This is a genomic window from Xanthomonas sacchari (genome assembly GCF_024266585.1).
GTDB lineage: Bacteria > Pseudomonadota > Gammaproteobacteria > Xanthomonadales > Xanthomonadaceae > Xanthomonas_A > Xanthomonas_A sacchari_C.
The window spans coordinates 545,865-657,093 of the sequence record NZ_CP100647.1 but is presented as its reverse complement, the minus strand read 5'-3'; the positions used below and the strand labels follow the sequence as shown (position 1 = coordinate 657,093).

Sequence of the window (111,229 nt, the reverse complement as noted above, 5' to 3'; positions counted from 1 at the left end):
CGCCGTCAGCGACGGCAACGGCGCCGAGGACCAGACCACCCCGCTGCAGATCGGCGAGACACTGTTCGTGTGCACCCCGCACAACAACGTCATTGCGCTGGACGCCAGCAGCGGCCGGCAACTGTGGAAGCGCGAGATCAATGCGCAGTCCTCGGTCTGGCAGCGCTGCCGCGGCCTGGCCTACTTCGATGCCGACGCGGCGCTGGCCCAGCCCAGCGCCGCCAACGCGTCGCCGGTGGCGGCGGCGGTGCTGCCGGCCGGCGCGAACTGCCGGCGGCGCGTGCTGACCAACACCATCGACGCGCGGCTGATCGCGCTGGACGCGGACACCGGCGCGTTCTGCACCGGCTTCGGCCAGAACGGCCAGGTCGACCTGAAAGCCGGCCTCGGCGCCGCGCCGGATCCGTTCTACCAGTTGACCTCGGCGCCGACCGTGGCCGGGACCACGGTGGTGGTCGGCGGCCGCGTCGCCGATAACGTGCAAGCCGACATGCCCGGCGGCGTGATCCGCGGCTTCGACGTGATCACCGGCGCGCAGCGCTGGGCGTTCGATCCCGGCAACCCGCAGGACACGCAGCCGCCGGCGCCGGGCAAGACCTATGTGCGCAGCACCCCCAACGTGTGGGCGCCGATGTCCTACGACGCCGCCTCCAACACCGTGTTCCTGCCGATGGGCAGCCCGTCCACCGACCTGTACGGCGCCGAGCGCACCGCGCTGGACCACCGCTTCGGCGCTTCGATCACCGCGCTGGACGCCAGCACCGGCAAGGTCAAGTGGGTCTACCAGACCGTGCACAACGACCTGTGGGACTTCGACCTGCCGATGCAGCCGAGCCTGATCGACTTCCCGATGGCCGACGGCCGCCGCGTGCCGGCGCTGATCATCGGCACCAAGGCCGGCCAGCTGTACGTGCTCGACCGCGCCACCGGCAGGCCGCTGACCGACGTCCGCGAGGTGCCGGTCAAGGCCGCCGACATCCCGCACGAACCGTATGCGCTGACCCAACCGCTGTCGGTGGGCATGCCGCAGATCGGCACCAAGCACCTGCGCGAAGCGGACATGTGGGGCGCCACCCTGCTGGACCAGATGCTGTGCCGCATCGCCTTCAAGAAGATGCGCTACGAAGGCCTGTACACCGCGCCCGGCACCGACGTGTCGCTGAGTTTCCCCGGCTCGCTGGGCGGCATGAACTGGGGCGGCCTGTCGGTCGACCCGGTGCACGACGTGGTGTTCGCCAACGACATGCGCCTGGGCCTGTGGGTGCAGATGATCCCGCAGAAGGCCGAGAAGGCGGCCGCCTCCAGCGGCGGCGAGGCGGTCAACACCGGCATGGGCGCGGTGCCGCTGAAGGGCACGCCGTACGCGGTCAACAAGAACCGCTTCCTGTCGGCGCTGGGCATCCCCTGCCAGGCGCCGCCGTTCGGCACGCTCAGCGCGATCGACCTGAAGACCCGCCGCATCGCCTGGCAGGTGCCGGTGGGCACGGTGCAGGACACCGGCCCGCTCGGCTTCAAGATGCACCTGCCGATTCCGATCGGCATGCCGACCCTGGGCGGCACCCTGGTCACCCAGAGCGGCCTGGTGTTCATCGCCGGCACCCAGGACTACTACCTGCGCGCCTACGACAGCGGCACCGGCAAGGAACTGTGGAAGGCGCGGCTGCCGGTGGGCAGCCAGGGCGGGCCGATGACCTACCTCTCGGCCAAGAACGGCAAGCAGTACGTGGTGATCACCGCCGGCGGCGCGCGGCAGTCGCCGGACCGCGGCGACTACGTGATCGCCTACGCGCTGCCGGACGCCAAGTAGGAACACGCCGCACCATTGCCACCCGCGCGCGGTGGCAATGGCTGGCCCCGCGTCCTTGGGGCCTCAGGGCGCCTCGACCGGGCGCAGCATGGTGGCCGGCACCGCGATGCCGGGCACCGAGAACGCACAAGTTCCATGCCCACCACGTCCGAGGATCCGGAAGGTGGGGGGCAGATGCGCGACGCTGGCACGGTGCCAGCACACGGCGCCTGCAGTGCCCGTCCAGCGCTGGAATTGGTGGTCGCCGAACGTCACCGCCGCCACATTGGTCCCGGCGCCGGGCAGCGGCGCCGAGGGAGCGACACAGGCCAGGCCGGCACCGCCAGCGCCGTCAAGCGCGTTGTTCTCGGAGGTTGGCGCAGCGCGCGCCCGGCGGGTCGCCCTGGCTTCAACGCGCTGGCTGCAGCCGCATCGTCAACACCGCGGCAATGGCCACCAGCAGCGGCAACGCCAGCACGTAGTACAGATTGGCCGGCTGCCAGCCGGCGTCGACCAGCACGCCGACGGTCATCGGCGAGAGGATCGCGCCGACGCGGCCGATGCCGATCGCCCAGCCCAGGCCGGTGGTACGCACGGTCGGCTCGAACACGATCGGCGCCACCGCATACAGGCCGGCCATCGAGCCGAACAGCGCCGCGCCGATCACGAAGGCCACCGGGAAGGCCAGCTGCAGCTGCGCGCCCAGCGTGGCGAACACCACCATCCCCAGTGCGGCGATCAGGAAGCTGGCCGCGGTCAACCGCGGCAGCGCGAAGCGTGCGGCCAGAGCGCCGAACACCGCGCCACCGACGATGCCGCCCAGGTTCAGCAGCACGCCGCCGGTGACGCCCTGTTCGGCCGACAGCCCGGCTTGCACCAGCAGCTTGGGCGTCCAGCTCAGCACGAAGTAGAAGGCGAACATGTGCATGAAGAAGCCCAGCGCGATCAGCACGCTGTTGCGACGCAGGCGCGGGGTGAACAGCGCCGCGTAACCCGCCTTCTCCTGCACCGGCGGCCGCGGCGGCAGCGCGTCCAGCGTCGGTGCGCGCATGCGCGCCAGCAGCGCGTTGAGCCGCGCCAGCGCATCCGGCGGGCGCCGGCTGAGCAGGAAATCCAACGATTCGGGCAGCAGCGCCAGCACCACCGGGATGCACAGCAGCGACGCGAGGGCGCCGAACAGGAAGGCCGCGTGCCAGCCCCAGCGTTCCAGCAGCGCCGCGGCGACCAGCCCGCCGAGCGTGGCGCCGATGGGATAGCCGGTGGCCTGCAGCGCAACCGCGGTGCTGCGCCACTTCGGGCTTGCGTATTCGGCGGTGATCACGCCCACGCCGGCAAGCATGCCGCCGATGCCGATGCCGGTGAACACGCGCAGCACGGCCAGTTGCCAGATGTTCTGCGCCAGCGCCGAGGCGGCCATGCCGACGGTCAGGATCGCCAGGCAGCACAGGATCATGTTGCGGCGGCCCCAGCGGTCGGCCAGCGGCGCCAGCAGCAGCGAGCCCAGCGCCATGCCCACCAGCCCGGCGCTGAGCGCGATCCCCAGCAGCTTGCCGGACAAGTGCCAGGCCTCCGACACGTGCGGGGCGATGAACGCCATCACCATCACGTCGAACCCGTCCAGCATGTTCAACAGCACGCAGACCGCAATGGCCGTCCACTGGAAACCGCTCATGCGCTCCAGGACCAGGGCGGTGGGCGGGGCGGCGGCATGGCTCATGGCAACACTCCTGCTAGAACGGCGAACGAGAACCGCAGCGTCGCGGGCTTACTTGGGGGGCGCGGCGGCATGCAGCGCGTCGAGCGCCTGCCGCAACCGCACCGCGTCGATCTGCCCCGGCGCCGAGGCGCTGCCGAGCATGCCGAAGGTCAGGCTCTGCCCGAAGGTGCCGCCGGACAGCCGCGACACCGCGCCCAGCGGCCCCATCGCCATGGTCAGCAGCGGCTGGCCGCTGCGCTGGCGCATCTGCCAGGTGGCGTCGAGCAGATGCAGCACGTCGCCCGGGTCGCGCGGCATCACCGCGATCTTCAGCACGTCGGCGCCCAGCGCCTGCTGGCGCTGCAGCCGCGCCACCATCTCGGCCACCGGCGGGGTGGCGTGGAAGTCGTGGCTGGACATCACCACGTACACGCCTTGCCGGTGCGCGTGCTGCACCAGCTGCCGCACCACCGCCGGGTCGCGGAACATCTCCACGTCGAGCAGGTCGGCGAAGCGCGCGTCCAGCAGCCGCGCGTACAGCGCGCCGTAGGCGGCATCGTCGAGCGGCACCGCACCGCCCTCGGCGTTGGTGCGGAAGGTCAGCAGCAGCGGCTTGCCGTGCAATGCCTGCGCCAGGCGCGGCCCCAATGCCGCCAGCGCCGCCGCGTCGGTGGCGCCGTCCATCAGGTCGATGCGCCATTCGGCCATGTCCGCATCCGGCGAGGCGGCGATGCGCTGCGCCTGCGCCAGCGCCTGCTCGGCGTCATGGGCGGTGATCGGCACGATGATCTTCGGCAGGCCGGTGCCGATGGCGAGCCCGCGGATCTGCAGCAGTTGCGGCGCCGGCAACGGGGCCGCCGCGGGCGCTGACGCGGGCGCCGCTGCCGGAAGCGCCGCGGGCGCGGCCTGCAACGGCGACGCCAGCAGCAGACCGGCGCAGCACAGGAACATCAGTCGTGGTGGAAACAGGGGCATCGGGATCGGCCTGGGCAAGGAGGCGCGCAGCGCGCGCTCAGAAGGTGAGCTTGACCTGCAGCCCCACCGCCAGCGCGTTGTCGGTGCGCGCATAGGCGAAGGTGCCGGGGTTGACGATGTACTGCACATCCGGCCGCAGCATCAGCCACGGCGTCAGCTGCGCGCTGTAGGACAGTTCGTAGAGTTCCTCGGCGGTGTCGAGCGCGAACACCGGCGCGTCCGGCGGCACGCCGGCATCGAGCAGCGCCGCGCGCCGCGCGTCGAGCAGGCGATGGTTGATGTCGGCGCCGACGTAGCCCAGGGCGATGCGGTCCTGGCTGCGCCGGCCGATGCCCTGGTACACCCCGCCCAGCGCGTACCAGCGGGTGATCTGCGCGGTGGCGCGGTCGGACACCATGTACTGGGCGAAGCCGGTGAGGCCGCGCCCACGTTCGCCACCGGGCGAGTAAAGCTTCTGTTCGACCAGCAGGTAGGCGCCGTCGCGGCCGGTGGTGGCGCGCGGATCCAGGCCCTTGCGCGGCACCCGCGAGGAGTCGTAGTAGCCGCCGAACTTGTAGGTGCCCGGATAGGCGCCGCCGGCGCCCGGCGTCCAGGTCAGCTCCACGGGGAACAGCGAGCCGGTGGTGCCGCGCGCGGCCAGGTCGAACGCGGTGTGCACGTTGTTGTTGGTGCGGGGATTGACCTGGAACCAGCCGACCCGCAGGTTCGCCGCCGGCGTCAGTTGCTGCGCCACCTCCGCGCCCCAGCGCGCGTTGGGATAGTTGTACCAACCGCTGTTGCCGGACATCGCCAGCGGATGCGCGCAGAACGCGGCGTTGACGAAGTTGGTCAGCAGCGTGTGCGCGCCGAACTGGTTGCCCATCGCATAGAAGCCGGCCTTGACGTAGGAACGGCCGTCGTTGAAGCGGCGGTCGTAGCTCAGTTCGGTCAGCCGGGTGAACTGGCCGCCGTAGGCTTCCTGGATCGGGAAGCGGTTGCCGAGCAGGTCGGCCGAGGTGCTGCGGCCGCGGCGGTCGTTGAGGGTCACATGCACTGTGCCGCCGTCCCAGCCGGCCAGTTTCGCCAGGTCCAGGTCCACGCCCATCCGCACCTGCTGCGCATAGCGCGCGCCGCGCTCGCCGCGGCCGCCGTCGACCAGGCCCATGGCTTCGCCGACATAGTCGCCGCGCACGTTGACGCCGCGCCGCAGCCAGTCGCTGCGCACGCCGTCCCAGTCGCCGCTGAAGGTGCTGTGCGCCAGGTCGGTGGCGTCCTGCGCGGCGGCGCCGGACGGGGCGAAGGCGACGGCCGCGGCCAGCAGCGACCAGACCGGCAACGACGGCAGGCGTCGCACCGCGCGAGCGCCGGCGGGAGCGACACGGCTCACGGCGCCACCGCCAGCGGCGCGCTCAGCGGCGAGGTCGCGCCATCGTCGCTGGTGACGGTGGCGGTGAGCGTGGCCAGATCCGCGCTGTCGGCCTCCAGCGGCAGCGCGAAGCGGCCCTGCCCCTGCGCATCCACCGACGCCTCGGCACGGCCGAGATAGCGTTCGGCTTCGTCGTCGCCAGGGCGGCGGTTGCCGAACAGTTCCACCGTGTACAGGTGACCGGGCCGGCCGGTGAAGGTCCCCTGCACCTGCGGCACGCCCGCGCCGCGTTCGATCGCGCGCAACTGCGGGGCGGCCTGGCCGAAGTTCGGCGGCGGCTGGCAGCCGTCCGCGGCGGCGGCGCCGCAGATCGCCGCGCGCTTGCGCGGGTCCGGATCGACGCCGATGCCGCGCGAGCCGACGAAGGCCGCGTGTTCCAGGCCGGGCACGCCGAACACGATGGCGCCGCGCGGCTGGCCCGGTGCGCAGGCGCCGCCGGCGAAACAGCGCTCGATCTTCAGGCCGTTGCCGGAGAGCAGGTTGGCGCTGAACCGGTTGGGTTCGCTGCGCGGCTGCGGACGCACCGCGATGCCGATGCCGTTGCCGACCAGGCGGTTGCCCTCGATCAGGTTGTCGCGGCCGCTGACGCTGACCCCGATCGAATTGCCGGCGAAGTCGTTGTCGGCGATGGTGTTGCGGTTGCCCCAGTTGATCTGCAGCCCGTCGGAATAACGCTCGAACCGGTTGCGCAGCACGGTGTTGTCGTTGCCCCACAGGATCTCGATGCCCTGCGAGGGCTCGGGGTTGGCATCGGTGGAGTGGAACAGGTTGTCGGCCACCAGGTTCCAGGCCGCGCCGCGGGTCAGTTCCAGGCCGTCGCCGTTGTCGAGGAAGGTGTTGCGCACGATGCGGTTGCGTACCGTGGTGGTGGCGGTGGACTGGCCGTTGCCGTCGTCGCCGGTCAGCATCACCCCGGCGCCGCCGTGGTTGGCGACGATGCGGTTGTCGCGCAGCACATTGTCGCTGGCGCGGTTGATCAGCACGCCGATGCAGAAGTTGCGGATCTCCAGGCCGCTCAGCTCCACGCCATGGGTATCGCGCAGCACCAGGCCGGGCAGCGTGGTGCTGCGCACGTTGGTGCCGAACTGGCCCTTCTCCGCGCCCGGGCAGGCGGCGGTGCCCTTGCCCTGGATGTAGCCGGCGCCGTCGATGGCGATGTACTGGCCGTCGTGCGCCCGTGCCAGGCCGACCACCTGCAGCGGCCCCTGCAACGCCGGCAACGGCGCGCGCGGGCGGATCACGTAGGACGGCGCGCCGACCGCGGCGATCTCGATGCGGTAGCGGCCGGGCGCCTGGTTGGCGGTGGTGATCGCCCAGCGGAGGGAGCCCGGGGCATCGTCGTCGGCATAGCGGTCCACGGTCAGCACGCTGGGCGCCGGCGGCACCGGCTCGGCCTGGTAGGCGCGCACGGCGCCGGGAAGCAGGGCCGCGAGCAGGGCCAGGCCGCGGGAAAACGCACAGGACATGCACCATCTCCAACAGAATCGGGACCGCGCCGGCGGCGGGCGGCGACGGCACGGCGGCCATCTGCGCACACGTCGTGCGCTGCCAGGCGCCGGAACAGCGGCAACGCTAGTTTTATCGCACTGCACCATTCAAGTGCGAATATCGATTGGCAGTGCGTTTATCGCACAAACGCCCGCAAGGCCCCGTCCTTGCGGGCGTTCCGAAGGCGGCAACCGGCGCCGGGCGCCACGCTATCATCGGCGCCCGCGTGGCCGCCGGCCGCCCACCGCCGGAGAGCGCCATGTCCCCGCTTCGCCCCTACCTCGACAAGACCCCGCAACTGGGCGCACGCGTCTATGTGGATCCGGCCTGCACCCTGATCGGCGACGTGGTGCTGGAGGACGACGTGTCGGTATGGCCGGGCACGGTGATCCGCGGCGACGTCAATTACGTGCGCATCGGCGCGCGCAGCAACATCCAGGACGGCACCATCATCCACGTCAGCCACCACAGCCCGTTCAACGCGGCCGGCTATCCGACCCTGATCGGCGCGGACGTGACCGTCGGCCACGGCACCATCATCCACGCCTGCACCATCGAGGACCTGTGCCTGATCGGCATGGGCGCCTGCATCCTCGACGGCGCCACGGTGAAGAAGTACGGCTTCGTCGGCGCCGGCGCGGTGGTCGGCCCGGGCAAGACCGTCGGCGAAGGCGAGCTGTGGCTGGGCAATCCCGCGCGCAAGGCGCGCATGCTCAGCGACAAGGAGATCGAGAGCCTGCACTACTCGGCGCAGCACTACGTGCGGCTGAAGGACCGCTATCTGGGCGCGGCCGCGGCGGCGTCGGAGTAGCCGCCACCGCTACTCCGCCGCCAACGCCAGCAACGCGCGGCCGATCGGGCGCGGCGTCTCGCTGCGCAGCACCACGCTGGTGGTCACCGCACCGAAGCGCGCCAGGGCATCGATGACCGGCTCCAGTTGCGCCGGCGCAGGCACCAGCACGCGCAGCACGAAGCAGTCCTCGCCGGTGACCCGGTGCACGTCCAGCACCTGCGGCATCTGCGCGAACAGTTGCAGGCACGCGCCGATCTGCGCATGCGTGGTGCGCAGGCGGACGATCGCCGAGGTCGCCAGGCCCAGCGCGCGCGGATCGACACGCGCGGTGTAGCCGGTGATCACGCCCTGTTCCTCGAGCCGGCGCACGCGCTCGGACATCGCCGGCTGCGACAGGCCGATGCGCCGCCCCAGCGCCGCCAGGGCAATGCGGCCGTCGCACTGCAGCGCCTCCAGGATCGCGTAATCCAGCGCATCGCCCCGCCAGGTTTTCGCCGCCACTCGCTTCGCCCCCTCGTCATGCACCGTGGATTCATCGGAAAACCGCCGCTTGCGCCGATGCATCGCCATGGCGGTGCCAGGCAGGCAGCGCGACACTCACGCTTTCCTCCAACGGAGCGTAGCGCATGCAGGACGTGGTGATCGTGCCGGGCATCGGCGACTCGGGGCCGGAGCACTGGCAAACCCTCTGGCAGCAGCACGACCCGCGCATGCGCCGGCTGCAGCCGGCGTCGTTCGCGCACCCGCAACTGCACGACTGGCTGAGCGCGCTCGACCGCTGCGTGCAGCACTGCGCCACACCGCCGCTGCTGATCGCGCACAGCCTGGGTTGCCTGCTGGTCGCGCATTGGGCCGCGCGCGCCGAACGCCTGCCGCGCGGCGCCTTCCTGGTTGCGGTGCCCGATCCGCACAGCGCCGCGTTCCCGCATGCGCACGCGGCCAGTTTCGTCCCGGTGCCGGTCGCACCGCTGCCGTTTCCCAGCCTGATCGTGGCCAGCAACGACGATCCGTACGCGGCGCCGTCCTACAGCCGCCGCTGCGCAGCCGACTGGGGCAGCGGACTGGTCGAACTCGACCGCCTGGGACACCTCAATGCGGCCAGCGGCCTGGGCGCATGGCCACACGGCGCGCAGTTGCTGGCCGCCTTCGACGCCGGCCTAAGACCTGCGCCGGCGTCGCCCGCCTGAGCGCTGCCGGCGCCGCGCGGGCAGGACGCCGCGCGGCACCGTGGACCGGCACGAGCGCGCGCTGGCGACTGGCGCGCCCCACGCGCTTGCGCGACACTATGCGTCTCTGGCGTGGGGACGCCACCGAACGAATGGAATCGCCGATGATCAAGATCTCGCCGCGCGGCCTGCTGGCTGCTTTTTTCTGTGCGCTGTGCGCTACCGCCCTTCCGGCCCAGGCCCAGGACAGCGGCCCGGACATGACCGCCGAGCAGTTCGTCGGCTCGCTGCATTTCCGCGACGGGCATATCGAACTGCCGCAGGCCAAGGTGCATTTCGACCTCGGCCCGGCATTCCGCTTTCTGGACAAGACCGACGCGCGCAGGGTGCTGGAGAGCTACTGGGGCAACCCGCCCGACGACGACGTGCTGGGCCTGATCGTGCCGCGCCAACCCGCGCTCGACGAAAAAGGCAGCTGGGCGGTGGTGGTCACCTATTCCGACGACGGCTACGTGTCCGACGAGGACGCCAGCAAGATCGACTACCAGGCCATGCTCAAGGACATGCAGCAGGAGACGCGCGAGTCCAACGCGCAGCGCAAGAAGGCCGGCTACGAGCAGGTCGACCTGGTCGGCTGGGCGGTGCCGCCGCGCTACGACACCGGCAGCAAGAAGCTGTACTGGGCGCGCGAGCTGGCGTTCGCGGGCGAGCGCGAGCACACCCTCAACTACGACATCCGCGTGCTCGGACGGAATGGCTACCTGAGCCTCAATGCGGTCTCGGGCATGGGCGAACTGGCGCAGGTGCGCGAAGGCATGCAGCAGTTGCTGCCGATGGCCGAGTTCGACAGCGGCGCCCGCTATGCCGACCACAACCCGTCCACCGACAAGATCGCCAGCTATGGCCTGGCCACCCTGATCGGCGGCGGCCTGGCGGCCAAGGCCGGCCTGTTCGCCAAGCTCGGCCTGCTGCTGGCCAAGGCCTGGAAGCTGGTGCTGGTCGGCCTGATGGCCCTGGTCGCCGGCGTGCGCAAGCTGTTCGCCGGGCGCCAGCGCGACGGCGGCACGGTACGTTGATCGGCACCGCCGGCGCGCTGGGCAATTCCCGCCACGCCGGCTAAAGTGCCGCTTCGGAGCAGGACGCAGTCGAGAGCAGCATGCCGCCACAGGCAGCCGGCCGAACGGAAGGACGGCCTCCCCACATCGCAGGCGCCCGTGTCCGCCGCGCCGCGCGGCGGCGGTGAGCGGCATGCTCGATACCTACCGCGAGGTCATCACCCCCGAAGGCGTGCCGCTGCATCTGCCGGCCGCCGGCGCGGTGCCGCGCGCGCTGGCCTGGCTGATCGACCTGGCGCTGCGTTTCGCCGTGCTGACCGCGATGGGCATGTTCCTCGGCCTGCTCGGCGGACTCGGCCGGGGCCTGTACCTGGTGGTGATGTTCCTGGTGTTCTGGGGGTACCCGATCGTGCTCGAGGGCTGGCGCGGGCAGACCCTGGGCAAGCAAGCGCTGGGCCTGCGCGTGGTGGCGCGCAACGGCGCGCCGGCGGGGTGGATGGCGGCGATCACCCGCAACCTGCTGCGCACCGTGGACATGCTGCCGTTCGGCTATGCCGTCGGCCTGATCGCCTGCCTGTTCGACGCCCATTCGCGGCGCCTGGGCGACCTGGTCGCGGGCACGCTGGTGGTGCACCAGCCGCCGCGCGAGGACGCGGCATTGCCGCCGATCGCCAGCGCGCTCGCCCCGCCGCGGCCGCTGCTGCCGGCCGAACAGGCGGCGCTGATCGCCTTCGCCGAGCGCGCGCCCCGGCTCACCCCGGAGCGGCAACTGGAACTGGCCGCGCTGGCGCAGCCGCTGACCGACACGCCGGGCCAGGCCGGGGTGCTGCGCCTGTACGCGATGGCCAACTGGTTGCTGGGGCGCCGATGAAGCAGGAACAGTTCGTCCTTCGCCATCAGCACGAATGGCAGGCGTTCGAAGCCTGGCTGCAGCACAGCGGGCGCAAGCAGGCCCGCAAGACCATCGCCGAGGCCACGGACGCGGTCGCGCCGCCGAGCCCGCCGCCGCTGCCGCTCGCCGACGAGGACATGCCGGCGCGCTACCGGCGCCTGTGCCAGCAGCAGGCGCTGGCGAGCAAGCGCGGCTACAGCCCGCAGGTGACCGCGCGCCTGCAGCACCTGATGCAGCAGGGCCACACCGTGCTGTACCGGGCGCCGCGGCCGCGCTGGCGGCGCGCGGCGGAGTTCCTGTTCGCCGAGTTCCCGCAGCTGGTGCGCAGCCAGGCCGGCTACATGGCCGCGGCCGCCGCGCTGTTCGTGGTGCCGCTGGTGACCATCTTCGTGCTGCTGCAGTTCCGGCCGGAACTGATCCACGGGCTGATGGACCCGATGCAGGTCAGCCAGATCGAGCGCATGTACGACCCGGCCGCCAGCGCGCAGAAGCTCGGCCGCGACAGCGGCACCGACTGGCAGATGTTCGGCCACTACATCATGAACAACATCAGCATCGGCCTGCGCACCTTCGCCAGCGGCCTGCTGGCGGGGCTGGGCACGGTGCTGGTGCTGCTGTTCAACGGCATCACCATCGGCGCGGTGGCCGGACACCTGCACCAGATCGGTTACGGCGTCACCTTCTGGCGCTTCGTCGCCGGGCATGCGCCGTTCGAGCTGACCGCGATCGTGATCGCCGGCGGCGCCGGCCTGCAGCTCGGCCTGAAGGTGCTGGCGCCAGGGCGGCGGCGGCGCGTCGATGCGTTGGTGGAAGGCGGCAGGATCGGCGCCCGGCTGTGCCTGGGCGTGGCCGCGATGCTGCTGGTGGCCGCTTTCATCGAGGCGTTCTGGTCGTCCATCGCGACCGTGCCGGCATGGGTCAAGTACAGCGTGTCCGCGGTGCTGTGGACGCTGGTGCTGGTGTGGCTGTGGCGCGGCGGGCGCGGCCGGGCGGAGGCCGTCGATGCGGATTGAGCGCCTGGACGTGGTGCTGCGCGCACGCTCGGCCTGGGAAGCGATGGAACTGGGCAACGCCCTGGTCCGCCGCCACGCCGGGGCGATCTGGAAGCCCTGGCTGCTGGTCACCCTGCCGCTGTTCGTCGTGCTCAACCTCGGCGCCTGGGCGATCGACCAGCTGTGGCTGGCGCCGCTGCTGCTGTGGTGGCTGAAGCCGGTGCTGGACCGGATCCCGCTGTTCGTGATCTCGCGTGCCGTGTTCGGCGACGTGCCGCGCGTGCGCGACACCGTGCGCGCGCAAGGCGCCTGGGGCTGGCGCATCCTGCTCGGCTACCTGACCTGGCGCCGGCTGAGCCCGGCGCGCAGCGTGTTCATGCCGCTGGAGCTGCTGGAAGGCGCAAGCCCCGACCAGCAGCGCGAGCGCCGCCGCACCCTGGGCGGGGCCATCTACGGCCATGCGCTGTTGATGGCCACCGTGTACTGGCATTTCGAGGCGATGCTGTGCCTGGCCTGCATCGCCACGATCTTCATGTTCGTCCCCATCGACCTGTTGCCGGAAACCGCGCGCGCGGCCTGGGCGCTGATCGGCGACCAGACGCCGGTATGGGCCGACATCGGCTTCAACGCCATCGGCTGGCTGGCGATGACCCTGATCGAACCGTTCTTCGTCGGCGCCGGCTTCGGCCTATACCTCAATCGGCGCACCCAGCTCGAAGCCTGGGACGTGGAGATGGCGCTGCGCCGGATGGCCGCGCGCCTGCGCAATGCCGCGCCGCTGGCGCTGCTGTGCGTGGCCCTGCTCGCCGCACCGGCCGCAGCGCTGCGTGCGCAACCGGCGGCCGACCACACCGCGGCGAAGCAGGCGGCACCCGCCACCGACGAGCGCGATGACGAGACCGACGCCGACGCGGACACCGATGCAGATGCAGATGCAGATACCGACAGCGAAACCGACGACGCGCACGCCACCGGCAGCCACCACCACGGCGCGCGGCCGGTGCCGCTGGACGAGGTGTTCGACACCGTGCCCGCCGCCGATGCGCGCTTCGCCCGCGCCGCCGACCGCGCCTACGCCGACCCGCTGCTGACCGCCAAGCGCACCATCGGCTACTGGAAGAAGCGCAATCCCGACGAACCGCCCAAGCCCGACGACAAGAAGCGGGATCTCACCCCGTTCGGCAAGTGGATCGAGGCCGCGGCCAAGGCCATCGCCTTCGTCGGCAAGTGGGGCCTGTGGCTGCTGGTGGCGATCCTGCTGCTGGTAGTGCTGCTGACCGCCAAACACTGGCTGCCGTGGCTGCGCGGCGCCGGCCACAGCCGGCGGGCGCCGGTAGTGGCGGCGCCGGAGCACGAGCCGGTGCTGGCGCCGCAACCGCTGCCCGACGACGTGGCCACGGCAGCACGGCGCGCCTGGCGCGAGGGCCGCCACCGCGATGCGCTGGCGCTGCTGTACCGGGCCAGCGTGGCGACGCTGTGCGAGCGCGCCGCGGTAGTGCTGCCGCCCAGCGCCACCGAGGCGCAGTGCCTGCGCGCCGCGCAGCGCCTGCCCGATGAGACCGACCGCAGCCTGTTCGCGCGCATGGTGCGGGTCTGGCAGCACGCCGCCTACGCCGGCCGCCTGCCCGAGGACAGCGCCTTCGATGCGCTGGTCGACGACCTGCAGCGCCAGTTCCGGTGGCAGGCATGAACAGCGGCACGCGCAATGCGCTGATCTTCCTGGTCGGCCTGCTGCTGGCCAGCGTGGCCGCGGCCTGGTTCCTGGGCCGCTACGAACGCGCCGAGCGGGTGATCGTGCTGCCGCCGCGCGGCGAAGCCGCCTACAACCCGCTGTACGCGCTGCGCCAGACCCTGCGCGCCGACGGCGTGCGCGCCGAGTCGCGGCAACGCCTGGACCTGGCGGCGATGCGCCTGCACCCGCACGACAGCGTGGTGCTGTACGGCGATCCGCGCATGCTCGGCCAGGCCGACAGCGAGGCCTTGCTGGACTGGGTGGAGCATGGCGGGCATCTGGTGCTGCGCACGCCCACGGCCGAGGTCAAGCACGGCGACGTGCCGATCCTGGAAGCGCTGGACGTCAGCGTCGAGGCGCGCAGCCCGGACAACTGCCTGGTGCTGGCGGTGCCGGGCGCGGCGCCGCAAAAAGTCTTCTGCGACGGCCGCCGCTTCCATATCGATCCGGACACGCCCAGCAACTGGTGGAGCGGCGAGAACGACGACTTCGTGTTTGCGCGCATTCCCTATGGCGACGGCAGCGTGGACGTGCTGTCGCAGCTGAACTTCCTCGAGAACCAGGACAAGCGGCTCGGCGCGATGCTCAAGGGTTCGTCGGTGGAGACCGACCAGGAGCTGCACAGCGGCGGGCTGCGCGAGGCGGGCAACCGCCTGCTGGCCCGGCAGGTGCTGGGGCCGAACTACGGCCAGGGCACCATCCACCTGATCTATTCGGCCGAACTGCCGTCGCTGTGGCGCACCCTGTTCACCCGCGGCTGGCCGGCCTGGCTGCCGGCGCTGCTGATCCTGCTGGCCTGGCTGTGGTCGCGCATGCAGCGCTTCGGGCCGCTGCGCGCCGCCCCGGCGGCCGATCGCCGCTCGCTGCTGGAGCATGTGCGCGCCAGCGGCGAACACCTGCTGCGCTACGGCCGCGCCGACCTGCTGTACGCGGCGATGCGCGAGGCGTTCCTGGCGCGGCTGCGCCGGCGCGCGCCGATCGCCGCGGCGCTGGAGGGCCCGGCCCAGGCCGCCGCCATCGCCGAACGCCTGCAGCTGCCGGTGGCCCAGGTCGAACAGGCCTTGCAACCGCCGCCGCCCACCCAATCCGCCGCCTTGCGCGAGCGCATCCGCCTCCTCGTCCAGATGAGAAACCAGTTATGACCACCGCCTTCTCCGACGCCGTCGCGCCGCTCGCCGGCCCTGCCCTGATCGAACGCGCCGAGGCGATCCGCGCCGCGGTCGGCCACGCCTTCATCGGCCAGCCGCAGGTGCTGGAGCAGATCCTGATCGCGCTGCTGGCCGGCGGCCACGTGCTGATCGAGGGCGTGCCCGGCCTCGGCAAGACCCTGCTGGTGCGCGCGTTGGCGCAGGCGCTGGAACTGAACTACGCACGCGTGCAGTTCACCCCGGACCTGATGCCCAGCGACGTCAGCGGCCATGCCGTGTACGACCCCAAGACCGAAAGCTTCAAGATCCGCCGCGGCCCGGTGTTCACCCACCTGCTGCTGGCCGACGAGATCAACCGCGCCCCGGCCAAGACCCAGTCGGCGCTGCTGGAAGTGATGCAGGAAGGCCAGGTCACCATCGAAGGCACGGCCTTCCCGCTGGCGCCGCCGTTCCTGGCCCTGGCCACGCAGAACCCGGTCGAGCAGGAAGGCACCTACCCGTTGCCGGAAGCGCAGCTGGACCGTTTCCTGCTGAAGATCCTGATCGACTACCCGCAGCTGGAGGACGAGGCGCGCATGGTCACCGCGGTCACCAGCGGCCGCAGCGCCGGCGACTTCGACCTGTCGCAGGTGCCGCGCGTGCTCGGCGCCGAGGACGTGGTGGCGATGCAGGCCGGCACCGCCGCCATCGCGGTCGACCCGCAGGTCATCGACTACGCCGTGCGCATCGTCGCCGCCACCCGCCGCTGGCCCGGCATCGCCCTGGGCGCCGGCCCGCGCGGCAGCATCGCCCTGGTCCGCGCGGCGCGCGCGCAGGCGGTGCTGTCCGGCCGCGATTTCGTCATCCCCGACGACATCCGCGACGTGGCCAAGCCCGCCCTGCGCCACCGCATCGCCCTGGCCCCGGAACTGCAGATCGAAGGCCAGAGCGCCGACGACGCCCTGGGTGCGCTGCTGGCCAAGGTGGAGGCGCCGAGGAAATGAGCCGGGAGTCGGGAATGGGGAATGGGGAATGGAAAACGCCGGGGTTCTCGGCGTTTCCGGCAACCCCCGATTGCGGTGAACCGACGAACGCTGCAGAGCGTCGCGCTGCAGCCCTGCCGCTTTTCCGATTCCCCATTCCCCATTCCCCATTCCCGGCAGCCCAGCAATGAGACCCGCCCCGCCCCTGCTAGCCCTGCTCGCACTGTGGGCGCTGTGCGGCCTGGCCGTGGCGCTGGGCTGGCTGCCGTTGTGGAGCTGGCAGGCGCTCGCGGCGGGCATCGCGCTGGTCGCGGCGCTCGATGCCTGGCGGCTGTGGCGGCGGCCTACGCCGCAACTGCGCCGCGACCTGCCCGAAGCGCTGCCGCTGGGCGTGCAGCGTGAGGTGGTGCTGCACCTGGACAGCGCGCAACGCCAGCGCGTGGACCTGTTCGACCTGGTGCCCAGCGGCTGGGAACTGCAGGGGCTGCCGCAGCGCATGACCCTGCCCGCCGCGCATCGGACCCAGGTGCGTTACCAGCTGCGGCCCACGGCGCGCGGCCGCTTCGTCTTCGACGGCACCCACCTGCGCCTGCATGCGCCCTGGCGCCTGTGGCGGCAGCAACGCCTGGCCGGGCCGGCGCAGACCGTGCGCGTGTATCCGAACTTCGCGCCGCTGACCCGCTTCGCCCTGTTCAGCGCCGAACAGGCCTCGCGCCTGGTCGGTGCGCACCTGAAGCGGCGCCGCGGCGAAGGCACCGACTTCCACCAGATGCGCGAGTACCGCGTCGGCGACAGCCTGCGCCAGATCGACTGGAAAGCCACCTCGCGCGCGCGCAAGCTGATCTCGCGCGAGTACCAGGACGAGAAGAACCAGCAGTTGCTGATGCTGATCGACACCGGGCGGCGGATGCTGGCCAGCGAGCGCGGCCTGTCGCATTTCGACCACGTGCTCAACGCGGCGCTGGTGGTGTCGTACCTGGCGCTGCGCCAGGGCGATGCGGTGGGCATGATGGCCAGCGGCGGCGAGGCGCGCTGGGTGGCGCCGCAGCGTGGCATGGGCACGGTCGACGTGTTGCTGCGCGCCAGCTACGACCTGCAGCCGCAGCCGGTAGCCACCGACTACCTGGCCGCGGCCACCGAGCTGTCGTTGCGCCAGCGCCGCCGCGCGCTGGTGATGCTGGTCAGCAACGTGCGCGACGAGGACATCGAAGACCTGCTGGCCGCGGTACGCCTGCTGCAGCGCCGCCACCTGGTGTGCGTGGCCAGCCTGCGCGAGCGCGAACTGGACCAGGCGCTGGCCGACGAGGTATACGACCTGCCGCAGGCCGTGCAGGCCGGCGCCGTGGCGCGCTACCTGCAGCAACGCAGCGCCGCGCACGACGCGCTGCGCAGCCACGGCGTGATGGTGCTCGACGTCACCGGCGAGGAATTGCCCGGCGCGCTGATCGAGCGCTACCTGGCGGTGAAGCGCGACGGGTTGCTGTAGCGAGCGGCCGAGGCGGCGCCGCAGCGCTCGACCGCGCTTGCCGTCGGCGCAAACACCGCCTTATTGGCAGTGCTGCAACAGCTTCTCCAATTCCGCCGCGGCCACGGCGGCAGGAACCTTGCTCTTAATCAGGTCATAGCAGGCCATGGTCGATATGCCGCCCGCCAAACGTTGCGCGGCCACGCCGGTCGAGAACATCTTGCCCAGCCCGATCGACGCGGAGCCACTGCCATTCGCCGTGCTCGTGCCATCGAAGCTGCCAAAGACGGAATAGGAGTCGCCCAGATTGCTGCGTGCGATCTTCGCATTGGCCGACTTGAGGATGGCTTCCTGCAACTCTGCGGCTTTCTGCTTGCTCGCGTATTCAGCCGCCACGGCGGCGGCGTTCTGCCGCAGGTCATTCTCGCTCTGAGCGAAACCCGCGAGAATCGCCTGGTCTTCGGCAGTGGGCACGAGCGCGTCCATGGCGCTCTTCGCAGCACTTACGTCCGCCTCGTCGACCGTGCCCGGGCTGCCCGCCGCTGCCTGGAGTGACGCCCATTTCAGTTTCGCTTGATCGTATGCGCTTTGCCGCTTGGCGGCTGCGCTGTAGCTTTCGCGCAGCTGCTTGAGCTTGCTATCGGCCTCGATCATCGCCTGCTTCGCCAGCGTCTCCTCCGACAGCGCCCTCGCATAGTCTGTCGATGCCTTCTTGGCGACTTCGATCCGCGCGTCTTCGCTGGTCCCGTCCGCGTCCGAGTCGCCCTCTCTGGCGACGCCTGAGATCACCAACAATTCGTACCCTTTCTTGCTGCAGTCGGCACCTGCGACCCCATCGTTGCACTTTCTTGCCACCGCCACCGGCACATAGGCCGCATCCACCTGTTTGTAGCCCAGGTTCATCGAAATGCCTGGGTTCTCGGTGGATGCCGTGGAAACATCGACACCGAATGTCGTCTTCGACGCATACACCAGCGGCGCCTGCTCCAGATGCGCGCAGCCACCCAACAGCAGAAAAGAGCAACAGGCAAGAGACGTTTTCATCGTGACACCTCCTGTGAGTGGACGCAGACCTGCAACAAATCGCCGCCACCGGCCTGCAGGATCGCAAGCAGGCGGCGGACCTCGGCTTCGGTATTGGAAATCAGCACGATGCGGCATGCGTCCGCACCAAGGGGAGCATAGATCGCGGTTTCGGCGTGCCAGCCCACCGTCCATGCGCGCGGGGTCTGCGAGATTCCCAGACCTTGCGAGCGGATCGCCACAGGCGCCAAGCCTGCCGTGGCGATGCGCGCGCCGAACAGGCCGCGCACGACCACGTCGTCTTGCGCGGTGGCGACCGTCACCACCGCGCACGCGCTGCAGTTGACGGCGACGCACGCAAGCAGCGCCAGCACTCTGGCGCGAGCACGATATGCAGACATGCTGGCCCCTACAGCACTCCCCGACGTCGATCTTCGTCAGTCGGGCAAGACCAGTCAACCGTGATGCGTATCACACCGTAGACATTTCGCATGCGGCGCGCATGGCGCGACTCCACCGGCCGCTTTCCCGGCGGAGGATGACCCCTGACGTCGCCGCTACGTTGCCGCCGCAGGCGGCGGCAACTGCGCGCTGGCCTGCTGCAGACGCTGCAGCGTGCGCAGCATCAGCGGCCGATGCCGCGCCAGCTTCATCCACGCCGGCAGCCGCGCCACCATCGAACGGCCGAACAGGCCGCGGCGTTCGCGCAGCGTCGCCGCCACGTAGTCCTGCAATTCCTGCAGATGGCGCGGGTTGTAGGCCCACAGCACGCCGGCGCGGGTCGGCGCGACCAGCGCCAGCGGCATGCCGAAGTGCGGATCGCAGGGCGATTCGTCGCGCACGCGGTAAGTGGTGACGGCCACCGCGCTGCTCTTCCCGCACTGCGGGCAACGCCCGGGCAAGGTTGCCGGCGAAGGTGCTGCACCGGTCGCTGTCGCACGGACCCGCACCCATTTGTGTCCGCAATGGCCACAGGCACGATGTCCTTCCAACTGCACCGCCCCCACCCAATCGTCGGCGTCGCTGTCCAGCCCCGCGGCGCACTGCCCGCAACGGAAGCGTGCCTGCCACCGATAAGGCTCCCACTGCGCCAGCACCCAGCCCGGCGCGCCGCAACGATGGCAGCGCACCGCCACCTGGTCCGCATAGGCGGCCAACGGCGTTCCGTCGTTGCGATGCCGGCGCGGCGCGCCAGGCGACGCCGCATCGGCGCGCGACACAGACTCAGGCATACAGCACGCCCGGCCGTGCATCCTCGACGATGGCGTGCGGCAGGAACCGCGCGCTGTCGCGGGTGATCGGGCCGTCGTCCTCGCGGATGCCGATGCCGCAGGCGCGGTCGCCGACGATCCAGCTGCCCACCATCGGGTAGCGGCCGTCGAACGCCGGCAACGGATGCGCCTGCTGGCGGACATACGGCCCGGCATACGGGCCATCGCTCTCCAGCACGCGGCCATCGTCCAGATGCAGCACGATATTGGCGCCCTCGCGCGAATGCAGCGGCTTGCGCACCCAGCCCGGCGGCAACGCGCTGCCGTCGTCGAACGCCGCCGGCAGCAGGTTCGGATGGCCGCGATGGCGCTCCCACAGCAACGGCAGGATGCCCTTGTTGCTGAGCAGCGCCTTCCACGGTGGCTCCAACAGGCGCAGGCCCGAGCCCGGTAGCGCCTGGCCGAAGCGCTCGGCGAACATGTCCTCCAGCGGATACAGCTTGAACAGCGCGCCGATCACCGTGTCGTCCAGATCGGTGTAGCGGCCGTCGCTGGACAGGCCGATGTCCTCGATCGCGATCAGCTCGCCGGCGACGCCGGCCTGCGCGGCGCAGTCGCGCAGGTAGGCGACCGTGCCCTGGTCCTCTTCCGAATCGCGCACCGCGGCGAAGTACAGCGGCGGCGGCAGCCCGCTGGCGAGCGCGGCGAAACGCTCCAGCAAGGCTTCGTGGATGGAATTGAACTGGTCGGCCTCGTCCGGCAGACGGCCCTGCGCACGCTGGTCCTCCAGCCACTGCCACTGGAAGAACGCCGACTCGAACAGCGAGGTCGGCGTGTCGTAGTTGAGTTCGTAGAGCTTGGCCGGGCCGCGGCCGTCGTAGGCCAGGTCCAGGCGCCCGTACAGATGCGGCTCGCGGCGCCGCCAGCTGTCGGCGATCCAGTCGCGGAACGCCGGCGGAATCGCCAGCCGCTGCATCAGCGCCTCGCTGGCGACGATGTCGTCGAGCAGGCCCATCGCCATCGCATGCAGTTCGGCGCTGGGATCTTCCAGGTCGCGCTCGATCTGGCGCAGGCTGAACGCGTAGTAGGCGCGTTCGTCCCAATAGCGCTGGCCGTCGATGGTATGGAAGCGGAAACCGTACTCCGCGGCCTGGGCGCGCCAGTCGCCGCGCTCGACGATCGCGATGCGTTTCATGCGAGGTCTCGTGCGATGAGGAGAAAAGCGATGCTCAGCTGCCGAAGCCGCGACCGCCGGCGGATTCGCCGAAACCGCCGCGGCTGACGGTGACCGCCCGGTTCGGCGTGGCGCCGATATGGGTCATGGTCTGGTTGCCGCGCAGTGTCGTGCCGCTGGCCGCCGCACCGGCGCCGCCGGAATAGGACGCCGGCCGCTGCCACTGATCCTGCCGATCCTGGTAGGCGGGCGCAGCATTGAACCCGGCGGCGCGGTTGTTGTTGAGCATCTGCGACAGGAAGAAACCGGTCATCATCGGCCCGATGAAGGAATGGCCGTGGCTGTCGCGCTGCTCCACGCAGCGCTCCGGCGCATAGTCCTGCGCGCACTGTTCGCGGCTGGCGTACTTGGGCCCCTGCTCGGCCGCCTGCTTCTGCGCCTGCGCGAAGGCCTCGCGGCAGGTGGCGATGTCGTGGGTCTGCGCCACGCAGGCATCCACCGAGGTGTACAGGCCTTCCTGGGTCTTGGCTTCCGGCTCGCGCCCGCAGGCGGTGAACAACAGCGGCGCGGCGCTCATCAGCAACAAGGCGGTCGTCTTCGACCTTTTCATGGCAACGTCTTCCTGAGTCCAGCCCCGATGATGCCCGGTTCCGCCGGCCGCGGAAACCCGCGGCCGGCGTTCGGGCGCCACCGTTGCCGGCCGCGACGCGTCAGCTCGCCGGCGGCGGCGGCACGTAGCTGGACAGGCGCGCGTCGAAGTACGGCTGCACCGCGGCGATGTTGGATTTGACCTGGATGTCCATGCCGACGTCGCGGCTCATGCCCAGCACGTCGTTGTCCGGCCAGCCGGGGCCGAAGCACCATTGCGTGCTGGGGATGTTGTTGGCCTGCAGGTGCGCGAGCATGCGCTTGGTCGCCAATTCCGCACTGGCGTTGCCGGCCGGATAGCCGTGCTCGCCGAGGAAGCCGCGCTTGCCTCGGCGTCCCAGCCAGTCGATGAACGGCGTGACCATCTTGATGCCGGTGTCCGGCGCAACGGATTCATTGGGATTGGTCCAGTTGCCGCCGCCCTGGCCCTCGTTGTCGAGGTAGTTGTGCGCCTCGTAGACGATGCGGTCGTACGGGTCGGGGATCGTGTCCAGGTTGTTGGACACCTGGTCCCACAGGCGCGCGCTGGCGTACTGATTGCCGCAGACGAACACGTAATGCGACCGGTCGAAGTCGAAGATGCGCGCCGAAGTGGCGGTGGCAGTGCGCAGCCAGTGATCGGCCATCACCAGCTTGCTGCCGTCGGCGTTGTACTCCGGTCCCTCGTAGGGCTCGTTCATCAGGCCCCAGCCGAAGATCGCCGGATGCGAGCGGAAGCGCTGCACGATGCGGCTCCACAGGTCCGGCAGGCCGGCGGCGTTGTACAGCGTGCAGCCGGGCGTGCCGATCACGCGGTACTCGTAGAGCTTGAGCAGGGTGTCGGCCGGGTCGAAGTAGGCCAGGTACAGGAAATTGCCTTTGCGGTAGGTGCCGTTCCACACCGATTGGTCGGCGGGATCGGTGACCGCGCGTCCGTCCGGCCCGATCAACTGCCCGGAACCATCGCGCCGGTAACCGGACTTGCTCGCCACCTTGATCGGCAGGCGCATGTAGTCGTGCAACTCCAGGATCGCCACCTTGCCGCGCAGCGCGAGCCGGTCCAGCACTTTCTCGACCTGGTCGCAGTACGTGGCGTTGAGCGGCATGCCCTGGCCGGTGCTGAAGCGTGCGGCGGTGGTGGGCAGGCGGAACAGCGGGCAGGCGCCGGCGGCGGCGATGTGCTGGTCGCGGATATCGCGGTAGTGCCGGTCGATGACGGCGTTGTCCACGAAGTTGTTGGACGCCAGGCCGGACAGGTTGAGGCCGGCGAACGGCAGCGTGCCGGCGGCGCGGGCCTGGCCACCGAGGCCCCACAGCGCGGCGCCGGCGGCAATGCCGACACTGGCGCGCAGCACGCTGCGGCGGCCCGGATCGGCCGGGGTGGTCATAAGGGACGGGGCGGGGGAGGAAACAGCGGAAGACGACGAACGCACATGCCGAAGCATGGACACCTCCTGTGGTCATGATGGGCGAGCCGGGCCTACGCCCCCTGACGCACCGGCCTGGGCAGTCTGCCAAGCGGCGGGGGGCGATTCTGCGACGCATTCCGCAGTCCTGGCCGGCGCGCGGCGGCGCCGGCGCGCGTGCTAACGTGGCCGGCCCACCGGTGGGCGTCCAGGACGGTTGCAGCAGCAACGATCCGATCGCGCCACCATCGCCAGCCTCCCCGCCCGCTCGTTTGCTGCTCCCATGCCCGACTATCGCTCCAAGACCTCCACCCACGGCCGCAACATGGCCGGCGCCCGCGCGCTGTGGCGCGCCACCGGCATGCAGGACGCCGACTTCCACAAGCCGATCATCGCCATCGCCAATTCCTTCACCCAGTTCGTCCCCGGCCACGTGCACCTGAAAGATCTCGGGCAACTGGTGGCGCGCGAGATCGAGCGCGTCGGCGGCGTGGCCAAGGAGTTCGACACCATCGCCGTGGACGACGGCATCGCCATGGGCCACGACGGCATGCTGTACTCGCTGCCCAGCCGCGAGATCATCGCCGACTCGGTCGAGTACATGGTCAACGCGCACTGCGCCGACGCGCTGGTGTGCATCTCCAACTGCGACAAGATCACCCCCGGCATGCTGATGGCCGCCCTGCGCCTCAACATCCCCACCGTGTTCGTCTCCGGCGGGCCGATGGAAGCCGGCAAGACCAAGCTCGCCGACCACAACCTGGACCTGATCGACGCGATGGTGATCGCCGCCGATCCCACCGCCTCCGACGAGAAGGTCGCCGCGTTCGAGCGCAGCGCCTGCCCCACCTGCGGCTCCTGCTCGGGCATGTTCACCGCCAACTCGATGAACTGCCTGACCGAAGCGCTGGGCCTGTCCCTGCCCGGCAACGGCACCGTGGTCGCCACCCATGCCGACCGCGAGCAACTGTTCCTCAAGGCCGGCCGTACCGCGGTGGAACTGTGCCACCGCTGGTACGGCGCCGAAGACCCGCGCGCGTTGCCGCGCGGCATCGCCACCTTCGAGGCGTTCGAGAACGCGATGACCCTGGACATCGCGATGGGCGGCTCCACCAACACCATCCTGCACCTGCTCGCCGCCGCGCAGGAGGCCGAAGTGCCGTTCACCCTGCGCGACATCGACCGCCTGTCGCGGCGCGTGCCGCAGCTGTGCAAGGTGGCGCCGAACACGCAGAAGTACCACATCGAGGACGTGCACCGCGCCGGCGGCATCGTCGCCATCCTCGGCGAACTGGCGCGCGGCGGCCTGCTGCATACCGACCAGGCCACCGTGCACAGCCGCAGCCTGGCCGACGCGATCGCGCAGTGGGACATCACCCAGAGCGACGACGCCGCGGTGCAGACCTTCTACAAGGCCGGGCCGGCCGGCATCCCCACCCAGGTCGCCTTCAGCCAGGCCACGCGCTGGCCGAGCCTGGACGCCGACCGCGCCACCGGCTGCATCCGCGACGTCGCCCACGCCTACTCGCAGGAAGGCGGCCTGGCGGTGCTGTACGGCAACATCGCCGAGGACGGCTGCGTGGTGAAGACCGCCGGCGTGGACGAATCCATCCACGTGTTCGAGGGCAACGCCAAGGTGTTCGAGAGCCAGGACGCCGCGGTCAAGGGCATCCTCGCCGACGACGTCAAGGCCGGCGACGTGGTGGTGATCCGCTACGAAGGCCCCAAGGGCGGCCCCGGCATGCAGGAAATGCTGTACCCGACCTCGTACCTGAAGTCCAAGGGCCTGGGCAAACAATGCGCCCTGCTCACCGACGGCCGCTTCTCCGGCGGTACCTCCGGCCTGTCGATCGGCCACGCCTCGCCAGAGGCCGCGGCCGGCGGCGCCATCGGCCTGGTCCGCGACGGCGACCGCATCCGCATCGACATCCCCCAGCGCCGCATCGACCTGCTGGTCTCCGATGCGGAACTGGCCTCGCGTCGCGCCGAACAGGACGCCCGCGGCTGGAAACCGGCCGAACCGCGCCCGCGCAAGGTCAGTACCGCGTTGAAGGCGTACGCGCTGCTGGCGACCAGCGCGGACAAGGGTGCGGTGCGCGACAAGGCGCTGCTGGATGGCTGAGGCGTTGCCACGAAGACCGCGGATCCCCCGGTCTTCATGGCGCCCTGGCATTGCACTGTGGGAGGGACTTCAGTCCCGACGCGGGAGCACAAACGCCCACAGCTGGGTTGCTTTCTTGATGCTGGCGTCACTCGCTGCCGGTGTCCAACCCATCAGCGGACTGCACGCCTCAGACGCCCACGCCCCTAGCACATGCGTATGGATCTGCTCGGCCGGCCCCATCCGCGCTGGGTGCTGTTTGCCGTTGGCCGGGATGAAGCGCCGTATCCGGCCAACCTATGCTTGGGCGGTGCGCAGGCTGTCATGCCTACGCCGCGACCGGCAGTACACCTACTCCAGCAACTGCGGCGATGGATGTGCCGTTATCCCTTCACCCTCATGGATGTAACTCACACGCCAGCCCGAACGTCGAACAAGGCAGCCAGCATCGACTCCCCCAACCGCGACCGCCATCCGGCAAGTCATTGATGTGAAATAATAATTCCTCTCTTTGCAGAATTCTGGCGTTGGTGGATACTTGGCCCATCACCGCTTTTAGGCGGTCTAATAGTAGTTGGGCGGCTAGCACATGGATCGCATCAAGCTCATCGAGGTGAATTTGGCGGCTGTTGAATCAGCCGTAGAGCTTCATGCCTTGCTCAGCGAGTCTTTGGGGTTTCCCGGATGGTATGGCCGTAACTGGGACGCCTTCTGGGATTCAATCACCGGGCTCGTAAAAATGCCTGAGACACTTCGACTGAAAGGTTGGAGAGAACTAGAGACCAAACTCCCGCGAGATGCGGAGCTAATGAAGTTGTGCCTCGATGAAATGGCCATCAAGTATCCCAAGGCCGCGTCAGATGTGCTCTATGCTTAGCCTAGCGGCCGGCATGCTTCCTCTTCGCATAGAAACCGCAATGCTCAGCATCCGTCAAAGCCCCTTGGCATTCGACCAGCCGTCTAACCAGCCGCTCAAGAGCGACCGCTTACCGGCGCTGCCGAGAGGCGCCCTCTGCGGATTCGCTGCTCCGGCGCCCCTCAACTAGCGCATTAGGCCTACAGGCAGGAAAGATCAATGCGACTTTTGCTAGCTGAACTTTTTTGCTGCCGGCCTCCGCCTTCGCATCGCCTGACTACACCTACTGCGAGATCACCGGGCTAGCTCTCGGTGCAGACAAAGTGTTTGTCGGTTCGGTTGCGGCCCGAATTGTTGATCGCCAAGGATTTACGGGTGATTCCGCTTGCCAAACGATCTGGAAGGACTCTTACGCAACCGGCAAACGTCTTTCTGAGGGTGGTCAATGGTCCGACTTGGACTCGGTGAAGCGGCAAAAACTCCAGGACTTTTAGACAAAGGTCTTGGATAGCGTAATTGGCGACCTGCATCTTGGCTTTTAGGCCTAACAATCGTTCAAGCCGATACCGCTTTGCGGCACGGCAAATTGCAACATCATGCGATAGTGCTGTACGTGCGGCGCGGCTTCCGCGTTTGGCAAGTTGCTTGACGCTTCGACGCTCGGCTCTTGGACGCATTCCACTCGTCTCCAGCCATCGGATAGCCCGCCGCCTCGTCGTCCGGCTTCGTTGCCCCACTGCGCTCATTGCCTTCGGTCTCTGTCACATCCAGCGGCCAGCACCTCGGGCAAGCCCCAAGACCGCGATCTGTGGCATGCTCGGCGTTCGGAGGCAGTGCTGGGGAGCACGGGCCATGCTTTACCGCCGCCTGGCACCGCCGTCTAACCATTCGGTCAAGCCGACGCCGCTTCGCGGCGCGGCGTAACTCAGGCGTTAGCATGCACAACAGCGAGCAGGGGTCTCGATGGAAATGACGATGAGGGAAGCGCAGGGGGACATGCGTCGCGGCTACTTGAGCGGCGCTACCGGGATCGTGGCATCGGCGATGGCCTGGGCAATTGCCACTGCTTTTGCGGCGTTCGTCTCACCGGAGCGCGCTATCTGGGCGCTGCTTATTGGCGGCATGTTGATCTATCCGGTCAGCGTGCTGCTGTGCAAGCTTCTTGGAGCCTCTGGCGCACACAGCAAAGGCAATCCGCTCGGTCAACTTGCGGGAGCGAGCACGTTCTGGCTCATCTTCAGCTTGCCGCTCGCGTACGGGCTGGGCCTCCGTCAGCCGGCTTGGTTCTTCTTGGGCATGCTGCTCGTCATCGGGGGCCGCTACCTGGTGTTTGCATCTGTGTATGGCATGCGGCTCTACTGGGCATTGGGTCTGGCGCTCGCTGCGAGCGCAATTGTCTTGGCGTTGTGTCGCGCGCCCGCGGTCTTCGTGGTCGCCGTGGGGGCGGTCATCGAGCTCGCGTTTGGCGCCGCGGCCTTCGTGCAGCATCGAAAGTGGGTGCGCGCCAACAATGCGCTCAACCCGACACCGCTTCGCAGCGCGGCTTGATCTGATGTCAGGCCTCACTGATCCCACCATACGCCCCACTTGACCCAGTCTTCGACATGAGATTTCAACGTCTATTGTTTGTTGTCGTGCTGTACCTGATGGCCGCTTCGACATTCGTTGTGTTTGTCAGCAACGTAGTGCCTTGGTTCCAGTACCGCCTGTCGTCTGCACCCGCCAGGCTGATCCTCTTGCCCCAACCCGTAGGCGACAGCCCGAAAGATGAAATAAGAGCGGCCTCAGATCAGCGAAAGTACGGCCACGCGGTACTCCTGAAACTTGAGTCTGGCGAGACCCTTAGTTCTCACGCGCACCTAAAGTCCGATCAATACAAGCAGGCATCTTCAGATCAAGGGCTTCCGGTTCTGTATCGAAAAAATGGGCCAAACAAAGTTCAGGTTATTGGCAACCTCCAAGAGCTGGAGTCCCCTTGGATATGGCTGGCCCTCTGTATCGCCCTCTCGATTGTTGCACCCTACGCTGTACGACTACGGGCGAAGGAGATGGCTAGCTGAATCCATGGCCGCAGCAAGAAGAGAGCTCTCGACACATGAGTCAGGCAACCTGGAAGTTTCGACTACAATATGAGGACACCCTAGCGATGTTGTCCAAGCGCTTCGCAACTCCGGCGTAGGGGTACTGGAAGCCGAGAGCATCGTCGAAGCTCTCCTCTAGTCGTCGGCCGAGCTCCCCCTCGCCGTCCGGAAGGACTCGCCTAGATCCCACTAAGCTTGTTCAAGAGCTTTCGGCGGCAAATGTCACGGCAGTTTTTGTCAATGAACCAGCCATCTAGCAGTTCGTCCAAGTCGATGTTGCTTCGCGGCGCAGATTAACTCAGGCATTTCCTCCACCCAATGAATGCAGCCGGCGCTTTGAAAGTCGTACTCGTAAGTTCCGTGCCGTATTCGGCGCATCACGAGTCGCTGTTGCTAAGTCTGATCGGCCGAAAGATTAATCTCTTTTGCGCGACAGGGACGGATTGCGAGAACTGGGAGTTTGTTTTTGACTTGCTACTCACTGACCCAGATCGCAATTTTTCCCATGACATCACAACAACCAGTCATCCGAACGAGCCGATAGATGACGTGGTGAATTTTGCGAAGATCTGGCATGTTGAAGGCTCGCAGGCAGTAGAACTCATTGAGGTTTTTTCTTGAGTTCCTCGCAGTGGTTTCTAATAGTTCATCCAAGCCAACGCCGCTTCGCGACACGGCTGAACTCAGTTGGCAGGTCGCTTGGGACACACGGTTGCTCTACATCCTTTTCGCCGAGCGTGTGCGCCCGTCTACGCCGCCGTAGCAGATGTAGTCGCGGCGCTGTTGCTACCAGGCCTGGGGGAGGTGCCGACCATGTTCGTCATTCTGGAATGGCTGCAGCTGCTCTCTTCCACAGGCTGCGGCTTGCTCATTGGCTGGCTGTTTCGGCGCTCTGCCGATCAACGCAGGCTGCAATAGTTGCAGCCATCGCATGCACCCGCCTCCCGCCAGGAACATGATCAGGTGGAAAAGATGATGAAGATATGGATAAAAATCGTCATGGCAGCCTACTCGGTAGGCCTTTTACCTGCAGCAGCGCGAGCATCCGAACCGCTTCCGTCCATCACCCGGGCGACGCTGAAGGACTCAGAGAGCGAATACCAACACAGCCCGCTCTGCGACAAAGTGGAACTCACACTATGGACGTGCCAAACGCGCAAGCGGGTGTTTTCGCTGTGTTCGTCGAAAGTGGTGAACCGGACGAGTGGCTACCTGCAGTACCGGGCATCGGAGGCGGGCAAGCTGGTCCTGCAATATCCGGCGGAGAAGACGCCGCCGGCGGGGCTGTTCACCTACAGCACGTTCCCGAACGGCAATGCCTCGATCGAATTCAGCAATGCCGGCTACCGGTACAGCCTGCTCGACCCGCTCAGGTCGGGCTCGTCGATTCTGGTCTCACCGCCGGGAACCTCGGAAAAGGCCACGGAGATCGCCTGCGGCCCCAACCAGACGTTCCAGCTCAACTACACCATGCGGCTGATGTACGACGCGGGCGTCTGGGTCGACCCCTGATGTGAAGCGTCCAGAACGCGGCGTCGCTTGCACTTTTCTTGCCGGTGTCGGCGGCGTGCGACGGTCGTGGTGCTTGACGCGGTCGGCCACTTGCTACACTCGGCTCGACTGCCGGGTTCCCTCCGGTGGTCGGACCGATCGGCTCCATTCCCAAAGCCCGCCACACCGGTCGCCGTCTTCTCAGAGCCCCGTCCCTCTCCTCGACATTGGTACGACCATGAAACAGGCCATCGTGTTCCTCCTGCTCGCCGTTGTTTCTTCTCCTGTTTTGGCAGCCGGCAGATACTGCGAAGAGTTGAAGGCCGAGCTCACCGCGAAACTCGATGCCCACGGCGTCAAGGACTACACGCTTGAGATCGTCGACAACGCCGACATCAAGGATCGCAAGGTCATCGGCAGTTGTGCGGCGGGAAGCAAGAAGATCGTGTACAGCAAGAACAAGCCGTCAACCTAATGGGCATGCGCGGTCACGTCATGCAAGCAACGTGGTGCGACCCTGCGCAAAGCGTCGTCCTCGCGCATCACAGGAGCGCGCCATGCAGGTAGTGGACCGCGAACCGCACGCTTGGTTCTTGCTGCGCGACGGAGAGACGCTGCTGCTCGACGTCAACTGCAGCCATGGCCCGGTCGGTTATGCGTGGACCATGGCGCTGACTGCCCAGGAAGTAGAGCAATTCCGCGCGCTCGGGCGTGATTTCATCGCGCAGCTCGCCGAGCGCGTGCAGTCGACCGCGCCGGGGGTCTTGGGCAATCGGTCGCCGTATCTGGTTCGCAAGGCGGATGCCGAGACTCGCCAGCGCGTCACCCTGGCTATCAAGGCGTGGAACCAGAGCAACTGACTGCCTTAGGAGTACTACTTGGGAATCACCGCAGCTTTGCTGCTCGTGCCAATCGCATTGCACAAGCCACACCCGGCAATCGGCTGATACGCCCGATCGGCATCGCCCGCGCAAGCCACCCCTTATCGCTTCCGGCCCCGCTCTGGCGTGGTCCACGACGAGCCCGGTACCCGGAAAGAGAAAGCCGCCATGTATGACATGACCTGGAGCGTTTTCGAGAAAAAGGCAGCCAGATTACTGTTCGACACCGCGCTTCAACGCGAGCTCCAAGCCTATCTCCAAGAGTTCAAACGCAGTGCCGCAAGCATCGGCACACCGGACGCCCTATGGTTGCTGGTCGACCAGGCCGTAAAAAAGGAGCGTGAAATCGCTCAGACATACGACTACCGCTATTCTCAACTCATCCTCGTCTTCGCCGGCCTTTTGCGTCGCGGCATCATTCAAGAAGTGGAAGTAGGCGCGCTTGGTGACGAAAAGGCCAGGCATATCATCGCCCTTGCAAGCCTGAAGTTGTGATGTATCCGATCGATAACCGCACTGCCGCCGTCTACGGCACACGATGCGATACGCCGGCGCTAATTCGCGCCGGAAGGCCTTGCGTTCCGGCATAAGCGGCCACGGATGTGCTGAATTCGTGGCGATGGGGCCGGTGCGGCGACGGAACTGCGCAGAACCATCCGTGACAGGCATTGCCGCCCACGCCGCTCGCCGGTCGATGCGGCGCGCCGCTTCGCCCTTGTCTCGCGGCGTGCGAGGTCGCGCCGCTCCTTGGACTGTAGTAGGTTCGTCGCGTACAGGTCGATGGGCAGACCCCCGACCCGAAAGCAGGTACCGATTGCCATGCGTGTATTTCTGGACGACGAGCGAGAGACACCCACGGGATGGACAAGGGCCTATTGGCCGGACGATGTCATCGCACTGCTCCAAACCGGGAAGGTAGAGGAACTCAGCCTGGACCACGATCTAGGCGACGATGCACGCGGAACCGGGTATGACGTAGTGCTCTGGATCGAGGAGGCAGTGGCACTTCGGTCCTTCGTCCCGCCGAGGATGCACGTCCATTCTGCAAACACTTCGGCGGGAGATAAGATGCGTCTTGGGATCGAGGCAATCGAGCGGATGGCGGCGGAGCGTGGGCACGTGGCTCCACCGCGATGCGACTGATATGCGACTGATCGCCTGCGCATTGCGCGGCGCGCTTCGCACTTGCTGATTTTTCACGCCACATCTTCGTTTTCTACCAGCGACAGCAACAATGCCAAAGGATCCGGAAGCCCAACGTCGCAAAGCCATCCGCGAGGCGGCAGTGCACGAGCAGCGTCCACTTGAAGAAGCCGCGTTTCCCCTCCCCAAGGAAACGCTCTGGGCCTTGTTCGATTACTTGAATGACGCGCTCGCCGATGGCTGCGATCATTCATTGCGGCTCACCACGCAGTTTCTGGCGTCCCACGATGTCGCTCCGGAGTCGGTCATCCCCTGGCTTGGTGCGCACGGCGGCTTCTGCGATTGCGAGGTGCTTTTTAATGTCGAGGAGCGTTGGGGTAAGCCGTGACCGGACAGATGCCTGATGCATGACCTGCCGCACCACTTCCTCGCCGATCTGCATCCTGCGCAACTGGGACGTCCGGCAACTGCGCTCGTCTCCGGCCAATGGTGCGCCATTCTCTGCATCGATCAGCAACGTGGTCGGCCCGCCTAAGCTTTACCGGCAGCCCGTCGCCCGGCGATACGTTTCGGGCAGCGGTACAGTTGTTGATGCCTGACGCAGTAGCGAACTTCCCGGCGGGCGCCGATTTCACGCTCTGGGCAGGCGGCAACGAAGGGACAGGCCACGTGGTCTCGATGGCGGCCTGACAACCAAACGCAGCCCACATGCACATCGACATCACCCACCACGTAGACGCCAGCGAGCCCGACGAAGCAGACGGCTACTCCTACGCCTACACCCTCTATCGCTTCAGCGACGGCCGCGATCGGCTGCTGGCGCGCAGCTACAACGACGAGGCGGACCAGGCGCATTTCCTGAGCATCGAGGTAAGCGGACGCGCGCGGACGATGACCGATGCGGACCTGCGGCACCCGCTGCTGCTGGCCGCCGCCGCGTACCTGGGCGAGGCCGGCAAGCGTAGACTGCGCTGGCTGAGCGGCCGCGGCGACGGTTATGAGCCGCTGCCCGGCCAGCCCACCATCGGATCAGCGGAGGCTCCATGAAACGCGTCACCGGGATCGGCGGCATCTTCTTCAAGGCACAGGATCCGGCCGCACTGCAGGCCTGGTATCAGCGGCACCTCGGCATCGACGTGCAGGCCTGGGGCGGCACCGCCTTCGCCTGGAGCGACGCCAGCGGCGCGCCGGTGGCCGGTTCCACCGTGTGGTCGATCGGCGCGGCGGCGCAGGAGCCGCACTTCGCGCCCGGCACCGCCCCCTTCATGATCAATTACCGGGTGCACGATCTGCATGCCCTGGTCGCGGCGCTGCGCGAGGAGGGCTGCCACGTGCTGGACCGCATCGACGAATCCGAGTACGGCGCCTTCGCCTGGGTCATCGACCCGGAAGGCAACAAGGTGGAACTCTGGCAGCCGCCCGTGGGGCAGTAGCGCCAGCGCCGGGCCGGAGCGACCGGACGCCCCGCCAACGACCGCCGAAACCCGCCGCGCCGCCTGGCGCCCGCCGGCATCGCCCATGCGCAGCGACCGGTGGGTGTACGCTGCCGACGGGCGGCGCGCGATCTTCGCTCGCCCTGCACCGCCCTGCCACTACTGTCCGCGCTCATTGTCCTGATCGGAATCCGCCCGCCGATGACTACCTCGCCCCCCGGTTCCCCCTCGCCCCTGCGCGCGTTCACGGCACGGGTCCTGGTCGTGATGGCATTGGGCGCGCTGGCGCTGCTGGCCTGGCAGTTGTCGGAACTGCTGCTGATCGTGTTCGGTGCGGTGGTGGTGGGCGTGCTGCTGCACGGGCTGGCGACGCTGTTGCGCAAGTGGTTGCCGCTGCCGGAGTGGGCGGCGCTGGCGTTGGTGATCCTGCTGCTGGTGCTGGCGCTGTCGGCGATCGTGCTGTTGTTCGGCGCCGAGGTCGCCGCGCAGATCGACACCTTCCGCGCCACCTTGCCGGCGGCCTGGAACAAGTTCCATGCCTGGCTGCAGTCCGGCCCGCTGGGACCGCAGATCGAGCGCATCCCCGACCAGTTGCGCGACGGCGCCTCGACCCTGGCCACGCATGCCGGCGCCATCGTGCTGTCGGCCGGCGGCGGCGTCACCGACGCGGTGCTGATGATGGTCGGCGGCCTGTACCTGGCCGCGCAGCCGAAGCTGTATCGGCACGGCCTGCTGCACCTGCTGCCGCGCGACCGACGCGGCGTGGCCGACGAGGCGCTGACCGCCAGCGGCCAGGCGCTGCGCGCCTGGCTGACCGGGCAGCTGCTGGCGATGGCGGTGATCGGCACCCTGACCGGGATCGGCCTGTGGCTGCTGGGCGTGCCGGTGGCGCTGGGCATCGGCCTGTTGACCGCGCTGCTGGATTTCATCCCCATCGTCGGCCCGATCGTGGCCGCGGTCCCGGCGATCCTGCTGGGCTTCACCGTCAGCCCGCAGGTGGCGCTGGGCGCGCTGCTGCTGTTCGTGGTGCTGCAGCAACTCGAGGGCCACGTGCTGCAGCCGCTGATCCAGGCGCGGGCGGTGGACCTGCCGCCGGCGCTGCTGCTGTTCTCGCTGTTCGGCATCGGCGTGCTGTTCGGGCCGATGGGCGTGGTGCTGGCGGCACCGCTCACCGTGGTGCTCTTCGTGCTGGTCAAGCGCCTGTACGTGCAGCACGCGCTGGGCGATGCCGAGGGCGCCGAAGGGTCCGGAAAGCCGGCGTGACAGGTGGGGCGATCCGCCCCGGTCGGACGCCCCGCTGCCGACCGATCCGCAGGACCCGCAGCGCGACATGGTCGAGACCTTGCACGGTGCCGCCATGTACAGCGACAGGGGCCACGCCTGGCTCGGGCACGATGCCGAGCAGATCGCCGCATGCAGCACCGGTTCTAGACGCAACTGACGGCGCTGGCCGCGCGTCTGGGCGCGGCGTGGCCCGGCGCTGAGCGCCGCCATCGCCATCGCCAGCGGCGGCGGCGCGCGACGATTCGGGCACTCGGGCATCTATGCGGCGCTGTGCGAGCAGGCATTCGGCAGCGTGCGAGCGCCCCGCTGAGGTCGAGCGCGGGGCGCCGCCTGCCGCAGCGTCATCCGCAGTTCCGGAAACGCGGCCTGCGATACGGTCGCTGAACGCGGGTCCCGGAGTGGGACCGACTGGCTTTGACTTGTCATTCACGCGGCCCACACTGGCGGGTGCCTTTCCCTCGCCACCGATGACCCGTGAAGAAGCCGCCCCAGGATCCTGCGTCCACCACGCCCGCCGACACCGACACCACCCCCGAAAACCCGCAACGCCGGCGCCTGCTGGGCGGCCTGGCACTAGCCGGCAGCGCCCTAGCGATCGGCAGCCCCGCCGAGGCGCGTACGCAAGCCTCCAAGCGCGCGGCACCGCGCACGTTGTCGGCGACCGCGCTGGACCGCCAGTTGCGCGAGAAGATCGAACACGTGGTGGTGATCTACGCCGAGAACCGCAGCTTCAACAACCTGTTCCCCGAGTTCCCCGGGCTGCAGCAGCCGCTGTCCAAGGTGACGCCGGCGCAGGCGCGGCAGCTGGACCGCGACGGCAGCGTGCTCGACATCCTCCCGCCGATCTGGGGCGGGCTGGCGCCGGACGAGCAGGTGGTGGCGCACCGCCGCTACAAGATCGGCGAGGACGCGATCGGGCCGCTGCCCAACGCGCCGTTCCCGCTGCGCACGCCCGACGGGCAGCCGCTGCCGCACGGCATCGTGACCCGCGACCTGGTGCATCGCTTCTACGAGAACCAGATGCAGATCAACGGCGGCCGCAACGACGGCTTCGCCGCGTGGAGCGACGCCGGCGGGCTGGTGATGGGCCACTACGGCGATGCGCCGGCCACGCTGCGGCTGTGGAGCCTGGCCCGCGAGTACACGCTCTGCGACAACTTCTTCATGGGCGCGTTCGGCGGCTCGTTCCTCAACCACCAGTACCTGATCGCCGCGCAGGCGCCGTACTACCCCAAGGCCGACAGCAGCCCGGCGCGGACGCAGATCAGCGTGCTGGCCAGCGACCGCCCCGACGAGATCCGGCTGGCGGTGCAGGACGATTCGCCGGGCACCGCGCTTAACGGCCGGCCGCGCTTCGTGCGCAACGGCGCGCTGACCCCGGATTTCTGGGCCATCAACACGCTCAGCCCGCCGTTCCAGCCCAGCACCAGCCAGGACCCCACGCGCCCGGACTACGCCGACCCCAACAGCCCCAACACGCTGCCGCCGCAGACCCACCGCCACATCGGCGACGCGCTCGACGCCAAGGGCGTGGACTGGGCCTGGTACGCCGGCGGCTGGGCGCTGGCGGTGCAGGGCAAGGGCGACACCGGCGACACCAGCGAGTTCCCGACCAGCCCCAACTTCCAGATCCACCACCAGCCGTTCAACTACTTCGCCAACCTCGCCCCGGGCACGCCGGCGCGCGCGCGCCGGCTGCGCGACGGCGGCCTGGGCGACAGCGCCCCCGGCAACCGCTTCCTCGCCGACGTGCAGGCCGGCGCGCTGCCGCCGGTGACGTTCTACAAGCCGCAGGGCAACCTCAACATGCACGCCGGCTATTCCGACGTGGCCGCCGGCGATCGCCACATCGCGATGGTGGTGGACGCGCTGCGCAACAGCCCGCTGTGGGACAAGACCGTCGTGTTCATCACCTTCGACGAGAACGGCGGCTGGTGGGACCACGTGGCCCCGCCCAAGGCCGACCGCTGGGGCCCGGGCTCGCGCATCCCGGCGCTGGTGGTGTCGCCGTACGCCAAGCGCGGCCATGTCGACCACAGCGTCTACGACACCGGCTCGATCCTGCGCTTCATCACCCGCCGCTTCGGCCTGGAGCCGCTGCCGGGGCTGGTCGAGCGCGAGCGGGCGATGCACGCCGCCAGCGGCGTGGTGCCGGGCGACCTGACCGCCGCGCTGGACCTGGGCTGATCCCGGGCCAGCGCGCGGGCACATGCGTCGCCTGCCGCGGCCTGCGGCAGGCGAGCGCCGCTGGCGACGACAAGCAATCCCGACGCCGGCCCGCCCCGCGTCGGCGCAGCGCCGCGATCAGGCGGCACCGAGCGCCTCGCCGCCGCGCTGGCGGCGGAACAGCAGCCAGGTGCAGACCAGGCCGATCAGCGCCGCCAGCGACAGCCACAGCGCCGGCGCGGCGCGGCTGTGGGTGGCGTGGATCAGCCAGGTGGACACCGCCGGGGTGAAGCCGCCCATCGTCGCGGTGGCCAGGCTGTAGGCCAACGAGAAGCCGGTGGTGCGCACCTCCGCCGGCATCACTTCGGTCAGCGCCACCACCATCGCGCCGTTGTAGGCGCCGTAGAGCAGCGACAGCCATTCGCCGACCAGCAGCAACCGCGCGAACGAAGGCGCGTCGACCAGCCATTGCAGCGCCGGCCACACCGTCAGCAGCATCGCCACGCTGGCGAACACCAGCAACGGCTTGCGGCCGATGCGGTCGCTCAGGGCGCCCATCACCGGCAGCCACACGAAATTCGACAGGCCGATGCAACCGGTCACCACCAGGCTGTCCAGCTCGCTCAGATGCAGCTCGGCGCGGCCGTAGGTCGGCATGTAGGCGGTGATCAGGTAGAACGACACGGTGGTCATCATCACCATGCCCACGCCGGCCAGGATCAAGCCGACATTGGCGCGCAGCGAGCGCGCGATGCCTGCCAGGTCCGGCGCGTGGCGCGCGGCGAATTCGGGGGTTTCCTGCAGCGAGCGGCGGATCAGAAAGATCAGCGGCACGATCAGGCTGCCGATGAAGAACGGCACGCGCCACCCCCAGCGGTCCATCACGCTGTCGGGCAGCAGCGCGTGCAGGGCCACGCCGAGCGCGGCGGCGAACACCACCGCCACCTGCTGGCTGGCCGACTGCCAGGCCACGTAGAAGCCGCGCCGGCCCGGCGTGGCGATCTCGGCCAGGTACACCGACACGCCGCCCAGTTCGGCGCCGGCGGAGAAGCCCTGCAGCAGGCGGCCGAGCAGCACGAGCAGCGGGGCCAGCACGCCGATGGTGGCGTAGCCGGGGACGAAGGCGATCAGCAGCACGCCCGCCGACATCAGCCCCAGGGTCAGGATCAGGCCCTTGCGGCGCCCGTGCCGGTCGATGTAACCGCCGAGCACCAGCGCGCCGATCGGCCGCATCAGGAAGCCGGCGCCGAACGTGGCCAGCGACAGCATCAGCGAGGCGAACGCGTTGTGCGAAGGGAAGAACGCATGGCCGATGGCGGTGGCATAGAAGCCATAGACCATGAAGTCGTACATCTCGAGGAAGTTGCCGGTGACCACGCGGAACACGGCGGCGGCGCCGTGCGGGGCGGCATCGGCGGGGGCGGGGGGCGTAGGGGAAGAGGCCATCGGTCCAAGTCTGCTGGAAAAGAAAAGGCGCCGCCTTGCGATGGTGTGCGACATCGGAAGCGGCGCGCGCAACGGTACAACACGTCGCGTGCGTACGCTGCCACGGCGGTGCGCACCGCTACGTGCGGGTTAATGCGCGGCCGTGCGATGGCGCGGCGCGCGCACGCGCGCTGGCGCAAGGCCGCGCTGCACCGCGACGCGCGTCGGCGGTGCGCCCACATGCCGATACCAGCGTTGATCCACCCCGCGCGAATGCGCACGGTGCGTGGGCGCATTCGCCTCCAGCGCACCCGACACGCACGCGCAGGTCGCCACGGCAGCACCCCATCCGAACGGGTACGCTGAGCGCTGCTCACGCGCCAGGAAGCCCCACCGATGCGTCCCGTTCGACCGCTGCATCTCGGCGTGATCGCCGATACCCATGGCCTGCTGCGCCCCGAGGCGCTGGCGGCCTTGCGCGGTTGTGCCGCCATCGTGCATGCCGGCGACATCGGCAAACCGGACGTGCTGGATGCACTGCGGGAACTGGCGCCGCTGCATGCGATCCGCGGCAACATCGACACCGCGCCGTGGGCGCAGGTGCTGCCCGAAACCCTGGACCTGGACATCGACGGCGTGCGCCTGCACGTGCGCCACGACCTGAAGACGCTGGCGCGCGTCGCCGACGGCGTGGACGTGGTGATCAGCGGCCACTCGCACATGCCGTCGCTGCAGCATCGCGACGGCGTGCTCTACCTCAATCCCGGCAGCGCCGGACCGCGCCGCTTCCGCCTGCCGATCAGCCTCGGCCACCTGTATCTGACGCCGACCGGCCCGCGCGGCGAATTGCAGACCCTGGGCTAGCGCAGGACGCGTCGCGCGCGACCGGCGTACGGACGCATCGCTTGCGGCGGGCGGGCGACGAACGCGCGCGCTTCGCGACAGTCGACGCGGGGAGGCATGTGGCCAGTGAATGAGCAGGGCAAGGCCAGGATGCGGCAACGCGAAAGGAGCGCGCCTGCGCGAGGGAGGGAGCGTTTTCGGCAAGATCGGCCTCGGCCGCATGACCAAAGACGAATACCAGGCCCACCGCAATGGCCCGAACATGTTCTTCGGCGCCGTCCTGGGCCTGGTGCTCACCGGCACCGAAGGCCTCAACGCCTGGCAGTTCGGCGGGGCGCTGACCCTGCTTGCCAGCGTGGTCACCTCGACCCTGTTCGTTTCCAGCAGCCGGCACCGGGTGGCCTGCGCGGTCTACACCCTGCTGATGGCTTTGGCGCTGCCGAGGGCGATCGACACGATGCGCCAGGGCCACGCCCCACTGCCGGACACGTGCAACCGACGCCGATCGTGTGGATCACGATGGCCATCCTGGTGGAGTTCTGGGGCCGCGACAAAGACCCCGCCGCCACGACGGCAACTGCCAGTGAGCGCGGCTAGCACGCGAACGCACGCGGAGCGGGCGCTGTCTGTGCGACCACACGCCCCCGGTTCCGGCCAGGCGCCGCCTCACCAATCGGTCGGCGCGTAGTCCTTGAGGAACTGCCCCCACACGTGTTCGCCGGTGTTGAAGCCGTGGATGATCGGATCGACGATGCGCGCGGCGCCGTCGACGATGTCCAGCGGCGGGTGGAAGCGCTCTTCCTGCACCTTGCGCGCGGCGATCTCGGCCGGATCCTCGTCGGTGACCCAGCCGGTGTCCACGCTGTTCATGTGGATGCCGTCGTTCTGGTAATCCGCCGCCGAGGTGCGGGTCATCATGTTCAACGCGGCCTTGGCCATGTTGGTGTGCGGATGCCGGGTGGTCTTGAAGTTGCGGTAGAACTGCCCTTCCATCGCCGACACATTGACGATGTGCTTGTCGCGCTCGGGCGTGCGCAGCATCAGCGGCTTGAGCCGCGCGTTGAGGACGAACGGCGCGATCGCGTTGACCAGCTGCGTCTCCAGCAGTTCCACCGAGGACACTTCGTCCAGCAGCAGGCGCCAGGAGTTGCGCCCGCGCAGGTCCACCTGCTGCAGGTCCTGGTCCAGCCGTCCTTCCGGGAACAGGTGCTGCTGGGCGAGCAGGTCGTCGGCCAGCAGCGGCACCTGCGACAGCTCCGCGGCGCGCAGCAGGCCATCGGCGCCGGCACGCGCAGGGCCCGCGCCGGCCGGCAACGTGGTGCCCGCCGCCGGCAGCAGGTCGGGACCGCGCAGCCCTTCGTACTGGCCCACCAGCCGGCGCACGTGCTCGGGCAGGTCGTGCAGCGCGGCGGTCTCGCCGGCCAGCATGTGCGCGTAGAACTGCGGCGGCCGGCGCACGGTCTGGCAGGCGTTGTTGACGATGAAGTCCAGGCGCGTGCGGGTTGCCAGCAGTTCGCTGCAGAACGCCTCGACGCTGGGCGTGTGGCGCAGGTCCAGCCCGTACACCTGCAGGCGATGACCCCACTCGGCGAAATCCGGCTCCTGCGCGTAGCGCGCCGCCGAGTCGCGCGGGAAGCGCGTGGTCACGATCAGCTCGGCGCCGGCGCGCAGCAACTTGAGTCCGGCCTGGTAGCCGATCTTGACCCGGCCGCCGGTGAGCAGCGCCACGCGCCCGCGCAGGTCCGCGCTCTCGGTGCGCTTGAGGTAGTTCAACTCGGCGCAGGGCGGGCACAGCTGGTCGTAGAAGTGGTGCAGCTCGGTGTACTTCTGCTTGCACACGTAGCAGTGGCGCAGCTCGGGCGAATGCGCCGCCGGCGCCTCGGCCGCGGCCTGCGCGTGGGTCAGCGCTTCCGGCGCATGCGGCGGAAAATAGTTCGGCGTACTGAACACCGGCTTGCGGCGCAGCGCGCGGATGCCGGTCTGCGCCAGCAACTCCTCGGCCTTGCGCACCTTCTCCTGGTGGCGCTCGCGCGCCTGCTCCTTGAGCAGCTTGCGCCGCGCCTTGGGCTCAGGGTTGAAGACCTGGGCGACCACCTGCAGCAGGCGCACCCGCTCGGCCTCCGGCAGGGTATCGAGCACGCGCCGGTCGGCGGCGATGGTCTCGAGCAGGTCCAGGGCGATGCGCAGGCGCTCGGCCAGGGGCAGGTCGTCGGGAGAGACAGGGGCAGTGGCGTTCAAGACAGATCCGGGTAGGCGACGGCGAGCCGCGGCAGGGCGCCGGCACGATGCCGACAGGGCAGCACGCGGCCCTGCGGCGTCGCCGTCCGCCAAGGCGGGGACGGCGGCGGCACGGACCGCGGCGGGCCGGAGGGACCGGCCACCCGGGCATTTTCGCCGATCCGGGGCCTGCGATGCCACGCGCGGCGCGATGGCCGTGCCGCGTACCCGCCGCGGAGGCCGGCCGGGACCGCTCAGCGCGCCGGTGCGGTCGCGAACTCGCCGCGCTGCAGCCGGGCCACGTCGTTGCCCTGCGCATCCTTGGCCTGCAGGTCGGCGCCCTTGGCGGCGAGTTCCTTCAGCACCTCGGTGCGCTGGAACAGCGCCGCGTACATCGCCGCGGTCTGCCCGGCGTTATTGCGCTGGTCCGGCGCGCAATCGGCCTGCATCAGCCGCTTGGCGATGCTCAACTCGCCCTTGAAGATCGCGCCCATCAGCGCGGTGTTGCCGCGCTTGTCCTGCGCGCAGGGGTCGGCACCGGCGCGCAGCAACTGCTCCACCGCCGCCTGCTGGCCGTGGTAGGCGGCCAGGATCAGCGCGGTGTAGCCCTTGTCGTCGCGGGTATCGAGGTCGTAATGGGCCCGGATGAACTCGGCCAGCATGTCCTGGCGGCCCTGCCGCGCGGCATCGAAGAAGTAGCTGCGCAACTGCGCCTGCACCGCGGACGGATCCGGCGCCGCAGACGCGGCCGGTGCGGCGGCGGCCGTGGCACTCACGGCCAGGCCGAGCAGAAAGAGAACAACACGACGCATAGGTGGTCTCCGCAAGAAGATGCACGGCGCGGCGATACCGCCGCCACGCCGCGCGTGGGACGGATCAATCCTGCAGCTGCGCGGCCAGTTGCTTGACCCGCGCCAGGTCGCCCTTGGCCACCCGCGCCACGCCGCTGCCATAGGCCGGGTCGGCCTTGTACAGGAACGAGAGCATGATGTGCTTGCTCGTATCGTCGGTGCCGGCCAGCGATTCGCCGAAGCTCTGGATCAGGTCCTGCTGCTCCTTCTTGCTGTAGCTGCGGAACAGCTCGCCGGCCTGCTTGAAGTTCTGCTCGCGGGCGATCTTGGCCTGCTGGGTGGTGCCGGACAGCGGCAGCTGGCTGTAGCGCGCGTTCGGATCCTGCGGCCGCGGGCTGAGCCGGCTCGGCTCGTAGTTCACGCCGCTGCTGGTGCTGCCGGCGTTCATCGCGCCGTCCTGGTTGCCGTTGTTGACCGCCACCCGCGGCCGGTTCACCGGCAGGCTCAGGCCATTGGTGCCGACGCGGTACAGCTGGGTATCGGCGTAGGAGAAGATGCGCCCCTGCAGCAGCCGGTCTTCGGACGGCTCGATGCCCGGCACCAGGTTGGCCGGCGCCATCGCCACCTGCTCGGTCTCCTGGAAGAAGTTGTCGACATTCTTGTTCAACACCATCTGCCCGATCTTGCGCTCGGGCACGCCCGGCCAGATCTTGGTGGCATCCAGCGGATCGAAGTCGAACTTGGCCAGGTCCTCGGGCGCGAGCACCTGGATGTACAGATCCCACTTCGGATAGTCGCCGCGCTTGATCGCGCCGACCAGGTCGTTGGTCAGGTGGCTGTAGTCCTTGCCCTGCACCGCCACCACCTGCTGCGGATCCAGGTTCTTCAGGCCCTGCAGGCTCTTCCAGTGGAACTTCACGTAGTGCACCTGGCCCTGTGCGTTGACCAGCTTGTAGGCGTGTACGCCGTTGCCGTCCATGAAGCGGTAGCCGGCCGGCGTGCCTTCGTTGGAGTACAGCAGGGTCAGCGTGCGGGTGGCCTCGGGCACGTGCGAGAAGAAATCGAAGCGGCGCGCATCGTCGTCGAGATTGGTGCGCGGGTCCGGCTTGAACGCATGCACCATGTCCGGGAACTTGATCGCGTCGCGGATGAAGAAGGTCGGGAAGTTGTTGCCGACCAGGTCCCAGTTGCCTTCGCTGGTGTAGAACTTGGTGGCGAAGCCGTGCGGGTCGCGCAGCGTCTCCGGCGAATGGTTGCCGTGCACCACCGAGGAGAAGCGCACGAACACCGGCGTGGTCGTGCCCGGCGCGAACACCTTGGCCTTGCTCAAGTCGGAGATGTCGGCAGTCGCGGTGAACTCGCCGTGCACGCCGGTGCCGCGCGCGTGCACCACGCGCTCGGGTATGCGCTCGCGGTCGAAGCGCTGCAGCTTCTGGATCAGTTGCACGTCCTGCAGCAGCGTCGGGCCGTTGGGCCCGGCGGTCTGCGAGTTCTGGTTGTCGCCCACCGGCGCGCCGTTGTCGCGGGTGAGCGTGGACTGCGCGGCGCTGGCCGACAGGATCAGGGAAGGCGACAACAGGACTAGCAACAAGACAGATCCAGGGCGCATGGCGTCGGCTCGCGTGAAGGGAGCTGCAGCATGGCGGCAGCGCGTCGCGCTGAACATTCGTTCCTTACGATCGCCGCCATCGATGCAGCCAATCGCGCGTGCGCACTGTGACCGCGAGCGCTGGAAGAGCGCGCAATGCGTAGCAGCCGCACTGCAGACGCAGCATCCCGCGACGGCGACGCGGATGCAGATCGACCGCAAAATGTAGACGCATGCGAAGGCGATGGTGGCCACAGCGCGTGGTGCAATGCGCCTACAGCGATACAGGCGCGCGATGCGCGCCAGAAGGGCACTTCGGGAAGTTTGCTGCGGGAGGCGGCTCCCGTCCCCTTTGCGGGATCAGCCGCGGCGGGCTTTGCCGGGAACGCGTCGTCGCGGCTGAAGCCGCTGCGACAGCGCGCGTGCATCCGGCTTGCGGCAACGGCGCCAGCGCAGCGCCACTGTCCTGCCTGGCGCCGCCATGATGGCGGGGCGGCGGCTAGCGCTTCGCGCTCAGCGCGCGGCTGCGATTGGCGAACAGGGTCTGGTCGGCACGACTGTAGGCCTGCCGCTGCACGGCCGCATCGATGCCGCGCTGGAAGTCGGCGCGGAACCCCGGCTCGGTGATGCGCTGGGCGATCAGGAACGCCGCGTGCGCCACATCGGCCCCCACGGCGTGCGCATCGGGAAACCCCTCGCGCTGGATCAGCTCGGTCAGACGCTCCTGGCTTTCCCTGTGCGCCGTCCGCACCTCGTGCGCGAACGCGCGCAGCGAGACGGTGTCGTGCTGCAGCCGCTGCGGCGTGTAGTCCCGCTTGAGGTCGGCGCGGGCCTGCGCGTCGTCGCTGATCAACTGCAACAACTGCGCGCGATAGGCCGGGTTGGCCGGCGCCGGCGCCATCGTGTTTTCTGTCGGTGCCGGTGCCGGTTGCGCCGCGATGCTGCCCGCCAGCACGCACAACGCCGCTCCGAACGCCCACTGTCTGGCGATTCGCATGGTGATACTCCCCCTGTGGCCCGCGATACTAGACCAGCGCGCGCGGCCTGTCCGCGCGGCGGCGGCCAACGCACGGAATTGCCGTCAGGGCGACGCCAGCCTGGCGAACGGCGTCACATCGCCAGGCCAACGAACGTCACATTCGCTAGCCGATCACCCGCTTGAACGGCGGCAGCGCGTCGATGATGCGCTTGCCGTAGCGCTTGGTCAGCAGCCGCGAATCGAGAATGATCACCCGGCCGTGGTCGTCGGCGGTGCGGATCAGGCGGCCGGCGAACTGGGTCAGGGTGCGCAGCGCGTGCGGCACCGCGATCAGGTTGAAGGCGTTGAGGCCGCGGCTTTCGAACCATTCGCCGAGCGTGGCGGTCTGCGGGTCGGTCGGCACCGCGAACGGCACCTGGGTGATGACCACCGTGGTGCAGGCCTCGCCGGGCAGGTCCAGGCCTTCGCCGAAGGAATTGAGGCCGAACAGCACCGAGCCTTCGCCGGCGGCGATGCGGCGCATGTGCTCGCCGATCATCTGCGACTTGGAGCCATCGCCCTGCACCAGCACGCGGTTGCGCTGCGCGATCGGCAGCAGGTCGGCCACCTTGAGCATCTTCCAGCGCGAGGTGAACAGCACGATCGAGCCCTTGCCCCAGTCCAGCTCGCGCACCAGGTAGCGCGCCACTTCGCGCGGGTGGCCCTCGCGGTCGTCCGGCGCCACCGGGAACGCCGGCACGATCAGTTCGGCCTGGTTCGGCAGGTCGAACGGCGAGGACAGCGACACCATCTCGGCATGCGCGGGCAGGCCGTTGTCGATCGCCAGCGCCTGGAAATCGCCGCCGCCGGTCAGCGTGGCCGAGGTCAGCACCGCCGCGTCCACTTCGCTCCACAGCAGCGAGCGCAGCACCTGCGCGGCCGATACCGGCGAGCAGTGGCAGACCAGGTCGGCATCGCGCGAGGCGGTGATCCAGCGCGCCATCGGCGGCTGCCCGTCCTGGTCCTCGCGGCGCCAGCCCAGCCACAGCGCGTACTGCTGCTCGACCATCTCCAGGGCCATGCCCAGGTTGCGCTGCAGGCGTTCCTTGGCCGCATCGTCCTGCTTGGACTTGGCCGCCATCTGGTGCGCGGCCTGCACCCAGTTCAGCAGCGCCCCGGTGTCCTGCGCCTGCGCGTCGATCAGCGGCTTCCATTCCTCGGGCAGGCGGCCGTTGGGCGCGCGCCACATCGGTTCGTCCTGGCCCGGCTCCGGCACCCATACCCGTTCGATCTCGGCGCGGAACGCCTTCAGGCCCTTGGCCACCTGCGCGGCCAGTTCGATCGCCTCGTTGGGCAACTGGTTGCCGATGCGGTCCTTGTCGGCGAGCCGGTAGGCGGCACCGACCAGCGCCTGCAGGCGGCCGGTGCGCCGCGCCATCTCGTCCAGCGGCAGGTTGGCCGCGCCCTGGTCGATGGCGACGCCGGCGATATGGTGGCCCTCGTCGAGCACCAGCAGCATGTCCGACGGCGGCGCGATCAGCGGCTGGCCGTTGTCGCTGTCGCCCAGCGACAGCGCCGACAACAGCAGGGCGTGGTTGGTGACCACGATCTGCGCATCGCGCACCTCGCTGCGCGCCTTCAGCACCGGGCACTGCACGGCGAAGGAGCAGCGGCGGCCGGCGCAGCCGGCGGCGTTGGTGGTGATGCGCGCGCGCAACGACGGCGGCACCGGCTCCGGCGCGGCGTCCAGGTCGCCGTTCCAGGTCCGGTCGGCATAGGCCTTGGCCAGCGCGCGCGCCTGTTCGGCCTCGGCCGGGCTCAGCGGGCGGTCGTACAGCGGCGCCTCGTCCTCGAACATGCTGTCCTGCGCGGCTTCGCCGTGCAGTTCGGCGACGTTGCGCGTGCACAGGTAGCGGGTGCGGCCCTTGGCCAACGCCACCGTGGCCTCCAGCCCGGTGGCCTTGAGGAAGGCCGGGATGTCGCGCTCGACCAGCTGCGACTGCAGCGCCACCGTGCCGGTGCTGATCACCAGCTTCTTCTTGCTGGCCAGCGCGATCGGCACGCCGGCGGTCAGATAGCCCAGGCTCTTGCCGACGCCGGTGGGCGCTTCGGCCACGCCCACCCCGCCGGAGGTGCCCAGCGCACGCGAAACCAAGCCGATCATCTGGCTCTGCGCGCGGCGCACGCGAAAGCCCGGCGTGTTGGCCTGCAGCTTGGCGTAGGCATCACGGATCGCCAGCTTGACCGGTTCGGTGAGCTGACGCGGGGACGGGCCGGACGCGGGCGGCGTCGACGGCGAAGGGGACTCGGTCATCCCGGCATTTTCTCACGTCCCGTCGCAGGGACTGAAACGCGGGAACTGAACGGCGCTACGCGCCGCGTTACGGCGCCGGCGGCGCGGCCTTGCGCGGCAGCGCCAGCCACAGCGCACGCAGCAGCAGCCCCAGGCCGACCACGTACAGCGCATCGTCCAGCAGATGCACCAGCGCATAGACGCCCGGATGCCTGGCGCGGAACTGGCCGTCGATCAGGTCCGCCCAACTCAGCACCGCGCCCAACAGCCGCGGCAGGAGCGCGTCCACCAGCAACACCGTCAGCCCGAGCCGCGCCCGGGTGCGCGCGCGGCCCGGCGCCAGCCGTGGGAGCAGCAGCAGGGCGATCAGCGGCAGCAGCAGGCGCGCCAGCAGGCCGAGCGCGCCGGTCAGTGCGCTCACGTCCAGCACCGGGTACAGCCCCATCGCCAGCATGGCGCCCTCCATGGGCCAGGCCCGTCGGCGTCGGTCAGTGCGGCGCCGCCACGCGCGGCGGCAGGGCGAAGCGCAGCGCCAGCACCACCAGCAGCATGCCCACCGCGAGTATCAGCGCGGCGACGAAGCTGACGATGCCGAGCATGCTCGAGATCGACGAGTAGCTATGGCCTTGGGAAATCAGCCACATCGGCACGAACGACATCGCCGTCCCCAGGCCCAAGGCCAGCAGCAGGATCGCCAGCCCGCAGATGCCCAAGGTGCGCGCACGGCCAGGACGGCGCGTGAACAGCAGCGCCAGACCGACCACATAGACCAGCAAGAGCGGCAACTGCGTCAGCAGTCGCGTCAGCACTTGCAGCATCAACGATTCGTCCATGCGTTTACTCCCGGATAGATGGCGGAGGCGACGTCTTTCAGTCGGCGCTGACCAGCACTGCGTCGCGCTCGCGCAGCGCGGCATACACCGGATCGGTGTCCGGACGCACGCCATGCCAGGCCTCGAAGCTCTCGGCGGCCTGTTCGACCAGCATGCCCAGGCCATCCACGGTGTCGCGGCAGTGCGCCGCGCGCGCCCAGGCCAGGAACGCGATCGCGACCTCGCCGTAGTTGAGGTCCACCGCCAGGGTCATGCTGTTGATCAGCGACAGCGGCAGGGTGAAGCTGGCGGCCGGGTCGCGGCCGATGGTGGTGGCATTGACGATCAGTTCGAAATCGCCCAGCTCGCGCAGGTCTTCCCAGTAGCGCGAGATCGCGCGCGCCGGCTCGCCCAGCGCATCGACCAGCGCGTCGGCGCGTTCCGGCGCCCGGTTGACCACCACCAGTTGCTGCACGCCGGCCTCCAGCAGCGCCGGCGCCACGCCGCGCGCGGCGCCGCCGGCGCCCAGCAGCAGCGCGCGGCGGCCGCGCAGGTCCAGGCCGTTGCGGCCGGTCAGGTCGCGCACCAGGCCGGCCCCGTCGGTGTTGTCGCCGTGCCACTGGCCATCGCGGTAGCTGAGCGTATTGACCGCACCGGCCGACTGCGCGCGCGCGCTGTGCACCAGGCTGAGCGCGTAGGCGGCTTCCTTCAGCGGCAGGGTCACGTTGGCGCCGACGCCACCGGCAGCGGCAAAGGCGGCCAGCGCCGCGGCGAACCCGTCGGCCTGGACATCGATCGCCTCGTACTGCAGGGCGATGCCGGTCTGCTTGGCGAAGGCGGCGTGGATGCGCGGCGACAGCGAATGGGCGACGGGATGGCCGAACACGGCAAAACGGGAGTTGGGCATGGAGCGCTCGTTGGTTGTTTTAGACTGGCGGCGACATTCCATGGAATCCCTCATGCGGACCCCTGCCCTGCCGCTCGCGCTGGCCGCGAGTTTACTCTGCGCGCCGTGTGCGTTCGCGCTTTCCGAATTCGGCATCGAGGGCATGGGCGTGGTGTCGACCACCGCCGACGAGACCCGCGCCAGCGTGTCGGCCGACGGCCAGCGCATCGTCTGGGCCAGTCCCGACCGCGCCGGCGGGCCCGGCGGCGGCGACCTGTGGCAGGCGCAGCTGCGCGACGGGCGCTGGCGCGACCCGCAACCGCTGCCGGCGCCAGTGAACTCGCCGAACCAGGATAGCGACCCGTTCTTCAGCGCCGATGGACGCTGGCTGTACTTCGCCTCCGATCGCCCCGGCGGCCATGGCGGCAGCGACCTGTACCGCGCGCCGGTGCTGGCCGACGGCCGCTACGGCGCGCCGCAGAACCTGGGCGCAGCGGTGAATTCGCCGGGCAACGAGCGCGCGCCGACCCTGTCGCTGGAAGGCACGCGGCTGCTGTTCGCCAGCGACGGCCACGGCGGCGCCGGCGGCCTGGACCTGTTCGTGGCACGCCTGGACGGCCAGGCGTTCGCCGCACCGCAGGCACTGGCCGGGGTCGACAGCGCCGACGACGAGACCGATGCCGCCTGGCTCGGCGACGGCCATGCGCTGCTGTTCGCCCGCGCCCATGGCAACACGAGCAGCCAGGTGCTGCTGGCGCAATGCGCCGGTGGCCGCTATGCGGACCCGCAGCCGCTGGCGCTGTCGTTCAACGGCAGCGACGGCCACACCGCCGGCGTCGTGCTGGACGCGTCCAAGCCCAGCGAACTGCTGCTGTCGGGAAGCGCGCGCGCACCGAAGGCCGGCAAGCGCGACCTGTACCGGATCAAGGCGCCGGCGGCCATCGGCAGCGGCGATTGCATGTAGGTTCGACGAGCGGCGAAGCGAGGCACGCGAGCCCTGGAGCGCCGTCGCGCCGGGTTGTCGAAGGGAATGCGGCTGCGTGTACAGGCACGCCGCTCTGCAACCGCGACCGGGCATCTTCGGGACGCCGGTCTGCTGCCATGCCGACACACGCGGCAAGGGCGTACCCAAAGGCCGTTGTGGGAGGGACTTCAGTCCCGACGCATGGCACCTGGACGCAGCGCCTGTCCGCTTGTCGCGACCGAACAGCGCCTCCAACACCTCCCTTACCGTAGCGCAACGGGGCGCGTCGTCGCCCCGCCGTAGCGGCTCCTGTTCCCTTTTGGCGGGATCTGCCGCGATACATTCCCTGTAATGCCTCATCGCGGCTGAAGCCGCTCCTACGCGCGTGCATTGCGGCCGGATCAGTGGCTCCCTGAAATGGCTTCCACCGGCCACAGCCCGGCACCTGATGCGCAGCGGCGATCAAGGCAGGCACGCAAGGCCCCTGATCGCGCTGCGATCGGCGCGGCGCCTCAGTACACGTCGCGCCGGTAGCGCCCGTCGGCGCTGAGTGCATCGAGTGCGTCCTCGCCGAGGATCTCGCGCAATGCCGCATCCACGCCGCGCGCCATGCCCGCGAGGCTGCCGCAGACATACACGGTAGCGCCGCGCGCCACCCAGTCGCGCACCGCGTCGGCGGACTCGCGCAGGCCGTCCTGCACATAGCGCTTGTGCGCCTGGTCGCGCGAGAACAGCAGGTCCAGGCGCTGCAGGTGGCCGGCGGCCTGCCAGGCCCGCAGTTCGTCGCCGAACAAGGCGTCGTGCGCGGCGTTGCGTTCGCCGAACAGCAGCCAGTGCCCATGCACGCCGGCCTGCTCGGCCTCGCGCAGCAGGCTGCGCAGGCCGGCGATGCCGGTGCCGTTGCCGATCAGCAGCAACGGCGCATCACCGTGTCGGCGGAACCCGGGGTTGGCCCGCACCTGAGCCCGCAGCACCGCGCCCAGCGGCGCGTGCCGGCACAGCCAGCCGGCGCCCAGGCCGGGGCTGCCATCGTCGCGCAGGGTCAGGCGCACGACCAGCTGCAACAGGCCGTCGGCCGGCACCGAGGCGATCGAATACTCGCGCAGCGGCAGGTTCGGCAGCGCATCCACCCAGGCCTGCAGGTCGTCGCCCGGCGCCGGCGGCGTCAACGCGCGCGTGGCCAGCGCCTGCCACAGCGGCTGGCGCACGCCCTCGGCGTGCACCGTCCGTTCGGCGTCCAGCGCCTGCGCGGCGAGCCAGGCACGGACCGCGTCGGCGGCGTGGCAGGGCTGCACTTCCAGGATGTCGCCGGCATGCCAGTGCGCCTGCGGCGGCGGCGTCAGGTCGATGCGCCACACCGGCGCGCCGGCGCTGCCGGGATTGAGCAGGACGCGGCCGGCCAGGCGCCAGTCCAGCGGTTCCGGCGCCTGCAGCACCGGCGCCGACGCCGCCACGCCGGTCAGCGCGGACAGTTGCCATTGCCACTGCGCCAGCGCCTGCGGATCGGCGTTGTCCACCTCCAGCGCCGGGAACAGCGCCTGCGCGCCCTGCGCGTCCAGCCACTGCTGCACTTCCCGGGAGAAGCCGCAGAACTGCGGATACTGGCGGTCGCCCAGGCCGAGCATGGCGTAGCGCAGGTCCGGCAGGGCCTGCGCCTGGCGCAGCACGCGCCGGACGAAGCCGCGCGCCGCGTCCGGCGGTTCGCCGTCGCCGAAGGTGCTGACCACGAACAACGTGCGTTCGACGCCGCGCAGGTGGGCCAGATCCAGTTGCGCCAGCGAGCGCACCTCCACCGCCAGGCCGGCGGCCTGCAACTGCGCGGCGGTCTGCCAGGCCAGGCGCTCGGCCAGGCCGCTCTGGCTGGCGAAGCCGACCAGCCAGGACCCGGCGGCATCGCCGACCAGCCCCGGCAGCGCGCGCCGCGCGGCGCGCAACGCGCGCTTCTTGCGCCGGCGGTCCAGGTACAGCATCCAGCCGGTGACGAAGAACAGCGACATGCACAGGCTCGCCAGCAGCATCGCCACGCGCCCGGGCAGGCCGAAGAAGCTGCCGCTGTGCAGCGCGAACATGCTGGTCAGCAGGCGCCGGCCCAGCGGCTGCGCGCGGTAGTCCAGGCGGCGCAGGATGCGGCCGCTGGCCGGATCGACCTCCACGCTGTCGTAGGCGCGGTCGTGCGCCGGATCGGGCGGCAGGTAGCGGGCCACGATCGGCTGGCCGCTGCGGCCGGGCAGGCGCAGATCCAGATAGGCGCGCTGCGCCGCGGGCACGGTCGCCAGGGCCGCCTGCAGCCGCGCGTAGTCCACCGCCGGCGGTTTGCCGCCGCGACCGCCTTCCTTCTCCTTCGGCGCGGCATCGCCGCCGAGCATCGCCACCAACCCCTGCCGGTACCAGTCGTAGGACCAGTACAGCCCGGTCGCGGCGATCAGCAGGTACACCAGCAGGCACCAGGTGCCGATCACCGAATGCAGGCTCCACAGGAAGCTGCGCCCCTGCCGGTTCCACTCCACCGCCCACCAGGTCCGCCAGCTCCACCAGCGCCGCGGCCAGCGCAGGTACAACCCGGACAGGCAGAAGAAGATCAGCACGATGGCGCAGGCGCCGGTGACCGCCTTGCCGCGCTCGCCCGCCGCCAGGCGCCGGTGCAGGTCTTCGACGAAAGAGAAGAACCCGTCCAGGCGCGGTGCCGGCAGCACCGCGCCGGTGTAGGGATCAAAATACAGGCGGCCGCCGTCGCGGCCGGGCAGGCGCACCGCGGACGGCCGCGTGCCGGTCGGGTCGATCAGCAGCCGGTTGCTGCGGTGCGCGCCATCCAGGTCCAGGCGCCGCGCCAGTTCGGCCAGCGGCAAGGGCTGCTCGCCGGCGGCATGGCGCGCGGCGATGGCCGCCATCGGCGGATTGGCCAGGCGCACGATCTCGTCCTCGAAGGCGAGCGTGGCCCCGCTCAGCCCCATCACCGACAGCACCAGCCCGGCGCTGATGCCGAGCAGCCAGTGCAACTGGAACAACAGCGTCTTGATCACGGCGCGCGGGGGAGAGGGCGGGCGCGCATTGTAAATGAGAACGCTTATCGCATGCGATTGACCGCCCCCCGCGCGGCGTCTACCGCCAAGCGTGACCGCCGGCGCAGTTGCCATTTGCGGCACATCCGGCGGTCACCTGACGGACATCGAACCTGGCCAGTTTCTTCACCTCCATCGATCACCCCCGAGGTTCCTGCAATGTCCGTCTCCCTGCGCGGTTGTCTTGCCCTGCTTGCGCTGTTCGCCGCCCAGGCGGCCAGCGCCGCCACCAGCTGCCCCACGCTCTACGCCGGCGGCAAGGCACCGACGCTCGACGCGTCGATCACCAGCCGCACCACCGAGGTCTGCCATACCGAATACGTGCTGATGGCCTCGGGCGTGACCAAGGGTCCGCTGTACTCGGCCGAGCACCTGACCGACCAACAGGTCGCCGGCGCCGAATCGATCGGCCGCGTCGGCTCCTTCCACGACGAGACCGGCATCCCGGCCGCCGACCGCTCGCACACCTCCGACTACACCAACTCCGGCTTCGACCGCGGCCACATGACCCCGGCCGGCGATGCCTCGACCACCAACTCGGAGAAGGAAACCTTCTCGATGGCCAACGTGGTCCCGCAGGACCACAAGCTCAACACCGGCGAGTGGGCGCGGATCGAAGAGCAGGTGCGCCAGCTGGCCAAGCAGCGCGGCGAGGTCTACGTGGTCACCGGCCCGGCCTTCGACAGCGGCACGCGCAGCAGCATCGGCGCCGACAACGTGCAGGTCCCGAACTACGTGTGGAAGGCGGTGTACGAACCGGGCAACGGCGCGGCCGCCTACATGTGCGTCAACGACAGCACCATCAACTGCGACGTGGTGTCGATCAACGACGTCATCACCATGTCCGGCGTGGACCCGTTCCCGGCGATCAGCGCCAGCATGAAGGCGAACCCGATCGCGCTGACGTTGCCGTAATTCGGGGAGTCGGGAATGGGGAATCGGGATTCGTAAAAGCGTCCCGACACCCTGCCCGGGTTGGGGCGGCCGGATGCGCGAATGCGCCGGCCTGCCGCCATCGCAAGCGCGCGCACCTCAGGCGGTGTGCGCCGTCATCGCCTCGACCAGCGCCGCGAACACCGCGCTGCAGGCGGCGCTGCCGCGCACGTCCTGGTGCATCACGATCCAGCTGTCCAGGCCGACGCGCACCTGCTGCGGCAACACCGGCACCAGCGCCGGCATGCGCCGCGCCAGCGCGACCTGGCAGAAGCCGATGCCGCAGCCGGCACGCAACAGCGCCAGCTGCGCCAGGTCGCTGTCGGCACGCAACGCGAACGCCTCGCGCCGCCATGCCGGCAAGGCACTGCGCGCCGCACGCAGGAACGGCGTCTCCGCATCGAAGCCGATCAGCGCGTGCTGCGGCAGGTCCTGCAGCGTCTGCGGCAGGCCGTGCCGGTCCACGTAGTCCTGGTGCGCGAACAAGGCCACCGCCACCGCGCCGACGTGGCGCGCGACCAGCACATCCTGGGTCGGGCGGGTCATGCGCACCGCCACATCCGCTTCGCGGTGCAGCAGGTCCTGCACCCGGTTGCTCAGCACCAGTTCCAGCCGCAACTGCGGATGCGCGCGGCGCAGGGCCGCCAGCACCGGCGGCAACACCTCCGCACCGATCACCTCGCTGGCGGCGATGCGCACCGTGCCGCGCACCGCCTCGCCGTGGCGGCCGGCCGCGCGCTGCAGCGACGCGGCCAGGCTGCCCATCGCCTGTGCGTGGCCGCGCAGCGCCAGGGCCGCATCGGTGGGCAGCAGGCCGGTCTGCGAGCGCACGAACAGCGGCACCGCCAGCGCCTGTTCCAGCGCCGCCACATGGCGGCCGACGGTGGGCTGGGTCAGGCCCAGCGCGCGTGCCGCCGCCGACAGCGACCCCTCCTCCAGCACCGCCAGGAAGGACCGGTAGAGTTCCCAGCCGATCGTGTTGTCCATACAGAAATGTATAGCCGGTCGGCGGTCTTCGCCAATTTTCTTCTGCGGCACCGGCGCCGACACTGACCGCCGACCCCAACGGAGCGCTGGCATGTCCCCTACTTCTTCCACGGCCCTGGTACTTGGCGCCAGCGGCGGCATCGGCGGCGAACTGGCGCGGCAGTTGCGCGACGCCGGCTGGCAGGTGCGCGCCTTGCAGCGCGGCCTCGCCCGCGCCAGCGAGGACCGCGACGGCATGCACTGGCGCCGTGGCGATGCCTTGCAGCGCGACGACGTGCTGCAGGCGGCGCAGGGCTGCGCGGTGATCGTGCATGCGGTCAACCCGCCCGGCTACCGGCGCTGGTCGGAGCTGGTGCTGCCGATGATCGACAACACCGTCGCCGCGGCCATCGCCGAGCACGCCACCGTGGTCCTGCCCGGTACGGTCTACAACTACGGCCCGGATGCCTATCCGGCGCCGGACGAAGACGCGCCGCAGGCCCCGCGCACGCGCAAGGGCGCGATCCGCGTGGAACTGGAACGGCGCCTGCAGGCCGCGACCGCGCTGGGCGCGCGGGCGATCGTGGTGCGCGCCGGCGACTTCTTCGGTCCACGCGTGGGCAACAGCTGGTTCGCGCAGGGGCTGGTGCAGCCCGGACGGCCGGTCGCGACGGTGACCCTGCCCGGCGATCCCGGCGTGGGCCACCAGTGGGCCTACGTGCCGGACGTGGCGCGGACCATGCTGGCGCTGCTGCAGCGGCGCGCGGACCTGCCGGCCTTCGCCCGCATGCACATGGACGGGCACTGGGACGCCGACGGCACGCAGATGGCCGCGGCGATCGCGCGGGTCGCGCAACGCCATGGTCTGGCGCCGCCACGCACGCGCCGCTTCCCGTGGCCGCTGCTGACCCTGGCCCTGCCGTTCTGGCCGCTGGCGCGCGAGCTGCACGAAATGCGCCCGCTGTGGCGGCACCCGCTGCGCATGCGCAACACGCGGCTGCTGGAACTGCTCGGCGAAGAACCGCACACGCCGCTGGATGCGGCGGTGGAGGCGACGCTGCGCGGGCTGGGCTGTCTGCCGGCGACCTCCCAATCGGCCTAACGCCGGCGTGTCTGCGTAGGAGCGGCTTCAGCGGCGACCAGGCGCCAACGGGAAGGCGCGGTCGCGGCCGACGCCGCTGCTATCAGCAGGATGCGCAGTCGCGATGCCTTTGCCAGGCAAGGCCTGGTCGCGGCGTCAAGGCACTCCAACAACCAGCTCGCGCCCCGATCAAGCCGGATACCGCGTGCCCGGCAGGAGCGGCTTCAGCCGCGACGGCTTGCCCGGGAGCGCGCGGTCGCGGCCGAAGCCGCGCCCACAGGACGCTTACCGTCGCGACTGGAGGCGCCCTGGAGCCGCTTGCACAGACAGACGCTGGGCTCAGCGCGCCTCGCGCAGCCAGCGCGCCACCTGCGGCGCGAAGTAGGTCAGCACGCCGTCGGCGCCGGCGCGCTTGAACGCCATCAGCGATTCCAGCACGCAGGCGCGCTCGTCCAGCCAGCCGTTGCCGATCGCCGCCTTGAGCATCGCGTACTCGCCGCTGACCTGGTAAGCGAAGGTCGGCACGCGGAATTCGTCCTTCACCCGCCGCACCACGTCCAGGTAGGGCATGCCGGGCTTGACCATCACCATGTCCGCGCCCTCTTCCAGATCCAGGGCGATCTCGCGCAGGGCCTCGTCGCCGTTGGCCGGGTCCATCTGGTAAGTGGTCTTGTCGGCCTTGCCGAGGTTGCCGGCGCTGCCCACCGCCTCGCGGAACGGGCCGTAGAACGCCGAGGCGTACTTGGCCGAGTAGGCCATGATGCGCACGTGCAGGTGTTCGTCGGCATCCAGCGCGCGGCGGATCGCGCCGATGCGCCCGTCCATCATGTCCGAGGGCGAGACGATGTCCACGCCGGCCTGCGCATGCGACAGCGACTGCTGCACCAGTGCCTCGACGGTGATGTCGTTGAGCACGTAGCCGCGCTCGTCGATGATGCCGTCCTGGCCGTGGCTGGTGTACGGATCCAGCGCCACGTCGGTCATCACCCCCAGCTCCGGGAAGCGCGTCTTCAGCGCGCGCACCGCGCGTTGCGCCAGGCCGTCCGGGTTCCAGGCCTCGGCCGCGTCCAGCGACTTGCCGGTCGGGTCGATCACCGGGAACAGGTCGATCACCGGGATGCCCAGTTCCAACGCCGCCTCGGCCTCCTTCAGCAGTTCCTCGATCGACAGCCGCTCCACGCCGGGCATGGACGCGATCGGCGTGCGCCCGGGCACATCGTGCACGAACACCGGCCAGATCAGGTCGTCGACGGTGAGGGTGTGCTCGCGCATCAGGCGGCGCGAAAAGGCATCGCGGCGCATGCGCCGGGGACGGTAGTGGGGATGGGCCACGTGCAGGCTCCTGGGTAGGCGGATTCTTGAGAGGCCGCGCCAGTCGCACCGGCCGATGCCGCCAAGGCACCGCAGGCCGCGCCGCCGGCACCGGCGTGAACGCAAGGCGCCCGCGAGCGGGCGCCGTCGGCTGCGCATGTTACTCCCGCCGGCGCGGCGCGCCGCACGAAATGTTGCAACACAGCATGCCGGTCGCCCGGCGCAGGCTCAGATCACGCCGCCGCCCAGGCTCAGCCGGATCACCCCGACCACGATCACCAGCGCATTGAGCATGAGACCGGTCTTGGCGCGGCCGCGGTTGGGTGCGGCGGTGAACAGCAGCCCGATCGCGGCGATCAGCGCGCCGACCGCGGCGAACGGGATCAGGAACCAATTGCCCCAGCCGAGCAGCGGAATGAAGGCCAGGATCATCCACAGCAACGCCACGATGCCCCACAGCAGACTGATCAGGCCCATGCCGGCCTCCATGCGAATGTCAGCCTGCACCATAGCGCGCGGCGGAGGCCAGGCAACCCAACTCTTGGCATGGGGATCACGGCGGCCCTGCCAGGGTGCGGCAGCGGCGGGTTCGGCACGATTCACCCGGCCCGCCTATGATCGCGTGAGATCCGAACACGGGGGTAAGGCCATGACTGTACGACCGTTGCTGCCGCTGGCGCTGCTGCTCGCCCTGGCCGGCTGCGCCAGTTCTTCCAAGGTGATGGTCGGCGCGGCGCGCCCGCCGATCGATCCGGCGCTGGTGCAGATCTACTCCGCGCCGCCGCCGGGGGCGGTGGACATCGCCCAGTTGGAAGCCTCCAGCGCGGCCGGTTTCGGCACCCAGGGCCAGACCGACGCGGTGGTGGCCCGGCTCAAGCGCGACGCGGCCAAGCTCGGCGCCAACGGCGTGGTGCTGATGGGCGTGGGCTCGCAGCGCTCCGGCGGCGGCCTGTCGGTGGGCGCCGGCAGCTACGGCGGCCACGTCGGCGGCGGCCTGGGCATCGGCATCCCCACCACGCAGAAGCGCGCCGCGGGCATGGCGATCTGGGTGCCGCCGGCGGCGCCGGCACCGGCGGCTCCGCAGCCAGCACCACCGCCCGTTCACTGAATCTGGCCACGGGGGCGGCCGCGGCGCTGCCGCCCCCCGTGGCCACTGACGTACCCGCCGCTCCCGTGAAGCGAATGTCCCAGCCTCGCTGTGCGGGCCTGGACGGCCCCTCGCGCGCTGAAACCCTTGCCGAGCTATTTGCGGGCGGAATCGGGACGATCCGCGCGAGGGTCGCGCCTACGATGCCGCCCGCCGTGCAACCGCACATTCAGCCCAGATGTCTTGGATGGACCGCTTTCGACGGAGGGACGTGCGATAAAGCGATGGATATCGATTCTGGTTGCGTTCCTGGGATTTCAGGGTGTCGCTGGCGCGCAGCAGGTCTATGAAGATCTGCCCGGTCGGCGGCGGCAACGCCAGCGACTGGACGGGACCGCAACGGCCCCAACGTCTTCCCACGGATCATTGCTCCGCACCGACGGTGCCGCCGCGCTCTCCGGGCGCAGCGGCGCGCATGGCTAACCGTCCGGTCACCTGCGCTGCGAAGGCACGAACTCCTCGTCCACCGCCGCGGCCAGCTGGTCCGGGGGCAGCAGCCCTTGGTCGAGCAGGAAGTTATTGAATTTCAGCCGGTCGAACTTCGCCCCCAGCGCCAGTTCGGTGCGCATGCGCAGCTCCAGGATGCGGCTGTAGCCGTAGAAGTAGCTGCCGGCCTGGCCGGGCGCGCGCACCATGTAGCGGTCCAGTTCCTGCCGCGCCATCGCCGGCGACAGGCCGACCTCGTTCTCCAGCACCAGGCGCGCACGCTCGCGGTCGATCAGGCCGAGATTGAGCATCGGGTCGAGCATGGCGCGCGCCGCGCGCAGCAGGCGGAACTGCAAGGCGATCAGCTGCCCGTCCAGCGGTTCGTACGGCACCATCTCGGCCTCAGCGTACAGCGCCCAGCCTTCGACGTTGACCGAATTGAACGCGTACAGGCTGCGCGCCAGCGACACGCCGCGCTCGACCATGGCGGTGAACTGCAGTTCGTGGCCGGGCCGGCCCTCGTGCGCGCTCAGCGTCCACGCCGCCGCGCCGAAGTTGAAATCGTCGTAGTGCTCGCCCTTGCCGGCGCTGTCGGGATTGCCCAGCGGCAGCACGAAGGTGCCCTGCTCGCCGGTGTTGCCGACCAGCGGCGCCGGGCGGAAATGCGGCGCCGGTTGCGCGGCGCTTTCGGCCGGCGAGCCCAGGCGCATCTGCATCGGCCGTTGCGGCACGTCGACGATGCGCTGTTGGCGGATGATCGGGTCGATGCGGTCGATGACGCTGCGGTAGTGCGCTTCGAGCTTGTCGTCGGGGATGGTGTCGCGCTTGAGCGCGCGCAGCACCGTGCGGTAGTCGCGCGCATCGTCGCCGCGCAGTCCCTTGGCGGCGGCCACCAGCGGCGCCAGCTGCTGCATCGCCGCGCGGGTTTCCATGAACTCCAGCTGCGCGCGCTGCATCAGCACCTGCGGCGCGATGTCGATGCCGACCTGCTTGAGCCGGAACGCGTACAGCTCGGGCGGCAGGCGCGCATCCGCGCGCGCCTGCGGCAGCACCACCGTGCGCGTCCAGGTGGCGTAGTCCCGGAACTGCTGGTCCATCGCCGCCAGTGCCGCATCCGCACCGGCGATCCTGTACTCGGCGAACAGCGCGCGAATGCCCTTGGCGTAGGTGTCGACGTTGCTCAAGGCCTGCTCGACCTCGCGCCTGGTCGGCTGCAGCAGGCTGCCGTCGGCGCGCTTCTCTTCGTAGCGTTGCCGCGCCAGCAGCAGGGTGGAGGTGCTGCCCGGCGCCAGTCCTACGTAGCGCTGCAGCCGCGCCAGCGCCTTGGCGCGGCGCGCCGCCGGGACCTGTTCGGACAACAGGTTGTTGATCCCGCCGAAGACGTGCTGCGGCGCGTCCATCCATGGCAGCAGCAGGCGCTCGTCGAGCGTGCTGCCCTCGATGGACTGATCGGCGGCGTGGATCAGGATCGCCAGATCCTGGCGCACGTTCGGATCGCGCTCCACCTGGAGCTTTTCCTGCAGCGTGCGGCGCGCGGCGGCGGTGGCCTCGCGGAAACGCCGCGCGTTGTCCGGGCCGAGATCGGAGACCTGGTCGTCGAATCCGGGCACGCCGAAGAAGCTCACTTCCTCGGCCTGGAACGGCGCCTGCGCCTGCAGCAGGATCTGCGCGAACGCATTGCTGCGCTCCACCCAGGCCGGCGCGCGCGTGGCCGCACTGGCGGTCGGCGCGGCCGCCGCCAGCGCCGGGAACGGCGAAGGCACCGTCAACGCCAAGGTCAGGGCGATGGCGAGGACACGTGGCTTCATGGCGCAGCTCCGACAGGACAATGCGGGGACCGTACGCGGCGCATGCGGATCGGCCATCTGCCGGAGGTCATGGCCGTCACCACGCGGCGGTGCAGCATGCCGGTGGGCCTGCGCGGCGACCGCCGCAATGCGCGTGCGGTAGCGCAGCGTGGGCGCATCGCGTCAGACCCTCGGCGGTGCGATGGTGCACGCCCATGGACGCCGCACATGGACGCTCCACAACGCGGTGGGCGGCAGAACGTTCGCGGCCCGCCTACTGCGTAGCGTCGGCTTCGGCCGGCATGGCGTTGTCCGCGTCCGCCGCGGGCATCGGCGGCGCATCGATCACCATGCCGTCCGCCTCTTCGTCGTCGTCGGCGGCGTCCTGCCCGAGCGCATCGAGCAGCGGGATCGCCTCGCCGGCATCCGGCAGCACCTGCAAGGTGGTGTAGTGCCACTCGCCCGCATGACGCTCGGCTTCGATGTACAGGGTGCCGTTGGCGCGGCTGCCGTGCAGCGACACGCTCAAGCTGGCATTGCCGTTGCCGGCGCCGCTGGTGCTGATGCTGCCGCTGGGCATGATGCCGTCCTTGATCGGCGCACCCAGCGCGGCCGCCACCCGTGGATCGTGTTGTGCGGCCATCACGCCGACCCGGTACGGCTCGGACGCCTTGGTGACGCGCGCGAGGCCGAGCACGAACACCGCGATCGAGGCTAGCAGCAGCGCGCCGAGCACCAGCGCGATCAGCGGCACCGCCCATTTCCAGTGCCGCGCCCACCAGCCGCGCTTGGCCGCTGGCGACGCCATGGCCGAGGTGGGGCCGGGCGTCCCGGGCAGCGGCGGCGGACTCGACATTGCGTCACTCCTTGTCGTGCAAAACGAAACGGGGCGCTCAGGGCTTCAGGCAGCGTGCCAGGAACGCTTCGGTGGTGCGATAGCGATGCAGTGCGTTGCTGCCGGACAGCCCGTGCTTGGCGCCCGGATAGGTCATCAGCTCGAACAGCTTGCCGCGCTTCTGCAGCTCGCTCATCAGCGAGGTGGAATTGGTGAACAGCACGTTGTCGTCGGCCATACCGTGCAGCAGCAGCAATTGCGAGGTCAACCCGTCCAGGTGCGCGGCCACGCGGCTGTCGCGATAGCCGTCGGGATTGGCCTTGGGCAGGTTCATGTAGCGCTCGGTGTAGTGGCTGTCGTACAGGCCCCAATCGGTGACCGGCGCGCCTGCGGCGCCGCAGGCATAGGCCTCGCTGTGCTTGGACAGCAGCATCAGGGTCATGTAGCCGCCGTTGGACCAGCCGTACACGCCGATCCGCGCCGGATCCACCCACGGCTGCGCCTTCAGCCAGGCCACGCCGCGCAGCTGGTCGTCCACTTCCACGGTGCCCTGGTGCTGGTACAGCGCCCCGCCGAAATCGCGGCCACGGCGTGGCGTGCCGCGGTTGTCCAGCGAGAACACCACATAGCCGTGCTGGGCCAGGTACTGGTCGAACAGCGCATCGCCGCGGCCGGGCCAGCTATCGACCACGGTCTGCGCGGCCGGGCCGCCGTAGACGTAGACCACCACCGGGTAGCGCTTGGCCGGATCGAAGCCGTCCGGCTTCATCAACCGGTAGTGCAGCTGGGTCTTGCCGTCGGCGGCGGTCATGGTGCCGAACTCGACCGGGCGCTGCGCGGCGCGGTAGGCGGCATAGGGATGCTGCGGATCGGCCAGGTCGTTGACCAGCAGGGTGGCGATCTTTTCGCCATTGGCGCGGAACAGCTCGATCTGCGGCGGGGTGGTGGTGTTGGACCAGCTGTCGACGTACACACTGGCGTTCTTGGCGAAGCTGGCGGCATGCGTGCCGTTGGGCTTGGACAGCTGCTCGATGGCGCCGCCGGCCAACGGCACCGCGTAGAGCTGGGTCTGGGTCGGCGAGGCCTTGGTCGCGGAGAAATAGACCTTGCCGGCGGCCTCGTCCACCGCCAGCAGTTCGTCCACCACCCACTGGCCCTGGGTCAGCGGGCGCAGCGTGCGGCCGTCTTCCGAGGCCAGGTACAGGTGTTCGTAGCCGCTGCGCTCGGAGCCCCAGACGAAGCGTCCGTCCTTGAGGAAATGCAGGTCGTAGGTGAGCGGCACCCAGGTCGGGCTGGTCTCGGTGATCAGCACGCGCTGCTTGCCGGTGGCCAGGGTCGCCTCGATCAGGTCCAGGCGCTTCTGGTCGCGCGACTGGCGCTGGAAGGTCAGCCGTTGCGGATCGCGCCAGTCCACCCGCGCCAGGTAGATGTCCGGATTCTTGCCCAGGTCGACCCACTGCGGCTGCGCGCCGGCACGCGGCGCGATCACGCCCAGCTGCACCTTGACGTTGGGCTGGCCGGCCTGCGGATAGCGCTGTTCGACCACCTCGGTATGGTCGGCGTAGACCTCCGGGCGCTTCTGCACGGGCACTTCGGTTTCGTCGATGCGGGCGAAGGCGATCGCCGAATCGTCCGGCGCCCACCAGTAGCCGGTGTGGCGGTCCATTTCCTCGTCGGCGACGAACTCGGCCACGCCGTTGCCGATGGTCTCGCTGCCGTCGCGGGTGAGCTGGTGCTGCTGGCCGCTGGCCAGGTCGATCACCCACAGGTTGCGCCCGCGCACGAAACTGACGTAGCCGCCCTTGGGCGAGATCTTCGGGTCGGTGACGAAGCCTTCGCCGTGGGTGAGCTTGCGCACCGCGGCGCTGCCGGTCTTGCTCAGGTCGTACAGGTACAGCTCGCCGCCGAGCGGGAACAGCAGCGCATGCGCATCCGGCGCCCACTGGTATTCGACGATGCCGGTGTAGGCGGCGATGCGCTGGCGCTCGCGGCGCGCCTTCTCCTCGTCGCTCAGCGTCTCGGTGCCGGGCAGCACCAGCTTGGAATCCACCAGCATGCGGGTCTGGCCGCTGGCGATGTCGTACTCCCACAGGTCCAGCTGGTTGCGGTCGCTGTCCTTGCCGCGCAGGAAGGTCACCCGCGAGCCGTCCGGCGCCACCTTGGGCTTCATCAGGGTCGGCCCGGACAGCGGCTTGCTGCCGGTGATGGCCTCCAGGGTCAGTTTCTCGGCGTGGGCGGGAAGGACGGGCGTGGCGAGCATGAGGGCGAGAGCGGCGAACAAAGAGCGCATGAAGGTTCCTGATGGAGCACCGAGCGCACGGATGATGCGCGTGCGCCCGGGATTTGAGAAGCGCGCCGGCTCAGCGCTGCCCGAACAGGTGCTTGCGCGCTTCCTCGCTGAGCGGCTTGCCCGCGTTCGGGTTCACCTGCTCCTTCAAGGCGTAGGCGCGCTGGGTGGCCGGGCGCGCGGCGATGGCCTCGTGCCAGCGCTTGAGATGCGGGAACGCGGCGTAGTCGGGGGTCAGGCCGGGATACACCTCGATCCACGGGTAGCTGGCCATGTCGGCGATGCCGTAGGCGTCGCCGGCCAGATAGGCGCTGTGCGCCAGGCGCTTGTCCAGCACGCCGTGCAGGCGCCGCACCTCGTTGCCGTAGCGCTCGATCGCATAGCCGATCTTCTCCGGCGCGTAGACGTTGAAGTGGCCCATCTGCCCGGTCATCGGGCCGAGGCCGGCCATCTGCCAGAACAGCCATTCCAGCGCGACCACGCGCCCGCGCGGATCGGCCGGCAGGAAGCGGCCGGTCTTCTCGGCCAGGTACAGCAGGATCGCGCCGGATTCGAACACGCTCTGCGGGGCGCCGCCGTCGGCCGGGGCATGGTCGACGATGGCCGGCATCTTGTTGTTCGGCGAGATCGCCAGGAAGGCGGGCGCGAACTGCTCGCCGGCGCCGATGTTGACCGGCTTGAGCGTGTAGTCCAGCCCGGCTTCCTCGAGGAACAGGGTGATCTTGTGGCCGTTGGGGGTGGGCCAGTAGTACAGATCGATCATGGCGGCGGTCCTGGACAGGGGAACTCGAGTGTAGCGGCGCCCTCCGGCTTGGCAGCGTCACCGCCGGCCGGGTACCCTGGCCGCTCCCGCAACGCAGCATTCCAGACCACGCCATGACTCCCGAGCGGCCTCGCCTGCACCCCCTGTCCAACCTGATCTTCGCCTCGCGCTGGCTGCAGCTGCCGCTGTACCTGGGGCTGATCGTGGCCCAGGGCGTGTACGTGTTCCTGTTCGGCAAGGAACTGTGGCACCTGATCCACGAGGCGCCGAGCCTGGGCGAACAGCAGATCATGCTGATCGTGCTGGGCCTGATCGACGTGGTGATGATCTCCAACCTGCTGGTGATGGTGATCGTCGGCGGCTACGAGACCTTCGTGTCGCGGCTGGGCCTGGAAGGCCACCCGGACCAGCCGGAGTGGCTGAGCCACGTCAACGCCAGCGTGCTCAAGGTCAAGCTGGCGCTGTCGATCATCGGCATCTCCTCGATCCACCTGCTCAAGACCTTCATCGCGGTGGGCGCGCTCGGCGGCATGCCGATGTGCTCGCCGGAGCAGTTGGCCAGCGCCGCGGGCACGGTGGACCTGAAGAGCTGCGCGACGCTGACCGCCACCGGCGTGCTGTGGCAGACCGTCATCCATGGCATTTTCATCCTGTCGGCGATCGGCATCGCCTGGACCGACCGGATCATGTCCGCGTCCGCGCCGGCGCGGCCGGCGCATTGACCGGCACGCGCAGCGTCACGCTTTTTGCCGCATGGCCGTGGCTGCCACGCACCCGGCGGCCGGGGATGCTAGATTGGCCGATGGGGTGCGCTGGCGGCATGGGGGCCGCAGCCGCCGCGAACGCACCGCCGTCGCATCGTTGATTGCCAACATCGGGGATTCAGGGGGACGCATGTCGCAACTCACCACACTCGCCAAGGCGCGCCGTCTCGCGCCCGTCCTGTTGCTGGCCGCGCTGGCGGCCTGCTCCAAGCAGGACGAGAGCGCACCCGCCGCCGCACCGGCCACGGCCGCCGCGAATGCGCCGGCAACGCCGGCGGTCTCGGCCAAGGTGCAGTCGATGGGCACCGAACAGCTGCACGATTCGGCCAGCCAGGCGCTGCGCGAGAACCGCATGTACGCACCGGCCGGCAACAACGCGGTCGAGTACTACCTGGCGCTGCGCGACAAGCAGCCCGACGACGCCGGGGTCAAGAGCGCGCTGACCGACCTGATGCCGTACACGCTGATCGCCGCCGAACAGAGCATCGCCCGCGAGGATTTTCCGGAAGCCCAGCGCCTGGTCGGCCTGATCGAGAAGATGGACCCGCAGGCGCCCGCCCTGCCGCGACTCAAGCAGGGCATCAGCAAGGGCATGCAAGCCGTGGCCCAGCGTAGCCAGGACGAGACCGACAAGGCCAAGAAGGACGCCGAGCAGAAGGCCAAGCTGGCGGCCGAGCAGCAGAAGCAGGCGCAGCAGCAGGCCAGCGAGGCGCAGGCGGCGCAGCAGATCGCCGCGCAGCAGGAGGCCGCGCGCCGCGAGAGCGCGCGCCAGGAAGCCGAACGCCAGGCCGCCGCCCGCCCCGCCACGCCCGCCGCGCAACCGACGCCGACACCTGCCGCGGCACCCGCGGCCGCACCGGCCGCCGCCACGGCACAGACCCTGCGCCCGATCAGCACCCCGGCCCCGCGCTATCCGCCCGAGGCGCTGCGCTCGGGCACCGCCGGCGAGGTGCTGGTGGAGATCACCGTCGGCACCGATGGTGCGGTCACCAACGCCCGCGTGCTGCGCGCCACGCCGCCGCGGGTGTTCGACCGCGAGGCGCTGAACGCCACCAAGCGCTGGCGCTTCGAGCCGGTCGGCGCACCGGTGACCACCCGCCGTACGCTGGCGTTCAATCCCGGCGGCTGAGCCGCGCAACATCACGCGCGTGCCCGGCAGCCGCCGGGCACGCAGCCAGCGCCCAGGCGCAACACGGCGCCGACCGCAACGCTTCGATCAAACCGGTCAGGACGTCGGGGTCATGCCCGCGCTGCGCACCGACGCGCCGAAGCGCCCCTTGCGCCAAGCCACCCAGGTCGCGATCGCGCCCACCACCGTACACACCAGCAGACCCGGCAGCGAAGCCTCCGGTCCGAACGCGCCACCGCTCAGCCATTCCGGCACCCCGGCGTGCGCCGTGCTGCGCGCGATCGCCGGCCCCATGTCGGTCCCCGACACCGCCGCGCCGAACAGATAGCCCTGGGTGAAGTTCCAGGCCGCATGCACACCGATGGAGACCCAGAGCCGGCCGGTGAGCACGTAGAAGGCGCCCAGCATGACGCCCGCCTCCACCGCGATGCACAGCGCGGCGAACACGCTCGCGTTCGGATTGCCGAGATGGGCCAGGCCAAACAGCGCCGCCGACAGCGCGAACGCCGGCCATGGCCCGAACGCGCGCCACAGCAGGCGCAACAGGATCGCACGCAACATCAGCTCTTCGACCATACCGGCCTGCAGCGCCTTGCCGAGCGCACCCCACGCCGGCGCGGGTCCGGTCCAGCGGATCGCGTACACGCCGAACGCCGCCATGAGCGCCATCACCGCCGCGAACATCGCCGCGCCCAGCAGCAGCCCCAAGGCCAATTGCGATGGCGCCGCGCGCCAGGCGAGTTCCGCTGGCCAGCGGCGCTCGCCCAGGCGGACCGCCACTGCGTAGAAGAGGGCGGCCGTCAATGCAGTGGCATACGGCGCGACGCGCTCCGCGCCCGTCGGCAACAGCCTGGCACACAGCACCGGTACCGCCGTCGCCACGACCACCATCAATGCCAGCAACGCGATCGCCCAGGCCACCGCCCTCAGCCAGCGCAGGCTGCCCGGCTGCAGGATGCACGCCTCGCCCAGTTCCAGCAGGCGCCTGGCGCCGGCAGCCGTCCTTGCTCGGGCATCGTGTGGGTCTGGGGACATGCATGGGCTCGCTGCGGAGGAAGCGGCAGCAAGACGGACACGTCCGCTGCACGCAGCGAGTGTGCATCACGCGCGCCGTCCCTGCGCGCGCCTCGGTCACGACGGCCGGGCAGCGCGCGGACCGTCCGCGCGCTGCCGCCTGCTCAACTGGAGATCGCCAACTGCTCCTGCCGGTAGCGGCGCACCGCCGCCAGCCACAACAGCGCGGCCAGGCCGAAGCCGGTCAACAGGTACACCGCCCAGATCTGCGGATCGATCGCCTCGCGGCGGATGATCTTCATCAGCATCTGGTTCTGCGCCAGGAACGGCACCGCGAACTGCCACAGCGTGGTCTTCAGCGGATACACCATCAACGCATAGCCGGGCAGCATCGGCAGCAGCATCAGCCAGGTCATGTGGCTCTGCGCCTCCTTCATGCTCTTGGCCGACGCCGCCAGGTAGGTCAGCAGCGAGGTGCCGATGAACAGCATCGGCAACAGCACGAACAGCATCTGCAGCATCGCCACGAAGCCGACGTTGAGCTGGCGGCCGATGCCGCTGGCCACCTGCGCGCTGAGCTTGAACGCGAGCAGGGTCAGCAGCAGCGACACCAGGCCGACCATGCAGGCCGCGGCGATCTTGCCGCTGACGATGGCGCTGCGCGAGGCCGGCGTGGCCAGCAGCGGCTCCAGCGATTGCCGCTCGCGTTCGCCGGCGGTGGCGTCGAGGATAAGGTAGGCGCCGCCGATGAACGAGGTGATGGTCAGCAGCACCGGCAGCAGCATCGCCAGCAACGCGCCGCGCTTGGCCTCGGGCGTGGCCAGGTCCTGCAAGGCCACGTCCAGCGGCCGCGACACCTGCGAGTCGATGCCGCGCGCCAGCAGGCGCAAGGCGCCGACCTGCTGGCCGTACATGCTCAACGCTGCCTGCACCCGCTGGGTCGGGATGTCGGCATCGCGGCGGGTACTGTCCTTGATGATCTCCACCAGCGCCGGGCGCCCTTCGTGCCAGGCGTTGGCGTAGTCTTCGTCGATCTTCAGCGCCAGGTCCACGTCCTGGCTGCGGATCGCCCCGGTCAGGTCCTTCGGCGGCGCGACCGCGTTCAGGCCCTGCGCGGCGAGGAAGGCGACCAGGTTCGGCGCGCGTTCGCGGCCGATCACCGGAATGTCCAGTGGCTTGTCGATCTGGGTGCGCACGCGGCTCTCGGCCAGCGCGCCCATGCCCAGGATCAGCGCCGGGTACAGCAGCGGGCCGAGCAGCAGGGCCAACGCCAGGGTGCGGCGATCGCGCGAGAGGTCGCGCAATTCCTTGCGCATCACGGTGAATACGGTACGGAGCAGGCTCATGCGTGCAGTCCCTCGTCGCTGCCGATCGCCTTGACGAAGGCGTCTTCCAGGTTGGATTCGCAGGTCAGGGCGCGCAGTTCGTCGGCGGTGCCGGCGGCCACCACCGTGCCCTTGGCGATGATGACGATGCGATCGCACAGCGCCGCCACCTCCTGCATGATGTGGCTGGAGAAGATCACGCAGCGTCCTTCCTCGCGCAGTTCGCGCAGGAACCCGCGCAGCGCCCGCGTGGTCATCACGTCCAGGCCGTTGGTGGGTTCGTCCAGGATCACGTTGCGCGGGTCGTGGACCAGCGCGCGGGCGATCGCGGTCTTGGTGCGCTGGCCCTGGCTGAAGCCCTCGGTCTGGCGGTCGAGGATGTCGTCCATGTCCAGCGCCTTCGACAGCAGCCGGGTGCGCTCGGCGATGCGCGCCGCCGACAGCCCGTGCAGCTCGCCGAAATAGGCGATGTTCTCGCGCGCGGTCAGCCGCTTGTACACGCCGCGCGCATCCGGCAGCACGCCCAGCGCGCGCCGCACCGCCATCGGGTCCTGGCCCACGTCGACGCCGTCCACGCGCACCTGGCCCTGGTCCGGCGCCATCAGCGTGTACAGCATGCGCAAGGTGGTGGTCTTGCCGGCGCCGTTGGGGCCGAGCAGGCCGGTGATCTGGCCGTCGGCGGCCTGGAAGCTGACCCCTTGCACGGCCTGCACGGCGCCGGCGCGGGTCTTGAATGCCTTGTGCAGATTGTCGGCGACGATCATGCCTGCCCCTCCCTGTCGAACGCTGCGCAGCTCATGGTTCCCATCCGTTGAATGAAGTGAAGGCCGGCACGCCGCTCATCGCGTCCAGGCAGGTGGCATCGAGGTGCTTGGCATCGGCGGTTTCGAAGAACTGGCCGAGCAGCTTGGGCATGCAGCCCAGGGTCATGGTGCCGTGGCCCTGGCCGCGCACCACCAGGTGGCGGCCGTTGGGCAGGCTCTTCAGCACGCGCGCCGCATAGCGCGGCGGCGTCACCGGATCCAGCTGGCCGGAGGTCAGCAACACCGGCAGGGTGGAGGTAAACGGCGCGGTGAAATCGGCCGGGCGGGTGCCGGTCGGCCACACCGGGCAGGCGGCGAAGAACATCTGCGCCACTTCCGGGCCGAGCAGCGTGTCGTGGGTTTGTGGCGCGCGATAGCGGTCGGCGTCCTCGGCGCAGATCACCGACCACTGCATGCCGCGGTTCATCTGCCCGTCCAACTGCCCGCCCATCATCCGCGCCAGCGACATCAGCGGCCCGTAGCGGCCGTTGGCGGCTTCGTCCAGCACCAGCGGCAGCAGCGATGCGGTCTGCGGCGCATAGGAGAACGAGAACGCCAGGCTGGTGACGGTATCGGCGGTGACCCGGTCATGGCGGCTCTCGCCGCTGGCCGGATCGCGATAGTCCACCTCCACCGGCGCCTGGCGCAGCCGCGCCACCACCGCGCGCAACTGCGCGCGGGTATCGGTGGGAAAGCGCTTGGCGCAGGCCGGATCGGCCTTGCATTGCTCGGCCTGCAGCGCGATCGCATCCTCGAAGGTGGTGGCGAACTCGCCGCCGACCACCAGATCGTTCGGCGCCACCCCGTCGATGACCACGCTGCGCACGTGCGGCGCATAGCGGCGCGCGTACTGCTGGGCGACGCGGGTGCCGTAGGAGCCGCCGATCAGGTTGATCTTGTCCACGCCCAGCGCGGCGCGCACCGCATCCAGATCGCCGATCGCCTGGGTGGTGGTGTAGTAGCGCGGATCGGCGCGGCCCTGCAGCGACTGCGCGCAGCGCCGCGCATAGTCGACCAGTTCGGCGGCGGTGGGCGCACGCGCCGGATCGGCCAGCGGCATCTCCTTGCCGTCCGGCCCCAGGCAGCTCAGCGGATTGGACTGGCCGGTGCCGCGCTGGTCGATCAGGAACACGTCGCGGCGCTTGCGGGTTTCGCGCAGCGCCATGTCGACGATGCTGGCGACCTGGGTGGCGGCCTGGCCGGGACCGCCGGCCAGGAAGAACACCGGGTCCGGGTCGCTGCCGCCCTCCCCGGTGATCGGCAGCCAGGCGATGTTGAGGTCGATCTTGCGGCCGTTCGGCGCCGCCGGATTCTCCGCCACCGCCATACGCGTGCACTGCGCCGCGACGTTGTTGGAGGCGACCGGATTGGTCAGCGTGCACGGGTGGAAGCGCAGCGCGCCGTAGCTGCGCTCGGACGTCTGCGGCGCCGGTGCCTGGGCCGCCTGGCAGGCGGCGAGCAGCAGGGTGGCCGCCGCGATGGCGAACGGCCGGGAGGGGTGTCGCATGGTTCGCATCCTTGAGTTCATGGCTTGCAGAATGCCATGCCGGAACATGGCGTCGTCGGGGCCCGGTGGGGCGTGGAACGGCGTGCGCGCTTACTCGGCCTCGTCGAACAGGAACACCTGTTCGATGCTGTGCGCGAACAGCCGCGCGATACGGAACGCCAGCGGCAGGCTCGGATCGTACTTGCCGGTCTCCAGCGCATTGATGGTCTGCCGCGACACGCCCAGCCGCTCGCCCAGTTCGCCCTGCGACCAGCCGTGCGCCTCGCGCAGCTCGCGGATCCGGCTGTTCATTGGTAGCGGCGCGCGTTCGCGACCTTGACCACCCCATAGGTCATGCACAGCGCCGGGAACACCCACAGCATCGCCGCCGAAGCCGGCAACGCGATCACCTGCGCTGCCTGCAGGAAGCCGGCGGCCATGTAGCCGCCGCAGGTCAGGCCCGCGGCGATGGCGATGGACTCCAGCTCGATGCGCCGCTGCAGTTCGTCGGAGTCGCGCACGAAGCGCGCCACCGCGCGGATCACCAGCGCCAGCAGCACGGCCGGCAGCAGCGCGATGACCGCACGCAGCCACCGCGCGTCGACGCTGTCGAGCAGGCGCTGCCAGAGCAGCATCACCACCGCATAGGCCGCCATCGGCGGAGAGAACTCGCGGTAATAGCGCCGCGCCAGCGCCCGCGGGGCGCTGTCGCCCAGACTGCCCGGCGACCACCACAGCAGCACCGCCATGAACAGCCCGCCGATGCCGACGCCGATGCACACCCCACGCAGGTAGTCGCTGCCGCCGAGCGGGAGCCATGCGCCCGCCGCCAGCGCTGCCAGACTCACGCACAGCACCACGATCGCATTGCGCTTGCAGTTGCCCATGACCTGTCCCCGATGTTCGGCCTGTCCCCGATCCGGCGCCATTCCGGCGACCGCGCCCTGGCGCGTCGACCTTTCTCCTGTCAAGCACGCTTGACAGGAGAATGCGCGTCGCGCGCGTGCCTGTCAAGCGTCCTTGACAGGAGAACCGAAAGACACCGGCGGCCGATGCAATTGGCCCCTCCCCCACCGGGAGAGGGGTTGGGGTGAGGGTACGGGCGCGAAGCGCGCTTGGTGTTTCGGGAGCACCCGGCTTCGCCCTGGACGGACCCTTCACAGTAAAGCGGTCGCGACTGAAGCCGCTCCTGCGTACGCGGATGTCCGGCGCCGGTGGCGACCGCTACTTGCTGCTGACGTACTTCTCGCGGCGGATGTGCTGCACCGGCAGGCCGGCTTCCTTCAGCGCATCGAAGCAGGCATCGACCATGTTCGGATTGCCGCACAGGTAGGCGATGTCGCCCTCGGCCTGCGGCGCGAATTCGTCCAGGAACTGCTGCACGTAGCCATGCCGCACGTCGGCATGCGGCGCCTCCGGCAGCTCGCGCGAGAAGCACGGCACGAAGCGGAAACCGGGATGCGCATCGGCGAAGGCGCGGAACTCGTCGCCGTACAGCAGCTCGGCCGGAGTCCGCGCGCCCAGCAGCAGCACCACCTCCACGCCACGCTCGGCCATCGCCGCTTCCAGCAGCGGCAGCATCGAGCGGTACGGGGTGACGCCGGTGCCGGTGGCGATCAGCAGGTAGCGACGGTTGGCGTCGCCCGGCTGCAGGCAGAAGCGCCCGTACGGGCCGCTGGCGCAGACCTGGCCGCCGATCTCCAGCGACTCGAACAAGGCCGTGGCGGCGCCGCCGGCGACGAAGCTGACCGCGATCTCGACCGTGGCATCGGCCGGCTGCGCCGGATCGTGGCGGGTGGCCAGCGAGTAGCTGCGCTTGGTGGCGGTGCCGTCGGCGTAGTGGAAGTGCACCTGCACGAACTGGCCGGGCACGAACGGCAGGGGTTGGCCGTCGTCGCGGACGAAACGGTAGTGGCCGACGGCCGGAGCCAGCATGTGGCGATCGACCAGCTTCAGCGGGAATTGGGCAGGCACGGAGATGCAACAGTCTGTGGCCGGGGGCGACCCCACGAGGTCTTCTATAATAGCGGCTGCACTTCTCCAGCGCCGTCGATGCGGCGCGAAGGCCCGCCTTGACTCCTGCATCCGCTCCTTCCCCGCAGACGCCGGCGCCCGCCCTGCGCGTGCGCGACCTGCGCAAGACCTACGACAACGGCGTACAAGCCCTGCACGGCGTGTCGCTGGACGTCCTGCCCGGCGACTTCTTCGCCCTGCTGGGCCCCAACGGCGCCGGCAAGTCCACCCTGATCGGCATCATCAGTTCGCTGGTCAACCTCAGCGCCGGCCAGGTCGAGGTGTTCGGCACCGACCTGAGCGCGCAGCGCAGCGCGGCCATGCGCCTGATCGGCCTGGTGCCGCAGGAAATCAACTTCAACCTGTTCGAGCAGCCCTTCGACATCCTGGTCAACTACGCCGGCTTCTATGGCATGCCGCGCGCCGAGGCCGAGCGCCTGGCCGAGATCGAACTCAAGCGCGCGCACCTGTGGGAAAAAGCGCACGTGATGAGCCGCACCCTGTCCGGCGGCATGAAGCGGCGGCTGATGATCGCCCGCGCGATGATGACCCGGCCGCGCCTGCTGATCCTGGACGAACCCACCGCCGGCGTGGACATCGAGATCCGCCGCGACATGTGGCGCGTGCTGCGCGAGATCAACGCCGCCGGTACCACCATCATCCTCACCACGCACTACCTGGAGGAAGCGGAGAGCCTGTGCCGCAACCTGGCGATCATCGACCGCGGCCGCATCGTCGAGCAGGGCCCGATGCGCGCGTTGCTGGCCAAGCTGGACGTGGAAGGCTTCCTGCTGGACATCGACGGCGAGCTGCCGGCGCAGCTGCCGGCGATCGAGGGCACCACCCTGCTGGCGCAGGACGCGCATACCCTGGACCTGGACATGCCGCGGGCGATGGACCTCAACCGCGTGTTCGCCGCGCTGGGCGATGCCGGCATCCGCGTGCGCTCCATGCGCACCAAGAGCAATCGCCTGGAGGAACTGTTCGTGCGCCTCACCGGCGAGCACCGCGACGCCGCTGCGGCCACGACCGGCGCGGCCACGCCGTCCGCCACTCCCTGATGCCCCCACGGCGACGACCATGACCACCCAGACCGATACCAACCTTCCCGTTTCCGACGCCACCCCCGCCCAGCGCAACTGGGTCGCGCTAGGCACCATCGTGCGCCGCGAGGTCAAGCGCATCCTGCGCATCTGGGGCCAGACCCTGGTGCCGCCGGCGATCACCATGACCCTGTACTTCCTGATCTTCGGCGGCCTGATCGGCTCGCGCGTGGGCGACATGGGCGGCTACAGCTACATGCAGTTCATCGTCCCCGGCCTGGTGATGATGAGCGTGATCCAGAACAGCTACGGCAACATCAGCTCCAGCTTCTTCGGCGCCAAGTTCGGCCGCCACGTCGAGGAACTGCTGGTCAGCCCCATGCCCAACTGGGTGATCCTGTGGGGCTACGTCGCCGGCGCGGTGCTGCGCGGGCTGATGGTCGGCGTGATCGTGCTGATCATCGCCATGTTCTTCACCCCGGTGCGCATCCCGCACCCGCTGGTGACGCTGACCACGGTGCTGCTGGGCGCGACCATCTTCTCCCTGGCCGGCTTCATCAACGCGGTCTACGCGAAGAAGTTCGACGACGTGGCGATCGTGCCGACCTTCATCCTGACCCCGCTGACCTACCTGGGCGGCGTGTTCTACTCGGTCAAGCTGCTGCCCGGCTGGGCCGAGGCCGCGACCCACGCCAACCCGATCTTCTACATGGTCAACGCCTTCCGCTACGGCCTGCTCGGCAGCAGCGACGTGCCGCTGTGGGTGGCCTACAGCCTGATGCTGGGCTTCGTGGCGGTGCTGGCGGCGCTGGCGCTGTGGTTGCTGCGGCGTGGGGTGGGGTTGCGGAGCTGATCCTGTTTGCTTCTTGAACGCCCCCCGCTAGCGCCCCCAAACGGGGTTGGGCGTTACGCATGGCATTGCTATCCTCCGGGCCACAGGGGTTTCATCGGCCCGCTCGCCGCGGGCCGCACGAGGAGCAAGGAATGAACCGATACACGGCAGTCATCGCGGCAGCAGTGCTGGCATGCGCCAGCGGCGGGGTTCACGCTCAGGACGACGGGATCGTCAATTTTGGCAAGATCGTCGGCGGCAACGCCGAGAACGGCAAGGCCTGCGGCGCCAGCCAGGCGCAGATCGATGCCTACAAGACCAAGCAGAAGCAGGTGATGCAGGGCATGTACGCACAGGTCAAGAATTTCGGCAGCGACTTCGACAACGGCTACAAGCAGGGCCAGCAAACCATGCAGAAGGCGCACGCCGCAGGCACCTACAAGCCTGACGCAGCGATCTGCAAGCAACTCTTGAGCGAGATGCGCTGAGCGCTCCCCGTCCGCACCCGAGACCCCCGATGACCGCGATCACTCCCACGGCGCGCCGCGCCGCTCTCAGCGCTTGCCTGCTCCTGATTGCCGCCGCTGCCGGCTGCAAACGCACCGACCCGCAGCAGGCAACCGAAGTCCCCGCCCCGGCGGCGAGCGCCGCGACGCCAACCGCATCCGCGCCGGCGGCAGCGCCCGCCGCTGAAACGGCGCATCGCTTCGATGCCGCCAACATGCCTGTCTCCGAGACCCCGCTCGGCAGCTTTCCGTACCTCGGCCTGCCTGAAGGCTACGTCACCAAAAATGCGCCTGTTCGCAACGATTTCGATCGCGCGCCGTTCTGGACCGGCGACCGCGTCGAATGGGTGGAGGGCAAGGTCTATGCCGCCGCGCTCGGCACCGCCGACGGCAAGCCTTTTTCGGGTGTGGAACTGAACCGCAATATCCAGACGCTGGTGGAATCGTTGGGCGGGCAGCGCATCGCCAGCGGACCGATTCCCGCCGATGCGGCCAAGGCCATCGGCGACAGCAAGGCGGCGGTAACCTATGTCGATGGCATCGGCGACATCTATAACGAGCCAACCGATACGTTCGTCATCCATCGCGCCGATCGCGACATCTGGATCCAAGTCTGCAGCGGCCCCAGCAGCGGTGGTCTTCTGATCACCGAAACCAAGCCCTTCCAGGCCACCGCCAAGGTGCTGCCCGCAGACGCATTGCAGCAGCAACTGGCAAGTGCAGGCAAGGTCGCCATCCAGGTGAACTTCGCCTCGGATGCAGCCCAGATACTTCCGGACTCCAAGCCCCAACTGGAACAGGTCCTGCAGTTGCTCAAATCCGACAGCGCCTTGCGCCTGGCGGTCAATGGGCACACCGACAACAGCGGCGACGCAGCCCATAACAAGTCACTGTCCGAGGCGCGCGCTGGCGCCGTCGTGACCTACCTGACCGGCGCCGGCATCGCCGCCGATCGCCTGCATGCGGCAGGATTCGGCCAGGAACAGCCGATCGCGCCGAATACCACCGAGGAAGGCAAGGCGCGTAACCGGCGGGTCGAGTTGGTCAAGCTCTGAGCCACCGACAGGCGTGCCTGCGTACGCTTCTTTGTCCAGGGCTGCGTTGTAACGCCCGCTCTGCGCCACAACGGCGCTAACAGGATGGCGGTAGGCGGGCGCGTCGCAGCGGGCGTAGCGCCGCGGGCGCTGTTGCCGTCCGCACCGTCTTCCGCTGCAGTAAGACGGCGATCAGCCGACGTCCCTTCCTCGGCTAACTGACGTCAACCACGACAGATTTTTGACTTAAACCACAGAAACTGTCATCTCCTTCAGTAAATGGCGCGCTGCGACACTTCGCAGCCGGACCTGTGTATCGGTGGTCGCGTGCCTGAGATTTGACAGATTATGTGATATGCACTCCATTTAGCGTCAATTTATTAACGCCATTTTTCTTGTAACGGCAATATCTTGACGCTACATTGGCGCCGTCCGCATCCGTTCTCGTTCGATGCATCCGCGGGCCAGAGATCAGCTTCATCTCTGTGAATGATTTCACTTACATCACCCACTCGCCACACGTTGCCGCGCGGGACGCATGTGTGCTGCCGGTCATCGGGCGAAAGAGCCAAGGAGAGGATTCAGATGAAGAACCATCGCCGTCACATCGGGTTTGGCCGCAAGCAGCTGGGTCAAGGCATGACCGAGTACATCATCATCACCGCCCTGATCGCGATCGCCGCGATTGCCGCTGTCACCTTCTTCGGCGGCACCGTTCGCAGCCAGGTCGCGGGCATGTCGAAGGAACTGGCGGGCCAGAGCGCCACGCAGTCGATCAACCGCGCCAAGAACCAGTCCAACAGCGCACAGCAGGAAGCTGACAAGACCAAGGGCATGGACGCGTACAACAACAAGTAATTCTGTTGTTTCTTGATGTCCTAGGTACCTGGGCAGTCACGCTGCCCAGGCCCTTCCTCTATTTTCCGACATGCCGGTGACGCCGCTGTAGGAAGTGCATTCGGCAAAGGAACTGCAGATGCGTGCAGCGATCGCGATTGCCAAATCACGTGTGCCGCCCCGCCTGGACGGGAAGCGCAGCATGGCCGGCCAGGCCATGGTGCTGGGGTTGGTCCTGATCCTCGTGCTATGCGTCGGCGCCATCGTGCTGTTCGACAGCGGGCAGTCGGTCAACAAGAAAGTCGAGCTCACCAACGCCGCCGATGCGGCCGCGTACAGCGTCGCGGTGCAGCAGGCGCGTGCGCTCAATTTCGCTGCCTACATGAATCGCGCGCGGGTGGCCAACGAAGTGGCGATCGCACAGACGATCAGCCTGTATTCGTGGATGAACCAGCTGCAGATGACCACGATCACGATGCGCGTCACCATGAATGTGTTGTCGCTGATCCCGTACGTCGGCGCGGTGTTCAGAGTGATCGCGACCGCCTTCCAGACCGCGGAAAACATCTTGAAAGGCATTCGAACCGCCTTTCAGCCGTTCGCACAAGGCATCATCGCCGTGCTTGACGAACTCAACGGCATCTTCGCCACGTCGGCGGCGTCGGTGATAGAAGGCGTGTCCCGTGTGGACGGCATGCTGATCGCAAGGGATGTCGTGCAACGAAACTCGGCAAATGCGAGCCTGGGGACAGTAGGCACAGGTGTGCTCGCCGAGCAGTTGCTCACCGCAGAAAGCAAGTTCCTCGATTTCAACAGGATTCCGCGCACGACCGGCACAGGCAGTGCGGCGCAGCGCAATGGTGCCGATCGCTTCCGCAATGTGGTGATGCAGTCGCGCGACGATTTCAGCAAGGACCGCGGCGATCGGGTGGGCATCGGGCTGATCAACTTCGAGAGCACAGGCGGCACCGACATGGTCGACTACAACCGCTGGGCGGCGCTGGACACCATGTCGATGGACGTCAAGATCTGGCCGATCGTGGACATCGATCTGCCGATGGGCTGGGGCGGTGCGCAAGCAGTCGACCGCTATCGCAACCAGCGCTTCCTCAACGGCTTCGGCAATGGTCAAGGTTGGTATTCCGACTGGGACAAGCGCCGCTACCGCCCCTACGGCGACAGCCTGCGCAAGAACCGCCTGGTCAGCCGCCTGGTCGAAGGCGATGCGAACGTCAGGGCCGCCAAGGGCCAGCACAAGAACGCTTTTTTCACCAGCTACAACGGCCTTCGCGACTATCACGACGTCAAGAAAAACATGGCCATGCGTCCATATTCCGGCAATGGCACCCAGATCTTCGACGAGAACGCCGGCCCGGTGTTCAGCGTGTACGCGGAAACCGAAATGCGCAACGCGCGCACCAGCGAGACCGTCGGCATCGGCAACGCCGCGGGGTCGCGTATGGCCATGCAGAACAAGGCGCAAAACGGCAAGCTGAGCGCACTGTCCTCGGCGCAGGTGTACTTCAACCGGCCGCCCAACTATGCATTGTTCCGCCGCGGCGACAACAAGGTCGAGTCGGGCAATCTGTTCAGTCCGTACTGGCAAGCGCGCCTGGTCGATACGCCGAACGCGATCAAGGCCGTCGTCGCAGGAACCGGTGCACTATGAGGTCGACGTTGCTCCGCTGCCGCAAGAGTGCCTTGGGGGCACTGCTCCTGACCTTGTGCAGCTGCAGCGCCACGGCGGTGGATGCCGACGGCGTGGAGGATACCCGCAGTTCGATGCCGCCGATCCACGTTCGGCAGACCGTGGAAATGACCCGCAATGGCGTCAACGAAGCGCGAGAGAACTACTTGGCGACGCTGCGCGACTGCCAGGCGGGCGGACTGCAAAGCCGTCCGCTGTCAGATCAGGACGTTGCACTGCTCGGCACGACCCGCTACGAACTCTGGTTCGATCGTGATACCGAGGTCGTCCGCGAGACCAGTTGGAACGTCGCAAACGACGGCGCCGGTGGCACCTGCCTGTTCCGGCTGGAGACGACCGGCAACCAGGAAACCACCACTGCCAGCCGCTACCAGCAGGTGGATCTGGCGACGGGCGAGAAAACCGACGAGGCGGCACCGCAGGACGCGCTGATCCGCACGCCGGTAGAGAAGAGCGCTCCCGCCGCGCTGTCCGACTTCCGAGGCCCGACCCAACGCAGCGTTGCCGGTCAGCCCTGCAACGAATGGGTCAAGCCGACCGGACTACGTCAGTGCGTCTGGTCGGCCGGAACGAAATGGGGATTCACCTCCGAGCCTCTGAACGACCATCGCCCCAACCGCGGCTTCATTGTCCTGGAACAAACACCCGGCGCCGATGCGGACTACAAGGTCACCACCCAGGTGATCAGCGTCGGCAAGGCATTCGACTCCGCCGCGCTCGAAGCACCGCGCGCACCGGGGAAGATCAACTAGGAGGGTCGCAAGCATGCGCCAGCGTCGACAACCGCGATTGCGCGGACGCCAGGACGGCCAGAGCCTCACCGAGGCCGCGGTGCTGTGCGCCGTCCTGGTTCCGCTGTTCCTGTTGATCCCGATCATGGGCAAGTACATCCATTTGCGCCAGGCCACCCAGCAGGCGGCGCGCGCCGCCGCCTGGGAGGCCACAGTGGCGAAGGACTACACCCTGCCATCCGCCACGCGCATGCGCGACCTGACGGTGGACCGGCATTTCGGCAAGGCGGATACACCAATCGTGAGCCGCGCCAGCACCGGCGCTGCGCGCGATCGTGTGGACAACCCGCTGCTGAACACCTTCTCCAACCAACCGCTGCTGGAACGCGGCGACATCCGGGTCAACGCCTACAAGAACGAGCGGTCCTCCGGCATCCTCGATCGCCTCAGCAGTCTGATCAGCAAGATTCCCGGCAACTTCCCGCCGAACGACAAAGGGCTGGTGACGTCCAACCTGAGCGTCAGCGTGCAGGACCTCAAGCTCGCCAACGGCGGCAGTGCGGCGTTCCTGGAACCGTTCGACCAGCTTGGGCTGCGCATGCAGGGCAGCAACAGCCTGTTGACCGACCCCTGGAATGCAGCCGGACCGGGCACTGCCAAGAATCCGGCCAAGCGTTCCGTCATCGGTCAGGTACGCACGCTGGTACCCGGCTCTTACCTGAGCGACTCGGCGCAGCTGTTCGATCCACTCAAGATCATCCCGATCGTCGGCACCATCAGTCGATTCGAGCCGGGCTACATCGCCCCCGACGTTGTGCCCGTGGACAAGCTGGAACCGTATGCCCCGCCGCGCTGAGCCCGTGGTTCGCCTGATCCTGGCGCTGTTGGTCCTGCTGGCGCCGGCGGCCGCATGCGCCGCGGAGTGGCCCGACGTGCCCGAGCCCGACGACGCGAAGAGCGAGTGGGTGTCCAAGCACATGATCTACAACGGTCTGCATATGCGCGCGTCGCGCTATACGAGCCAGCAGTCGCCGCAGCAGTTGATCGCCTTCTATTCGAAGCAGTGGCCCGGGCAGGTCACGGTCAACGACGTCGGCAGCAAGACCATTGTCGGCCACGCCCAGGGCGAGCATTACATCACCATCGAGCTCAACGGCGCCGGTACGGGCAGCGAAGCGCAGGTCGGCATCGTGCGCCTGCTCAAGGAGAAGCCGCGGACTGCGCCGGGTGCGGACTTCATGAAGCCGTCCGGCACCACGGTCGTCAACGACATCCAGTATCTGGACAACCCCGGACGTACGCTCGCGATGGAAAGCACGTTATCGCCGTATCAGAGCGAGGCCTTCTATCGCAATCGGCTACCGGCCGAAGGTTGGACGGCGCAATCCTCGGCGACGGCCTGTTCGATGATTTCCAACAGTTGCGTCAGCAGCTACAGCAAGGGCAAGCAGCAGATGACCCTGACCTTCAACCGCCGCGAGAAGGGCACCTCGATCGTGGTCAATCAGCTACAGCAATGAGGACGAACGCCGTGAGATCCGCCTTCCCGCCCTCCGCCCGGCAACAACGCGGCGCGGCCCTGATCGAGTACAGCATCGTCACCATGCTGGCGGTCATCGTGCTCGTGGCGCAGCCCAACATCATCCTGGAACTGATCGATTCGCTGCGCAAGGCGTACGCCAGCTTCACCTATGCGCTGTCGCTGGGGTGGCTATGAAGGCGCCTGCATTCAAGCCGAACCGCAACCTGCTGTTCATCGTGGTCGCCCTGGGCCTCGGCGCCCTGGCGGCCTTCGTCGCGGTGCGCTACGTCCAGAGCGCCGTGGCCGCGCGAACCAAGGATGTCGGCCAGACCGTCGCGGTGGCCGTGCCCAAATCCGACATGGCACCGGGGACGGTGGTCACCACGTCCGATCTGGCCGTCCGCGAGGTGCCTGCCGACCTGCAGCCCGCCGATGCGGTGACGCCGGAGAACGTGGACCAGTTCAGCGGTCGCATGCTGCGCGCGCCCGTCCGCCAGGGCGCTCCGCTGGGCGCCAGCGCGTTGGTGCCGCTGTACGACCAGTTCTCGCGCGTGATCAAGCCGGGCGCCGTCGGCTACACCCTACCCGTGGACGAAACCAACTCGATCTCCGGCATGATCGCGCCTGGCGACCATGTCGATATCCTGCTGACCGTTGAACAGGAAAACGCCGGCTCGCGCGTCATCCCGCTGCTGGAAAACATCAACGTCCTAGCGACCGGCAACCGTGTCGGCGACACGCCCGTACAGGAAGACCAGCAAGGTTTCTCCAACATCACCCTGGAACTGAGCCCGCAGCAGGCAGAGCGCCTGACGGTGGCGGCCAAGGCGGGGGCGATGCGAGTGATGCTGCGCCAGGTTGAGGACCGGAACTCGTTCGGCCTCAACGGCATGACCCAGAAAGAGTTGCTCGGCACCGCCAAGCCCGGCGGCAGCAGCGGCGTGGAATTCATCATCGGAGGCAAAGGCTGACGCATGCGCAGGACTACATGGAGTGTTTCTTTCCTTCCCATGCTCGCCGCAGCGACCATGACCATGAACAGCGACGTCCAGGCGCAGCAGCAATCCGGCCTCGTGCCGGTGCCGGTCAGGGTCGCGCCCGACACGAGAACGCAGCCGCAAGCGCAGGCCACGGGAAATCAGTCGCCGGTGCCGATGAACGGCAATTTCCCTGCGCCTGTCCCGAATCCTGCGTACCAGCGCGCCGCCGGCAACGCCGACGTCACACCGCTGCCCGAGCGCGCCCGCATCTATGCCGGCCAGGCCGCCGTGCACAGCCTTCCGCAGGCATTGAAGCGGGTGGCCGTCGGCAATGGCGAATTGGTCCAGGTGACCAACATCGGCAAGCGTGAGTTGGTCATCATCGGCCAGAAGCCAGGTGCGACCAGCGTGCATCTGTGGTTGCAGGATGGGCGCCAGATCGATGTACCGGTCGAAGTCATGGACGGCAATGCCAGCGCCACGGTGGAAACCATCCGCACGCTACTGGCCGACGTACCGAATCTGGGCGTGCATGCGGTCGCCGACCGCGTGGTGATCACCGGACAGGACATCAATCCTGGCGTGGCTAAGCGCATCGAAGCACTGATGAAGCTGTATCCGAGCGTGCTCAACTTCACCTCCGCCGATCCGGTGGGGATGCGCCCGATGGTGCTGATGGACGTGAAGATCATGGAGTTCGACAGCAATGCCCTGGAAGAACTGGGCATCCAATGGGACAACGTGATCCAGGGCCCGGTCGGCGGACTGCTGAAGGACTTCACCACCAACGATTACTACCGGATCAATCCTTCGGGCACTCCGGCGGCGGGCGTGGTCCTGCCCAATCGCGTGCCCGGCACCCAAGCCTTCTTCGGTATCGCCACCCAGATCGGCTCGGCGATCAACCTGCTGATGAACAAGGGCAAGGCGTTCCTGCTGGCGTCGCCGCAACTCAGTGCGCGCAGCGGCGGCCAGGCCAAGTTCCTGGTCGGCGGCGAGGTGCCGATCCCGATCCCGCAGGGATTCGGTCAAGTGACCGTGGATTTCAAGGAATACGGCATCAAGCTGGACATCGAGCCGCTGGTCAATGGCAACCAGGAGATCTCCACCCGTCTGCTGGCAGAAGTCAGCCGTGTCGATCCCACTGTCACCGTACAGGGCGTGCCTGGCTTCACCACCCGCCGTACCGAGTCCGAACTGAACGTCAAGGCGGGCCAGACCATCGTCGTTTCCGGCCTAATCGATTCCAGCGCGCAACAAGACGCCAAGAAGCTTCCCCTGCTGGGCGAGATTCCGATCCTGGGCAAGCTGTTCCGCTCCGACGGCTTCCGCGGCAACCGGACCGAACTGGTGATGTTCGTGACCCCGCGCATCCTCACCCCCGATTCGGCAGAGAACCAGGAAGGCCTGGAGCGCGGACGCCGCATCCAGGAGCGTGGCAGGGAAGCGATGCCCAAGCGCAGCAAGGACTACGTCCAGTAATCGTCCCGACTCGTAGACAGACGCCATGTTCAATATCCTGATCGACACACCCAACCGCGACCGCCGCCACGTCCGCTGCCTGCATCGCGAATGCGGTATCGGCCGCGGCGATGGCAATCTGGTCGTCCTGCAGGGCTGGAGCATTGCGCAGCAACATGCGGCGTTGAAACGCGAGGACACCGGCATCTTCATCGAGACGCTGGGCGGCCGCGCATCGGTGCTAGTCAACGGCGAAAAGGTGACCGGCAGCCGTGGCCCGCTGAGCAGCCGCGACCTGGTGCAGATCGGCGACTATCGCCTGCAAGTCGTCGGCGACGAGCCCGACGCGGCACCGGCCGCCAGGCAGGATGCCGGCGCCTTCAACGCGCCGGCGGCGCCGATCGAGGAGCACGTCGCCGCCGCAGCCAATCAGCCGATCGCCGAGCCGCAGCAGCAACTGGCGCGGCCGCAGGACCTGCCGCCGGACATCGCGGTCTACCGCGCGAAGGTCCATGCCGCGCTAGTCAAGCAGATGGATCTGCGACGCCTGGACGTGCGCAGCATGGGCGACGACACGCTGCGCGCGACCACGATCAGCCTGATCGACGACGTGCTGGAGCGGGAGTTCGCCGACCTGCCCAAGACCGTCAATCGTCGGCGCTTGGCCAAGGAGGTGCTGGACGAGGCGATCGGCCTGGGGCCGCTGGAGGACCTGATCGAGGACAACACGGTGACCGAAATCATGGTCAACGCCTACGACCAGATCTTCATCGAGCGCGCCGGCCGCATCGAGCAGTCCGCGGTGTGCTTCACCAGCGACCGCGCCGTACTGTCGGCGATCGAACGCATCGTCACCCCGCTCGGCCGCCGCATCGACGAGAGCTCGCCGATGGTCGACGCGCGCCTGAAGGACGGCTCGCGCGTCAACGCGATCATTCCTCCGATCGCCCTGCGCGGGCCCAGCATCAGTATCCGTAAGTTCGCCAAGCGCAAGCTGGAAGGAAAGGATCTCATCGACTTCGGCTCGCTCAACGCGCCGATGCTGGAATTCCTCACGATGGCGGTGCGCGAGCGACGCAATATCGTCGTGACCGGCGGCACCGGCTCCGGCAAGACGACACTGCTGAACATCCTGTCCAACTTCATTCCCGACACCGACCGCATCGTCACCATCGAGGATGCAGCCGAGTTGAAGCTGGTCCAGCCGAACCTGGTCGCGTTGGAGGCGCGCCCGCCGAACATGGAAGGCAAGGGCCATATCTCCATTCGCGACCTGGTCCGCAATGCGCTGCGCATGCGTCCGGATCGCATCGTGGTCGGCGAGTGCCGCGGCGGCGAGGCGCTGGACATGTTGCAGGCGATGAACACCGGCCACGAAGGCTCGCTGACCACAGCGCACGCCAACAATCCGCGCGAAGCGCTGTCTCGCCTGGAAGTGATGGTGATGATGGCCGGCATGGAGCTGCCGATGACGGTGGTTCGCGAACAGATCGCCTCTGCCGTCGACCTGATCGTGCACCAGAAGCGCTTCCCTTGCGGGTCACGCAAGGTCAGCCACATCACGGAAATCACCGGTGTGGAAAGCGGCACCATCCAGTTGCAGGATGTCTTCCTATTCAAGGCCAGGTCCAATAGCGGCCGCGACGGCAAGGTCAGCGGAGAGTTCATGGCCACCGGCGCGGTGCCGGAGTTCTACGAAGAGCTCTCCGAGCGCGGCGTTCCGGTAGACCTGTCGATCTTCCGCAACGGCGGCCAGGGCAATGGATAACATCTGGCTGGTCGCCCTGCTCGCATTCAGTTGCGTCACTGTCTCCGGGCTGCTGCTGGTCCGGGCCAGTGCGAGCTTCATGCAGCGCTACCATGAGCGCTTCGTCGACCAGGCGCGGCTGAACCTGGCGGACATGTTCCTGTTCGTCGATCCGCAGATGCTCTTCGTCGCCAATGGCGTGCTGCTTCTGCTGATCCCGTTGTTGCTGTGGCTGATCAGCGGCAACCTGCTGCTGCCGATCGTGGCGGTGATCGTACTGGCGATCGCGCCACGCAAGGTCTATCTGTGGCTCAAGCAGCGCCGGCTCGATCAGATCCAGCAGCAGCTTCCGGACAGCCTGCTGATGATGTCCGGCAGCCTGCGCGCCGGTGTCGGTTTCAATCCTGCGCTGGAGGCACTGGCGCACGATGGGCAACCGCCGCTGGCGCAGGAACTGGCGCTGGTCCTGCGCGAACAGCACATGGGCGTGCGCACCGACGAAGCGCTGGAGAACTTCGCCAACCGCGTCCCCATCCCGGACGTGAAGCTGTTCGTCGCCGCCGTCGGCATCTCGCGCGAGGTCGGCGGCAATCTCGCCGAAAGCCTGTCCACCCTTGCCGAGACGCTGCGCCGCAAGCTGATCATGGAAGGCAAGGTCAAGGCGTTGACCGCGCAGGGTCGGTTGCAGGGCATCGTGATGGCCATGCTGCCGGCGGGACTGGTGGGGTTCCTGGTGCTGTTCTATCCGGAAACCATGAACCCGATGTTCCACACCCTGCTCGGCTGGTGCGTCATTGCCTTGATGTGCGTGCTCGAATACCTGGGCTACCGCATGTGCCGCAAGATCATGACGATCGACATATGAACTGGATGCTTGCCCTGGTCGCCCTGTTGGCCGTCACCGCCGTCGGTCTGGTGCTGTTCGCGCTGCGCGGCATATTGCAGGCGGTCCCGCAGGACGATCGCAACTATCAGGATCCCCTGCCGTCGGTCCTGCGCCTGCTGTGGCCGCTGGTCACCGCCGCCACGCATGTGGTCGGGCCACGCCTAAAGTCCTCCCAGCTGGAGCGCGCCCATCGCAGCCTGCAATCGGCCGGGCAGGACTTCGTGCTGACGCCCGAAGAGCTCTATGGCACCCGCATCGTCGCGGCCGGCACCGTCAGTGCGGTATTCGCCGTTTTCGTGATGCTGCTCGGCAAGCTCAGCCTCGGCGCGTTGTGCATGTGTCTGTTGTTCGGCATTCCATTGGGCTGGATGTATCCGACCTTGTGGCTGGGCGAGCGGCGCAAGCAGCGTAGCAAGCATGTCGTGCGCGACCTGCCGACCTTCCTGGATTTCATCACCATGGCGGTGGAGGCCGGCCTCAACATCACCGGCGCGATCGAGCAATCGGTGCAGAAGGGCCCGCCGGGTCCGTTGGCGCAGGAGTTCTCGCGCATGCTGCGCGATCTGCGGGCCGGCCTGCCGCGCGCCGAAGCGCTGCGGCGCATGGCCGACCGCATGGATATCTCGCAGATCTCCAATTTCACCAGTGCCCTGATTCAGGCCGACCGGGTCGGCGCCAGCCTCAGCGAGACCCTCCGCTCGCAGGCCATGCAACGCCGCGAAGAGCGCTTCCTGCGCGCAGAGAAACTGGCACTGGAAGCGCCGGTCAAGATGATGCTACCGCTGGTGCTGTTCTTCTTTCCGTTGATCTTCGTGGTGCTGGCGTACTTCATCTACCTGCAGATGAAGCAGCAGGGGATCCTGTGAAGTGCGGCACGCTCCGACGCGAAGGACAGGTGCTGCTGGACAGCGTGTGGCGCGCTGACACCTGGTGGCTGCGGCTGCGCGGCCTGCTTGGACGCGCACCGCTGCGGCCGGGGGAAGGCCTGCTGATCGAGCCGTGCAACAGCGTGCATACCCTGGCCATGACATACCCGCTCGATCTGCTGTTCTTCGATCGCGACGGCAACGTCTTGGACTGGCGCGAAGGCGTGCGCCCTTGGCGCGGCGCCCTGTGCCTGCGCGCCCACGCCACACTTGAACTGCCACCCGGTACGATGCAGGCGCTGCAGCCTGTGCGTGGCGAGCATCTGGTGTGGTGGCCGGCGGAATCGTCCATCGCGACCGGCATCGTCGCTCCTGCAGGAGAACGCTCATGATCGCATTGCGCTATTCACCGCAGCACCAACGCGGTCAATCCCTGATCGAATTCTGCGTCGTCGTCCCAACCTTCCTCTTCCTGGTCCTGGTGATCTTCCAGTTCGTGCTCATCTACCGGACCAAAAGCGTGCTGGACTATGCCGCCTTTCAAGCGGCCCGGGCCGGCGCCGTCAACGGGGCCAGAAAGAACGACATGGCAGATGCGCTGGCAGGCGGCTTGACGCCGCTGTTCGTGCAGTCCCCCGATGTCGCCAATGTGCTGGTGACCAAGCAGAAGATCCGCTACACCGAGGTGCAGTTATTTTCCAGGATCGAGGTCATTGCGCCGACCCGCGCCGCCTTCAATGAGTTCCGCGAACGCCAGTATGACGGCCACTATGCGCTTCCCAACGACAGCCTAGCGTTCCGCAACGCCAACGTCGGTGGCAGCCAGGTCAATGTGCAGGATGCCAACATCCTCAAGATCAAGGTCACCTACAACATGCCATTGATCGTCCCCTTCGTCGACCGCGTCATCGTCGGCCTGTCGGATTTGGTCAGCGGCGGCGAAAGCTACACGCCTGCCTCGATGCTGTTCGAAGAGCCGATCAGCGGCCATCGCCGCCTGCCCATCGAATCCTATGCCGTGGTGCGCATGCAGTCCCCCATCTACGAAGCCGGCAATCTTGATCATTGAGCGGCCGCTCTCGGTCTTGCTGGCCAGCTTGCTGCTTGCGGCTACAGCCGCCGCATCCGCGCAGGCGCAGGAAGACGCAGCGGAGCCGCTACAGGCGCGCCTGCAGGCGCGCGCCTACGGCGTCGGCCCGCTGGGCCCGAAGCAGGCGGGCGATGCGGTCCAGCTGGAGGTGCGCTTGCGTGGCGATGCCATCCGCATCGACTTCGTCGGCGCGCAGGCGCCCGATGCCTATCTGATCAACCCGGGGACGCGCGGCCGCGGCTGGCTTGTCAGCCAATCCGGCGACTATCGCCTGCCCGTCGCAGACGCCAGCGGCCCCTATTGGTACGATCCCGCCGATCCTTGTGCCAGGATCGGCGGGCGCTGCGCGCCGGCACCCGGCGAATTCATCGCCGGCCGTCTGGCTGCGGGATGGCGCTACGATGCTGCGCAAGGCCCGGACGGCACGACATCCGGTACGCTATGGCTCGATCGCAGCGGCCTGCTGCTTGGTTATCGCGGCAAGGTCGGCAACCGTCGCGAGGAGCGCAGCTTGCGCGTGGATGCGGTAAGTTTCGAGGCCGTTCCCGCCGAGGTCGTCACGCCCCCCGAGGGCTTGCGTACACCGGAAGCCTCCAGGCCGCTGCACTGAGCGCCTGTCCCCCTTCGCGATCCACATCTCATGCGTATCCTGATTCTCGGTGCCGGCGCGACCGGCGGTTATTTCGGCGGACGCCTGGCCCAGGCCGGGGTCGACGTCAGCTTCCTGGTGCGGCCGTCGCGGGCCGCGCGCCTGCAACGCGACGGCCTGCGCATCCGCAGTCCGCGCGGCGATGCGGCGATCGCGGTGACCACGCTCACCGCCGAGACGCTGCCTGGCGCCGCGCAGGCGCGGCCGTTCGATCTGGTGCTGCTCAGTTGCAAGGCCTACGACCTGGACAGTGCGCTGGACGCGGTGGCGCCGGCCGTGCACAACGGTACCAGCGTGTTGCCGATCCTCAACGGCCTGCGCCACTACCCGGCGCTGGATGCGCGCTTCGGCGCGGAGCGGGTCGTCGGCGGTCTGTGCTTCATCAGCGCGGTGCTCGACGCCGACGGCGCGATCCAGCACCTGGCCAAGCCGGCCTCGCTGACCTTCGGCGAGCGCGACGGGCGCGGCGCCGACAGCGCGCGCGTGCGTGCCCTGGCCGATGCCTGCGCGCAGGCCGGCGTGGATCATCTGGCCGCGCCGCGGATCGCGCAGGAGCAATGGATCAAGTACACCTTCCTCACCGCGCTGGCCGCGGCCACCTGCCTGATGCGCGCGCCGATCGGGCGCATCGTCGCCAGCGACGACGGCGTGGCGCTGGTCCGCGGCCTGTACGCCGAATGCACCGCGGTGGCCGCGGCCGCCGGCGAACCGGTGCCCGAGGCGGCGCAGGCCAGCGCGCTGCACCTGCTGACCCAGCCCGGCTCGCCGATGAAGGCGTCGATGCTGCGCGACCTGGAAGCCGGGCAACAGGTGGAAGCGCAGCAGATCGTCGGCGACATGCTGGCCCGCGCCCGCGCCGCCGGCCACGTGGCGCCGCTGCTGATGGCCGCGTACTGCCACCTGCAGGCGTATCAGGTCGGCCTCCCCGCACGCTGACGCGCATGGGGAGAGAGCGGTGCGCGGCACGGGCGCGTCCGTCGCGCCCGCCGCGGCGGGCGGCGTGCGAGACCATCGTGCCCGCTTGCTACGCCAAGGCCGCCACGCGTCTTCGCGCGCCGCTGACGCGCTCCACGCCTATGCTCGCCCACCACACAGGGGCGAGCGACGGGCACGCGCATGGAAAAACTGTTCCGCGGCGGGCATTTCCTGATCATCGTACTGTTCCTGCTGTGCGCGGCCGGACTGGTCTGCATGGCCGTGCTGGAGCTGTGGCACGGCCTGACCCCGGGCGGCGAACTGGTGGTGCGCGACCGCTTCAACGTGGTGCTGGAAGCGATCGGGCTGCTCACCGTGGCGTTGGTGACCCTGGAGCTGGGCCAGACCATCTACGAGGAAGAGGTGCAGCGCGACGTCAAGGTCAGCGGACCGACCCGGGTGCGCCGCTACCTGTCGCGGTTCTTCGTGGTCATCGTCATCGCCCTGGCGATCGAGACCCTGGTGTCGATCTTCGAACTGATGCACGACGATCCGTCCAAGCTGCCCTACGCCTCGGCGATCGGCCTGTGCGCGGCGCTGCTGCTGATCGCCTGGGGCGTGTTCGTCAAGCTCAACCGCAGTGCCGAGGAACTGGAGCCGGAAGCCATGGCCGAAGCCAAGCGCGAGGACGCGCAGGTCGATTGACGCCGGTGAGTGCGCCCGGTCAGGCCGACTCACGTTACCCGCGTAGGAACGGCATCAGCCACGACGAATGACGCCCAACGCCGACTGACGCCATCAGGCGTCGGGACTGAAGTCCCTCCCACACGAAAATCCCGACCCACTCCGTGCAGGCTCGCCACCGGCGCATCGGCCAGCAGGGTCGCGCAAAGGGTCGGCGGCTGCCGTGCCATCAGCCGCGACGAGGTGCCCGGTCGCGGCTGAAGCCGTTCCTACAAAAGATGCGGGCAGCGCCCGTTTTTACGACTCCCGACTCCCGAATCCCGCCGCGCCGACTTGCTCAGCCCGGCGTCGGCAAACGGAAGAACGTCCGCGCGGCGGCAGTGCTGGAAGCAGCGACAGTGGCCACGTCCTCGCCACGGTCGCGCGCCAGCTCTTCGACGATGTGTGCGAGGAAGGCCGGTTCGTTGCGGCGGTCCTTCGGCGTCGGCTTGAGCGTGCGCGGCAGCAGGTACGGCGCGTCGGTCTCGATCATCAGCCGCTCGGTAGGAATGTGCTTGACCAGCTCGCGCAGGTGCGCGCCGCGGCGTTCGTCGCACAGCCAGCCGGTGATGCCGATGTACCAGTCGCGGTCCAGGTAGTCGAACAGGTCCTCGCGGCTGCCGGTGAAGCAATGCACCACCGCCGGGCCGAGCTTGCCGTCGAACTGGCGCATCAGCGCCATGAAGTCGGCATGCGCGTCGCGCTGGTGCAGGAACAGCGGCTTGCCGGTGTCCACCGCCAGCTGCAGCTGCCGCTCGAACGCACGGTGCTGCGCCGGGCGCGGCGAAAAGTCACGGAAATAATCCAGGCCGCACTCGCCCACCGCCACCACTTCGGCATGCAGGTGCAGCGCGCGCAGTTCGGCGTCGCACTCGGCGGTGTACTCCACCGCGTGGTGCGGATGCACGCCTGCGGTGGCGTACAGCACGCCCGGGTGCTGCTGCGCCAGCTGCAGCGCCAGCGGCGAGTGTTCGCGGCTGGCGCCGGTGACCACCAGCTGCGCGACGCCGGCGGCATGGGCGCGCTGCAGCACCGCGTCGCGGTCGCGGTCGAAGGACTCGTGGGTAAGGTTGGCGCCGATGTCGATCAGGGTCATGCGGTTGCGCGGAAATCCGTCGGGAACGCCGCCGATTGTACGGGCCACGCCCCTGCCGCCGCTCTACAGCGGCGCGGCGGCCCCGTATCCTTGGCCGATGACGTCCGCCGTGTTTCCGATCGATCCGTTGCTGCCGCAGATCCGCGACAGCCTCGCCGCCCATCCGCGCCTGGTGCTGGAAGCCCCGCCCGGCGCCGGCAAGACCACCCAGGTGCCGCCGGCGCTGCTCGATGCACCCTGGCTGCAGGGCCGGCGCATCGTGATGCTGGAACCGCGCCGGGTTGCCGCGCGCAGTGCCGCCACCTTCATGGCCCGGCAGCGCGGCGAAGCGCCGGGCGAGACCGTGGGCTACCGCATCCGCTTCGAGAACAAGGTCTCCGCGCGCACCCGCATCGAGGTCGTCACCGAGGGCATCCTGACCCGCATGCTGCAGGACGACCCGATGCTCGACGGAGTCGGCGCGCTGCTGTTCGACGAATTCCACGAGCGCCACCTGGCCGCGGACCTGGGCCTGGCACTGGCACTGGACGTGCAGGCGCAGGTGCGCGAGGACCTGCGCATCGTGGTGATGTCGGCAACGCTCGATGGCGAGCGGCTGGCGCAATTCCTCGACGCACCGCGGCTGTCCAGCGCCGGGCGCAGCTTCCCGGTGGAGATCGCGCACTTCCCGGCGCGACGCGAGGAGTCGCTGGAAGCGCAGACCCGGCGCGCGGTCGAGCACGCGCTGCAGCAGCATCCGGGCGACGTGCTGGTGTTCCTGCCCGGGCAGCGCGAGATCGGGCGGTTGCAGGCGGCGCTGGAGGCGGCCGGTGTGGGCGGCGGCGCAGCGCCAGCAGACGGTGCATCGGGCCCGACCCCAGCAGACACCGCTTCCGGCGCACCCGCATCCGGCGCTACGCGCCACCTTCTCCCGCAAGGAGAAGGGAGCGGGGTCGAGGTGTTGCCGCTGCATGGCGAGTTGCCGGTGGAGCAGCAGAGCAAGGTGCTGCAGCCCGATCCGCAGGGCCGGCGGCGGGTGGTGCTGGCGACCAATGTGGCCGAGTCCTCGGTGACGCTGCCCGGAGTGCGCGTGGTGATCGACGCCGGGTTGGCGCGCGAGCCGCACTACGATCCCAACAGCGGCTTCTCGCGACTGGACGTGGCCGCCATCGCCCAGGCCTCGGCCGACCAGCGCGCCGGGCGCGCCGGGCGCGTCGCCAGCGGCTGGGCCTATCGGCTGTGGCCGCAGTCGCAGCGCCTGGAGGCGCAGCGCCGCGCCGAGATCCTGCAGGTGGAACTGGCCGGGCTGGCACTGGAACTGGCCGCCTGGGGCAGCGATGGCCTGCGCTTCGTCGATCCGCCGCCGCCCGGCGCGCTGGCCGCCGCCCGCGAGTTGCTGCAGCGGCTGGGCGCGCTCGGCGCGAACGGCACCATCACCGCCAGCGGCCGGCGCATGCTCGCGCTGGGCACCCATCCACGCCTGGCGGCGATGCTGCTGGCTGCCCACGATGCGCGCGCGCAGGCGCTGGCCTGCGACCTCGCCGCCCTGATCGAAGCGCGCGACCCGCTGCGCCAGGGTGGCGATGCGCTGGCCGCACGCTGGCGCGCCCTGGCCGCGTTCCGTCGCGGCCGCGTCCCGCACGACGCCAACCGCGGCGCGCTGGCGGCGATCGACGCGGCCGCCAGGCAGTGGCGGCGGCGCCTGCGCAGCGATGCCGCCGCGCCGGACAGCGTGGAGGCGCATGCGCTCGGCGATCTGCTGGCCCACGCCTTTCCCGACCGCATCGGCACCCGCCACCCCAGCGATCCGCTGCGCTACCAGTTGGCCAACGGCCGCAGCCTGCGTCTGTTCGAGCACAGCGACCTGCGCGGCGAGCCCTGGCTGGTCGCCACCGAACTGCGCCACGACGCCAAGGACGCGCTGCTGCTGCGCGCCGCGCCGGTGGACGAGACCTACCTGCGCGCACAGTTTCCGCAACGCTTCGTGCAGGACGACGTGGTGCGCTGGGACCCCGAGCGGCGCGCGCTGAGCGCGCTGCGCGAGACCCGCTTCGATCGCATCGTGCTCGACAGCCGCCCCGCTGGCCGGGTCGAGCCGGCGCAGGCGGCCGCGGCGCTCACCGAGGCGGTGCGCGAACTGGGGCTGCAGGCGCTGCCCTGGAGCGAGAGCCTGTCGCAGTGGCGCGCGCGGGTGGCCGGACTGCGCCAGTGGATGCCGGAACTGGACCTGCCGGACCTGGGCGACGCCGCGCTGCTGGACAGCCTCGACGACTGGCTGCGCCCCGCCTTCGCCGGCAAGACCCGGCTCGACGCGCTCGGCGAAGACGAGTTGGGCGAGGCGCTGAAGACGCGGCTGCCGTGGGACCGCCGCCAGGCCATCGACCGCCATGCACCGGTGCGCATCGCCGTGCCCTCGGGCATGGAGCGGCGCATCGACTACAGCCTGGACCACGCCGGGCAGCCGCAGCCGCCGGTGCTGGCGGTCAAGCTGCAGGAGCTGTTCGGCCTGGCCGATACGCCGCGCATCGCCGATGGCCGCGTGCCGCTGCTGCTGCATCTGCTCTCGCCGGGCGGACGGCCGCTGCAGGTCACCCAGGACCTGCGCAACTTCTGGTCAAGCACCTACCCGGAAGTGAAGAAGGAAATGAAGGGCCGCTACCCGCGCCACCCGTGGCCGGACGACCCCTGGACCGCCACCGCCAGCCACCGCGCCAAGCCGCGCGGCACCTAGGGCGTGCCATCGATCCCGCGCAGGCCGCGCGGTGATGGCGCGCGCCTGCGGCAGAGACCAGGCAGGCAGCGAACGCCCGTGCACGCCCGAGCGACAACGCGGCCATGGGTGTGCGCAAGCGGCCCGTCGGGTTGCGCCTGGCAGGCGCGCGCGGCCGGCGCCGCGGCTCGACCCGACGGCCGGTCGGGCACTGCGCCACGCACTGACGACGGTGCGCCCGGCACGTCCACAGCGGCGTGCCCGGGCCTGATGGCGCAGCGCACGCGCACGGCCGGCATTCAGCCCGCAGACGAATCCGCGGCGCAGCGCTAACGCCCCGTATACGGTGCGCGGGCGACACTGCACTCCTTCATTCCTGCCAGAAGGGACGCCCATGAGCAAGCTGACCATCATCACCGACCGCGCCCTGGATCTCGCCAGCCACGCCGGCGACAGCCTCAAGCATCTCGGCCCGCAGGCGAACAAGTGGCTGCAGTCGGGCAAGGCGGTGGGCGCGCTCAAGGCCGGCGCCGCGCTGGGTGCGGTGAAGACCGGTACCAAGGTCGCGCGCTCCGCGGTGCGCCGTAACCCGGCCGTGGCCATCGCCGCCGCCGCGGTGGGCATCGGCCTGCTCGGCTATGCCATCTACCGCAAGCGCCAGCGCGACAAGGGTGCGCCGATCGAAGGCAATGCGCAGCGCATCGAAGCCGCCAGCAAGCGCGGCAACTCCGGTGCCCGCCGCAGCGCTGCCAGCACCCGCAACACGCGCCGCAATGCGGCCGCGCAGGATGCCGCCACCGAAGAGTGAGATGCGCCGGCTGCCAGCGACGGCAGCCGCGGGGCAAGACGCAGCGACCGGGAGAGATCCCGGTCGCTTTTTTATGGGCTGGCTGCGCGTCGCTTCCCACGTAGGCGCGGTTTCACGGCACTTCCAGTAACTCCGGGACGCATCTTGTAGGAGCGGCTTCAGCCGCGACACGACGTTCCCGGTCAACCGTCGCGGCTGCAGCCGCTCCTACGCGCGCACGCCTGTGCATGCGCGCCCATGCACCTCGCACGCTACAGCGCGCGCCACGCGCCCGGCGCCAATCCATCCAACCGGTGCGCGCCCATCGCCGCGCGCACCAGGCGCAGGGTCGGCAAGCCCACCGCCGCGGTCATCCGCCGCACCTGGCGGTTGCGGCCTTCGCGCAGCACCACCTGCAACCAGGCATCGGGCACGCGCTTGCGGAAGCGCACCGGCGGATCGCGCGGCCACAGCGCCGGCGCCGTCTCCAGCAGGCGCACCTCGGCCGGCGCGGTCGGGCCGTCGTTCAACAGCACGCCGTCGCGCAGGCGCTGCAACTGCTCCGCTTGCGGCGCGCCCTCCACCTGTACCCAGTAGGTCTTGGGCTGCTTGTGCCGCGGATCGGTGAGACGGTGCGCCAGCGCGCCGTCGTCGGTCAGCAGCAGCAGGCCTTCGCTGTCGTAGTCCAGGCGTCCGGCCGCGTATACGTCGGCGGGCAGGCCGAACTCGGCCAGGGTGCGCCGCGGCGGGTCGCTGCGATCGGTGAACTGGCACAGCACGTTGAAGGGCTTGTTGAAGGCGATCAGCATCGGCGGGAACGGCGGCGGGACCTGCGCCGCACGGCGCGGCGCGGGCATTGTCCCATGCGCCCGCGCCGCCCCGCCCGCGTGCCGGCTCAGCGCTTGACGAACTTCAGGGTCATTCGGTCGCTCTCGCCGATCGCCTGGTACTTGGCGGCGTCGGCGGCGTCGTGCTGGTTGCTCGGCGGCAGCGTCCACACGCCGCCCGGATAGTCCTTGGTATCGCGCGGATTGGCGTTGACCTCGCTCTTGCCGGCCAGCTTGAAGCCGGCCGCCTCGGCCATGGCGATCACCTGCGCCTGGCCGACATAGCCGCTCTTGTCGTCGGCCGGCACATCGGCCTTGGCGCGGTGTTCGACCACGCCGAGCACGCCGCCGGGCTTGAGCACCTGGTAGAAGCCCTTGAACATGCCCTCGGCCTGGCCGGCCATGCGCCAGTTGTGCACGTTGCGGAAGGTCAGCACCAGGTCGGCCGAGCCGGGCGGGCCGAACACCGGCGCGTTCGGCGCATACGCCACGATGCGCGCGTGGTCGTACTGCGCCGGCGCCGCGGCGAATTTCTGCTCCAGGCCGGCACGCGCCTTCTGCTGGTAGTCGCGGCCGCGGCCTTCCGGCACGGCCGCCGGATCGACCACCGCGGCGATGTACTGGCCGCGCGCGCGCAGGTACGGCGCCAGGATCTCCGCGTACCAGCCACTCCCCGGAGTGACCTCGATCACCGTCTGGGTCGGGGTGATGCCGAAGAACGCCAGGGTCTGGCCGGGATGGCGATAGGCGTCGCGCGCGACGTTGGCGCGATCGCGCCAGCTGCCGTCGACCGCCGCCTGCAGCGCCGCGTCGGGTGCCGGCAGCGTGGCGGTGTCGGCGGGCTTGATCGCCTGTGCGGCGGGCGCGAGCAACGCGGTGACGACGGCCAGGGTGCAGGCGCAGGCGAGCGAGGTTCGAAGCGTCATGGAAGGCATCCGTAATAGGAAGTGGCGCGAGCCTAGCACGCACCCCGGCAAGGCCGGATGTTGCGCTCCCGTTAGCGCGAATCACGCCGACGGAACGCTGTTTTCGCGAGCATTGGCCGATCGGTCGATCCACCGCGACTATCCTTTCCTCTTTCCCTACAGTGGAGCGTTTTCCATGCTGCACACGCGCGAACTCGGCCGCTCCGGCCTGCATGCGGCACCGCTGGCGTTCGGCGGCAACGTGTTCGGCTGGAGCGCCGACGCCAAGACCTCCTTCGCCCTGCTCGATGCCTTCGTCGAGGCCGGCTGCAACCTCATCGACACCGCCGACATCTACTCGGCCTGGGTGCCCGGCAACCATGGCGGCGAATCGGAAACGCTGATCGGGCAGTGGCTCAAGCGCAGCGGCAAGCGCGACAAGGTGCTGATCGCGACCAAGGTCGGCAAGTGGGCCGAACGTCCCGGCCTGTCCGCCGACAACATCGCCGCCGCCGCGGAGGATTCGCTGCAGCGCCTGCAGACCGACGTCATCGACCTGTACCAGGCGCACGAGGACGACGACGCGGTGCCGCTGGAAGCCTCGCTGGCGGCCTTCGGCCGGCTGATCGAACAAGGCAAGGTGCGCGCGATCGGCGCCTCCAACTACAGCGCTGCGCGCCTGTCCGAAGCGCTGAAAGTGTCCGCGCAATACGGCCTGCCCCGCTACGAGACGCTGCAGCCGGAGTACAACCTGTACGACCGTGCCGGCTACGAGGCCGAACTGGAGCCGCTGGTGCGCGAACAGGGCCTGGGCGTGCTGTGCTACTACGCGCTGGCCAGCGGCTTCCTCAGCGGCAAGTACCGCCGCACCGAAGACGCCGGCAAGAGCCAGGCGCGCGGCGCCAGCGTGGTCGCGCGCTACCTCAACGCGCGCGGCCTGCGCATCCTCGCCGCGCTCGACGACATCGCCGGCAAGCATGCCGCCACGCCGACCCAGGTGGCGCTGGCCTGGTTGATGGCGCGGCCCGGCATCGTCGCGCCGATCGCCAGCGCAACCAGCCTGGAACAGCTGCAGGACCTGCTCGCCGCCGCACGCCTGCAGCTGTCCACCGAGGACATCGCGCAATTGAATACCGCAAGCGAGGAAACCGCATGACCGCTCCCACCCAGACCACCCGCATCGTGCTCGCCTCGCGCCCGCAAGGCGCGCCGGGCACGGACAACTTCCGCATCGAACAGGCGCCGCTGGCGCCGCCCGGCCCCGGCCAGGTGTTGCTGCGCAACCGCTGGCTGTCGCTGGACCCGTACATGCGCGGGCGCATGAGCGATGCGCCCTCCTACGCGCCGCCGGTGCAACTGGGCCAGACCATGGTCGGCAGCACCGTGGCCGAGGTGCTGCAATCCAATTCCCCCGACCACGCGCCGGGCGATCTGGTGCTGGTGCAGAACGGCGGCTGGCAAACCCATCTGGTCGTCGACGGCGCCGACCTGCGGCGCAAGCTCGACCCCGCCTCGCCGCTGCCGCCGAGCACCGCGCTCGGCGTGTACGGCATGCCCGGCTTCACCGCCTATGCCGGCCTGCACGAGATCGGCAAGCCGCAGCCGGGCGAGACCGTGGCGGTGGCCGCGGCGACCGGGCCGGTCGGCGCCACCGTGGCGCAGATCGCCAAGCTGCGCGGGGCGAAGGTGATCGCCATCGCCGGCGGCGCGGAGAAGTGCCGCTACCTGCGCGAGGAACTGGGCGTGGACGTGGCCCTGGACCACCGCGCCGACGACTTCGCCGCGCAACTGCGCGCCGCCGCGACCGACGGCATCGACGTGTATTTCGAGAACGTCGGCGGCCACGTGTTCGATGCGGTGCTGCCGCTGCTCAACGATTTCGCGCGCGTGCCGGTCTGCGGCACCATCGCCACCTACAACGCCAACGGCGCGTTGCCGCCGGGGCCGGACCGGCTGCCGGCGCTGATGGGCCAGGTGCTGCGCCAGCGCCTGACCCTGCGCGGCTTCATCGTCAGCGACTTCATCAAGCTGTATCCGGAGTTCCTGCGCGAGATGGGCGCCTGGCTGGCCGACGGCCGCGTGCGCTACCGCGAACACGTGGTGGATGGGCTGGAGAACGCGCCGCAGGCCTTCATCGACATGCTGAGCGGCGGCAACTTCGGCAAGCTGGTGGTGCGGCTGGGCGACTGAGGCGGCAGGCCTGAGGCGGTGTCTTCGGTGAAGGACCTCCGATTCGACCCGCCGAATCCTCCTACGCGTACCGCACCCCAACTTCGGCGCGTCGCGGCTGAAGCCGCTCCCACACCTGCGGCACCGGCACTGTCGGAAGCTGACCTGTGGGAGGGACGTCAGTCCCGACGCGACGAATCCTCCCTCTCGTACCGCCCCCAACCTCCGCGCGTCGCGGCCGAAGCCGCTCTCACACCTACGGCACCGGCACTGTCGGAAGTTGACCTGTGGGAGGGACTTCAGTCCCGACGCGACCAATCCTCCCTCCCGTACCGCATTCCAACCTCCGCGCGTCGCGGCCGAAGCCGCTCTCACACCGACGGCACCGGCACTGTCGGAAGTTGACCTATGGGAGGAACTTCAGTCCCGACGCGACGAATCCTCCCTCTCGTACCGCCCCCCAACCTCCGCGCGTCGCGGCCGAAGCCGCTCTCACACCTACGGCACCGGCACTGTCGGAACCTGACCTGTGGGAGGGACTTCAGTCCCGACGCGACGAATCCTCCCTCTCGTACCGCATTCCAACCTTCGCGCGTCGCGGCCGAAGCCGCTCCCATACGTGCGGCACCGGCACTGTCGGGAGCTGACCTGTGGGAGGGACTTCAGTCCCGACGCGACGCATCCTCCTGCTCGTACAGCATCCCAATCCCGCGCGTCGCGGCTGCAGCCCTCCTCCATGTTTTTCCTGGCGCAGGACGACGGCCCTCGCCACGGCATCGACGCCCGCGGATGCAGCCACTACCATCGGACGCATCGCCGCCGCCGCCGCTTCCATGTCAGACTCCTCGCGTCCCCCTCGCGCGCGCCGCACCGCGCGCGCCGCCACTGCCCCCACCCCGCCCGAGCGCGGCCTGGCCGCGGAACTGATGCGGCGCATCGGCGAATGCGAAGGCGACCCGAACTTCATGACCTCGCTGGCGCGCGGCCTGGCCGTGCTCAGCGCCTTCGGCCAGCACAGCCGCGACGTCAGCATGGCCCAGCTCAGCGCCGACACCGGCATCCCGCGTGCGGCGGTGCGGCGCGTGCTCTACACCCTGGAGAAGCTGGGCTACGCCGGCACCCACGGCCGCGGCTACGTGCTGCTGCCGCGCGCGCTGGGCATCGGCAGCGGCTACCTGTCCACCGCCGCGCTGTCGGTGGCGGCGCAGCCGGTGCTGGACGGGCTGCGCGACGACCTGCACGAGTCCTGCTCGCTGGGCGTGCTCGACGGCGACGACCTGCTGTACGTGGCGCGCGCGGAGACGGTGCGGATCATGTCGATCGGCCTGCGCGCCGGCAGCCGCCTGCCGGCCTACTGCACCTCGATGGGCCGGGTGCTGCTGGCGGCGCAGCCGGGCGACACCTTGAACAGCTACCTGGAGCGCAACCCGCTGCGCCCGCGGACCGAGCGCACCGTCACCGACCGCGCGCAGTTCCAGGCCTTGCTCGAACGCGTGCAGCGCGACGGCTATGCGGTGGTGGACCAGGAACTGGAGATCGGCCTGCGCTCGGTGGCGGTGCCGGTGCGCAACCGCCAGGACCGCGTGGTGGCCGCGCTCAATGTCGGCAGCTCGGTGGCGCGGATGACCCTGGGCAGCCTGCAGGGCACGGTGTTGCCGGCGCTGCGGCAGGCGGCGCAGCGCCTGAGCCGGGTGCTGGACTGAGCGCCGCCGGCGCCGCACCGACCCGCCGCGTCGCCCACCAGAACAGCAGCGCCAGCAGACTGACCGCCGCCCCCAGGCGGCACACGCCGGTCCACCCGGCCTGGGCATAGGTCGCGGTCGTGGCGATCGCGCCCAGTCCGCTGCCCACCGCGTAGAACAGCATGTACAGGCCGATCAGCCGGCCGTGCGCCTGCGGGTGGCGGCGCAGGATCATGCTCTGGCTGGTCACGTGCAGCGCCTGCCCGGCCAGGTCGAGCAGGACGATCCCCAACACCAGCGCGGCGAGCGACTGCTGCAGCCGCGACAGCGGCCACCAGGCCAGCACCAACAGCACCAGCGCTGCGGCGCTGGTGCGCTGGGCATGGCCGCGGTCGGCCCAGTGCCCGGCGCGCGCGGCCGCCAGCGCGCCGACCACGCCGGCCAGGCCGAACGCGCCGATGACGGTGTGCGAGAACGCATAGGGCGGCGCGCGCAACGGCAGCACCAGCGCGCTCCAGAAGATGTTGAACGCCGCGAACATCAACAGCGCCAGCACGCCGCGTACCTGCAGCACCCGCTCTTGCCGCAGCAGGGTCAGCATGGACGCGATCAGGCGCGCATAGCGCAGCGGCTGCGACGGCACCGGCAGCGCCGGCAACCAGCGCCACAGCGGCAGCGCGAGGGCCAGCATCAGCGCCGCCGCGCCGGCATAGACCCCGCGCCAGCCGGCCAGTTCGCTGACGCCGCCGGCGACCACCCGCGCCAGCAACAGGCCGATGAACACCCCGCCCTGCGCCGCGCCGACCACCCGTCCCTGCTCCTGCGGCGCCGCCGCGCTGGCCGCGTAGGCGATCAAGCCCTGGGTCATCGCCGTGCCCAGCATGCCGACCGCGAGCATGCCGACCAGCAAGGCCGGCGCCGACCGCGCCACGCTCACCGTCGCCAGTGCCACCACCAACCCCAACGCCTGCACCGCCATCAGGCGGCGACGCTCCAGCAGGTCGCCCAGCGGCACCAGCAGCAACAGGGCCAGCGCGCAGCCGACCTGCGCGGCGCTGACCACCCCGCCCACCGCCGCCGGGCGGATGCCGAAATCCGCCGCCAGCGCGTCCAGCAACGGCTGCGCGTAGTACACGTTGGCCACGCTCAAGCCGCTGGCGACAGCGAACAGCCAGACCAGGCGACGCGGCATGCAGGGCGCAGCGGTGACGGATTGCATGATCGAAGGCTCGCCCGTTCCAGTTTCAAAACGAAACTTGTTCCAGGCTAGGTCGATGGGTTTTAAAATGCAACCACTTCCGCCGAGCGCCTACCAGGAACGCCGATGCCGCCCCGCCCCGCCATGCCCGCGTCGCCCTGCCCGGTGGCGCGCAGCGCCGACCTGATCGGCGACCGCTGGTCGCTGCTGATCGTGCGCGATGCCTTCGATGGGGTGCGCCGCTTCGGCGACTTCCAGCGCAGCCTGGGCATGGCGCGCAACATCCTGGCCGACCGGCTGCGCAAGCTGGTCGAGGCCGGCATCCTGGAAACGCGCGAGGCCTCCGACGGCAGCGCCTACCGCGAGTACGCGCTGAGCGCCAAGGGCGAGGACCTGTTCGCGGTGGTGCTGGCGCTGCGGCAGTGGGGCGAACGGCATCTGTTCGAGCACGGCGAGCGCCATTCGGTGCTGATCGACACGCGCAACGGCAAGCCGGTCGCGCGCATGCTGCCGCGCGCCGCCGACGGCACGCGGCTGAGCCCGGCGGTCACCGTCGTGCGGAAGGTGCGCTGAGCGCGCGTGGGGCGCCCTAGGCGCCGCCTTCGGCGGCCTGCTCGGCCAGGATCGGCGCGGCCAGGGCGAAGGCGTGGTTGGCCGCGGGCACGCCGCAATAGATCGCCGCCTGCAGCAGCACTTCCTTGATCTCGTCGGCGCTGACGCCGTTGTTGCGCGCCGCGCGCACGTGCAGCTTGAATTCCTCGTCGTGGCCGCGCGCCACCATCATCGCCAGGGTCAGCAGCGAACGCGTATGCCGCGGCAGGCCCTCGCGGGTCCACACCGTGCCCCAGGCGGTGCGGGTGATGAACTCCTGGAACTCTTCGGTGAACGGGGTTCGCGCGGCCAGCGAGCGGTCGACGTGGGCATCGCCGAGCACGGCGCGGCGCACCTGCAGGCCGGCGGCGTAGCGTTCGTTCTCGTCCATCGGGTCGACTCCTGAGTGTGGAAAAAGGCGGGCGCGGTTACTGCAGCAGGAAGCGCAGCAGCGCGTCGTTGAAGGCGTGCGGCGATTCGACGTTGCACAGGTGGCGCCCGTGCACCTCGGTGTAGCCGCCCTGCGCCACCTGGGTGGCGATGGCCTGCAGATCGGCCGGCGGGCACACCGGATCGTCGTGCCCGGCCACCGCCAGCACCGGCATGCGAATCTCGCCCAGGCGTGCGCGGAAGTCGGCCTCGGCCAGCGCCTGGCAGCAGCCGATGTAGGCCTGCGCATCGGTGGCGCGGAAGCTGTCCAGGATCGCCTCGACCGCCGCCGGCTGCGCCTCGGCGAAGGCCGGGGTGAACCAGCGCGTGCGGGTGCCCTCGCACAGCGGCGCCAGGCCCTCGGCGCGGACCTGGTCGATGCGCGCCTGCCAGCTCTCGGCGCTGCCGATCCTGGCCGCGGTCGCGCACAGGGTCAGGCTGAGCAGGCGCTCGCCCGCGTGCAGGCCCAGCCATTGTCCGGTCAGCCCGCCGATCGACAGGCCGCAGAAATGGCTGCGCTCGATCGACAGCGCGTCCAGCAGCGCCAGCACGTCGCCGCCGAGATCGGCCATGGCGTACGGCGCCGGCGCGGCGGTGGAGGCGCCGTGGCCGCGGCGGTCGTAGCGCAGCACGCGGAAATGCGGCGCCAGCGCCGCGATCTGCGCGTCCCACATGTGCAGGTCGGTGCCGAGCGAATTGCACAGGGTCAGCCACGGACGGCCTTCGCTGCCGTCGATGCGGTAATGCAGACGATGCGTGGGCAGGTCGAGGATCGGCATGGGCGAGGCGCTCGCTGGAAAGGTGGAAGGGGCCGGCGCGGCACGGGACCGGGCGGCGCCGGCAAGTCTAGACCGGGTCGCCCGCGCTGCGGCAGACCCGCACCGCGCAGCGGCTCACGGATGCGCCTGCGCGGCGAGCACGCGCGCGATCCACACCGCGGCCATGCCGCGCCAGCTGTCGCCGGCGAACAGCGCGTCCAGGTCCGCAGGCGCCAGCACCGCGGTCACCTGCGGCTCCTCGGCCAGGACCGCGCGCAGGTGCTGCCGCGTAGCCAGCGCACGGCGCACCGCCGCCTCCACCAGCGCGTGCGCGGCGGCCTTGCCCAGCTGCGCGGCCAGGGTCACCGCCACGGCTTCCGCGTAGAGCAGACCGCCGTGGCTGTCCAGGTGCGCGGCCATGCGCGCGCGGTCCAGTTCCAGGCCCTCGATCAGCACGCGCACCTGCGCCAGGCTGCCGGCGCTCAGGCGCACCAGGTCCGGCAGGGTCTCCCATTCGGCATGCCAGCCGCCGACCGCACGTTCGTGCTCCTGCGGCAGCGCCGCGAACAGCGTCGCCAGCAGGCCCGGCGCGCGCGTGGCGGCGGCGATCGCGACCACGCAACCGACCGGATTGCGCTTGTGCGGCATCGCCGAGGAGCCGCCCTTGCCCGCTGCCGCTGGCTCGAACGCCTCGGCCACTTCCGACTGCATCAGCAGCGTGACGTCGCGGCCGATCTTGCCGAGGCTGCCGGCCAGCAGCGCGAACGCTGCGCCGATCTCGCCGATGCGGTCGCGCGCCGCATGCCAGGGCAGCGCCGGCAACGGCAGGCGCAGCTCCGCGGCCAGCACCTCGGCCACGGCCAGGCCCTGCGACTGCAACGCGGCCAGGGTGCCGGCGGCGCCGCCGAACTGCAGCACCAGGGCGTCCTCGCGCAGCGCCTGCAGGCGCCGACGACTGCGCTGCAGCGCGTCCAGCCAGCCGGCGGCCTTCAGCCCGAAGGTCACCGGCACCGCCTGCTGCAACAGGGTGCGGCCGGGCAGGCCGGTGTCGCGCTCGCGCTGCGCCAGTGCCGCCAGCGCCGCGCACAGCGCGTCCAGTTGCGCCTCCACATGGTCGAGCGCGGCGCGCAGCTGCAGCACCGCACCGCTGTCGATGATGTCCTGGCTGGTCGCGCCCCAGTGCACCCAGCGCGCAGCCGCGTCATCGGTGGCGGCGACCTGGGCGGTGAGCGCCTTGACCAGCGGGATCGCCGGATTGCCAGCCAGCGCGGTGGCGTCGGCGAGCGCGGGCACGTCGTAGCGCGCGGCCTCGCAGGCGGCGGCGATCGGTTCCGCGGCGCTGGCCGGGATCACCCCGCAACGCGCCTGCGCGCGTGCGAGCGCCGCTTCCACGTCGAGCATGGCCTGCAGGCGCGCGCGGTCGTCGAACAGCGCGTCGACGGCCGGATCGCCGAACAGCGGACGCAACAGGGATTCGGAAACGCTCATCGGTTCGTACGCGGGAGGAAGATCACGCAGGGTAACCGCTGCGGCCTGTGCGCAATGTCTGCCGCACTCAGTAGCGGAAGAACACGGTCTCGTGCTCGCCCTGCATGCGCACGTCCCATTGGTAGCGGTTGGGCGCCAGCGGTTGCGCGACCAGGGTGGCGCGGCGCTCGGCCGGCACCTGCGCCAGGATCGCGTCGCCGTCCAGGTCGTCGTCGCCGAAGTACACCCGCGTCGGCGCGGCGCGCAGCAGGCCGCGCATGAACACCAGCACCACCAGGTGCGGCGCCTGCAGGCCCTTGGGCCCGGCGACGCGGCCGGGCTTGACCGTGCGGAAGGCGAAGCGGCCCTGCGCGTCGGTCGGTACCCGGCCCCAGCCGTGGAAGGCCGGATCGTGGTCGCCGCGGCGCGGATCGGCGGCATGGTCGTAGATGCCGGCGGCGTCGGCCTGCCAGATCTCCAGCAGCGCATCGCCGACCGGCGCGCCGTTGCCGTCGAACACGCTGCCGGCGATCTCCACGTGGGTGCCTTGCGCCTGCGCCGGTGCGATCTCGGTGCGGTACAGCGGTTCCAGCCCGATCCGGTAGTAGGGGCCGACCGTCTGCGAGGGGGTTGCCTGGAAACTCATCGCCTCACTCCCAAGGGGTCTGCTTGCGTCCGCGCAGGACGATGTCGAAACGGTAGCCCAGCGCGAACTCGTTGGCGGTGTTCTCCCAGTCGAACGCCGACACCATGCGCTCGCGCGCCTTGGGGTCCTCGACGCAGTTGAAGATCGGGTCGAACGCCAGCAGCGGATCGCCGGGGAAGTACATCTGCGTGACCAGGCGCTGGCCGATGCCGTCGCCGTGCAGCGAGAAATGGATGTGGGCCGGGCGCCAGGCGTTGTAGTGGTTGCGCCACGGATACGCGCCCGGCTTGATGGTGGTGAAGCGGTAGCGGCCGTGATCGTCGGTCAGCACCTGGCCGGTACCGGTGAAGTTGGGATCCAGCGGCGCGTCGTGCTGGTCGCCGGCATGCAGGTAGCGGCCGGCGGCATTGCACTGCCAGACCTCGACCACGCTGTTGCGCACCGGCTTGCCGTTCTCGTCGAGCAGGCGCCCGCTGACGATGATGCGCTCGCCCAGCGGCGCGCCGGGAAAGCCGGCGGTGAGATCGGCGGCGTGCGCGCCCAGGGTGGTGCGGTCCAGGGTCGGACCGGTCGCCTCGGACAGGGTCAGCGGGATCGCGATCGGATCGCGGGTCGGGCCGCGCGCGCCGGTGGAGGCGTACGGCGGATGCAGGTAGGCCGGTTGCGTGCCCGGGTACGGGCGGCGATAGCCGAGCAGGGGATCGATGGGGGTGTCGTCGCGCATCGTGCGGTCTCGCTGGCTCCGCGCGGAGCCGGTTGGCTGGAAGAATGATGCAGGCGGGCGGGGCGCAGCGTCGATGGGGCGAGCGGCTACAGCCGCTCGATCGCCAGCGCCACGCCCTGGCCGACGCCGATGCACATGGTCGCAAGCCCGCGGCGGCCACCGCTGGCCTCGAGCTGGCGCAGCAAAGTCAGGACCAGGCGCGCACCGCTCATGCCCAGCGGATGGCCGAGCGCGATCGCGCCGCCGTTGGCGTTGACGTGGGCGGCATCGTCGGCGACGCCCAGCTCGCGCAGGCAGGCCAGGCCCTGGGCGGCGAACGCCTCGTTGAGTTCGATCGCATCGAAGTCGCCGATGGACAGCCCCAGCCGCGCCAGCAGCTTGCGCGTGGCCGGCACCGGGCCGATGCCCATGTAGGCCGGCTCCACGCCGGCACTGGCCAAGCCCAGCACGCGCGCACGCGGGGTCAGGCCCAGCGCCTGCACCTGCTCGGCGTTGGCCAGCAGCAGGGCGGCGGCGCCGTCGTTGATGCCCGAGGCATTGCCGGCGGTGACCGTGCCGGGCTGGCGGAAGATCGGCTTGAGCCTGGCCAGGGCCTCCAGCGTGGTGTCGGCACGCGGATGCTCGTCGACGCGGACCTCGACGGTCTCGCCGCGCTTCCTGCCCGGGGCGGTCACCGGGGTGATCTCGCCGTCGAAGAAACCGGCGGCCTGCGCGGCGGCGGTGCGCTGCTGGCTGCGCAGCGCAAAGGCGTCCTGGTCTTCGCGCGAGATCCCGTAGCGCGCGGCCACGTTCTCGGCGGTCTCGCCCATCAGCTCCACGCCATAGCGCTGCTGCATCTTCGGATTGACGAAGCGCCAGCCCATGGTGGTGTCCTCGAGCTGCTGGTTGCGGGCGAAGGCGCTCTCCGCCTTGCCCATCACCCACGGCGCGCGCGACATCGACTCCACGCCGCCGGCGATGGCCAGGCCGAGTTCGCCGGCGCGCAGGCCGCGCGCGACCGTGCCGATGGCGTCCAGGCCCGAACCGCACAGGCGGTTGACCGTGCTGCCCGGCACGCTGAACGGCAGGCCCGCCAGCAGCAGGCTCATGCGCGCGACGTTGCGGTTGTCCTCGCCGGCCTGGTTGGCGCAGCCCAGGTAGACGTCGTCGATGTGCGCAGGATCCAGTTGCGGATGCCGCGCCAGCAACGCCTGCAGCGGCACCGCGCCGAGATCGTCCGCACGCACCCCGGCCAGGGCGCCGCCGTAGCGGCCGATCGGCGTGCGGATGCCGTCGATGATGTAGGCCTCGTTCATGCCGCCTCCGTGGAATCGGCCAGGGTCAGCGCCAGCCCGGTGGCCTGGCGCAACTCGTCCAGGCTCACGCCCTCGACCAGTTCGAGCACGCGCGCGCCGTCCGGCCCCAGCGCGAACACGCCCAGGTCGGTGTACACGCGCGAGACGCAGCGCAACCCGGTCAGCGGGTAGCTGCACGCGCTCACCAGCTTGGGCTCGCCGCGCTTGGTCAGCAGTTCCATCATCACGTAGACCTGCTTGGCGCCGATCGCCAGGTCCATCGCGCCGCCGACCGCGGGGATGGCATCGGCCGCGCCGGTACTCCAGTTGGCCAGGTCGCCGTGCACCGACACCTGGAACGCGCCGAGCACGCACACGTCCAGGCGCCCGCTGCGCATCATCGCGAACGAGTCGGCGTGGTGGAAATAGCAGCCGCCGGTCAGCAGCGTCACCGGCTGCTTGCCGGCATTGATCAGGTCCAGGTCCTCCTGCCCCGGCGGTGGCGCCGGCCCCATGCCGAGCAGGCCGTTCTCGCTGTGCAGGAAGATCTCCTTGTCCGCCGGCAGGAAGTTGGCCACCGCGGTCGGCAGGCCGATGCCGAGGTTGACGTAGGCGCCCTCGGGGATGTCGCGCGCCACCCGCGCGGCCAGCGCGTTGCGGTCGATGCCGCGGCCGCTCAATGCGTGCATGCGTCCTCCTGCGTGGCGCTCACCGCCACCAGCCGTTGCACGAAGATGCCCGGGGTCACCACCGCTTCGGGGTCCAGCGCGCCCAGTTCCACCACCTTCTCCACCTGCACGATCGCGCAGGTCGCGGCCATCGCCATCAGCGGGCCGAAGTTGCGCGCGGTCTTGCGGTACACCAGGTTGCCCCAGCGGTCGCCATGGTGCGCCTTGATCAGCGCGAAATCGGCGCGGATCGGATACTCCAGCACGTAGTGGCGGCCGTCGATCTCGCGGGTCTCCTTGCCGGCGGCCAGCTCGGTGCCGTAACCGGTGGGGGTGAAGATCGCGCCCAGGCCGTTGCCGGCGGCGTGGATGCGCGCGGCCAGGTTGCCCTGCGGCACCAGTTCCAGTTCCAGCTCGCCGGCGCGGTAGGCCGCGTCGAAGTGCTGCGAGTCGCTCTGCCGCGGGAACGAACACACGATCTTGCGCACGCGCTTGTGCTTGATCAGCGCGGCCAGCCCGGTCTCGCCGTTGCCGGCGTTGTTGTTGACGATGGTGAGCTCGCGCGCGCCTTGCGCGATCAGCGCGTCGATCAGCGCATCGGGCATGCCCGCGGTGCCGAAGCCGCCGATCATCACCGTGGCGCCATCGGGGATGTCGGCCACCGCGGCGGCGCACGAGGCCAGGGTCTTGTCGATCATCGGCGCCGCTCCGCCGTCGCCGGCCGGGGGCGCAGCGCACGGCGGCGCAGGCGCATTACGGGGTCTGCCACGACATCCTCCTCCAGGTCGCTCCGGGAGGCCACGTTAGGCCCGCTCCGGCGGGCGGTCAATCCGATTATCGGATGCGCAGTTCGATAAACGAACAATTTAACGGCATGGCAACGGCATGCCGATCCCGCCCTGTTGTATACATTCGCTCATCGCCACACAGGGGGCGACGGCGTGAATGCGGTGTTAAGCCGCCGTCCGCCAGCAACACGCAAGGTTCTTCCCCAGCCTGTTGTATACACAATCGAGGTCGCCGCCATGCAGTCGTCCGCTCCGGCTTTTCCGCTCAATGCCTGGTACGCCATCGCCTGGGACCACGAGGTCAAGCACGCGCTGCTGCCGCGCAAGGTGTGCAACCTGGACATCGTGCTGTACCGCACCAGCAGCGGCCGCGTCGCCGCGCTCGAGGACGCCTGCTGGCACCGCCTGGTGCCGCTGTCGATGGGCCGGCTGCGCGGCGACGACGTGGTCTGCGGCTACCACGGCCTGGTCTACGACGCGAACGGGCGCTGCGTGCACATGCCCTCGCAGGACACCATCAATCCCTCCGCCTGCGTGCGCCGCTTCCCTACCGTGGAACGGCACCGCTACGTCTGGGTGTGGCCGGGCGATGCGGCGCTGGCCGATCCGGCGCTGGTGCCGGACCTGCACTGGAACGACGATCCGGCCTGGGCCGGCGACGGCCGCACCATCCACGTCAAGTGCGACTACCGGCTGGTGCTGGACAACCTGATGGACCTGACCCACGAGACCTTCGTGCACGGCTCCAGCATCGGCCAGGACGAGGTCGCCGAGGCGCCGTTCGACGTGGTCCACGGCGAACGCAGCACGGTGGTCTCGCGCTGGATGCTCGACATCGACCCGCCGCCGTTCTGGGCCTGGCAGATCGAACACGCGCACGGCTACCGCGGCAAGGTCGACCGCTGGCAGATCATCCGCTTCGAGGCGCCGTGCACCATCGCCATCGACGTCGGCGTGGCGGTGGCCGGCAGCGGCGCGCCGCAGGGCGACCGCTCGCGCGGAGTCAACGGCTACGTGCTCAACACCATCACCCCGGAAACCGACCGCACCTGCCACTACTTCTGGGCGTTCGCGCGCAACCACTCGCTGCACGAGCAATCGATCACCACGCGCCTGCGCGACGGCGTCACCGGCGTGTTCGGCGAGGACGAGCTGGTGCTGGAAGCGCAGCAGCGCGCCATCGACGCGCATCCGGACCACGTGTTCTACAACCTCAATGTCGATGCCGGCGGCATGTGGGCGCGACGCCTGATCGAGCGCATGATCGCCGCCGAGCAGCGCAGCCAGGACCTGCACCTGCGCATGGTCGGATGAGCCGCCGCCAGGTTCCGGGAGCCACCGCCATGTCCGCCGCGCATCCGTTCCGCTCCAGCGCCGCGCAGACCACCCGCGCCCTGCTGGAATTGCGCGAGCTGATCCTGGCCGGCGCGCTGCCCGCCGGCGAACGCCTGTCCGAGATCGCCCTGGTGGAGCGCCTGGGCGCCTCGCGCACGCCGGTGCGCGCCGCCCTGCAGCGGCTGGCCGAGGAAGGCCTGGTGCAGCCGTTGCGCGGCGGCGGCTACGCGGTCCAGGCATTCGACGAGGCCGATGTGGACGACGCCATCGAATTGCGCGGCACTCTCGAGGGCCTGGCCGCGCGCCGCGCCGCCGAGCGTGGCGCCGAGCCGGCCTTGCTGGCGCAGGCGCAGGCGCTGCTGGCGCGGATCGACGCGGTGCTGGCGACGCGACCGCTGAGCGAGGACGCCTTCGCCGGCTACGTTGACTGCAACGCGCAGCTGCACGCGCTGCTGTTCGAGATGGCCGGCAGCGCACTGCTGTCGCGCGAGTTCGCGCGGGTGACGCAACTGCCGTTCGCCTCGCCCAGCAGCTTCGTGCTCGAGCGCGGCCAGGCCGCCACCGTGCTGTCGATCGCGCAGGACCAGCACCGCCAGGTGCTGGACGCGATCGTGCGCCGCGAAGGCGCGCGCGCCGAAGCGTTGATGCGCGAGCACGCGCGGCTGGCGCAGCGCAACGCCCACCATGCCCTGCACGACCACAACGCGCTGGGACAGATCCCCGGCATCCGCCTGCTGCGGCGACACCCACCCGCCTAAGCGTCGCGGCCGCCCGCATCCTGCCTCCGCCTCCCCTTCCCGCCTGCCGGACCCCGCCATGCGCAAAGACACCCAGTGGACCACCGCCCGCGTCGTCGCCATCGCCACGCCCTGCCAGGACGTGCGCGAGATCGTGCTCGACCCGGGCAACGCCGGCCGCCCGTTCACCGTGGGCAGCCACCTCGGCGTGCGCGTGCGTATCGGCGACGCCTGGGACGAACGCTCCTATTCGCTGGTCGGCGAACCCGCGGCCGACGGCCACTACCGCATCGCGGTGCGCGCGGTGCCCGACAGCCGCGGCGGTTCGCGGGCGATGTGGGCGCTGGCGCCGGGCGCGGACCTGGAGATCTCCGCACCCAACAACCACTTCGCGCTGGACGAAACCGCCGAGCACATCGTCCTGGTCGCCGGCGGCATCGGCATCACCCCGATCCTGGGCATGGCGCAGCGGCTGGCGCGCGGACGCATTCCGTTCCGCCTGCTCTACGCCGGCCGCAGCCGCGCCAGCATGGCCTACCTGGACCACCTGCAGGACCTGCTCGGCGAGCGCCTGCAGCTGTTCTGCCCGGA

109 protein-coding genes (2 of these 109 only partly in view) are annotated in these 111,229 nt (G+C 69.4%); 62 read left to right on the top strand and 47 right to left on the bottom strand.

The genetic code is table 11. The features are described 5' to 3' along the window. On the top strand, positions 1-1,807 hold the 3' portion of the coding sequence (locus tag NKJ47_RS02750) for a membrane-bound PQQ-dependent dehydrogenase, glucose/quinate/shikimate family (RefSeq protein ID WP_254460029.1). The gene continues 623 nt to the left of window position 1, outside the view; 1,807 of the gene's 2,430 nt are visible here — the last part of the coding sequence; its start codon lies beyond the left edge, outside the window; the stop codon is at positions 1,805-1,807. Positions 1,808-2,195: 388 nt separating this feature from the next. Here the strand turns inward: NKJ47_RS02750 and NKJ47_RS02745 are convergent, their stop codons facing one another. Genes NKJ47_RS02745 through NKJ47_RS02730 form a run of 4 tightly spaced genes read right to left on the bottom strand, consistent with a single transcriptional unit; the run spans position 2,196 to position 7,328 of the window. Continuing rightward, entirely contained in the window at positions 2,196-3,503 is a 1,308-nt protein-coding gene (locus NKJ47_RS02745; protein WP_254460028.1) for an MFS transporter, read from the bottom strand. Positions 3,504-3,551: 48 nt separating this feature from the next. Then, positions 3,552-4,457, bottom strand: a complete 906-nt coding sequence (gene aroD, locus NKJ47_RS02740; protein WP_254460027.1) for a type I 3-dehydroquinate dehydratase — start codon at positions 4,455-4,457, stop codon at positions 3,552-3,554. A gap of 37 nt (positions 4,458-4,494) precedes the next feature. Then, the gene (locus NKJ47_RS02735; protein ID WP_254460026.1) at positions 4,495-5,823 is read right to left on the bottom strand and encodes a carbohydrate porin; all 1,329 of its coding nucleotides are present in this window, start codon (positions 5,821-5,823) and stop codon (positions 4,495-4,497) included. Further along, entirely contained in the window at positions 5,820-7,328 is a 1,509-nt protein-coding gene (locus tag NKJ47_RS02730; protein ID WP_254460025.1) for a right-handed parallel beta-helix repeat-containing protein, read from the bottom strand. The genes NKJ47_RS02735 and NKJ47_RS02730 overlap by 4 nt, the downstream gene beginning before the upstream one ends. A gap of 281 nt (positions 7,329-7,609) precedes the next feature. On the opposite strand from NKJ47_RS02730, the gene NKJ47_RS02725 reads away from it, so the two are divergent. Then, positions 7,610-8,161, top strand: coding sequence for a gamma carbonic anhydrase family protein (locus tag NKJ47_RS02725; protein WP_254460024.1), 552 nt, complete (start codon positions 7,610-7,612; stop codon positions 8,159-8,161). Between the two features lie 9 nt (positions 8,162-8,170). On the opposite strand, the gene NKJ47_RS02720 is transcribed toward NKJ47_RS02725, so the two are convergent. Beyond that, a complete protein-coding gene (locus NKJ47_RS02720; RefSeq protein ID WP_254460023.1) occupies positions 8,171-8,644 on the bottom strand; it encodes an Lrp/AsnC family transcriptional regulator in 474 nt (157 codons plus the stop codon). 125 nt (positions 8,645-8,769) lie between these two features. On the opposite strand from NKJ47_RS02720, the gene NKJ47_RS02715 reads away from it, so the two are divergent. The 8 genes from NKJ47_RS02715 to NKJ47_RS02680 all read left to right on the top strand — a co-directional run bounded on the left by NKJ47_RS02715 (position 8,770) and on the right by NKJ47_RS02680 (position 17,576). Next, positions 8,770-9,330, top strand: a complete 561-nt coding sequence (locus tag NKJ47_RS02715) for an RBBP9/YdeN family alpha/beta hydrolase (protein ID WP_254460022.1) — start codon at positions 8,770-8,772, stop codon at positions 9,328-9,330. A gap of 143 nt (positions 9,331-9,473) precedes the next feature. After that, positions 9,474-10,385, top strand: coding sequence for a DUF2167 domain-containing protein (locus NKJ47_RS02710; protein ID WP_429002480.1), 912 nt, complete (start codon positions 9,474-9,476; stop codon positions 10,383-10,385). 172 nt (positions 10,386-10,557) lie between these two features. Next, a complete protein-coding gene (locus NKJ47_RS02705) occupies positions 10,558-11,235 on the top strand; it encodes an RDD family protein (RefSeq protein ID WP_254460020.1) in 678 nt (225 codons plus the stop codon). Further along, positions 11,232-12,269 (top strand): stage II sporulation protein M, encoded by a 1,038-nt coding sequence (locus tag NKJ47_RS02700; protein WP_254460019.1) that lies wholly within the window; start codon positions 11,232-11,234, stop codon positions 12,267-12,269. Before NKJ47_RS02705 ends, NKJ47_RS02700 begins: the two co-directional genes overlap by 4 nt. Next, a complete protein-coding gene (locus NKJ47_RS02695; RefSeq protein WP_254460018.1) occupies positions 12,259-13,938 on the top strand; it encodes a DUF4129 domain-containing protein in 1,680 nt (559 codons plus the stop codon). Before NKJ47_RS02700 ends, NKJ47_RS02695 begins: the two co-directional genes overlap by 11 nt. Then, positions 13,935-15,122 (top strand): DUF4350 domain-containing protein, encoded by a 1,188-nt coding sequence (locus tag NKJ47_RS02690; protein ID WP_254460017.1) that lies wholly within the window; start codon positions 13,935-13,937, stop codon positions 15,120-15,122. The genes NKJ47_RS02695 and NKJ47_RS02690 overlap by 4 nt, the downstream gene beginning before the upstream one ends. Beyond that, positions 15,119-16,111: an AAA family ATPase gene (locus NKJ47_RS02685; protein ID WP_254460016.1), complete on the top strand. Its 993-nt coding sequence runs from the start codon at positions 15,119-15,121 to the stop codon at positions 16,109-16,111. Before NKJ47_RS02690 ends, NKJ47_RS02685 begins: the two co-directional genes overlap by 4 nt. 166 nt (positions 16,112-16,277) lie before the next feature. Then, positions 16,278-17,576 carry a DUF58 domain-containing protein gene (locus tag NKJ47_RS02680; RefSeq protein ID WP_254460015.1) on the top strand — a complete coding sequence of 433 codons (1,299 nt, stop codon included), beginning with the start codon at positions 16,278-16,280 and terminating at the stop codon, positions 17,574-17,576. A gap of 60 nt (positions 17,577-17,636) precedes the next feature. On the opposite strand, the gene NKJ47_RS02675 is transcribed toward NKJ47_RS02680, so the two are convergent. The 6 genes from NKJ47_RS02675 to NKJ47_RS02650 form a co-directional block, all read right to left on the bottom strand. After that, complete coding sequence (locus NKJ47_RS02675) at positions 17,637-18,599, bottom strand: hypothetical protein (RefSeq protein WP_254460014.1); 963 nt, start codon at positions 18,597-18,599, stop codon at positions 17,637-17,639. Further along, positions 18,596-18,979 (bottom strand): hypothetical protein, encoded by a 384-nt coding sequence (locus NKJ47_RS02670; protein WP_254460013.1) that lies wholly within the window; start codon positions 18,977-18,979, stop codon positions 18,596-18,598. Before NKJ47_RS02670 ends, NKJ47_RS02675 begins: the two co-directional genes overlap by 4 nt. 156 nt (positions 18,980-19,135) lie before the next feature. After that, positions 19,136-19,441 (bottom strand): hypothetical protein, encoded by a 306-nt coding sequence (locus NKJ47_RS20760; RefSeq protein ID WP_343237524.1) that lies wholly within the window; start codon positions 19,439-19,441, stop codon positions 19,136-19,138. A gap of 361 nt (positions 19,442-19,802) precedes the next feature. Next, positions 19,803-20,984: a glutathionylspermidine synthase family protein gene (locus tag NKJ47_RS02660; RefSeq protein WP_254460012.1), complete on the bottom strand. Its 1,182-nt coding sequence runs from the start codon at positions 20,982-20,984 to the stop codon at positions 19,803-19,805. Between the two features lie 34 nt (positions 20,985-21,018). Then, positions 21,019-21,573 carry a DUF1190 domain-containing protein gene (locus tag NKJ47_RS02655; protein WP_254460011.1) on the bottom strand — a complete coding sequence of 185 codons (555 nt, stop codon included), beginning with the start codon at positions 21,571-21,573 and terminating at the stop codon, positions 21,019-21,021. Between the two features lie 100 nt (positions 21,574-21,673). Next, on the bottom strand, positions 21,674-22,978 hold the full coding sequence (locus NKJ47_RS02650) for a glycoside hydrolase family 5 protein (RefSeq protein WP_254460010.1): 1,305 nt from the start codon (positions 22,976-22,978) through the stop codon (positions 21,674-21,676). 301 nt (positions 22,979-23,279) lie between these two features. Here NKJ47_RS02650 and ilvD point away from each other — a divergent pair, with 301 nt between their 5' ends. The 15 genes from ilvD to acpA all read left to right on the top strand — a co-directional run bounded on the left by ilvD (position 23,280) and on the right by acpA (position 36,453). Then, positions 23,280-25,118: a dihydroxy-acid dehydratase gene (gene ilvD, locus NKJ47_RS02645; RefSeq protein ID WP_254460009.1), complete on the top strand. Its 1,839-nt coding sequence runs from the start codon at positions 23,280-23,282 to the stop codon at positions 25,116-25,118. 568 nt (positions 25,119-25,686) lie between these two features. Then, positions 25,687-25,974 (top strand): barstar family protein, encoded by a 288-nt coding sequence (locus NKJ47_RS02640; RefSeq protein ID WP_254460008.1) that lies wholly within the window; start codon positions 25,687-25,689, stop codon positions 25,972-25,974. A gap of 942 nt (positions 25,975-26,916) precedes the next feature. Beyond that, positions 26,917-27,501 (top strand): DUF7010 family protein, encoded by a 585-nt coding sequence (locus NKJ47_RS02635; protein ID WP_254460007.1) that lies wholly within the window; start codon positions 26,917-26,919, stop codon positions 27,499-27,501. 869 nt (positions 27,502-28,370) lie between these two features. Then, positions 28,371-28,655, top strand: a complete 285-nt coding sequence (locus tag NKJ47_RS02630; protein WP_254460006.1) for a hypothetical protein — start codon at positions 28,371-28,373, stop codon at positions 28,653-28,655. A 351-nt stretch (positions 28,656-29,006) separates the two neighbouring features. Continuing rightward, positions 29,007-29,546 carry a hypothetical protein gene (locus NKJ47_RS02625; RefSeq protein WP_254461317.1) on the top strand — a complete coding sequence of 180 codons (540 nt, stop codon included), beginning with the start codon at positions 29,007-29,009 and terminating at the stop codon, positions 29,544-29,546. A gap of 217 nt (positions 29,547-29,763) precedes the next feature. Beyond that, positions 29,764-30,000 carry a DUF1161 domain-containing protein gene (locus NKJ47_RS02620; protein ID WP_242159224.1) on the top strand — a complete coding sequence of 79 codons (237 nt, stop codon included), beginning with the start codon at positions 29,764-29,766 and terminating at the stop codon, positions 29,998-30,000. An 82-nt stretch (positions 30,001-30,082) separates the two neighbouring features. Further along, the gene (locus NKJ47_RS02615) at positions 30,083-30,385 is read left to right on the top strand and encodes a hypothetical protein (RefSeq protein WP_254460005.1); all 303 of its coding nucleotides are present in this window, start codon (positions 30,083-30,085) and stop codon (positions 30,383-30,385) included. A gap of 189 nt (positions 30,386-30,574) precedes the next feature. Next, entirely contained in the window at positions 30,575-30,901 is a 327-nt protein-coding gene (locus tag NKJ47_RS02610; protein ID WP_254460004.1) for a hypothetical protein, read from the top strand. A 285-nt stretch (positions 30,902-31,186) separates the two neighbouring features. Continuing rightward, positions 31,187-31,549, top strand: a complete 363-nt coding sequence (locus NKJ47_RS20755; protein ID WP_343237523.1) for a cyclic-phosphate processing receiver domain-containing protein — start codon at positions 31,187-31,189, stop codon at positions 31,547-31,549. A gap of 91 nt (positions 31,550-31,640) precedes the next feature. Further along, entirely contained in the window at positions 31,641-31,937 is a 297-nt protein-coding gene (locus NKJ47_RS02605; protein WP_254460003.1) for a DUF2695 domain-containing protein, read from the top strand. Positions 31,938-31,956: 19 nt separating this feature from the next. Next, positions 31,957-32,148, top strand: coding sequence for a hypothetical protein (locus NKJ47_RS02600; protein WP_254460002.1), 192 nt, complete (start codon positions 31,957-31,959; stop codon positions 32,146-32,148). Between the two features lie 109 nt (positions 32,149-32,257). Then, positions 32,258-32,596: a hypothetical protein gene (locus NKJ47_RS02595; RefSeq protein WP_254460001.1), complete on the top strand. Its 339-nt coding sequence runs from the start codon at positions 32,258-32,260 to the stop codon at positions 32,594-32,596. Continuing rightward, positions 32,593-32,982 carry a VOC family protein gene (locus NKJ47_RS02590; RefSeq protein WP_254460000.1) on the top strand — a complete coding sequence of 130 codons (390 nt, stop codon included), beginning with the start codon at positions 32,593-32,595 and terminating at the stop codon, positions 32,980-32,982. Before NKJ47_RS02595 ends, NKJ47_RS02590 begins: the two co-directional genes overlap by 4 nt. Before the next feature lie 267 nt (positions 32,983-33,249). After that, complete coding sequence (locus NKJ47_RS02585; protein ID WP_254461316.1) at positions 33,250-34,245, top strand: AI-2E family transporter; 996 nt, start codon at positions 33,250-33,252, stop codon at positions 34,243-34,245. Between the two features lie 495 nt (positions 34,246-34,740). Further along, a complete protein-coding gene (acpA, locus tag NKJ47_RS02580) occupies positions 34,741-36,453 on the top strand; it encodes an acid phosphatase (protein WP_254459999.1) in 1,713 nt (570 codons plus the stop codon). A gap of 117 nt (positions 36,454-36,570) precedes the next feature. Here the strand turns inward: acpA and NKJ47_RS02575 are convergent, their stop codons facing one another. Next, positions 36,571-37,878, bottom strand: coding sequence for an MFS transporter (locus NKJ47_RS02575; protein ID WP_254459998.1), 1,308 nt, complete (start codon positions 37,876-37,878; stop codon positions 36,571-36,573). Between the two features lie 375 nt (positions 37,879-38,253). On the opposite strand from NKJ47_RS02575, the gene NKJ47_RS02570 reads away from it, so the two are divergent. Both NKJ47_RS02570 and NKJ47_RS02565 read left to right on the top strand, forming a co-directional pair. Further along, positions 38,254-38,721, top strand: a complete 468-nt coding sequence (locus tag NKJ47_RS02570) for a metallophosphoesterase family protein (RefSeq protein WP_254459997.1) — start codon at positions 38,254-38,256, stop codon at positions 38,719-38,721. 199 nt (positions 38,722-38,920) lie between these two features. Beyond that, entirely contained in the window at positions 38,921-39,388 is a 468-nt protein-coding gene (locus NKJ47_RS02565) for a hypothetical protein (protein ID WP_254459996.1), read from the top strand. On the opposite strand, the gene NKJ47_RS02560 is transcribed toward NKJ47_RS02565, so the two are convergent. The 8 genes from NKJ47_RS02560 to aroE form a co-directional block, all read right to left on the bottom strand. Next, the gene (locus NKJ47_RS02560) at positions 39,367-40,938 is read right to left on the bottom strand and encodes an SDR family NAD(P)-dependent oxidoreductase (RefSeq protein ID WP_254459995.1); all 1,572 of its coding nucleotides are present in this window, start codon (positions 40,936-40,938) and stop codon (positions 39,367-39,369) included. The genes NKJ47_RS02565 and NKJ47_RS02560 overlap by 22 nt on opposite strands. Positions 40,939-41,171: 233 nt before the next feature. Beyond that, positions 41,172-41,729, bottom strand: a complete 558-nt coding sequence (locus NKJ47_RS02555) for an ankyrin repeat domain-containing protein (RefSeq protein WP_254459994.1) — start codon at positions 41,727-41,729, stop codon at positions 41,172-41,174. Positions 41,730-41,793: 64 nt separating this feature from the next. Continuing rightward, complete coding sequence (katB, locus tag NKJ47_RS02550) at positions 41,794-43,317, bottom strand: catalase KatB (RefSeq protein WP_254459993.1); 1,524 nt, start codon at positions 43,315-43,317, stop codon at positions 41,794-41,796. Between the two features lie 478 nt (positions 43,318-43,795). Further along, on the bottom strand, positions 43,796-44,293 hold the full coding sequence (locus NKJ47_RS02545) for a hypothetical protein (RefSeq protein WP_254459992.1): 498 nt from the start codon (positions 44,291-44,293) through the stop codon (positions 43,796-43,798). 145 nt (positions 44,294-44,438) lie between these two features. After that, a complete protein-coding gene (gene dinG / locus NKJ47_RS02540; protein WP_254459991.1) occupies positions 44,439-46,568 on the bottom strand; it encodes an ATP-dependent DNA helicase DinG in 2,130 nt (709 codons plus the stop codon). A 67-nt stretch (positions 46,569-46,635) separates the two neighbouring features. Further along, a complete protein-coding gene (locus NKJ47_RS02535) occupies positions 46,636-47,001 on the bottom strand; it encodes a hypothetical protein (RefSeq protein ID WP_254459990.1) in 366 nt (121 codons plus the stop codon). Between the two features lie 34 nt (positions 47,002-47,035). Then, positions 47,036-47,380 carry a hypothetical protein gene (locus NKJ47_RS02530; protein WP_254459989.1) on the bottom strand — a complete coding sequence of 115 codons (345 nt, stop codon included), beginning with the start codon at positions 47,378-47,380 and terminating at the stop codon, positions 47,036-47,038. A 37-nt stretch (positions 47,381-47,417) separates the two neighbouring features. Further along, on the bottom strand, positions 47,418-48,266 hold the full coding sequence (gene aroE, locus NKJ47_RS02525) for a shikimate dehydrogenase (protein ID WP_254459988.1): 849 nt from the start codon (positions 48,264-48,266) through the stop codon (positions 47,418-47,420). Positions 48,267-48,318: 52 nt separating this feature from the next. Between aroE and NKJ47_RS02520 the strand changes: the two genes are divergently transcribed. Further along, the gene (locus tag NKJ47_RS02520) at positions 48,319-49,209 is read left to right on the top strand and encodes a TolB family protein (protein WP_254459987.1); all 891 of its coding nucleotides are present in this window, start codon (positions 48,319-48,321) and stop codon (positions 49,207-49,209) included. A gap of 512 nt (positions 49,210-49,721) precedes the next feature. Here the strand turns inward: NKJ47_RS02520 and NKJ47_RS02515 are convergent. Beyond that, complete coding sequence (locus NKJ47_RS02515; protein ID WP_254459986.1) at positions 49,722-52,229, bottom strand: PepSY domain-containing protein; 2,508 nt, start codon at positions 52,227-52,229, stop codon at positions 49,722-49,724. A 198-nt stretch (positions 52,230-52,427) separates the two neighbouring features. On the opposite strand from NKJ47_RS02515, the gene NKJ47_RS02510 reads away from it, so the two are divergent. After that, on the top strand, positions 52,428-53,183 hold the full coding sequence (locus NKJ47_RS02510) for a DNA/RNA non-specific endonuclease (protein WP_254459985.1): 756 nt from the start codon (positions 52,428-52,430) through the stop codon (positions 53,181-53,183). Between the two features lie 117 nt (positions 53,184-53,300). Here the strand turns inward: NKJ47_RS02510 and NKJ47_RS02505 are convergent, their stop codons facing one another. After that, on the bottom strand, positions 53,301-54,188 hold the full coding sequence (locus NKJ47_RS02505; protein ID WP_254459984.1) for a LysR family transcriptional regulator: 888 nt from the start codon (positions 54,186-54,188) through the stop codon (positions 53,301-53,303). A gap of 91 nt (positions 54,189-54,279) precedes the next feature. Here NKJ47_RS02505 and NKJ47_RS02500 point away from each other — a divergent pair, with 91 nt between their 5' ends. Next, positions 54,280-55,269: an NAD-dependent epimerase/dehydratase family protein gene (locus NKJ47_RS02500; RefSeq protein ID WP_254459983.1), complete on the top strand. Its 990-nt coding sequence runs from the start codon at positions 54,280-54,282 to the stop codon at positions 55,267-55,269. A gap of 318 nt (positions 55,270-55,587) precedes the next feature. Here the strand turns inward: NKJ47_RS02500 and hemB are convergent, their stop codons facing one another. Both hemB and NKJ47_RS02490 read right to left on the bottom strand, forming a co-directional pair. Beyond that, complete coding sequence (gene hemB / locus NKJ47_RS02495) at positions 55,588-56,580, bottom strand: porphobilinogen synthase (RefSeq protein WP_254459982.1); 993 nt, start codon at positions 56,578-56,580, stop codon at positions 55,588-55,590. A 207-nt stretch (positions 56,581-56,787) separates the two neighbouring features. Continuing rightward, entirely contained in the window at positions 56,788-57,036 is a 249-nt protein-coding gene (locus NKJ47_RS02490) for a hypothetical protein (protein WP_010340624.1), read from the bottom strand. 172 nt (positions 57,037-57,208) lie between these two features. On the opposite strand from NKJ47_RS02490, the gene NKJ47_RS02485 reads away from it, so the two are divergent. Continuing rightward, positions 57,209-57,667 carry a hypothetical protein gene (locus tag NKJ47_RS02485; RefSeq protein WP_254459981.1) on the top strand — a complete coding sequence of 153 codons (459 nt, stop codon included), beginning with the start codon at positions 57,209-57,211 and terminating at the stop codon, positions 57,665-57,667. Between the two features lie 470 nt (positions 57,668-58,137). On the opposite strand, the gene NKJ47_RS02480 is transcribed toward NKJ47_RS02485, so the two are convergent. From NKJ47_RS02480 to NKJ47_RS02465, 4 genes are all read right to left on the bottom strand, one after another. Continuing rightward, positions 58,138-59,940: a DUF885 domain-containing protein gene (locus NKJ47_RS02480; protein ID WP_254459980.1), complete on the bottom strand. Its 1,803-nt coding sequence runs from the start codon at positions 59,938-59,940 to the stop codon at positions 58,138-58,140. 253 nt (positions 59,941-60,193) lie between these two features. Next, positions 60,194-60,775 carry a cytochrome c oxidase assembly factor Coa1 family protein gene (locus NKJ47_RS02475; RefSeq protein ID WP_254459979.1) on the bottom strand — a complete coding sequence of 194 codons (582 nt, stop codon included), beginning with the start codon at positions 60,773-60,775 and terminating at the stop codon, positions 60,194-60,196. Positions 60,776-60,812: 37 nt separating this feature from the next. Next, a complete protein-coding gene (locus NKJ47_RS02470; RefSeq protein WP_254459978.1) occupies positions 60,813-63,044 on the bottom strand; it encodes a S9 family peptidase in 2,232 nt (743 codons plus the stop codon). Positions 63,045-63,114: 70 nt separating this feature from the next. After that, a complete protein-coding gene (locus NKJ47_RS02465) occupies positions 63,115-63,804 on the bottom strand; it encodes a glutathione binding-like protein (protein ID WP_254459977.1) in 690 nt (229 codons plus the stop codon). A 113-nt stretch (positions 63,805-63,917) separates the two neighbouring features. Between NKJ47_RS02465 and NKJ47_RS02460 the strand changes: the two genes are divergently transcribed. Continuing rightward, on the top strand, positions 63,918-64,526 hold the full coding sequence (locus NKJ47_RS02460; RefSeq protein ID WP_254459976.1) for a TIGR00645 family protein: 609 nt from the start codon (positions 63,918-63,920) through the stop codon (positions 64,524-64,526). A gap of 172 nt (positions 64,527-64,698) precedes the next feature. Further along, positions 64,699-65,697 carry an energy transducer TonB gene (locus NKJ47_RS02455; RefSeq protein WP_254459975.1) on the top strand — a complete coding sequence of 333 codons (999 nt, stop codon included), beginning with the start codon at positions 64,699-64,701 and terminating at the stop codon, positions 65,695-65,697. A gap of 96 nt (positions 65,698-65,793) precedes the next feature. Here NKJ47_RS02455 and NKJ47_RS02450 read toward each other — a convergent pair whose 3' ends face one another. The 7 genes from NKJ47_RS02450 to NKJ47_RS02420 form a co-directional block, all read right to left on the bottom strand. Next, on the bottom strand, positions 65,794-66,732 hold the full coding sequence (locus tag NKJ47_RS02450; RefSeq protein ID WP_254459974.1) for a CPBP family intramembrane glutamic endopeptidase: 939 nt from the start codon (positions 66,730-66,732) through the stop codon (positions 65,794-65,796). A 143-nt stretch (positions 66,733-66,875) separates the two neighbouring features. Continuing rightward, complete coding sequence (locus NKJ47_RS02445; protein ID WP_254459973.1) at positions 66,876-68,057, bottom strand: ABC transporter permease; 1,182 nt, start codon at positions 68,055-68,057, stop codon at positions 66,876-66,878. Then, positions 68,054-68,800: an ATP-binding cassette domain-containing protein gene (locus NKJ47_RS02440; RefSeq protein WP_254459972.1), complete on the bottom strand. Its 747-nt coding sequence runs from the start codon at positions 68,798-68,800 to the stop codon at positions 68,054-68,056. Before NKJ47_RS02440 ends, NKJ47_RS02445 begins: the two co-directional genes overlap by 4 nt. Before the next feature lie 31 nt (positions 68,801-68,831). Beyond that, positions 68,832-70,346 carry an alpha/beta hydrolase gene (locus NKJ47_RS02435; RefSeq protein ID WP_254459971.1) on the bottom strand — a complete coding sequence of 505 codons (1,515 nt, stop codon included), beginning with the start codon at positions 70,344-70,346 and terminating at the stop codon, positions 68,832-68,834. Between the two features lie 90 nt (positions 70,347-70,436). Continuing rightward, entirely contained in the window at positions 70,437-70,637 is a 201-nt protein-coding gene (locus NKJ47_RS02430; protein WP_010340539.1) for a helix-turn-helix transcriptional regulator, read from the bottom strand. Then, the gene (locus NKJ47_RS02425) at positions 70,634-71,212 is read right to left on the bottom strand and encodes a hypothetical protein (protein ID WP_254459970.1); all 579 of its coding nucleotides are present in this window, start codon (positions 71,210-71,212) and stop codon (positions 70,634-70,636) included. Before NKJ47_RS02425 ends, NKJ47_RS02430 begins: the two co-directional genes overlap by 4 nt. A 337-nt stretch (positions 71,213-71,549) precedes the next feature. Beyond that, entirely contained in the window at positions 71,550-72,260 is a 711-nt protein-coding gene (locus NKJ47_RS02420; RefSeq protein ID WP_254461315.1) for an FAD-binding oxidoreductase, read from the bottom strand. Between the two features lie 137 nt (positions 72,261-72,397). On the opposite strand from NKJ47_RS02420, the gene NKJ47_RS02415 reads away from it, so the two are divergent. The 20 genes from NKJ47_RS02415 to NKJ47_RS02320 all read left to right on the top strand — a co-directional run bounded on the left by NKJ47_RS02415 (position 72,398) and on the right by NKJ47_RS02320 (position 89,850). Beyond that, positions 72,398-73,399 carry an ABC transporter ATP-binding protein gene (locus NKJ47_RS02415; RefSeq protein WP_254459969.1) on the top strand — a complete coding sequence of 334 codons (1,002 nt, stop codon included), beginning with the start codon at positions 72,398-72,400 and terminating at the stop codon, positions 73,397-73,399. 19 nt (positions 73,400-73,418) lie between these two features. After that, complete coding sequence (locus NKJ47_RS02410; RefSeq protein WP_254459968.1) at positions 73,419-74,234, top strand: ABC transporter permease; 816 nt, start codon at positions 73,419-73,421, stop codon at positions 74,232-74,234. A 131-nt stretch (positions 74,235-74,365) separates the two neighbouring features. Continuing rightward, positions 74,366-74,701 (top strand): hypothetical protein, encoded by a 336-nt coding sequence (locus tag NKJ47_RS02405; RefSeq protein ID WP_254459967.1) that lies wholly within the window; start codon positions 74,366-74,368, stop codon positions 74,699-74,701. Positions 74,702-74,730: 29 nt separating this feature from the next. Then, the gene (locus NKJ47_RS02400) at positions 74,731-75,774 is read left to right on the top strand and encodes an OmpA family protein (protein WP_254459966.1); all 1,044 of its coding nucleotides are present in this window, start codon (positions 74,731-74,733) and stop codon (positions 75,772-75,774) included. Between the two features lie 564 nt (positions 75,775-76,338). After that, entirely contained in the window at positions 76,339-76,611 is a 273-nt protein-coding gene (locus NKJ47_RS02395; RefSeq protein ID WP_152236810.1) for a pilus assembly protein, read from the top strand. 118 nt (positions 76,612-76,729) lie between these two features. Next, positions 76,730-78,259 carry a pilus assembly protein TadG-related protein gene (locus NKJ47_RS02390; protein ID WP_254459965.1) on the top strand — a complete coding sequence of 510 codons (1,530 nt, stop codon included), beginning with the start codon at positions 76,730-76,732 and terminating at the stop codon, positions 78,257-78,259. Continuing rightward, the gene (locus NKJ47_RS02385) at positions 78,256-79,050 is read left to right on the top strand and encodes a hypothetical protein (protein ID WP_254459964.1); all 795 of its coding nucleotides are present in this window, start codon (positions 78,256-78,258) and stop codon (positions 79,048-79,050) included. The genes NKJ47_RS02390 and NKJ47_RS02385 overlap by 4 nt, the downstream gene beginning before the upstream one ends. A 13-nt stretch (positions 79,051-79,063) precedes the next feature. Then, on the top strand, positions 79,064-79,885 hold the full coding sequence (locus NKJ47_RS02380) for a TadE/TadG family type IV pilus assembly protein (protein ID WP_254459963.1): 822 nt from the start codon (positions 79,064-79,066) through the stop codon (positions 79,883-79,885). Then, positions 79,869-80,549 (top strand): hypothetical protein, encoded by a 681-nt coding sequence (locus tag NKJ47_RS02375; protein WP_254459962.1) that lies wholly within the window; start codon positions 79,869-79,871, stop codon positions 80,547-80,549. Before NKJ47_RS02380 ends, NKJ47_RS02375 begins: the two co-directional genes overlap by 17 nt. An 11-nt stretch (positions 80,550-80,560) precedes the next feature. Further along, on the top strand, positions 80,561-80,746 hold the full coding sequence (locus NKJ47_RS02370) for a hypothetical protein (protein WP_254459961.1): 186 nt from the start codon (positions 80,561-80,563) through the stop codon (positions 80,744-80,746). Beyond that, a complete protein-coding gene (cpaB, locus tag NKJ47_RS02365) occupies positions 80,743-81,522 on the top strand; it encodes a Flp pilus assembly protein CpaB (RefSeq protein ID WP_254459960.1) in 780 nt (259 codons plus the stop codon). Before NKJ47_RS02370 ends, cpaB begins: the two co-directional genes overlap by 4 nt. 63 nt (positions 81,523-81,585) lie before the next feature. Further along, the gene (locus NKJ47_RS02360) at positions 81,586-83,013 is read left to right on the top strand and encodes a type II and III secretion system protein family protein (RefSeq protein ID WP_254459959.1); all 1,428 of its coding nucleotides are present in this window, start codon (positions 81,586-81,588) and stop codon (positions 83,011-83,013) included. A gap of 25 nt (positions 83,014-83,038) precedes the next feature. Then, positions 83,039-84,760, top strand: a complete 1,722-nt coding sequence (locus NKJ47_RS02355; RefSeq protein ID WP_254459958.1) for an ATPase, T2SS/T4P/T4SS family — start codon at positions 83,039-83,041, stop codon at positions 84,758-84,760. After that, on the top strand, positions 84,753-85,604 hold the full coding sequence (locus tag NKJ47_RS02350; protein WP_254459957.1) for a type II secretion system F family protein: 852 nt from the start codon (positions 84,753-84,755) through the stop codon (positions 85,602-85,604). The genes NKJ47_RS02355 and NKJ47_RS02350 overlap by 8 nt, the downstream gene beginning before the upstream one ends. After that, a complete protein-coding gene (locus NKJ47_RS02345) occupies positions 85,601-86,491 on the top strand; it encodes a type II secretion system F family protein (RefSeq protein ID WP_429002513.1) in 891 nt (296 codons plus the stop codon). The genes NKJ47_RS02350 and NKJ47_RS02345 overlap by 4 nt, the downstream gene beginning before the upstream one ends. Before the next feature lie 29 nt (positions 86,492-86,520). After that, entirely contained in the window at positions 86,521-86,883 is a 363-nt protein-coding gene (locus NKJ47_RS02340; RefSeq protein ID WP_254459955.1) for a DUF192 domain-containing protein, read from the top strand. Continuing rightward, positions 86,880-87,560: a TadE/TadG family type IV pilus assembly protein gene (locus NKJ47_RS02335; RefSeq protein ID WP_254459954.1), complete on the top strand. Its 681-nt coding sequence runs from the start codon at positions 86,880-86,882 to the stop codon at positions 87,558-87,560. Before NKJ47_RS02340 ends, NKJ47_RS02335 begins: the two co-directional genes overlap by 4 nt. After that, a complete protein-coding gene (locus tag NKJ47_RS02330; RefSeq protein ID WP_254459953.1) occupies positions 87,550-88,191 on the top strand; it encodes a hypothetical protein in 642 nt (213 codons plus the stop codon). Before NKJ47_RS02335 ends, NKJ47_RS02330 begins: the two co-directional genes overlap by 11 nt. A gap of 30 nt (positions 88,192-88,221) precedes the next feature. Then, positions 88,222-89,166 (top strand): 2-dehydropantoate 2-reductase, encoded by a 945-nt coding sequence (gene panE / locus NKJ47_RS02325; protein WP_254459952.1) that lies wholly within the window; start codon positions 88,222-88,224, stop codon positions 89,164-89,166. A gap of 180 nt (positions 89,167-89,346) precedes the next feature. Continuing rightward, entirely contained in the window at positions 89,347-89,850 is a 504-nt protein-coding gene (locus NKJ47_RS02320) for a hypothetical protein (RefSeq protein ID WP_254459951.1), read from the top strand. A 316-nt stretch (positions 89,851-90,166) separates the two neighbouring features. On the opposite strand, the gene NKJ47_RS02315 is transcribed toward NKJ47_RS02320, so the two are convergent. Beyond that, the gene (locus NKJ47_RS02315) at positions 90,167-90,964 is read right to left on the bottom strand and encodes a TatD family hydrolase (protein WP_254461314.1); all 798 of its coding nucleotides are present in this window, start codon (positions 90,962-90,964) and stop codon (positions 90,167-90,169) included. Between the two features lie 97 nt (positions 90,965-91,061). On the opposite strand from NKJ47_RS02315, the gene hrpB reads away from it, so the two are divergent. Then, the gene (hrpB, locus tag NKJ47_RS02310) at positions 91,062-93,674 is read left to right on the top strand and encodes an ATP-dependent helicase HrpB (RefSeq protein WP_254459950.1); all 2,613 of its coding nucleotides are present in this window, start codon (positions 91,062-91,064) and stop codon (positions 93,672-93,674) included. 373 nt (positions 93,675-94,047) lie between these two features. Next, entirely contained in the window at positions 94,048-94,461 is a 414-nt protein-coding gene (locus NKJ47_RS02305; RefSeq protein WP_254459949.1) for a hypothetical protein, read from the top strand. Positions 94,462-94,712: 251 nt separating this feature from the next. Here NKJ47_RS02305 and NKJ47_RS02300 read toward each other — a convergent pair whose 3' ends face one another. Together NKJ47_RS02300 and NKJ47_RS02295 are read right to left on the bottom strand one after the other, a co-directional pair. Then, positions 94,713-95,249, bottom strand: coding sequence for a pseudouridine synthase (locus NKJ47_RS02300; protein ID WP_254461313.1), 537 nt, complete (start codon positions 95,247-95,249; stop codon positions 94,713-94,715). 86 nt (positions 95,250-95,335) lie between these two features. Further along, the gene (locus tag NKJ47_RS02295) at positions 95,336-96,193 is read right to left on the bottom strand and encodes a class I SAM-dependent methyltransferase (protein ID WP_254459948.1); all 858 of its coding nucleotides are present in this window, start codon (positions 96,191-96,193) and stop codon (positions 95,336-95,338) included. Between the two features lie 175 nt (positions 96,194-96,368). Here NKJ47_RS02295 and NKJ47_RS02290 point away from each other — a divergent pair, with 175 nt between their 5' ends. The 3 genes from NKJ47_RS02290 (at position 96,369) to NKJ47_RS02280 (ending at position 100,044) form a co-directional block, all read left to right on the top strand. Further along, complete coding sequence (locus tag NKJ47_RS02290) at positions 96,369-97,328, top strand: aldo/keto reductase (protein WP_254459947.1); 960 nt, start codon at positions 96,369-96,371, stop codon at positions 97,326-97,328. Then, the gene (locus NKJ47_RS02285; protein WP_254459946.1) at positions 97,325-98,362 is read left to right on the top strand and encodes an NADP-dependent oxidoreductase; all 1,038 of its coding nucleotides are present in this window, start codon (positions 97,325-97,327) and stop codon (positions 98,360-98,362) included. The genes NKJ47_RS02290 and NKJ47_RS02285 overlap by 4 nt, the downstream gene beginning before the upstream one ends. Before the next feature lie 812 nt (positions 98,363-99,174). Further along, a complete protein-coding gene (locus NKJ47_RS02280; protein WP_254459945.1) occupies positions 99,175-100,044 on the top strand; it encodes an IclR family transcriptional regulator domain-containing protein in 870 nt (289 codons plus the stop codon). On the opposite strand, the gene NKJ47_RS02275 is transcribed toward NKJ47_RS02280, so the two are convergent. After that, positions 99,938-101,215 (bottom strand): MFS transporter, encoded by a 1,278-nt coding sequence (locus tag NKJ47_RS02275; RefSeq protein ID WP_254459944.1) that lies wholly within the window; start codon positions 101,213-101,215, stop codon positions 99,938-99,940. The genes NKJ47_RS02280 and NKJ47_RS02275 overlap by 107 nt on opposite strands. Positions 101,216-101,347: 132 nt before the next feature. Here NKJ47_RS02275 and NKJ47_RS02270 point away from each other — a divergent pair, with 132 nt between their 5' ends. Then, positions 101,348-101,794, top strand: a complete 447-nt coding sequence (locus NKJ47_RS02270) for a winged helix-turn-helix transcriptional regulator (RefSeq protein ID WP_429002479.1) — start codon at positions 101,348-101,350, stop codon at positions 101,792-101,794. A gap of 16 nt (positions 101,795-101,810) precedes the next feature. Here NKJ47_RS02270 and pcaC read toward each other — a convergent pair whose 3' ends face one another. The 8 genes from pcaC to NKJ47_RS02230 all read right to left on the bottom strand — a co-directional run bounded on the left by pcaC (position 101,811) and on the right by NKJ47_RS02230 (position 108,476). Continuing rightward, on the bottom strand, positions 101,811-102,203 hold the full coding sequence (pcaC, locus tag NKJ47_RS02265) for a 4-carboxymuconolactone decarboxylase (RefSeq protein ID WP_152235697.1): 393 nt from the start codon (positions 102,201-102,203) through the stop codon (positions 101,811-101,813). A gap of 37 nt (positions 102,204-102,240) precedes the next feature. Continuing rightward, positions 102,241-103,020 carry a 3-oxoadipate enol-lactonase gene (gene pcaD / locus NKJ47_RS02260; protein ID WP_254459943.1) on the bottom strand — a complete coding sequence of 260 codons (780 nt, stop codon included), beginning with the start codon at positions 103,018-103,020 and terminating at the stop codon, positions 102,241-102,243. Positions 103,021-103,134: 114 nt separating this feature from the next. Then, the gene (locus tag NKJ47_RS02255; RefSeq protein WP_254459942.1) at positions 103,135-104,487 is read right to left on the bottom strand and encodes a 3-carboxy-cis,cis-muconate cycloisomerase; all 1,353 of its coding nucleotides are present in this window, start codon (positions 104,485-104,487) and stop codon (positions 103,135-103,137) included. Positions 104,488-104,554: 67 nt separating this feature from the next. Then, complete coding sequence (pcaG, locus tag NKJ47_RS02250; RefSeq protein WP_254459941.1) at positions 104,555-105,112, bottom strand: protocatechuate 3,4-dioxygenase subunit alpha; 558 nt, start codon at positions 105,110-105,112, stop codon at positions 104,555-104,557. 4 nt (positions 105,113-105,116) lie between these two features. Continuing rightward, entirely contained in the window at positions 105,117-105,836 is a 720-nt protein-coding gene (pcaH, locus tag NKJ47_RS02245; protein ID WP_254459940.1) for a protocatechuate 3,4-dioxygenase subunit beta, read from the bottom strand. 86 nt (positions 105,837-105,922) lie between these two features. Further along, positions 105,923-107,131, bottom strand: a complete 1,209-nt coding sequence (gene pcaF / locus NKJ47_RS02240) for a 3-oxoadipyl-CoA thiolase (protein WP_254459939.1) — start codon at positions 107,129-107,131, stop codon at positions 105,923-105,925. Continuing rightward, a complete protein-coding gene (locus tag NKJ47_RS02235; RefSeq protein ID WP_254459938.1) occupies positions 107,128-107,799 on the bottom strand; it encodes a 3-oxoacid CoA-transferase subunit B in 672 nt (223 codons plus the stop codon). Before NKJ47_RS02235 ends, pcaF begins: the two co-directional genes overlap by 4 nt. Continuing rightward, positions 107,787-108,476, bottom strand: coding sequence for a 3-oxoacid CoA-transferase subunit A (locus tag NKJ47_RS02230; RefSeq protein ID WP_254459937.1), 690 nt, complete (start codon positions 108,474-108,476; stop codon positions 107,787-107,789). The genes NKJ47_RS02235 and NKJ47_RS02230 overlap by 13 nt, the downstream gene beginning before the upstream one ends. A gap of 327 nt (positions 108,477-108,803) precedes the next feature. Here NKJ47_RS02230 and NKJ47_RS02225 point away from each other — a divergent pair, with 327 nt between their 5' ends. The 3 genes in view from NKJ47_RS02225 to NKJ47_RS02215 are tightly spaced (at most 58 nt apart) and all read left to right on the top strand, a layout consistent with a single transcriptional unit that may run on beyond the window. Next, positions 108,804-109,880 (top strand): aromatic ring-hydroxylating dioxygenase subunit alpha, encoded by a 1,077-nt coding sequence (locus tag NKJ47_RS02225; protein WP_254459936.1) that lies wholly within the window; start codon positions 108,804-108,806, stop codon positions 109,878-109,880. 29 nt (positions 109,881-109,909) lie between these two features. After that, positions 109,910-110,659 carry a GntR family transcriptional regulator gene (locus NKJ47_RS02220; protein WP_254459935.1) on the top strand — a complete coding sequence of 250 codons (750 nt, stop codon included), beginning with the start codon at positions 109,910-109,912 and terminating at the stop codon, positions 110,657-110,659. Between the two features lie 58 nt (positions 110,660-110,717). After that, positions 110,718-111,229: the 5' portion of a PDR/VanB family oxidoreductase gene (locus tag NKJ47_RS02215; RefSeq protein ID WP_254459934.1), read on the top strand. It continues 472 nt past the right edge of the window; 512 of the gene's 984 nt are visible here — the first part of the coding sequence; the start codon lies at positions 110,718-110,720; its stop codon lies beyond the right edge, outside the window.

Bases quoted from the DNA above. Each gene is read 5' to 3' on its own strand.
- NKJ47_RS02725 (WP_254460024.1), top strand. From the start codon at position 7,610: ATGTCCCCGCTTCGCCCCTACCTCGACAAGACCCCGCAACTGGGCGCA.
- NKJ47_RS02640 (WP_254460008.1), top strand. From the start codon at position 25,687: ATGGATCGCATCAAGCTCATCGAGGTGAATTTGGCGGCTGTTGAATCA.
- NKJ47_RS02675 (WP_254460014.1), bottom strand. From the start codon at position 18,599: ATGAAAACGTCTCTTGCCTGTTGCTCTTTTCTGCTGTTGGGTGGCTGC.
- NKJ47_RS02575 (WP_254459998.1), bottom strand. From the start codon at position 37,878: ATGGCCTCTTCCCCTACGCCCCCCGCCCCCGCCGATGCCGCCCCGCAC.
- NKJ47_RS02670 (WP_254460013.1), bottom strand. From the start codon at position 18,979: ATGTCTGCATATCGTGCTCGCGCCAGAGTGCTGGCGCTGCTTGCGTGC.
- aroE (WP_254459988.1), bottom strand. From the start codon at position 48,266: ATGCCCAACTCCCGTTTTGCCGTGTTCGGCCATCCCGTCGCCCATTCG.
- hrpB (WP_254459950.1), top strand. From the start codon at position 91,062: ATGACGTCCGCCGTGTTTCCGATCGATCCGTTGCTGCCGCAGATCCGC.
- NKJ47_RS02290 (WP_254459947.1), top strand. From the start codon at position 96,369: ATGCTGCACACGCGCGAACTCGGCCGCTCCGGCCTGCATGCGGCACCG.
- NKJ47_RS02650 (WP_254460010.1), bottom strand. From the start codon at position 22,978: ATGACCACCCCGGCCGATCCGGGCCGCCGCAGCGTGCTGCGCGCCAGT.
- NKJ47_RS02255 (WP_254459942.1), bottom strand. From the start codon at position 104,487: ATGAGCGTTTCCGAATCCCTGTTGCGTCCGCTGTTCGGCGATCCGGCC.
- NKJ47_RS02565 (WP_254459996.1), top strand. From the start codon at position 38,921: ATGACCAAAGACGAATACCAGGCCCACCGCAATGGCCCGAACATGTTC.
- NKJ47_RS02620 (WP_242159224.1), top strand. From the start codon at position 29,764: ATGAAACAGGCCATCGTGTTCCTCCTGCTCGCCGTTGTTTCTTCTCCT.
- NKJ47_RS02450 (WP_254459974.1), bottom strand. From the start codon at position 66,732: ATGTCCCCAGACCCACACGATGCCCGAGCAAGGACGGCTGCCGGCGCC.
- pcaD (WP_254459943.1), bottom strand. From the start codon at position 103,020: ATGCCGATCCTCGACCTGCCCACGCATCGTCTGCATTACCGCATCGAC.
- NKJ47_RS02695 (WP_254460018.1), top strand. From the start codon at position 12,259: ATGCGGATTGAGCGCCTGGACGTGGTGCTGCGCGCACGCTCGGCCTGG.
- katB (WP_254459993.1), bottom strand. From the start codon at position 43,317: ATGCGCCCTGGATCTGTCTTGTTGCTAGTCCTGTTGTCGCCTTCCCTG.
- NKJ47_RS02460 (WP_254459976.1), top strand. From the start codon at position 63,918: ATGACTCCCGAGCGGCCTCGCCTGCACCCCCTGTCCAACCTGATCTTC.
- NKJ47_RS02710 (WP_429002480.1), top strand. From the start codon at position 9,474: ATGATCAAGATCTCGCCGCGCGGCCTGCTGGCTGCTTTTTTCTGTGCG.
- NKJ47_RS02375 (WP_254459962.1), top strand. From the start codon at position 79,869: ATGCCCCGCCGCGCTGAGCCCGTGGTTCGCCTGATCCTGGCGCTGTTG.
- NKJ47_RS02635 (WP_254460007.1), top strand. From the start codon at position 26,917: ATGGAAATGACGATGAGGGAAGCGCAGGGGGACATGCGTCGCGGCTAC.
- NKJ47_RS02545 (WP_254459992.1), bottom strand. From the start codon at position 44,293: ATGCGAATCGCCAGACAGTGGGCGTTCGGAGCGGCGTTGTGCGTGCTG.
- NKJ47_RS02615 (WP_254460005.1), top strand. From the start codon at position 30,083: ATGCAGGTAGTGGACCGCGAACCGCACGCTTGGTTCTTGCTGCGCGAC.
- NKJ47_RS02485 (WP_254459981.1), top strand. From the start codon at position 57,209: ATGACTGTACGACCGTTGCTGCCGCTGGCGCTGCTGCTCGCCCTGGCC.
- pcaH (WP_254459940.1), bottom strand. From the start codon at position 105,836: ATGCGCGACGACACCCCCATCGATCCCCTGCTCGGCTATCGCCGCCCG.
- NKJ47_RS02555 (WP_254459994.1), bottom strand. From the start codon at position 41,729: ATGCGTCGTGTTGTTCTCTTTCTGCTCGGCCTGGCCGTGAGTGCCACG.
- pcaF (WP_254459939.1), bottom strand. From the start codon at position 107,131: ATGAACGAGGCCTACATCATCGACGGCATCCGCACGCCGATCGGCCGC.
- NKJ47_RS02435 (WP_254459971.1), bottom strand. From the start codon at position 70,346: ATGCGACACCCCTCCCGGCCGTTCGCCATCGCGGCGGCCACCCTGCTG.
- NKJ47_RS02600 (WP_254460002.1), top strand. From the start codon at position 31,957: ATGACCTGCCGCACCACTTCCTCGCCGATCTGCATCCTGCGCAACTGG.
- NKJ47_RS02730 (WP_254460025.1), bottom strand. From the start codon at position 7,328: ATGTCCTGTGCGTTTTCCCGCGGCCTGGCCCTGCTCGCGGCCCTGCTT.
- NKJ47_RS02520 (WP_254459987.1), top strand. From the start codon at position 48,319: ATGCGGACCCCTGCCCTGCCGCTCGCGCTGGCCGCGAGTTTACTCTGC.
- NKJ47_RS02295 (WP_254459948.1), bottom strand. From the start codon at position 96,193: ATGACGCTTCGAACCTCGCTCGCCTGCGCCTGCACCCTGGCCGTCGTC.
- NKJ47_RS02355 (WP_254459958.1), top strand. From the start codon at position 83,039: ATGTTCAATATCCTGATCGACACACCCAACCGCGACCGCCGCCACGTC.
- NKJ47_RS02570 (WP_254459997.1), top strand. From the start codon at position 38,254: ATGCGTCCCGTTCGACCGCTGCATCTCGGCGTGATCGCCGATACCCAT.
- NKJ47_RS02320 (WP_254459951.1), top strand. From the start codon at position 89,347: ATGGAAAAACTGTTCCGCGGCGGGCATTTCCTGATCATCGTACTGTTC.
- NKJ47_RS02680 (WP_254460015.1), top strand. From the start codon at position 16,278: ATGAGACCCGCCCCGCCCCTGCTAGCCCTGCTCGCACTGTGGGCGCTG.
- NKJ47_RS02700 (WP_254460019.1), top strand. From the start codon at position 11,232: ATGAAGCAGGAACAGTTCGTCCTTCGCCATCAGCACGAATGGCAGGCG.
- NKJ47_RS02490 (WP_010340624.1), bottom strand. From the start codon at position 57,036: ATGGGCCTGATCAGTCTGCTGTGGGGCATCGTGGCGTTGCTGTGGATG.
- NKJ47_RS02510 (WP_254459985.1), top strand. From the start codon at position 52,428: ATGTCCGTCTCCCTGCGCGGTTGTCTTGCCCTGCTTGCGCTGTTCGCC.
- NKJ47_RS20755 (WP_343237523.1), top strand. From the start codon at position 31,187: ATGGGCAGACCCCCGACCCGAAAGCAGGTACCGATTGCCATGCGTGTA.
- NKJ47_RS02220 (WP_254459935.1), top strand. From the start codon at position 109,910: ATGTCCGCCGCGCATCCGTTCCGCTCCAGCGCCGCGCAGACCACCCGC.
- NKJ47_RS02535 (WP_254459990.1), bottom strand. From the start codon at position 47,001: ATGCTGGCGATGGGGCTGTACCCGGTGCTGGACGTGAGCGCACTGACC.
- NKJ47_RS02690 (WP_254460017.1), top strand. From the start codon at position 13,935: ATGAACAGCGGCACGCGCAATGCGCTGATCTTCCTGGTCGGCCTGCTG.
- NKJ47_RS02300 (WP_254461313.1), bottom strand. From the start codon at position 95,249: ATGCTGATCGCCTTCAACAAGCCCTTCAACGTGCTGTGCCAGTTCACC.
- NKJ47_RS02425 (WP_254459970.1), bottom strand. From the start codon at position 71,212: ATGGGCAACTGCAAGCGCAATGCGATCGTGGTGCTGTGCGTGAGTCTG.
- NKJ47_RS02445 (WP_254459973.1), bottom strand. From the start codon at position 68,057: ATGAGCCTGCTCCGTACCGTATTCACCGTGATGCGCAAGGAATTGCGC.
- ilvD (WP_254460009.1), top strand. From the start codon at position 23,280: ATGCCCGACTATCGCTCCAAGACCTCCACCCACGGCCGCAACATGGCC.
- NKJ47_RS02405 (WP_254459967.1), top strand. From the start codon at position 74,366: ATGAACCGATACACGGCAGTCATCGCGGCAGCAGTGCTGGCATGCGCC.
- pcaC (WP_152235697.1), bottom strand. From the start codon at position 102,203: ATGGACGAGAACGAACGCTACGCCGCCGGCCTGCAGGTGCGCCGCGCC.
- NKJ47_RS02400 (WP_254459966.1), top strand. From the start codon at position 74,731: ATGACCGCGATCACTCCCACGGCGCGCCGCGCCGCTCTCAGCGCTTGC.
- NKJ47_RS02715 (WP_254460022.1), top strand. From the start codon at position 8,770: ATGCAGGACGTGGTGATCGTGCCGGGCATCGGCGACTCGGGGCCGGAG.
- NKJ47_RS02390 (WP_254459965.1), top strand. From the start codon at position 76,730: ATGCGTGCAGCGATCGCGATTGCCAAATCACGTGTGCCGCCCCGCCTG.
- NKJ47_RS02350 (WP_254459957.1), top strand. From the start codon at position 84,753: ATGGATAACATCTGGCTGGTCGCCCTGCTCGCATTCAGTTGCGTCACT.
- NKJ47_RS02305 (WP_254459949.1), top strand. From the start codon at position 94,048: ATGAGCAAGCTGACCATCATCACCGACCGCGCCCTGGATCTCGCCAGC.
- NKJ47_RS02660 (WP_254460012.1), bottom strand. From the start codon at position 20,984: ATGAAACGCATCGCGATCGTCGAGCGCGGCGACTGGCGCGCCCAGGCC.
- NKJ47_RS02585 (WP_254461316.1), top strand. From the start codon at position 33,250: ATGGCATTGGGCGCGCTGGCGCTGCTGGCCTGGCAGTTGTCGGAACTG.
- NKJ47_RS02625 (WP_254461317.1), top strand. From the start codon at position 29,007: ATGATGAAGATATGGATAAAAATCGTCATGGCAGCCTACTCGGTAGGC.
- NKJ47_RS02530 (WP_254459989.1), bottom strand. From the start codon at position 47,380: ATGGACGAATCGTTGATGCTGCAAGTGCTGACGCGACTGCTGACGCAG.
- NKJ47_RS02610 (WP_254460004.1), top strand. From the start codon at position 30,575: ATGTATGACATGACCTGGAGCGTTTTCGAGAAAAAGGCAGCCAGATTA.
- NKJ47_RS02315 (WP_254461314.1), bottom strand. From the start codon at position 90,964: ATGACCCTGATCGACATCGGCGCCAACCTTACCCACGAGTCCTTCGAC.
- NKJ47_RS02595 (WP_254460001.1), top strand. From the start codon at position 32,258: ATGCACATCGACATCACCCACCACGTAGACGCCAGCGAGCCCGACGAA.
- NKJ47_RS02590 (WP_254460000.1), top strand. From the start codon at position 32,593: ATGAAACGCGTCACCGGGATCGGCGGCATCTTCTTCAAGGCACAGGAT.
- NKJ47_RS02230 (WP_254459937.1), bottom strand. From the start codon at position 108,476: ATGATCGACAAGACCCTGGCCTCGTGCGCCGCCGCGGTGGCCGACATC.
- NKJ47_RS02280 (WP_254459945.1), top strand. From the start codon at position 99,175: ATGTCAGACTCCTCGCGTCCCCCTCGCGCGCGCCGCACCGCGCGCGCC.
- NKJ47_RS02420 (WP_254461315.1), bottom strand. From the start codon at position 72,260: ATGCTGGCTCCGGCCGTCGGCCACTACCGTTTCGTCCGCGACGACGGC.
- NKJ47_RS02225 (WP_254459936.1), top strand. From the start codon at position 108,804: ATGCAGTCGTCCGCTCCGGCTTTTCCGCTCAATGCCTGGTACGCCATC.
- dinG (WP_254459991.1), bottom strand. From the start codon at position 46,568: ATGACCGAGTCCCCTTCGCCGTCGACGCCGCCCGCGTCCGGCCCGTCC.
- NKJ47_RS02475 (WP_254459979.1), bottom strand. From the start codon at position 60,775: ATGTCGAGTCCGCCGCCGCTGCCCGGGACGCCCGGCCCCACCTCGGCC.
- NKJ47_RS02270 (WP_429002479.1), top strand. From the start codon at position 101,348: ATGCCGCCCCGCCCCGCCATGCCCGCGTCGCCCTGCCCGGTGGCGCGC.
- NKJ47_RS02605 (WP_254460003.1), top strand. From the start codon at position 31,641: ATGCCAAAGGATCCGGAAGCCCAACGTCGCAAAGCCATCCGCGAGGCG.
- NKJ47_RS02655 (WP_254460011.1), bottom strand. From the start codon at position 21,573: ATGAAAAGGTCGAAGACGACCGCCTTGTTGCTGATGAGCGCCGCGCCG.
- NKJ47_RS02480 (WP_254459980.1), bottom strand. From the start codon at position 59,940: ATGAAGCCACGTGTCCTCGCCATCGCCCTGACCTTGGCGTTGACGGTG.
- NKJ47_RS02430 (WP_010340539.1), bottom strand. From the start codon at position 70,637: ATGAACAGCCGGATCCGCGAGCTGCGCGAGGCGCACGGCTGGTCGCAG.
- NKJ47_RS02380 (WP_254459963.1), top strand. From the start codon at position 79,064: ATGCGCCAGCGTCGACAACCGCGATTGCGCGGACGCCAGGACGGCCAG.
- panE (WP_254459952.1), top strand. From the start codon at position 88,222: ATGCGTATCCTGATTCTCGGTGCCGGCGCGACCGGCGGTTATTTCGGC.
- NKJ47_RS02395 (WP_152236810.1), top strand. From the start codon at position 76,339: ATGAAGAACCATCGCCGTCACATCGGGTTTGGCCGCAAGCAGCTGGGT.
- NKJ47_RS02285 (WP_254459946.1), top strand. From the start codon at position 97,325: ATGACCGCTCCCACCCAGACCACCCGCATCGTGCTCGCCTCGCGCCCG.
- NKJ47_RS02385 (WP_254459964.1), top strand. From the start codon at position 78,256: ATGAGGTCGACGTTGCTCCGCTGCCGCAAGAGTGCCTTGGGGGCACTG.
- pcaG (WP_254459941.1), bottom strand. From the start codon at position 105,112: ATGAGTTTCCAGGCAACCCCCTCGCAGACGGTCGGCCCCTACTACCGG.
- aroD (WP_254460027.1), bottom strand. From the start codon at position 4,457: ATGCCCCTGTTTCCACCACGACTGATGTTCCTGTGCTGCGCCGGTCTG.
- NKJ47_RS02505 (WP_254459984.1), bottom strand. From the start codon at position 54,188: ATGGACAACACGATCGGCTGGGAACTCTACCGGTCCTTCCTGGCGGTG.
- cpaB (WP_254459960.1), top strand. From the start codon at position 80,743: ATGAAGGCGCCTGCATTCAAGCCGAACCGCAACCTGCTGTTCATCGTG.
- NKJ47_RS02410 (WP_254459968.1), top strand. From the start codon at position 73,419: ATGACCACCCAGACCGATACCAACCTTCCCGTTTCCGACGCCACCCCC.
- NKJ47_RS02455 (WP_254459975.1), top strand. From the start codon at position 64,699: ATGTCGCAACTCACCACACTCGCCAAGGCGCGCCGTCTCGCGCCCGTC.
- NKJ47_RS02335 (WP_254459954.1), top strand. From the start codon at position 86,880: ATGATCGCATTGCGCTATTCACCGCAGCACCAACGCGGTCAATCCCTG.
- NKJ47_RS02235 (WP_254459938.1), bottom strand. From the start codon at position 107,799: ATGCACGCATTGAGCGGCCGCGGCATCGACCGCAACGCGCTGGCCGCG.
- NKJ47_RS02500 (WP_254459983.1), top strand. From the start codon at position 54,280: ATGTCCCCTACTTCTTCCACGGCCCTGGTACTTGGCGCCAGCGGCGGC.
- NKJ47_RS02745 (WP_254460028.1), bottom strand. From the start codon at position 3,503: ATGAGCCATGCCGCCGCCCCGCCCACCGCCCTGGTCCTGGAGCGCATG.
- NKJ47_RS02470 (WP_254459978.1), bottom strand. From the start codon at position 63,044: ATGCGCTCTTTGTTCGCCGCTCTCGCCCTCATGCTCGCCACGCCCGTC.
- NKJ47_RS02440 (WP_254459972.1), bottom strand. From the start codon at position 68,800: ATGATCGTCGCCGACAATCTGCACAAGGCATTCAAGACCCGCGCCGGC.
- NKJ47_RS02465 (WP_254459977.1), bottom strand. From the start codon at position 63,804: ATGATCGATCTGTACTACTGGCCCACCCCCAACGGCCACAAGATCACC.
- NKJ47_RS02360 (WP_254459959.1), top strand. From the start codon at position 81,586: ATGAACAGCGACGTCCAGGCGCAGCAGCAATCCGGCCTCGTGCCGGTG.
- NKJ47_RS02275 (WP_254459944.1), bottom strand. From the start codon at position 101,215: ATGCCGCGTCGCCTGGTCTGGCTGTTCGCTGTCGCCAGCGGCTTGAGC.
- NKJ47_RS02345 (WP_429002513.1), top strand. From the start codon at position 85,601: ATGAACTGGATGCTTGCCCTGGTCGCCCTGTTGGCCGTCACCGCCGTC.
- NKJ47_RS02705 (WP_254460020.1), top strand. From the start codon at position 10,558: ATGCTCGATACCTACCGCGAGGTCATCACCCCCGAAGGCGTGCCGCTG.
- NKJ47_RS02685 (WP_254460016.1), top strand. From the start codon at position 15,119: ATGACCACCGCCTTCTCCGACGCCGTCGCGCCGCTCGCCGGCCCTGCC.